The organism is Streptomyces sp. NPDC058674 (assembly GCF_042716505.1).
Taxonomy (GTDB): domain Bacteria; phylum Actinomycetota; class Actinomycetes; order Streptomycetales; family Streptomycetaceae; genus Streptomyces.
On record NZ_JBHXSC010000010.1, the window covers coordinates 56943 to 147312 of the forward strand.

Annotated in this window: 78 protein-coding genes, 1 tRNA gene and 1 pseudogene (1 of these 80 running past the window's edge); 40 read left to right on the forward strand and 40 right to left on the reverse strand. The window is 73.4% G+C overall.

Annotated features, from left to right (window positions below; all coding sequences use genetic code 11):
• Together ACFWU6_RS08135 and ACFWU6_RS08140 are read left to right on the forward strand one after the other, a co-directional pair.
• Positions 1-68 carry the 3' end of a glutamate synthase subunit beta gene (locus ACFWU6_RS08135; protein ID WP_383810799.1) on the forward strand. Its footprint begins 1393 nt before the window's first position, so only the last 68 of its 1461 coding nucleotides appear in the window; the start codon falls outside the window, past its left edge; its stop codon occupies positions 66-68.
• 395 nt (positions 69-463) lie between these two features.
• Complete coding sequence (locus ACFWU6_RS08140) at positions 464-1759, forward strand: DUF1906 domain-containing protein (RefSeq protein ID WP_383979340.1); 1296 nt, start codon at positions 464-466, stop codon at positions 1757-1759.
• Here the strand turns inward: ACFWU6_RS08140 and ACFWU6_RS08145 are convergent.
• From ACFWU6_RS08145 to ACFWU6_RS08155, 3 genes are read right to left on the reverse strand one after another with little or no spacing between them, the layout of a single operon-like run.
• Positions 1752-2261, reverse strand: coding sequence for a pyridoxamine 5'-phosphate oxidase family protein (locus ACFWU6_RS08145; protein ID WP_383810805.1), 510 nt, complete (start codon positions 2259-2261; stop codon positions 1752-1754). The two genes, ACFWU6_RS08140 and ACFWU6_RS08145, sit on opposite strands and share 8 nt — an antisense overlap.
• 29 nt (positions 2262-2290) lie before the next feature.
• Positions 2291-3289, reverse strand: a complete 999-nt coding sequence (locus ACFWU6_RS08150) for an acyl-CoA dehydrogenase family protein (RefSeq protein WP_383810808.1) — start codon at positions 3287-3289, stop codon at positions 2291-2293.
• Positions 3289-4434, reverse strand: a complete 1146-nt coding sequence (locus ACFWU6_RS08155; protein ID WP_383810811.1) for an acyl-CoA dehydrogenase family protein — start codon at positions 4432-4434, stop codon at positions 3289-3291. Before ACFWU6_RS08155 ends, ACFWU6_RS08150 begins: the two co-directional genes overlap by 1 nt.
• Before the next feature lie 154 nt (positions 4435-4588).
• On the opposite strand from ACFWU6_RS08155, the gene ACFWU6_RS08160 reads away from it, so the two are divergent.
• The 5 genes from ACFWU6_RS08160 (at position 4589) to ACFWU6_RS08180 (ending at position 9593) form a co-directional block, all read left to right on the forward strand.
• Complete coding sequence (locus ACFWU6_RS08160) at positions 4589-5371, forward strand: SDR family oxidoreductase (protein ID WP_383979343.1); 783 nt, start codon at positions 4589-4591, stop codon at positions 5369-5371.
• 43 nt (positions 5372-5414) lie between these two features.
• The gene (locus ACFWU6_RS08165) at positions 5415-6044 is read left to right on the forward strand and encodes a TetR/AcrR family transcriptional regulator (protein WP_383810816.1); all 630 of its coding nucleotides are present in this window, start codon (positions 5415-5417) and stop codon (positions 6042-6044) included.
• Between the two features lie 23 nt (positions 6045-6067).
• The gene (locus ACFWU6_RS08170) at positions 6068-7225 is read left to right on the forward strand and encodes an acetyl-CoA C-acetyltransferase (protein ID WP_383810819.1); all 1158 of its coding nucleotides are present in this window, start codon (positions 6068-6070) and stop codon (positions 7223-7225) included.
• Positions 7226-7585: 360 nt separating this feature from the next.
• Entirely contained in the window at positions 7586-7792 is a 207-nt protein-coding gene (locus tag ACFWU6_RS08175) for a cold-shock protein (protein ID WP_030707191.1), read from the forward strand.
• A 103-nt stretch (positions 7793-7895) separates the two neighbouring features.
• Positions 7896-9593: a DEAD/DEAH box helicase gene (locus ACFWU6_RS08180; protein ID WP_383979346.1), complete on the forward strand. Its 1698-nt coding sequence runs from the start codon at positions 7896-7898 to the stop codon at positions 9591-9593.
• Positions 9594-9680: 87 nt separating this feature from the next.
• Here the strand turns inward: ACFWU6_RS08180 and ACFWU6_RS08185 are convergent, their stop codons facing one another.
• Genes ACFWU6_RS08185 through ACFWU6_RS08205 form a run of 5 tightly spaced genes read right to left on the reverse strand, consistent with a single transcriptional unit; the run spans position 9681 to position 14125 of the window.
• On the reverse strand, positions 9681-10607 hold the full coding sequence (locus tag ACFWU6_RS08185; RefSeq protein ID WP_383979349.1) for a tyrosine-protein phosphatase: 927 nt from the start codon (positions 10605-10607) through the stop codon (positions 9681-9683).
• 30 nt (positions 10608-10637) lie between these two features.
• Entirely contained in the window at positions 10638-11786 is a 1149-nt protein-coding gene (locus ACFWU6_RS08190) for an NAD(P)H-dependent flavin oxidoreductase (RefSeq protein ID WP_383979352.1), read from the reverse strand.
• Positions 11787-11790: 4 nt separating this feature from the next.
• Positions 11791-12531, reverse strand: a complete 741-nt coding sequence (locus tag ACFWU6_RS08195; protein WP_383979355.1) for a CoA-transferase subunit beta — start codon at positions 12529-12531, stop codon at positions 11791-11793.
• The gene (locus tag ACFWU6_RS08200) at positions 12528-13379 is read right to left on the reverse strand and encodes a CoA transferase subunit A (protein WP_383800423.1); all 852 of its coding nucleotides are present in this window, start codon (positions 13377-13379) and stop codon (positions 12528-12530) included. Before ACFWU6_RS08200 ends, ACFWU6_RS08195 begins: the two co-directional genes overlap by 4 nt.
• A complete protein-coding gene (locus ACFWU6_RS08205) occupies positions 13376-14125 on the reverse strand; it encodes an enoyl-CoA hydratase family protein (protein ID WP_383800426.1) in 750 nt (249 codons plus the stop codon). Before ACFWU6_RS08205 ends, ACFWU6_RS08200 begins: the two co-directional genes overlap by 4 nt.
• 56 nt (positions 14126-14181) lie before the next feature.
• Here ACFWU6_RS08205 and ACFWU6_RS08210 point away from each other — a divergent pair, with 56 nt between their 5' ends.
• The 4 genes from ACFWU6_RS08210 to ACFWU6_RS08225 all read left to right on the forward strand — a co-directional run bounded on the left by ACFWU6_RS08210 (position 14182) and on the right by ACFWU6_RS08225 (position 17790).
• Positions 14182-14946 (forward strand): SDR family oxidoreductase, encoded by a 765-nt coding sequence (locus tag ACFWU6_RS08210; RefSeq protein WP_383979358.1) that lies wholly within the window; start codon positions 14182-14184, stop codon positions 14944-14946.
• 1 nt (position 14947) lies between these two features.
• The gene (locus tag ACFWU6_RS08215) at positions 14948-15856 is read left to right on the forward strand and encodes an SDR family oxidoreductase (protein ID WP_383979361.1); all 909 of its coding nucleotides are present in this window, start codon (positions 14948-14950) and stop codon (positions 15854-15856) included.
• A gap of 553 nt (positions 15857-16409) precedes the next feature.
• Positions 16410-17060: a DUF4360 domain-containing protein gene (locus ACFWU6_RS08220; RefSeq protein ID WP_383800435.1), complete on the forward strand. Its 651-nt coding sequence runs from the start codon at positions 16410-16412 to the stop codon at positions 17058-17060.
• Positions 17061-17088: 28 nt separating this feature from the next.
• Complete coding sequence (locus tag ACFWU6_RS08225) at positions 17089-17790, forward strand: DUF4360 domain-containing protein (protein WP_383979364.1); 702 nt, start codon at positions 17089-17091, stop codon at positions 17788-17790.
• Positions 17791-18188: 398 nt separating this feature from the next.
• Here the strand turns inward: ACFWU6_RS08225 and ACFWU6_RS08230 are convergent, their stop codons facing one another.
• Positions 18189-18881 carry an HAD family acid phosphatase gene (locus tag ACFWU6_RS08230; RefSeq protein WP_383979367.1) on the reverse strand — a complete coding sequence of 231 codons (693 nt, stop codon included), beginning with the start codon at positions 18879-18881 and terminating at the stop codon, positions 18189-18191.
• 185 nt (positions 18882-19066) lie between these two features.
• On the reverse strand, positions 19067-19957 hold the full coding sequence (locus ACFWU6_RS08235) for a hypothetical protein (protein WP_383979370.1): 891 nt from the start codon (positions 19955-19957) through the stop codon (positions 19067-19069).
• A gap of 173 nt (positions 19958-20130) precedes the next feature.
• On the opposite strand from ACFWU6_RS08235, the gene ACFWU6_RS08240 reads away from it, so the two are divergent.
• The 7 genes from ACFWU6_RS08240 to ACFWU6_RS08270 all read left to right on the forward strand — a co-directional run bounded on the left by ACFWU6_RS08240 (position 20131) and on the right by ACFWU6_RS08270 (position 29705).
• Positions 20131-20883, forward strand: coding sequence for a serine protease (locus ACFWU6_RS08240; RefSeq protein WP_383800622.1), 753 nt, complete (start codon positions 20131-20133; stop codon positions 20881-20883).
• Between the two features lie 220 nt (positions 20884-21103).
• Positions 21104-21763 carry a response regulator gene (locus ACFWU6_RS08245; RefSeq protein ID WP_383979373.1) on the forward strand — a complete coding sequence of 220 codons (660 nt, stop codon included), beginning with the start codon at positions 21104-21106 and terminating at the stop codon, positions 21761-21763.
• 285 nt (positions 21764-22048) lie between these two features.
• Positions 22049-23224: a sensor histidine kinase gene (locus ACFWU6_RS08250; RefSeq protein WP_383800449.1), complete on the forward strand. Its 1176-nt coding sequence runs from the start codon at positions 22049-22051 to the stop codon at positions 23222-23224.
• 125 nt (positions 23225-23349) lie between these two features.
• The gene (locus tag ACFWU6_RS08255; RefSeq protein ID WP_383800452.1) at positions 23350-23700 is read left to right on the forward strand and encodes a chorismate mutase; all 351 of its coding nucleotides are present in this window, start codon (positions 23350-23352) and stop codon (positions 23698-23700) included.
• 35 nt (positions 23701-23735) lie between these two features.
• Positions 23736-26252: an aminopeptidase N gene (pepN, locus tag ACFWU6_RS08260; protein ID WP_383979376.1), complete on the forward strand. Its 2517-nt coding sequence runs from the start codon at positions 23736-23738 to the stop codon at positions 26250-26252.
• 649 nt (positions 26253-26901) lie between these two features.
• Positions 26902-28299 carry a pyridoxal phosphate-dependent decarboxylase family protein gene (locus ACFWU6_RS08265; protein WP_383979379.1) on the forward strand — a complete coding sequence of 466 codons (1398 nt, stop codon included), beginning with the start codon at positions 26902-26904 and terminating at the stop codon, positions 28297-28299.
• Complete coding sequence (locus ACFWU6_RS08270; RefSeq protein WP_383979382.1) at positions 28296-29705, forward strand: lysine N(6)-hydroxylase/L-ornithine N(5)-oxygenase family protein; 1410 nt, start codon at positions 28296-28298, stop codon at positions 29703-29705. Before ACFWU6_RS08265 ends, ACFWU6_RS08270 begins: the two co-directional genes overlap by 4 nt.
• Positions 29706-29707: 2 nt before the next feature.
• On the opposite strand, the gene ACFWU6_RS08275 is transcribed toward ACFWU6_RS08270, so the two are convergent.
• The gene (locus tag ACFWU6_RS08275) at positions 29708-31528 is read right to left on the reverse strand and encodes a bifunctional metallophosphatase/5'-nucleotidase (protein ID WP_383800464.1); all 1821 of its coding nucleotides are present in this window, start codon (positions 31526-31528) and stop codon (positions 29708-29710) included.
• 155 nt (positions 31529-31683) lie between these two features.
• Between ACFWU6_RS08275 and ACFWU6_RS08280 the strand changes: the two genes are divergently transcribed.
• Together ACFWU6_RS08280 and pyk are read left to right on the forward strand one after the other, a co-directional pair.
• Positions 31684-32385 carry an SIMPL domain-containing protein gene (locus ACFWU6_RS08280; protein WP_383979385.1) on the forward strand — a complete coding sequence of 234 codons (702 nt, stop codon included), beginning with the start codon at positions 31684-31686 and terminating at the stop codon, positions 32383-32385.
• Between the two features lie 156 nt (positions 32386-32541).
• Positions 32542-33969, forward strand: coding sequence for a pyruvate kinase (gene pyk / locus ACFWU6_RS08285; protein ID WP_383800470.1), 1428 nt, complete (start codon positions 32542-32544; stop codon positions 33967-33969).
• A 60-nt stretch (positions 33970-34029) separates the two neighbouring features.
• On the opposite strand, the gene ACFWU6_RS08290 is transcribed toward pyk, so the two are convergent.
• From ACFWU6_RS08290 to ACFWU6_RS08305, 4 genes and pseudogenes are all read right to left on the reverse strand, one after another.
• Positions 34030-34281, reverse strand: a complete 252-nt coding sequence (locus ACFWU6_RS08290) for an EF-hand domain-containing protein (RefSeq protein ID WP_383800473.1) — start codon at positions 34279-34281, stop codon at positions 34030-34032.
• A gap of 172 nt (positions 34282-34453) precedes the next feature.
• Entirely contained in the window at positions 34454-34957 is a 504-nt protein-coding gene (locus ACFWU6_RS08295) for an FBP domain-containing protein (protein WP_383979388.1), read from the reverse strand.
• 51 nt (positions 34958-35008) lie between these two features.
• Positions 35009-35251 (reverse strand): annotated as a pseudogene (locus ACFWU6_RS08300) (hypothetical protein); the annotation flags it as partial.
• A gap of 94 nt (positions 35252-35345) precedes the next feature.
• Positions 35346-35420, reverse strand: a tRNA-Leu gene (locus tag ACFWU6_RS08305).
• A gap of 98 nt (positions 35421-35518) precedes the next feature.
• Between ACFWU6_RS08305 and ACFWU6_RS08310 the strand changes: the two genes are divergently transcribed.
• Positions 35519-36172 (forward strand): ANTAR domain-containing response regulator, encoded by a 654-nt coding sequence (locus ACFWU6_RS08310; protein ID WP_383800483.1) that lies wholly within the window; start codon positions 35519-35521, stop codon positions 36170-36172.
• Between the two features lie 84 nt (positions 36173-36256).
• Here the strand turns inward: ACFWU6_RS08310 and ACFWU6_RS08315 are convergent, their stop codons facing one another.
• From ACFWU6_RS08315 to ACFWU6_RS08355, 9 genes are all read right to left on the reverse strand, one after another.
• Positions 36257-36973 carry an ABC transporter ATP-binding protein gene (locus tag ACFWU6_RS08315; protein WP_383800486.1) on the reverse strand — a complete coding sequence of 239 codons (717 nt, stop codon included), beginning with the start codon at positions 36971-36973 and terminating at the stop codon, positions 36257-36259.
• Positions 36970-37830 (reverse strand): ABC transporter ATP-binding protein, encoded by an 861-nt coding sequence (locus ACFWU6_RS08320; RefSeq protein ID WP_383800489.1) that lies wholly within the window; start codon positions 37828-37830, stop codon positions 36970-36972. The genes ACFWU6_RS08315 and ACFWU6_RS08320 overlap by 4 nt, the downstream gene beginning before the upstream one ends.
• A gap of 3 nt (positions 37831-37833) precedes the next feature.
• Positions 37834-39657, reverse strand: coding sequence for a branched-chain amino acid ABC transporter permease (locus tag ACFWU6_RS08325; RefSeq protein ID WP_383979391.1), 1824 nt, complete (start codon positions 39655-39657; stop codon positions 37834-37836).
• A gap of 5 nt (positions 39658-39662) precedes the next feature.
• Positions 39663-40592, reverse strand: coding sequence for a branched-chain amino acid ABC transporter permease (locus ACFWU6_RS08330; RefSeq protein WP_383800495.1), 930 nt, complete (start codon positions 40590-40592; stop codon positions 39663-39665).
• Positions 40593-40702: 110 nt separating this feature from the next.
• On the reverse strand, positions 40703-41938 hold the full coding sequence (locus tag ACFWU6_RS08335; protein ID WP_383800498.1) for a branched-chain amino acid ABC transporter substrate-binding protein: 1236 nt from the start codon (positions 41936-41938) through the stop codon (positions 40703-40705).
• A gap of 302 nt (positions 41939-42240) precedes the next feature.
• The gene (locus ACFWU6_RS08340) at positions 42241-42858 is read right to left on the reverse strand and encodes a Tat pathway signal sequence domain protein (protein ID WP_383979394.1); all 618 of its coding nucleotides are present in this window, start codon (positions 42856-42858) and stop codon (positions 42241-42243) included.
• A 31-nt stretch (positions 42859-42889) separates the two neighbouring features.
• Entirely contained in the window at positions 42890-43330 is a 441-nt protein-coding gene (locus ACFWU6_RS08345) for a hypothetical protein (protein WP_383800503.1), read from the reverse strand.
• A gap of 39 nt (positions 43331-43369) precedes the next feature.
• Entirely contained in the window at positions 43370-43846 is a 477-nt protein-coding gene (locus tag ACFWU6_RS08350; RefSeq protein WP_383979397.1) for a PaaI family thioesterase, read from the reverse strand.
• 54 nt (positions 43847-43900) lie between these two features.
• Positions 43901-46186, reverse strand: a complete 2286-nt coding sequence (locus ACFWU6_RS08355) for an FdhF/YdeP family oxidoreductase (RefSeq protein ID WP_383979400.1) — start codon at positions 46184-46186, stop codon at positions 43901-43903.
• Between the two features lie 104 nt (positions 46187-46290).
• On the opposite strand from ACFWU6_RS08355, the gene polA reads away from it, so the two are divergent.
• Positions 46291-49011 carry a DNA polymerase I gene (gene polA, locus ACFWU6_RS08360; RefSeq protein ID WP_383979403.1) on the forward strand — a complete coding sequence of 907 codons (2721 nt, stop codon included), beginning with the start codon at positions 46291-46293 and terminating at the stop codon, positions 49009-49011.
• Positions 49012-49041: 30 nt separating this feature from the next.
• On the opposite strand, the gene ACFWU6_RS08365 is transcribed toward polA, so the two are convergent.
• Entirely contained in the window at positions 49042-49941 is a 900-nt protein-coding gene (locus ACFWU6_RS08365) for a DUF4184 family protein (RefSeq protein ID WP_383800515.1), read from the reverse strand.
• A gap of 303 nt (positions 49942-50244) precedes the next feature.
• Here ACFWU6_RS08365 and ACFWU6_RS08370 point away from each other — a divergent pair, with 303 nt between their 5' ends.
• The 3 genes from ACFWU6_RS08370 (at position 50245) to ACFWU6_RS08380 (ending at position 52798) form a co-directional block, all read left to right on the forward strand.
• Positions 50245-51528: a lytic transglycosylase domain-containing protein gene (locus ACFWU6_RS08370; RefSeq protein ID WP_383979406.1), complete on the forward strand. Its 1284-nt coding sequence runs from the start codon at positions 50245-50247 to the stop codon at positions 51526-51528.
• Between the two features lie 77 nt (positions 51529-51605).
• Positions 51606-51746: an SPW_0924 family protein gene (locus tag ACFWU6_RS08375; protein WP_383800521.1), complete on the forward strand. Its 141-nt coding sequence runs from the start codon at positions 51606-51608 to the stop codon at positions 51744-51746.
• A gap of 14 nt (positions 51747-51760) precedes the next feature.
• A complete protein-coding gene (locus ACFWU6_RS08380; RefSeq protein WP_383979409.1) occupies positions 51761-52798 on the forward strand; it encodes a DUF3068 domain-containing protein in 1038 nt (345 codons plus the stop codon).
• Here the strand turns inward: ACFWU6_RS08380 and ACFWU6_RS08385 are convergent.
• Positions 52788-55634: an ATP-dependent helicase C-terminal domain-containing protein gene (locus tag ACFWU6_RS08385; protein WP_383979461.1), complete on the reverse strand. Its 2847-nt coding sequence runs from the start codon at positions 55632-55634 to the stop codon at positions 52788-52790. The genes ACFWU6_RS08380 and ACFWU6_RS08385 overlap by 11 nt on opposite strands.
• 150 nt (positions 55635-55784) lie before the next feature.
• The gene (locus ACFWU6_RS08390; RefSeq protein WP_383979411.1) at positions 55785-56633 is read right to left on the reverse strand and encodes a class I SAM-dependent methyltransferase; all 849 of its coding nucleotides are present in this window, start codon (positions 56631-56633) and stop codon (positions 55785-55787) included.
• A 410-nt stretch (positions 56634-57043) separates the two neighbouring features.
• On the opposite strand from ACFWU6_RS08390, the gene rpsA reads away from it, so the two are divergent.
• The 4 genes from rpsA to ACFWU6_RS08410 all read left to right on the forward strand — a co-directional run bounded on the left by rpsA (position 57044) and on the right by ACFWU6_RS08410 (position 60929).
• Positions 57044-58552: a 30S ribosomal protein S1 gene (gene rpsA / locus ACFWU6_RS08395; RefSeq protein ID WP_383800530.1), complete on the forward strand. Its 1509-nt coding sequence runs from the start codon at positions 57044-57046 to the stop codon at positions 58550-58552.
• A 203-nt stretch (positions 58553-58755) separates the two neighbouring features.
• Positions 58756-59694, forward strand: coding sequence for a PAC2 family protein (locus tag ACFWU6_RS08400; RefSeq protein ID WP_383800533.1), 939 nt, complete (start codon positions 58756-58758; stop codon positions 59692-59694).
• A gap of 131 nt (positions 59695-59825) precedes the next feature.
• Positions 59826-60443 carry a dephospho-CoA kinase gene (gene coaE, locus ACFWU6_RS08405; RefSeq protein WP_383800536.1) on the forward strand — a complete coding sequence of 206 codons (618 nt, stop codon included), beginning with the start codon at positions 59826-59828 and terminating at the stop codon, positions 60441-60443.
• A gap of 66 nt (positions 60444-60509) precedes the next feature.
• Positions 60510-60929 (forward strand): tetratricopeptide repeat protein, encoded by a 420-nt coding sequence (locus ACFWU6_RS08410; protein WP_383800539.1) that lies wholly within the window; start codon positions 60510-60512, stop codon positions 60927-60929.
• A 3-nt stretch (positions 60930-60932) separates the two neighbouring features.
• Here the strand turns inward: ACFWU6_RS08410 and ACFWU6_RS08415 are convergent, their stop codons facing one another.
• Both ACFWU6_RS08415 and ACFWU6_RS08420 read right to left on the reverse strand, forming a co-directional pair.
• Positions 60933-61214 carry a DUF6343 family protein gene (locus ACFWU6_RS08415; protein WP_383979415.1) on the reverse strand — a complete coding sequence of 94 codons (282 nt, stop codon included), beginning with the start codon at positions 61212-61214 and terminating at the stop codon, positions 60933-60935.
• 50 nt (positions 61215-61264) lie between these two features.
• A complete protein-coding gene (locus ACFWU6_RS08420) occupies positions 61265-61882 on the reverse strand; it encodes a hypothetical protein (protein ID WP_383800545.1) in 618 nt (205 codons plus the stop codon).
• 206 nt (positions 61883-62088) lie between these two features.
• Between ACFWU6_RS08420 and ACFWU6_RS08425 the strand changes: the two genes are divergently transcribed.
• The 3 genes from ACFWU6_RS08425 (at position 62089) to ACFWU6_RS08435 (ending at position 67949) form a co-directional block, all read left to right on the forward strand.
• A complete protein-coding gene (locus tag ACFWU6_RS08425; protein ID WP_383979418.1) occupies positions 62089-63678 on the forward strand; it encodes a helix-turn-helix domain-containing protein in 1590 nt (529 codons plus the stop codon).
• 267 nt (positions 63679-63945) lie between these two features.
• Positions 63946-66747 carry an SNF2-related protein gene (locus ACFWU6_RS08430; protein ID WP_383979464.1) on the forward strand — a complete coding sequence of 934 codons (2802 nt, stop codon included), beginning with the start codon at positions 63946-63948 and terminating at the stop codon, positions 66745-66747.
• A complete protein-coding gene (locus ACFWU6_RS08435) occupies positions 66744-67949 on the forward strand; it encodes an SWIM zinc finger family protein (RefSeq protein ID WP_383979421.1) in 1206 nt (401 codons plus the stop codon). The genes ACFWU6_RS08430 and ACFWU6_RS08435 overlap by 4 nt, the downstream gene beginning before the upstream one ends.
• Here the strand turns inward: ACFWU6_RS08435 and ACFWU6_RS08440 are convergent.
• Positions 67939-68085 carry a hypothetical protein gene (locus tag ACFWU6_RS08440; protein ID WP_383979424.1) on the reverse strand — a complete coding sequence of 49 codons (147 nt, stop codon included), beginning with the start codon at positions 68083-68085 and terminating at the stop codon, positions 67939-67941. The genes ACFWU6_RS08435 and ACFWU6_RS08440 overlap by 11 nt on opposite strands.
• Positions 68086-68248: 163 nt before the next feature.
• Here ACFWU6_RS08440 and ACFWU6_RS08445 point away from each other — a divergent pair, with 163 nt between their 5' ends.
• Positions 68249-68929, forward strand: a complete 681-nt coding sequence (locus ACFWU6_RS08445) for a chaplin family protein (RefSeq protein WP_383979427.1) — start codon at positions 68249-68251, stop codon at positions 68927-68929.
• Here ACFWU6_RS08445 and ACFWU6_RS08450 read toward each other — a convergent pair.
• Both ACFWU6_RS08450 and ACFWU6_RS08455 read right to left on the reverse strand, forming a co-directional pair.
• Complete coding sequence (locus ACFWU6_RS08450; RefSeq protein ID WP_383979430.1) at positions 68922-69581, reverse strand: DUF2293 domain-containing protein; 660 nt, start codon at positions 69579-69581, stop codon at positions 68922-68924. The two genes, ACFWU6_RS08445 and ACFWU6_RS08450, sit on opposite strands and share 8 nt — an antisense overlap.
• Positions 69582-69741: 160 nt before the next feature.
• A complete protein-coding gene (locus ACFWU6_RS08455; protein ID WP_383979433.1) occupies positions 69742-71187 on the reverse strand; it encodes a WGR domain-containing protein in 1446 nt (481 codons plus the stop codon).
• 123 nt (positions 71188-71310) lie between these two features.
• Between ACFWU6_RS08455 and ACFWU6_RS08460 the strand changes: the two genes are divergently transcribed.
• Positions 71311-71985 carry a uridine kinase gene (locus tag ACFWU6_RS08460; protein ID WP_383979467.1) on the forward strand — a complete coding sequence of 225 codons (675 nt, stop codon included), beginning with the start codon at positions 71311-71313 and terminating at the stop codon, positions 71983-71985.
• A gap of 191 nt (positions 71986-72176) precedes the next feature.
• On the opposite strand, the gene ACFWU6_RS08465 is transcribed toward ACFWU6_RS08460, so the two are convergent.
• Positions 72177-73091, reverse strand: coding sequence for a carbohydrate kinase family protein (locus ACFWU6_RS08465; protein WP_383800567.1), 915 nt, complete (start codon positions 73089-73091; stop codon positions 72177-72179).
• On the reverse strand, positions 73088-74020 hold the full coding sequence (locus tag ACFWU6_RS08470) for a pseudouridine-5'-phosphate glycosidase (RefSeq protein ID WP_383800570.1): 933 nt from the start codon (positions 74018-74020) through the stop codon (positions 73088-73090). Before ACFWU6_RS08470 ends, ACFWU6_RS08465 begins: the two co-directional genes overlap by 4 nt.
• 277 nt (positions 74021-74297) lie before the next feature.
• Between ACFWU6_RS08470 and ACFWU6_RS08475 the strand changes: the two genes are divergently transcribed.
• Complete coding sequence (locus ACFWU6_RS08475) at positions 74298-74678, forward strand: cupin domain-containing protein (protein ID WP_383800573.1); 381 nt, start codon at positions 74298-74300, stop codon at positions 74676-74678.
• Here ACFWU6_RS08475 and ACFWU6_RS08480 read toward each other — a convergent pair.
• The 3 genes from ACFWU6_RS08480 to ACFWU6_RS08490 all read right to left on the reverse strand — a co-directional run bounded on the left by ACFWU6_RS08480 (position 74668) and on the right by ACFWU6_RS08490 (position 77805).
• Positions 74668-76023 (reverse strand): MFS transporter, encoded by a 1356-nt coding sequence (locus tag ACFWU6_RS08480; protein WP_383979436.1) that lies wholly within the window; start codon positions 76021-76023, stop codon positions 74668-74670. The two genes, ACFWU6_RS08475 and ACFWU6_RS08480, sit on opposite strands and share 11 nt — an antisense overlap.
• Before the next feature lie 135 nt (positions 76024-76158).
• Positions 76159-76722: a methylated-DNA--[protein]-cysteine S-methyltransferase gene (locus ACFWU6_RS08485; RefSeq protein WP_383800578.1), complete on the reverse strand. Its 564-nt coding sequence runs from the start codon at positions 76720-76722 to the stop codon at positions 76159-76161.
• A gap of 138 nt (positions 76723-76860) precedes the next feature.
• The gene (locus ACFWU6_RS08490; protein WP_383800581.1) at positions 76861-77805 is read right to left on the reverse strand and encodes a glycerophosphodiester phosphodiesterase; all 945 of its coding nucleotides are present in this window, start codon (positions 77803-77805) and stop codon (positions 76861-76863) included.
• Positions 77806-78042: 237 nt separating this feature from the next.
• Between ACFWU6_RS08490 and uvrB the strand changes: the two genes are divergently transcribed.
• The 4 genes from uvrB (at position 78043) to ACFWU6_RS08510 (ending at position 84139) form a co-directional block, all read left to right on the forward strand.
• Positions 78043-80199 (forward strand): excinuclease ABC subunit UvrB, encoded by a 2157-nt coding sequence (gene uvrB, locus ACFWU6_RS08495; RefSeq protein WP_383800584.1) that lies wholly within the window; start codon positions 78043-78045, stop codon positions 80197-80199.
• Positions 80200-80288: 89 nt separating this feature from the next.
• On the forward strand, positions 80289-80867 hold the full coding sequence (locus ACFWU6_RS08500) for a TerD family protein (protein ID WP_383800587.1): 579 nt from the start codon (positions 80289-80291) through the stop codon (positions 80865-80867).
• Positions 80868-80911: 44 nt separating this feature from the next.
• Positions 80912-82885, forward strand: a complete 1974-nt coding sequence (locus tag ACFWU6_RS08505) for a TerD family protein (RefSeq protein WP_383979439.1) — start codon at positions 80912-80914, stop codon at positions 82883-82885.
• 264 nt (positions 82886-83149) lie between these two features.
• Positions 83150-84139 carry a TerC family protein gene (locus tag ACFWU6_RS08510; RefSeq protein WP_383979442.1) on the forward strand — a complete coding sequence of 330 codons (990 nt, stop codon included), beginning with the start codon at positions 83150-83152 and terminating at the stop codon, positions 84137-84139.
• 55 nt (positions 84140-84194) lie between these two features.
• Here the strand turns inward: ACFWU6_RS08510 and ACFWU6_RS08515 are convergent, their stop codons facing one another.
• The 3 genes from ACFWU6_RS08515 to ACFWU6_RS08525 all read right to left on the reverse strand — a co-directional run bounded on the left by ACFWU6_RS08515 (position 84195) and on the right by ACFWU6_RS08525 (position 87076).
• Entirely contained in the window at positions 84195-85487 is a 1293-nt protein-coding gene (locus ACFWU6_RS08515) for an MFS transporter (protein WP_383979445.1), read from the reverse strand.
• A gap of 232 nt (positions 85488-85719) precedes the next feature.
• Positions 85720-86376 carry an MBL fold metallo-hydrolase gene (locus ACFWU6_RS08520; protein WP_383979447.1) on the reverse strand — a complete coding sequence of 219 codons (657 nt, stop codon included), beginning with the start codon at positions 86374-86376 and terminating at the stop codon, positions 85720-85722.
• Between the two features lie 10 nt (positions 86377-86386).
• Positions 86387-87076 carry a maleylpyruvate isomerase family mycothiol-dependent enzyme gene (locus ACFWU6_RS08525; protein ID WP_383800600.1) on the reverse strand — a complete coding sequence of 230 codons (690 nt, stop codon included), beginning with the start codon at positions 87074-87076 and terminating at the stop codon, positions 86387-86389.
• 185 nt (positions 87077-87261) lie between these two features.
• On the opposite strand from ACFWU6_RS08525, the gene uvrA reads away from it, so the two are divergent.
• Positions 87262-90285, forward strand: a complete 3024-nt coding sequence (gene uvrA / locus ACFWU6_RS08530; RefSeq protein WP_383979450.1) for an excinuclease ABC subunit UvrA — start codon at positions 87262-87264, stop codon at positions 90283-90285.
• Positions 90286-90370: the final 85 nt, after the last annotated feature.

Consider the following 90370-nt stretch of genomic DNA (forward strand, 5'->3'; position numbering starts at 1 on the left):
GCTTCCTGACGGGTACGAGCGCCCTGCCGTACCCGGTCAAGCCGACGGACCGCTCGCTGACCGTGTAACCCTGCCCCGCCCCGGGGGCCGCGACGGCCCCCGGGTCCTCCCGCGAGGGAGGCCCCCCGCCCGCACGGGCGGGACCCCTCATACGGTCCGTACAACGGTGTACGGAACTCCGACACCGCGCCCGCTATGTCCCCGACCAGGGATAGCGGGCGCGGTGGCGTGCCGGGCGCCATCCTGGAGCAGGTTCGACGGGGCCGAGCCCGATTCGCTCGTGCGGGTGACGCACGCCGAGGGCCGTGGGAGACGCCGCTGCCGCCGGTCGCACCGCCGGTCGCGGAGGACCGGCTCGCGGCGGCCCGGCCGGACCCGGTGCGCGCGACCTGGGCCGAACGGACCATCCGCCCCGGTACGGGCCTGCGTCGAGGCGGGTGCCCGTCTGGTACCTATCGGCACCATGGCTCCCACCCGCACGCTGCTGAGCGGCCTCATCGGCGCCGCCCTGCTGTTCCCCCTCCCCCTCGCCGGCGCCACGGTCACGGCCGCCGCCGAGGCGCGGACCGTCGACTACCGCGGGCTGCGCCTCGCCCTTCCCGCCGACTGGCGGGTCGTCGACCTCGACCGGAACCCCGACGCCTGCCTGCGCCTCGACCTGCCCACCCTCTACCTCGGCCCCGCGGGCACCCAGGCCGACTGCACCGGCCGGGCCGCCGTACGCCGCGCCGACACCCTGCACCTCGAACCCCTCGACGGCGCCCCGCCGCGCGCCGACGTCCCCACCGTCGCCGTGGACTCCGTCAAGGCCCTGCCCGAGGTCCCGGCCCGCTCCGACAGCAACGAGCTCCGCTACGCCCTGCGCCGCTCCGGGATCATGGCCACCGTTTCCTACGGGGCCTCGCCCGACGCCGTACGGGAGGTCCTGGCGCAGGCCCGTACCGCCCCCGGAACCCAGCGCCCCGTGCCGGCGCCCGCCGCGGCCACGGCCGCCACCGCGGCCCTGCGCACCGCTCAGGAACCCTTCACCGGCCAGGGTTTCGACGCCTGCACGGCCCCGCCCCAGCGGTCCATGGACGCCTGGCGGGCCGCGTCCCCCTTCCGCGCGGTCGGCGTCTACATCGGGGGCCGCGCCCGTGCCTGCGCCCAGCCGCGGCTCACGGCCGCCTGGGTGCGCAAACAGGCCGAGGCGGGCTGGCACCTGATGCCGATCTGGGTGGGCCCCCAGCCCTGGCGCAGTTCCAGCACGGGCCTGTCCACCGACGCCTCCGAGGCCGACGAGCAGGGCCGCTCCGCCGCCGACGGAGCGGCGGACGCCGCCCGGTCGCTGGGGCTGCCCAAGGGCACCGTGCTCTACAACGACCTGGAGAGCTACTCCGACCGAGCCACCTGGGACGGCCCGGTCGTCTCCTACCTGACCGCCTGGACGGTCCGGCTGCACCAGCGGGGCTACCGCTCCGGCGCCTACGTCGCGGCGAGCTCCGGCGTCAAGGCGCTGAGCGCCCACCACCACCAGGCCCCCGGCGCCATGCCGGACGTGCTGTGGGTGGCCCGCTGGAACGGAGTCGCCTCCGTCGCCAACGCCGAGCTGGGCCTGCCCAAGGGGACCGCCCAGTGGGCCGGGCGGCGCCGGGCCCACCAGTTCCGCGGGGACCACCACGCCTCGTACGGCGGGGTGACCATCAACATCGACCGCAACTGGGTGGACGTCGACCCCACCGCGCTCGGGCGCGGCGGGAGCCCCCGCCCGCTCAGCTGACCGGGTCCTCCCGGGCCGGCTCGTCGTCGTTGCCCCGGCGGATGGTGCGCAGGCCGCCCGCCGGGGTCCACGCCCGCACGACCAGTTCCTCGCCCTCCACGCCGATGTGGACCACCTCCGTCAGGTCCGCGTGGAAGAGGTGGAAGGGGTGCGGGGAATCGGTCTCCTCCGCGTACCGGTGCAGTTCGGGCGGGTCCACGATCTCCACGGCCCGCCCCGACACCCGCACGTCCCCGTCCGGCAGGGTCTCGCCCTCGCCCGGGTTGGTGTGCAGGGCGAAGCGCGGGTCGCGCTGGAGGTCCCGGGCCTTCATCGATCCCGGCATCATGCCCAGCCACAGCTCCCCGCCGCGGATTTCGACGTTCAGCCCGGCCACGCGCGGGGACCCGTCCTTGCGGAGGGTGGCGAGGACGTGGTGCGCGTACTGCGCGAAGCGGTCCCGGACCGCCTTCGCGAACTCCGGCTCGGCCTTCTCGAAGGCGGCCCAGTTGGTGATCGTCATGCCGACATGAAACCCCTCGGGCGAGGAACTCACCGGCCGCCGAGGCGGCCCGGCGTGGCGAGGACCGCCGCCCGGCACGCCGACGGCGTGCCCCAGGCGTCCCGCAGGGGGCGGGCCTTGCGCAGCCACAGGGACAGGTCCAACTCCTCGGTGTAGCCGACCGCGCCGTGCACCTGGAGCGCCGTCAGCGCCACCCGGTAGGCCGACTCCCCGGCCGCGACCTTCGCCGCCGCCACCTCGCCCGGGTCGAGCGACAGCGCTGCCGCCCACACCAGGGGACGGGCGAACTCCAGGTCGAGCAGGGAGTCCGCCAGCCGGTGCTTGACCGCCTGGAACCCGCCGATCGGCGTCCCGAACTGGGTGCGCTGCCCGGCGTACTCCACCGTCCGGGCCAGCAGTGCCTCCCCCACGCCCAGGCACTGGGCCGCCGTCAGCAGCCGCGCCCAGCGCCCGGCCGCCCCCGCCGCCCGCGCCACCCGGGGCCCGGCGGCGAGCAGTTCACCCCCGGGCGCCGGGACGGACAGCCGTCGCACGGGGTCCGTCGAGACCAGGAGCGGGCCGCCGCCCTCCCCGGCCAGCCGCAGCTCGCCCGCGCCGGACACGGTGAAGCAGTACGTCGCCGCGTCCGCGTCCAGGGCGTACGGACCCCCGTCCGGCAGGGTCAGCGTCGCCGAGGCCCCGCCCGCGGCCAGCCCCGGCAGGAACCGTGCGGCCAGGGCCCCGTCGCCCAGCTCCGCCAGCAGGACGGCGGCGGCCGCGGTCTCCACCACCGGTCCGGGCACCCCCGCCCGGCCCAGCTCCACGAAGCCCAGCGCCAGCTCCGCCGGGAGCGGGCCCAGGCCGTCGTACGCCTGCGGCACGGCCAGGGCGAAGAACCCCGTGTCCGCAAGGGCCGACCAGAGCGCCCGCCCCGGCCCGTGCCCGCCGGCCGCCCAGGCCCGTACCGCCGCCGGGACGTCGGCGGCGGCCAGCAGCGAGCGCAGGGTCCGGGCGAAGTCCGACTGCTCGTCGGTCGGCAGGAAGCGCATCAGCGGCGGCCCTTCGGGAGGCCGAGCAGCCGCTCGGCGATGATGTCGCGCTGGATCTCGTTGGTCCCCGCGTAGATCGGCCCGGCCAGCGAGAAGATCCACGGCTCGGCCCACTCGCCCCCGGCGAGCTCCGCGTCCGGCCCCAGCAGGTCCAGGGCCGTCTCGTGCAGGGCGATGTCGTACTGCGACCAGAACACCTTGTTCAGGCTGGACTCGGCGCCGATCGTCTCGCCGCGCGCGAAGCGGGAGGCGTTGGCCCAGGTGAACAGCTCGTACGCGCGGGCCCCGATCACGGCGTCCGCCACCCGGTCCCGCAGCGCGGTGTCGCCGGGGTCCCCCGCCTCCTCCCACAGCCCGGCGAGCCGGTCCGCGGCCGCCAGGAACCGGCCCGGCGACCGCAGCGTCAGCCCCCGCTCGTTGCCGGTGGCCGACATGGCGATCCGCCACCCCTGCCCCGGCTCCCCGATGACGTCCCCGTCCGGTACGAAGACCCGGTCCAGGAAGAGCTCCGCGAAGGCGGGCTTGCCGTCCAGGCGCCCGATGGGCCGCACCGTCACCCCCGGCGCCCGCAGGTCGAACATCAGGTACGTCAGCCCCTGGTGCGGCCTCGCCGCCTGCGGGTCGGTGCGGAAGATGCCGAAGGCCCGGTCGGCGAAGGCGGCCCGCGAGGACCAGGTCTTCTGCCCGGACAGCAGCCAGCCGCCCTCCGTGCGGACCGCCCGCGACCTCAGGGAGGCCAGGTCGGAGCCGGACTCCGGCTCCGACCAGGCCTGCGCCCAGATCTCCGCGCCGCTCGCCATGGCCGGCAGCACCCGGGCGCGCTGCTCCGCACTCGCGTGGTCGAAGAGGGTCGGGGCCAGCAGGTTGATGCCGTTCTGCGAGACCCGGCCGGGCGCGCCCGCCGCCCAGTACTCCTCCTCGAAGACCAGCCACCGCACGATGTCCACGCCCCGGCCCCCGTACTCCTCGGGCCAGGACACGACCGACCAGCGGTCGGCGTGCAGGCGCGCCTCCCACTCGCGGTGGGCGGCGAAGCCCTCCTCCGTCTCCAGCGAAGGCAGGGGGACCGCGGGAACGTGGGCGGCGAGCCAGGAGCGGGCCTCGGCCCGGAAGGCCTCCGCCGCAGCCGTCTGGGTCAGGTCCATCAGGTGTTCGCCTCCTCGGCCGCGGCGGGTGGAGCCGCCGCACATCCTTCCCTAACAAGTGTTTGGTAGATTAACGTACGGCCATGAGCACCGTCGAGGCGTCCGCACCCGGGTCCGGCGAGCCGGCCCCCGGCCCTCCCGAGGAGGTACGGGCATGAACGCGCCCGCCTACACCGCCGGCCACGGCCTGTTGAAGGGCCGCACGGCTGTGATCACCGCCGCCGCCGGAGCCGGCATCGGCGGCGCGACGGCCCGGCGCTTCCTGGAGGAGGGCGCCCGCATCGTCATCGGCGACGCCCACGCCCGCCGCCTGAAGGAGGCCGAGGAGGCCCTCGTCGCCGAGTTCGGCGCGGACCGCGTCGCCTCCCTGACCTGCGACGTCACCGACGAGGAGCAGGTGCGGGCCCTGTTCGCGCTCGCCGGGCAGGTCCACGGCGGCCTCGACGTCGTCGTCAACAACGCCGGCCTCGGCGGCACCGCCGCCCTCGTCGACATGACGGACGACCAGTGGTCCCGCGTCCTCGACGTCACCCTGGGCGGCACCTTCCGCTGCACCCGCGCCGCCCTGCGCTCCCTGCGGGAGTCCGGCCGGGGCGGAGTCATCGTCAACAACGCCTCCGTCCTGGGCTGGCGCGCGCAGAAGGGCCAGGCCCACTACGCCGCCGCGAAGGCCGGGGTGATGGCGCTGACCCGGTGCGCGGCGCTGGAGGCGGCCGAGTTCGGCGTACGGGTCAACGCGGTCGCCCCGAGCCTGGCCCTGCACCCCCACCTGGCGAAGGTCACCAGCGGGGAGCTGCTCGCCGAACTGACCGCCCGCGAGGCCTTCGGCCGCCACGCCGAACCCTGGGAGGTCGCCAACGTCATCGTCTTCCTGGCCAGCGGCTACTCCTCGTACATGACGGGGGAGACCGTGTCGGTCAGCAGCCAGCACGCCTAGGGACGCGGCCCGCGCCCAGGGGATACGGCCGCAGAATGGGGCCGTGCCAACGAACAAGCCGACAGCCAAGAAGAAGCCGCAGGTGACCGTGGTGCCCGAGCGCCGCCGCGAACTGCTCGACACCGCCGCCGAGGTCTTCGCGGCCCAGGGCTACAACGCCACCACCGTCCGCAAGATCGCCGACGCCGCCGGAATGCTTGCCGGCAGCCTCTACTACCACTTCGATTCCAAGGAGTCGATGCTCGACGAGATCCTCTCCGCCTTCCTGAACGAGCTGTGGCAGGGGTACGACGGCGTCCTCGCCGCCGGACTCGGCCCCAGGGAGACCATCGAGGCCCTCGTCACCGAGTCCTTCCGGGAGATCGACCGGCACCGCGCCGCCGTCGCCATCTACCAGAAGGAGGCGCGCACCCTCTCCGCACAGCCCCGCTTCCGGTACCTCTCCGACTCCCAGCAGAAGTTCGAGAAGGCCTGGCTGGGGACGCTGGAGCGGGGGGTCGCGGCCGAGGTCTTCCGGGCCGACCTCGACGTACGCCTCACCTACCGCTTCGTGCGCGACACGGTGTGGGTGGCCGCGTCCTGGTACCGGCCCGGCGGACAGCACAGCCCCGAGGAGATCGCCCGGCAGTACCTGTCGATGGTGCTGGACGGGATCGCCCTGCGTACGCGGTGACGCAACCGATCAGAGGAGTTCCGATGCCCGAGGCCTACATAGTCGACGCGGTGCGTACCCCGGTGGGGCGGCGCGCGGGCGGCCTTTCGGCGGTCCACCCGGCCGATCTGGGCGCGCACGTGCTGAAGGCGCTGGTCGAGCGGTCGGGCGTGGACCCGGCCGCCGTGGAGGACGTGGTGTTCGGCTGCCTCGACACCGTCGGGCCGCAGGCGGGCGACATCGCGCGGACGGCGTGGCTGGCGGCGGGCCTGCCGGAGGAGGTGCCGGGGGTCACCGTGGACCGCCAGTGCGGCTCCTCGCAGCAGGCCGTGCACTTCGCGGCGCAGGGCGTGCTCTCGGGCACCCAGGACCTGGTCGTCGCGGGCGGCACCCAGAACATGTCGATGGTCCCGATCGCCTTCGCCTCGCGGCAGGCGGCGCAGCCGCTGGGCCTCACGGAGGGCCCGTACGCCGGATCGGCGGGCTGGCGGGCGCGGTACGGCGACGCCCCGGTCAACCAGTTCCACGGCGCGCAGCTGATCGCCGACAAGTGGGGCATCTCGCGCCGGGACATGGAGGAGTACGCGCTCCGCTCGCACCGGCGGGCGCTGCGGGCGATCGACGAGGGCCGGTTCGACCGCGAGACGGTGGCGTACCGGGGCGTGGCGGCGGACGAGGGCCCGCGCCGGGACACCAGCCTGGAGAAGATGGCCGCCCTGAGGCCGGTGGTCGAGGGCGGCACCATCACCGCGGCGGTCTCCTCCCAGGTCTCGGACGGCGCCGCGGCGATGCTGATCGCCTCCGAGCGGGCCGTACGGGAGCACGGGCTGCGGCCGCGAGCCCGCATCCACCACCTGTCCGTACGGGGCGAGGACCCGATCCGGATGCTGTCGGCCCCGATCCCGGCGACCGCGTACGCCCTGAAGAAGACCGGCATGTCGCTCGCCGACATCGACCTGGTGGAGATCAACGAGGCCTTCGCCCCGGTGGTGCTGGCCTGGCTGAAGGAGACGGGCGCCGACCCGGAGCGGGTCAACGTCAACGGCGGCGCGATCGCCCTGGGCCACCCGCTGGGCGCCACCGGCGTCAAGCTGATGACCACCCTCCTGCACGAGCTGGAGCGCACGGGCGGCCGCTTCGGGCTCCAGACGATGTGCGAGGGCGGCGGCCAGGCCAACGTGACGATCATCGAGCGGCTGTAGCGACCCGCGACCCGCGACCGCCGCGACCGCCTCGGCGGGCTCCGGCGACGGCCCGGCCGAGGGTCCGCGTGCCCCCGCCGCACCCCCCGGGGAGTGAATTTTTCGGCCGGGTCCGCGGGAGCGGAACCGCCCGGAACCCTTGCGGTACCGGGCGGGCGGGGGCGCAGCGCCCGGACGAAGGGCGCAGGTCACACCCTCGCGGGCGCACGCACCGGTGGAGGTGTGCTAGCTTAGAGCTCGTTGCAGTTGTGGTACCCATGAACTTTATGTGCGCCTGACGGGATTGCTCCGACAGGCGCTTCATTTGTTTTTACCGGAGTCTCCGGATGGGGCCCTTGCCGCCTATTCAGGAGATTCAAAATGGCACTTGGCACCGTGAAGTGGTTCAACTCGGAAAAGGGCTTCGGCTTCATCGAGCAGGACGGTGGCGGCCCGGACGTCTTCGCCCACTACTCGAACATCGCCACCCAGGGCTTCCGTGAGCTCCAGGAGGGCCAGCGCGTGTCCTTCGACGTCACCCAGGGCCAGAAGGGCCCCCAGGCGGAGAACATCCTCCCCGCCAACTGACGTCATCAGCATGCCGGGGTCCGCACCGCAAGGTGCGGACCCCGGCTTGTCTGCTGTTTCGACTGTTTGTTTTACCTGCCGGTTTCAGGAGGGCGTTTTCCGCATGACCAGCTCCAGCTCCGCACGACCCAGCCGCCGCCCCACCCGGGGCCGAGGTGCGGCCCAGGGACGTCCGAAGACTGGCGCGGGACGGCAGAAGTCCGCCCCCGTGGCCAGGCCCCAGGAATTCACCATGCCCGAACCGCTGACCCCGGCGCTCCCGCCGGTCGAGGCGTTCGAGGACATGGACATGCCCGAGGCGCTGCTGAAGACCCTCGCCGCCCAGGGCGTCACCTCGCCGTTCCCGATCCAGGCCGCCACGCTGCCGAACTCGCTGGTCGGCCGTGACCTGCTCGGCCGCGGCCGCACCGGCTCCGGCAAGACGCTGGCCTTCGGCCTGGCGCTGCTGGCCCGTACCGCGGGCCGCCGAGCGGAGCCCAAGTCCCCGCTCGCGCTGGTCCTCGTACCCACCCGTGAGCTCGCGCAGCAGGTGACCGACGCGCTGACCCCGTACGCCACGGCCGTCAACCTGCGCATCGCCACCGTCGTCGGCGGCATGTCGATCAACCGGCAGTCGGGCGCCCTGCGCCGCGGCTCCGAGGTGCTCGTCGCCACCCCCGGCCGTCTGAAGGACCTCATCGACCGCGGTGACGCCGACCTCTCGCAGGTCGCCATCACCGTCCTCGACGAAGCCGACCAGATGACCGACATGGGCTTCATGCCGCAGGTCACCGCGCTGCTGAAGCAGGTCCGGGCCGACGGCCAGCGGATGCTGTTCTCGGCGACGCTGGACAAGAACATCGACAAGCTCGTCAAGATGTTCCTCACCGACCCGGTCGGCCACTCCGTGGACCCCTCGGCCGGCGCCGTCACCACCATGGAGCACCACGTCCTGTACGTCCTGGACGAGACCGACAAGAAGGCCGTGGCGACGCGCATAGCCGCTCGCGACGGCCGGGTGATCATGTTCGTGGACACCAAGCGGGGTGTCGACCGCATGGTCAAGAAGCTCCTGGCCGACGGCGTCCGCGCCTCCGGCCTGCACGGCGGGCGCTCGCAGCCGCAGCGCAACCGCACCCTGGACTGGTTCAAGACGGGCGAGGTCACCGCGCTGGTGGCCACGAACGTCGCCGCGCGCGGCATCCACATCGACGACCTCGACCTCGTCGTGAACGTGGACCCGCCGAGCGACCACAAGGACTACCTGCACCGCGGCGGCCGCACCGCCCGCGCGGGCGAGTCCGGCAGCGTGGTCACCCTGGTCCTGCCCGACCAGAAGCGGGACATGACCCGGCTGATGTCGGACGCCGGGATCTCCCCGCGCACCGCGCAGATCAGGTCCTCCGACGAGGAGCTGGCCCGGCTGACCGGCGCCAAGGAGCCCTCGGGCGTCCCCGTGGTGCTGGACGTCCCGCAGCCCACCCCGCCGCGGCAGCGCTCCGCGTCCAAGCCGGCCGCGGGCAACGGCGCCGGCGGTGGCGCTCGCCGCCGCTCGGGCGCTCCGCGCACCGGAGCGGGCGCCGCCTCGGGCGCGGCGCCGGCCGCCGGCGGACGCGCACGCCGTTCCGGCGGCGCCACCGGCCAGGCTCCGGCCGCCGGGGCGGGCCAGGCCCGGCGCGGCCAGGGCGCTCAGGGCGCGGGCACCGGCGGCTCCGGCGAGCGCGGCCGGCGTACCGGCACCGGCGCTTCCGGCGGTGCGGCGGCGGCTTCGGCCCGCAGCCGGGTGGGTGGCCCGGGCCAGGCCCGGCGCCGGTCCGCCTGACCCCCGCGGCACCCGTACGAACCCCGGACGCCGGGCAGCGCACGCGCGCTGCCCGGCGTCCTGCCGTTCCGGGGCGACCGGCGCCGGTCAGCGGACCATCGTGGCCTGGAGCTTCGCCACCGTCCGCAGGTCCAGGCCCAGGCCCTGCGTCAGATAGCCGTAGAAGCTGCCGTAGTCGGCCTCCAGCTGCGCCGTCGCCGCGTCCAGATAGTCCCTGCGGACCTCCTGGAGCGGGATCAGCAGGTCCGGGTTCTGCATACGGCCGGACTGCTTGAGGACCGCCCGCAGCTGGGCGTCGTAGGCGGCGCGGAAGGTGTTGGACGCCAGGTAGTCGCCCTCGGCGGCCGCCTCGGGGACGGCCAGCGCGCGCAGCAGGACGTAACTCGTCCACCCCGTCCGGTCCTTGCCGGAGGTGCAGTGGTAGAGCAGCGGCCCCTGCCTGCCGTCGGCGATCTCCCGCAGGGTGGCCGCGAACTGCGCCCGGTTCTCGGGGCTGGTCACGAAGGTGCGGTAGATGTCGCGCATGTAGGACTCGGCGCGGCCGCCGCCGAGCATCTGCTCCTGCTTGACCGGGTCGCCGCTGCCGATCGCGCCGACGAGGGTGGCGTAGAGGCCGAGGTCGCTGACCGGGCGCGCGGTGGCCGTGAGCCCGGCCGGCAGCCGGTCGGCGCCGTCGTACTGGACCTCCATGGGGAGGCGGAAGTCGACGACCTTCCTGAGGCCCAGGCCGGAGACGGCGGTGAGGTCCGCGGCGGTCAGCCTGCCCAGGGCGTCGGACCGGTAGACCAACCCCTGGCGGACCCGGCCGCCGGTGTACGTGCGGTAGCCGCCGACGTCGCGGACGTTGACGGCTCCCTGGAGGGGGATCTGGCGGATCGGCTCCGCCCCGTGGTGCGGGGCGGAGCCGATCCCGGCTGCGGGGGGCGCCGCCGCGTGAGCGGGGGCGGCGGTGGTGGCGAAGGGCAGGGCGAAGGCGAGCACCGCGGTCGCCAGGCGGATTCGGGCACGGCTCATCTGGTGCGACTCCTGTGACGGAGAAGGGGATCACCCTGGTGGTGGCAGGGTGCCGTGCGGGTGCGGGGCCGCGGGTGTTGGCGCGGGCGCGGTCGTGGGCGCGGTCGGGGCGGGTGCCGGCGGGGGGTGGGCGCCGTGCAGTCGCTCCAGCACGGCGTGTGCCTCGGCCATGACGCGCTCCACGAGCTCCGCGCAGCTGGGGAGGTCGTCGATCACCCCCGCGACCTGGCCCGACGCCATGACGCCGAGGTCCGTCCGGCCCTCGACCATGGACGCCTTCAGGAGCATGGGGGTGTTCGCGGCGAGCAGGACCTGGCTCCAGGACAGCTCCTTGCCGTGTCTCATCGCCAGCCCGTCCCGCACCATCGCGGACCATGACAGCCCGGAGACCTTCCGGAAGCCCGCCGCGTGCCGGACCGCCCGGAGCAGCGCCCCGGTGCGGCCCGCCCGCTCCAGGGACTCCACCAGCCCGGTGCGGAGCATGCGGTGGGGCAGGCCGTCGACGGCCGTGGTGACGGTGACATCCCTGACCGAGGCCTTGAGGTACTCGGCCTTGACGGCGTCCGGGACGGTGGAGTCGGCGGTCAGCAGGAAGCGGGTGCCCATGGCGATGCCCGCGGCTCCGTACGCCAGCGCCGCGACCAGCCCGCGGCCGTCCGCGAAGCCGCCCGCCGCGACGACCGGGATGTCCACGGCGTCCACGACCTGGGGGAGCAGTACGGTCGTGGCCACCTCGCCGGTGTGCCCGCCGCCCTCGCCGCCCTGCACGATCACCGCGTCGGCGCCCCAGGCCGCCACCTTCTCGGCGTGCCGGCGGGCTCCGACCGAGGGGATCACGACCACCCCCGCGTCCTTGAGCCGCGCGATCAGCTCCCGGGAGGGCGCGAGGGCGAAGGAGGCGACCCGGACCCCCTCGTCGATGATCAGCCGGACGCGCTCGGGTGCGTCCCCCGCGTCCGCGCGCAGGTTGACCCCGAAGGGGGTCCCCTCCCGGGTACGGGACTTGACCTCGCGGACCGCCGACCGCAACTGGTCGAGGGTCATCGTCGCCGAGGCCAGGATGCCCAGTGCCCCCGCGTCGGCCGCGCCCGACACCAGGCGCGGTCCGGCCACCCAGCCCATGCCCGTCTGCACGATCGGGTACCGGACACCGACCAGCTCGGTGAACGCCGTCTCCACCGGATCAGCCCCGCACTTCCCGGTCGCGCAGCCCCCCGGGGTCGATGACCTCGCGGACGAGCCGCAGCTCCTCGGCGGTCGGCTCCCTGGTGTACGGGACCTCCTCGGCGGCGGCCAGCTCGAAACCGGTGGCCGCCCGGACCTGTTCCACCGTGACCCCCGGGTGCACGGACACCAGGCGCATGGCGTGACCGGGGCCGGAGAAGTCGAAGACGCCGAGATCGCTGACCACCCGGGGCAGGCGGTGGTAGCGGGTGGCCGAGGGGCCGGCCGCCGCGGCGCGGTCGTGGCCCACCCCGCTGACCATGTCCACGTGCGCGACGAACACCCGGGGGGAATGCCTCGGGACCCAGTAACTCACCGGATTGTTCAAGGTGTTGACGGGCGCACCGCGCACGCCGAGGAGCTGGCGGGCCGGCCGCTCCCAGTCGCCGATGCAGGAGATGTTCTGGTTGCCGAAGCGGTCGATCTGGCTGGCGCCCATCATCACGTGCCGCCTGCCGCCGGTGACCATCGTCAGGTGGCGGCGGTACGGCAGCCACCCCTCGGCCGTGCCGTCCAGCCCGACGAGCATCGCCTCGCCGTCGGTCAGCAGCAGGTCCGGGGAGAACGTCCGCTTGGCCAGGCGCGCGCCGAAGGAGGGGATCAGGCCCATCGGGCTGGCGAGCACCTCGCCGTCGCCGCGCCAGGCCTCGGCGCAGGCGATCACGCAGTACTCGGCGCGGGTGGTGGTCGGGGCGGTCACTGCTGCTCCTCGTGCCAGGTCCGGACGGCCGACTGGTAGGCGTGCTCGCTCCCGCCGGAGAGGAAGCGGGCGCTGAACTCCGGCCAGGGGGTGGTCGCGTACAGCCTCTGGAAGGCCTCGTCGCGGTCGTGGTCGGGGACGCAGGAGGTGAAGTGGGCGCCGTTCGGGGCCTCGACGACCCCGGTGACCGAGTGCCGGCTGACCAGGAGGGACTGCACGGGGCCCGCCTTGGCGAGCTCGGCGGTCTCGACGAGCTGCTCGCAGGAGACGTAGGCGGTGTCGGCGGCCTCGCAGAAGAGGTCGTCGAAGTACGGGTCCGGGCCCAGGTACTGGCCGTTGCCGAGGCGGTCGGCGCGGTTGAGGTGGACCAGGGCGGCGTCCAGGCGCAGGGCGGGGACGGCGACCAGCTCCTCGCCGTCCTCGTAGGGGGAGGTGACGGTCCGCAGCCCGGGGTTGACCCGCATCACGTCGGAGCCGAGGCCGGCCCGGACGGGGAGGAAGGGCAGCCGGTTCGCGGCGGCGTGCAGGCCCCACATGAACATGGCCTCGTCCAGCTCGGTGAGGGCGAAGGCGGCGCGCTCGCGGGCCGCCCGGAAGTGCGGCTCCAGCGGGATCGAGTCGAGGGTGGCGAAGGGGGCGACGAGCCGGCGGATGCGGCCCGCGGCGGCCAGCAGGCCCACGTCGGGCCCGCCGTACGCGACCACGGTGAGATCGGTGATCTCGGAACGGAGCAGCGCTCGCACGAGGGCCATGGGCTTGCGCCGCGAGCCCCAGCCGCCGATGCCGAGCGTCATCCCGCTGCGCAGCCGGCCGACCACCTCTTCGGGGGTCATGGTCTTGTCGGTCACGAGTCTCCTTCCTTCCCGAAGGTGTCGCGGACCCGGTCGGCCACCCCGCTGAGGTTGGCCTCGAAGGTGAAGCCCTGCTCGAAGCGGTAGCTGCGGCGCACGTCGACCGGGTCGATGCCGTTGATGGCGGCCTTGGCCAGCCGGATCAGGCAGCCGTCCTTCCTCGCGATCTCGGCGGCCAGTTCCAGGGCGGCGGCCCGCAGCCCCTCGCGCGGCACCACCCGCCAGACCGAGCCATGGGCGTGCAGCTCGGCGGCGGTCGCGGTGCGCGAGGTGTAGTAGAGGGTGCGCATCAGGTGCTGGGGGACCAGGCGGGCCAGGTGGGTGGCGGCGCCGAGCGCGCCCCGGTCGAGCTCCGGCAGGCCGAAGACGGCGTCGTCGGAGGCGACGATCGCGTCGGCGTTGCCCACGAGGCCGATGCCGCCGCCCAGGCAGAAGCCGTGCACCGCCGCGACCACCGGCACCTCGCACTCGTACACGGCGGCGAAGGCCTCGTAACAGCCCCGGTTCGCGCCGATGAGGGAGGTGTGGCCGCGGTCGCGCTGCATCTCCTTGATGTCCACGCCGGCGTTGAAGCCGCGGCCCTCGGCGGCGAGCACCACACAGCGGACCCCGGGGTCGCGGCCGGCCGCGCGCAGGGCGTCCGCGAGGTCGTACCAGCCCTGCACGGGCAGTGCGTTGACGGGCGGGAAGTCGACGGTGACGAGCGAGATGCCCTTGTCCGGGCTTGCGGTGGAGACACCCATGAGCGGATCAGCTACCTTTCCACCAAACATTTGTTAGGTGAGGAAGGTAGCAGCCGATGGAGCTCGACGGGAGGGTCGTGGTCGTCACCGGGGGAACCCGGGGCGTCGGCGCCGGGATCGCCGAATCGTTCCTGGCGGCCGGCGCGGAGGTCGTCGTCTGCGCACGCCGGCCGCCGGAGCGGCCGGTGGCCGCAGGCGGCCGCGCGGCCGTGTTCACCGCGGTCGACCTGCGCGATCCGGCCGCCGTACGGGCCTTCTTCGCGGCGGTCGCGCAGCGGTACGGGCGGCTCGACTGCCTGGTCAACAACGCGGGCGGGACGCCGTACCGGCTGCTGGGCGAAGGTGCGGCCGAGCGCCACGCGCGGGTCGTGGAGCTGAACCTGGTGGCGCCGATGACGGCGTCGCTCGCCGCGTACCCGTGGCTGCGGGAGGGCCGGGGCTCGGTGGTGATGATCGGCAGCGTCAGCGGCACCCGGCCCTCGCCGGGCACGGCCGCCTACGGGGCGGCGAAGGCGGGGCTGGAGAACCTGGCCCGGTCCATGGCCGTGGAGTGGGCCCCCGAGGTACGGGTCAACTCGCTCGTCCTGGGCATGGTGCGGACCGAGCTGTCGCACCTGCACTACGGGGACGCGGCGGGGGTCGCGGCGGTGGGGGCGACCGTACCGCTGGGGCGGCTGGCGGAGCCCTCGGACGTGGGGGAGGCGGCGGTGTTCCTGGCCTCGGGGCGGGCCGGGTACGTGAGCGGGGCGAGCCTGCTGGTGCACGGGGGCGGGGAGCGCCCGGCGTTTCTGGATGCGGCAACGGTCAACAAGGAGGCGTGACATGGGACTTGCCGATGGACGGGTGGTCATCGTGACGGGTGCGGGGCGGGGGCTGGGACGGTCCCACGCGCTGGCCTTCGCGGCGGAGGGGGCGAAGGTCGTCGTGAACGACCTGGGGGTGGGGCTGGACGGGCACCCGGGGCCGGACAGCCCGGCGGCCCGGGTCGTGGCGGAGATCGAGGCGCTGGGCGGGGAGGCGGTGGCGCACGGCGGGGACGTGGCGACGGCCGAGGGGGCCGCCTCGTTGATCGACTGTGCCGTCTCCGGCTTCGGCCGGCTGGACACGCTGGTCAACAACGCCGGCTTCCTGCGCGACCGGATGCTGGTCAACCTGGACGAGGACGACTGGGACGCGGTGGTGCGGGTCCACCTCAAGGGGCACTTCCTGCCGTTGAAGCACGCCGCCGCGTGGTGGCGGGCGGAGGCCGGGGCGGGCCGGCGGACGGCGGCCCGGGTCGTCAACACCTCCTCGGGCGCAGGGCTGTCGGGGTCGGTGGGACAGGGCAACTACAGTGCGGCGAAGGCGGGCATCCTGGGGCTGACGCTGGTGTCGGCAGCGGAGTTGGGCCGGTACGGCGTCCAGGTCAACGCCATCGCCCCGGCGGCCCGGACCCGGATGACGGAGCGGACCTTCGCCGAGGCCATGGCGGCACCGGAGGAGGGCGGCTTCGACGCGATGGCGCCGGAGAACGTGTCCCCGCTGGTGGTGTGGCTGGGCTCGGACGCCTCGGCGGGGGTGACGGGCCGGGTCTTCGAGGCGGAGGGCGGCCGCATCACGGTCATGGAGGGCTGGCGCCCGGGCCCGAGCGCCGACCGGGGGGCGCGGCTGAGCCCGTCGGAGGCGGGGGAGGCGGCGGCGAAGCTCCTGGCGACCGCGCAGCCGCCACGCCCCGCATACGGCGCCCGGTAGCCGCCCGGGCCGGCCCTGGGCCGCCCCGCCTCCGGGCGGCCCCGGCCCACGACCGCCCCGCCTCCGGCCGGCCCGTCGGCCCGGCCGCTCGGGCCCGGGGAGCCTCCCCCGGGCGGTCCCGGCCGGCCCGGCCTCGGCCGTGCGGCAGACGGCCCGCATCCGGCGGCCCCTCGCGGCGCCCCGGCCGGTCCGGAGGCGGCCCGCATCCCGCCGGGGCGGGCCCGGCGGCCGGGGCTCGGCCGGTTTGCGGCGGACCCGCACCGGGCGGCTCGGGGCCCGGCGAGCCCGTCCAGTGGGAGCGGGCCCCGGCGGGCGGCGGGGTTCTGGACATCCTGGGAGGGACGGGGGAGGCGCCGCCGGGGCCGTGGTGGGGGAGGCGCGCAGCTGGGCGGCCGTCGCCGGCGGAGGCGGACTCGCGGGTTCCGGCCAGGGGCGGGCGTCGGGGGCCGGGGCGGAGCCGTTGTCCGGTACGCGACCCTGTCGGCGCCCCCCGCCCGTGATGGCATGTCCATGCCCATACCGCATCCGGTTCCAACGGACGGAGTACCAGGACATGTTCATCCGCAGACTGGCCCTCGGGGCCGCGGCCCTCACCCTGGCGGCCGTGGCCGCCCCCGCACCCGCCCAGGCGGACGCCCCCTCCGCACCGCCCGGCAGGGTCACCGTGGAGGTGGTCGGAGCCAACGGCTCCGGCTGTCCCCAGGGGACCACCGAGGTGGCCGCGGCCCCCGACAACACCGCCTTCACCGTCACCTACAGCGACTACCTCGCCCAGACCGGCGCGGGCTCCGGCGGCACCGACTTCCGCAAGAACTGCCAGCTCGCCCTCCAGGTCCACGTGCCGCAGGGGTTCACGTACGCCATCGCCCGCGCCGACTACCGCGGCTTCGCCAGCCTCCAGCGCGGGGCACTCGGCCAGCAGCGGGCCGGCTACTACTTCCAGGGCGCCTCGCAGACCGCCCGGACGACCCACCAGTTCGGCGGTCCGTACACGGACAACTGGCAGGCGAGCGACCAGACCGGATACACCGACCTGGTCTGGGCCCCCTGCGGAGAGGTCCGCAACCTGAACGTCAACACCGAACTGCGGGTCTACCCCGGCTCGTCGAGCCCCCAGACCCTCAGCTTCATGAGCATGGACTCGACGGACGGGAGCGTCAGCACGGTCTACCACTTCGAGTGGAAGCACTGTCCGGCCGCCTGACCGCGCGCACGCAGAAGGAGTGACAACGATGTCGCGTTCCCTGTCCCGCACCCTGCTCACCGGATGCGCGGCCGTAGCCCTGACGGCCGCCACCGCCCTCACCGCCAGCGCCACCGCCACCCCCGCGCGGGCGGCGGCGGGCCCCGTCCGCGGCCCGATCACCGCCCCGCCGGACAAGATCGTGATCGAACTCGCCACCGTGAACGGCTCCGGATGCCGCGAGGGCACCGCCGAGGTCGCCGTGGCCCCCGACAACACTGCCTTCACCGTCACCTACAGCGAGTACACGGCCCAGGTCGGCCCCGGCGCGCCGCCCACCGGCTTCCGCAAGAACTGCCAGCTCAACCTGCGCGTCCACGTGCCGAACGGCTTCACCTACGCGATCGTCCAGGCCGACTACCGCGGCTTCGCCTACCTCCAGCCCGGGGCCTTCGGCCAGGAGAAGGCCAGCTACTACTTCCAGGGCATGCCGCAGACATCCCAGCGCACCCACCACTTCAACGGCCCGCTGAACGACAACTGGCAGACCACCGACCGGACCGAGTACGCCGACCTCGTCTGGGCCCCCTGCGGCGAGAAGCGCAACTTCAACATCAACACCGAACTGCGCGTCAACGCCGGCACCTCCAGCCCCACCGCCACCAGCTTCATGGCGATGGACTCCACCGATGCCAGCGTCAGCACCCTCTACCACCTCGCCTGGCAGGTCTGTCCCGCTCCGCGTCCGTAGCCGGACGCGACCGCCGCGACGCGGGGCGAGGGGGTGCGGGGCCGCCGTGCGACGGGCCCCGCACCCCCTCTGCCGCCGGGCGCGGGCATGCCCGGAAACAGGACGGGCCCGGCCCCCTGGCGAGGGGTCGGGTCCGGGTCCTGCGGTGGTGCGATGGGGTATGTGTACCCGCTCCGCACCCCCGCTGAACCGCGGTCGGCCCATCTGTTCCCACGGGCCCGGACCGAGGCGGGCGACGGCCGCGGCCCGGGCGCCCGCAGGCCCCGGAGGGGCGTGTTCCGGCCCCCGGCCGCGGGCACACCGCCCGGGGCGGGAGGTCCGGAGGCCGACCCCGCCGCGTACGGACCGAGCCGCCTGCGACCGCGCCGTCTGCGACCGCGCCGCCTGCGGGCCGCCGGTCAGGAGAGCTTGCCGCCGTAGTCCGGCAGCTTGACGGTGCGTTCGGCGTGGCCGCCGACGAGGTCGCTGTCCTTGTTGCCGATGTTGGCGATGATGGTGTGGCCGCGCGCCTCGATCTCGGCGCGCTTGCCCGTCTTGTAGGCACTGACCTCCTCGAACAGGTCGGGCAGGTCGCGGACGTAGAGGCCCGAGACCGGGTAGCCGACGGCCTTGAGGTTGCGCTCGGTCAGGGACTGGATGATCCCCGGGCGGGCGGTGACGAAGAAGATCGCGACCCCGCGCTCGTCCGCGTACCGGGTCAGGTCGCGGACCTTGGTGATAGCGGGGGTCGGGAAGGTCCAGAACCAGTGGAAGTCCGTCTCCAGTGAGGAGTTGTCGATGTCGAGGACGATCGCGGGCTTCTCGCCGGCGGGCGAGGCGGCGATCCGCTGCTCGATGGCGGGCCGCGCCGCGTCGATGACCGCGGCGACGTCCCGCTGCCAGGTGCCGTAGTCGATGCCGAGGATCGCCGCGTTCCCGCCGGGGGCGGAGGCGGTGACGGCCGCCGTGACGGCGGCGGGAGCGGCGGCGGGAGCGGCGGTGGGAGCCGGGGCCGCTTCCGCGGTGGCCGGAACCAGCGTCAGGACGGCGGCGGCCGCAGCCGCCGCGGCGGCGACGGAACGGGACGTGCGGGTACGGCGGATGCTGCGCATGGGGGGCGCTCCTCGGTCGTCTTGGCATGTACGCGACCAGGCTCCGGGATGCTTCCGTCCATGTCTACTGTCCGGTAAGTAACTTCTCGTGGACGGGTGCTTTCTCCCGGGTGATCATCCGGTGGGGCGCGCCCCACACCGGCGGATGTCAAGGGAGCGGACGCCCCCGACGGCGCCGCCGGGCCTCACGTGGCGCACTCCAGCACCGTGCGGCACAGCCCGCACCGCGCCCGGAGCGGCCCGGCCACCGGAAGCCGGAGCCGCTGGTGGCAGACCGGGCAGGGGAAGGTCACTCGCATCCCGGCGCCCCGCCCCTCGAAGCGGTACTGCGCCCCGCGCCCGGAGGGCGCCCCGGCGCGCCGGTCCCGGGCGTAGCGCAGGCGGGCGGCGGGGCCCGCGGCCGCGAGGGGGGCCCGGCGGTGGTCCCGGTCCGCCAGTGCGCGGCCGCGCACGTACGCCTCGTACGCCCGCGGGCTGGTGAACCACGCCGAGGGGTCCTCGCCGAGGAGCCGGCCGCGCTGGGCGAGGACGTAGCCGAACTCCTCCGGGGTGAGGTAGCCGAACTTCTGGTGGGTGAGCCGGTCCTCCCGGTAGGCGTCGAGCAGCAGCCAGCCCGCCCCGAGGTAGACGGCGGCGGTGTCGGTGAGGATCTCGTCGTCGGCGGTGGCGGGGAACCGCAGGCCCAGACGGTGCAGCAGGACGTGGGCGACCTCGTGGGAGAGCGCTGCGCCCAGGTCCTCCCGGTGGGTGCGGAAGCGGTCGTTGACCTCGACGAAGTACTCGGGCCCCGCGGCCAGTTCCACGGTCGCCGCCTCCTGCATCGGCCGGAAGGCGACCACCATGCGGGCGTCGGGCAGGCGCAGCGCCCGGACCACCGCCGAGGCCACCCGCTGGGCGCCGAGGTGCAGGTCGTCGCCGGGGCCGAAGGCCGCGTCGGCGGGGGCGAGGGGGGTGTCGTAGGCGCGGATGCCGTCGGGGGAGAGCCGGCGGAAGAGCGCGGTGACCGAGGCGCGGACGGTCTCCAGGTGTGGAAATCCGTGCTCGACCGGCCCGGTGGGCCTGCCCTTCTGTGTCATCGGGTCCCCCTCGCCGCAATCCCTGCCGCCGGGGGCGGCAGTTGGCCAAAAATGCGTTCTTGATGTCGGCCATCCCCGTGATGTGTCATGGACCCGTCATTCACCCGATGACACGCACGGCCCAACCCCCCACGAAAGGCAGTGTGTTGAGCGTGAGCACTCTTGTCCGCTTCATGAAGCGCACCCTCGCCGTCGGTGCGGTCGCCCTCGCCGCCGTCAGCCTCCAACCCGCCAACGCCGGCGCCTCTCCGGCCCCCGTCGTCGGCGGGACCCGCGCCGCCCAAGGCGAATTCCCGTTCATGGTGCGCCTGTCCATGGGATGCGGGGGAGCCCTCTACACCCAGCAGATAGTCCTCACCGCCGCCCACTGTGTGAACGGCTCCGGCAACAACACCTCCATCACCGCCACCGCCGGAGTCGTCGACCTCAACAGCGCCGGCGCCATCAAGGTCAAGTCCACCAAGGTCCTCCAGGCCCCCGGCTACAACGGCACGGGCAAGGACTGGGCCCTGATCAAGCTCGCCCAACCCATCAACCTGCCCACCCTCAAGATCGCCGAGACCAAGGCCTACGACAGCGGCACCTTCACCGTCGCCGGATGGGGGGCCACCCGCGAGGGCGGCGCCCAGCAGCGGTACCTGATGAAAGCCACCGTGCCCTTCGTCTCCGACGCCAGCTGCAAGAGCGCGTACGGCAACGAGCTCGTGCCCTCCGAGGAGATCTGCGCCGGCTACAACCAGGGCGGCGTCGACACCTGCCAGGGCGACTCCGGCGGCCCGATGTTCCGCCGCGACAACGCCAACGCCTGGATCCAGGTCGGCATCGTCAGCTGGGGTCAGGGCTGTGCCCGCCCCGGCTACCCCGGCGTCTACACCGAGGTCTCGACCTTCGCCGCAGCGATCAAGAGCGCGGCGGCCGGCTTGTAGTCCCGGACCGTCCTTCCGGCCGGGATCGATCCGGCCGGAAGGACGACGCGCCGTCCCCCCGCCGTCCGTGGGCTCGGCCGGAGCACCGCGGGGCCGGGACGCCGCCGCCCCCGGCCCGCGAGAGCCTGCCCACAGCCCGCCGTGCGGTTGCGGGCCGCCGCACGCACCGGTCCCATGGGAGGGAGTCGGCAGCGGCGGGTGACAGTGGGGCAGGTGGCGCATGGCGATCAGAGTGGTCATCGCGGACGACCAGGAGATGGTCAGGACCGGCTTCCGGATGATCCTCGAAAGCCAGCCCGACATCGAGGTCGTCGCCGACGTCGTGGACGGCGAAGCGGCCCTCGCGGCCGTGGCCGAGCACCGTCCGGACGTACTCCTCCTCGACATCCGCATGCCGAAGCTCGACGGGCTGGAAGTCACCCGGCGCCTCTCCGGCCGGGACCGTCGTCCGCGCATCGTCATCGTCACCACCTTCGACCTCGACGAGTACGTCCACGCGGCGCTCCACGGCGGAGCGTCCGGCTTCCTCCTCAAGGACGCGAGCCCGGCCATGCTGGTTGAAGCCGTACGGGCGGCAGCCGTCGGTGACGCGCTCGTCTCGCCCGCCATCACGGTGCGGCTGCTGCGCGAGATGGCCCCCCGCACTCCGCCCGCGCCTCCCGCCCGCACCCCGGCCGAGCCGCTGACCGACCGGGAACGCGAGGTCGTGCTGTGCCTCGCGCGCGGCCAGACCAACGCCGAGATCGCGGGCACGCTGTTCGTCTCCCTCTCCACGGTCAAGACCCACCTGGCGAACGTCCAGGCCAAACTGGACGCCCGCAACCGCGTCGAGATCGCCGCCTGGGCCTGGGAAAGCGGCCTGGCCGCCGGCCCGGCGTGACGAGGGGCCCCGCCGGCCGGCCCGGTGCGACGCCGGGGTCCGGGGGCCGGTCCGGTGTGACGGCGGGGTCCGTGGGCCGGTGCGGTGCCACGCCGGCGCCCGTCGGTGGGCCCGGTGTGACGCGGGGACCTGTCTCGGACGGTCCGCGGTGATGCCGGGGCGCGGCGGCCGGCCCGGTGTGACGGCGGGGTCCGGGGGCCGGTCCGGTGTGACGCCCGGGTTCGGCGGCCGGTCCGGGGGCGGAGTCCGGGCCGCGGCGCCCGTGCGCCCCGGCGGGGACCCGCCGTGAGCCCGCTCGCCGGCTGGGCCCGCCGGCACCCGCACGCCGCCGACTGGGTCCGCCTCGCCCTCCCCCTGGTCCTGCTCGCCCTCGTCACCTTCGAGGGCGTGGCCCTGGCCCGCCAGCCCGGCCTCCCGCACACCGCCGTGTGGGTGTCCGGCATCCTCGTCTGCCTCAGCGCCGTGCCCTGGCCCGCCGTCCCCCTCGCCGCCCGCGCGGGGTTCGCAGCGGCCGCCACCTGGGCCGTCACCCTCCTGCTGATCTTCGGCGACCACCCCCTCGTCGTCTGGGGCGCCGGCGAGGCCATCGCCCTCCTCGTCCTGCTCTCCCAGATCCTGCTCCGCGCCCCGGCCCGGACCGCCGCCGTCCTCGGCCCGCTGCTCGCCCTCGGCTGCATGGCGGTGCCCGTACGGGACGCCGACCCCGGCCGGTTCACCCTGCTGTTCTCCGTGCTCGCCGTCGTCGTCACCGCGTACTCGCTCCTGCTGCGGCTGCAGTCCGTCCAGCGGGTGCGCGAGCTGCGCGCCGTACGCACCGCGGAACGCCTGGAGCTCGCCCGCGAACTCCACGACCTCGTCGCCCACCACGTCACCGGCATCGTCGTCGAGTCGCGGGCCGCCCGCTTCACCCACGTCTCGGCCGAGCGCGCCGCCGAGATCTTCGGCCGGATCGAGACCGCGGGCGACGAGGCCCTCGGCTCCATGCGCCGCCTCGTCAAGATCCTCCGGGAGACCGACGGCCCCGCCGCACCGGGCGCCGGCACCAGCCCGGTGGCCGGCCTCGCGGACATCCGCGGGCTCGCCGAACGCTTCGCCGTCACCGGCCCGCCGGTGGCCCTCCACATCGAGGACGGCCTGGCGGACCGGCTCCCCGGGGACGTCGCCGCCACCGCCCACCGCATCGTCCTCGAAGCCCTCACCAACATCGGGAAGCACGCCGCGACCGCCACCGCCGTCCGGATCGGCCTGCGGACCGTCCCGGCCGGCCTGGAGGTCCGCATCGCCGACGACGGCGGCCGCCCCGCCCGGCTCTCCGACGACGCCCGCGGCGGCGGCTACGGCCTCGCCGGGATGGCCGAACGCGCCGAAGCCCTCGGAGGCTCCCTCACCGCGGGTCCCGCCCCCGAGGGGGGCTGGCTCGTCACCGCCACCCTGCCGCTGGAGACCCCGCCCCAGCGGTAAGCCCCCGGCCGGCCCCGGGCCCCGGGCCCAGGCCCGCCCCGCCTCGGCCCCCGGCCCCGCCCACCCCGTCTCACCGACCGGCCGGCTACGGAGGGACCCGCCGCCGACACGTATTCTCGGGGACCATGAACAACAGCGACATCGACAACGGCACCCGCACGGGCACCAGCGGAGCCGGCGGAACCGGCGACGACATCACCGCCGAGCTGACCCGCCTGCGCGACAGCATCGACAACATCGACGCGGCCGTGGTCCACATGCTCGCCGAACGCTTCAAGTGCACCCAGCAGGTCGGCCACCTCAAGGCCAAGCACCAGCTCCCGCCGGCCGACCCCACCCGCGAGGCCAGCCAGATCGCCCGGCTGCGCCAGCTCGCGGAGAACGCCAAACTCGACCCCGCCTTCGCCGAGAAACTCCTCAACTTCATCATCGCCGAGGTCATCCGCCACCACGAGACCATCGCCGCGGCCGAATAACCGCAGGCTGGGGTCCGGCCGCCCACTGGGGCAGCATGGGCCCCATGTCCGTACTGACGCGCAACGAAGCGCAGCTCCGAGCCCGGCTCCTCGACGTCCAGCACTACGCCGTCGCCCTCGACCTCACCACCGGCGACGACACCTTCGACTCCACCACGGTCATCCGGTTCACCGCCCGCACCGCCGGAGACACCTTCCTGGAGCTGAAACCGGACGAGCTGCGCTCCGCCGCCCTCGACGGCCACCCCGTCGACCCCGCGGCGCTCGACGGCAACCGCCTCCCGCTGACCGGCCTCACCGCGGGCGACCACGAACTGCGCGTCGACGCCCGCATGCGCTACTCCCGCACCGGCGAGGGCCTGCACCGCTTCACCGACCCCGCGGACGGCGAGACGTACGTCTACAGCCAGCTCTTCCTCGACGACGTCCAACGGGTCTTCCCCGCCTTCGACCAGCCCGACCTCAAGGCCGTCTTCGCCTTCACGGTCACCGCCCCCGCCCACTGGACCGTCCTCGCCAACGGCATCACCACCCGCACCGGCACCCGCGACACCGACGGCGCCGGCACCTGGCGGTCCGCCCCGACCCCCCCGATCTCCACCTACCTCGCCGCGGTGGCGGCCGGCCCCTGGCACAGCGTCCGCACCGAACACGCCGGGCTCCCCTTCGGCCTGCACTGCCGCCGCTCCCTCGCCCCCCACCTGGACGCCGACGCCGAAGAGATCCTGTCCCTCACCACGGACTGCTTCGACCGCTACCAGGAGAAGTTCACCGAGCCCTACCCCTTCGACTCCTACGACCAGGCCTTCGTCCCCGAGTTCAACGCCGGCGCCATGGAGAACCCCGGCCTGGTCACCTTCCGCGACGAGTACGTCTTCCGCTCCGCCGTCACCGACACCGAGCGGCAGCGCCGCGCCGTGACCATCGCCCACGAGATGGCCCACATGTGGTTCGGCGACCTCGTCACCCTGCGCTGGTGGGACGACATCTGGCTCAACGAGTCCTTCGCCGAGTACATGGGCTACCAGACCCTCACCGAAGCCACCCGCTTCACCGACACCTGGACCGACTTCGCCATCACCCGCAAGGCCTGGGGCTACGACGCCGACGAACGCCCCTCCACCCACCCCGTCGCCCCGGCCCCCGAGGACGTCCCCGACGCCGCCTCCGCCCTCCTGAACTTCGACGGCATCTCCTACGCCAAGGGCGCCTCCGCCCTGCGCCAGCTCGTCGCCTGGCTCGGCGAGAAGGACTTCCTGGCCGGCATCAACACCCACTTCGCCCGCCACCGCTTCGCCAACGCCTCCCTCGCCGACTTCGTCGACTCCCTCGCCGCCCACACCGACCGCGACGTCCGCGGCTGGGCCGACATCTGGCTGCGCACCACCGGCATCGACACCCTCACCCCCCGGATCGAGGACAGCCCCGGCGGCTGGACCCTCACCACCGACCGCCGCGGCAGCCGCCCGCACCACCTCACGGTCGGCGTCTACCAGCGCGACACGGGCGACGGCCGCACCCTGGAGCGCGCCGAACTGCTCGGCCTCGACGTCCCCTCCGACGAGGTCGTCTCCGCGGACGGCCCCCGCCCCGCGCTCGTGCTCCTCAACGACGGCGACCTCACCTACGCCAAGGTGCGCCTCGACGAGACGTCCGTCGAGACCGCCCTGCGGGGACTCTCCGGCCTCCCCGACGCGCTGACCCGCGCCGTCGTCTGGAACTCCCTGCGCGACATGGTCCGCGACGGCGAACTGGCCCCCGCCGCCTACCTGGCGACCGCCGAGGCCCACCTCCCGGAAGAGACCGACCTCGCCGTCGTCCAGGGCGTCCTCGGCTTCGCCCGCACGCAGATCGCCGACCGCTACCTCGCCCCCGGGCAGCGGACCGAGGCACTGGACACCCTCACCTCCCTCACCCGCGACCTGCTGCGGCGGACCGAGGACGGCTCGGCGCCCGGCCTGCGGCTGGCCGCCGTACGCGTCCTCGTCGACAGCGCCACCCGGCCCGACACCCTCACCGCGTGGCTCGCCGACGGCACCGTTCCCGGCGGCCCCGAACTCGACCCGGAACTGCGCTGGCGGATCCTCGCCCGGCTCTGCGTCATCGGCGAGGCGGGGGAGCCCGAGATCGCCGCGGCCCTCGCCGCCGACCCCAGCGCCACCGGCGAGGAGGGCGCGGCCCACTGCCGCGCCGCCCTCCCCACGGCCGCCGCCAAGGCCGCCGCCTGGGAGCGGCTCTTCCACGACGACAGCCTGTCCAACTACCTCTTCACCGCCACCGCCCAGGGCTTCTGGCAGCCCGAACAGGCCGATCTCGTACGGGAGTACGTGCCGCGGTTCTACCCGGAGGCGGTCGCCCTCGGCGCCCGCCGCGGACCGGCCATCGCCGAGGCCGCCGGCCGCTGGGCGTTCCCGGTCCACGCCGTGGACGAGGCCAACCTGGCGGCGGGCCGCACCTGCCTGGAGGACCCGGACGTCCTCCCGTTCCTGCGGCGCAAGCTGGTCGACCAACTGTCCGACCTGGCCCGGGCCCTGAAGGTCCGCACCGGCTGAGGCCACCCGACGGCTACCCCGCGCCGGCGCAAGCGGACGGCCCGACGCCGGCCCGGGACCGCGCCCCCCGGTACCCGGGGCGCGGACCCGGTCCGGCACAAGGACACCTCAGGCCGGCCCCGCCCCGGCGGCGGTACGCACCGCGCGGGCCGCCCGCGGCGCCTGGCGGCGGGGGCGCGGGCCGGCACATGTACGCCTCAGGGCGGCCACGATGCGCCCCCGCCGTGCCGCGCCGCGCCGCCCCGCGCCCAGCCCCCGCCCGCACCCCGGCCCGGCGGCGGTGCGCACCGCGCGGGCCGCCCCCCTCCCCGCGCCCGGCCGCCGGGGCACGGGCCGGCACGCGTACGCCTCAGGTCGGGCCCCGCCCCGCCCGCACCCCGGGTCGGCCGCGGTACGTACCGCGCCGCGGGGCGGCAACGATCCGGCCCGCCGCGGCCGCCGGGGCGCCCGGCCCGGGGGCGGGCCGTCCCGGCCACCGCCGCGGGAGAATCGGTACGGCAGCCGTCCGCCGCGCGGCGGACGGCCGGAAATCGACTCCGGACAAACCCCGGCGGTTACCCCATTCGGGTCTGATCGTTGTACGGGCCGGGTGCCCGCCCAGCCTCGGCGGGCACGGGCACCATCCCGCGCAGCCACCGGAGGACACCGCATGACAGCGTCGCCCCGGACCCCGCCGCCCCCGCTCGCCGGCGGCGCCCACGGCGCCGATGCGCTCCGGCCCCTCCTCGGCACCGTCCTCGACGCCCTGCGCACCGGGGCCGCGCAGCGTCGCGGCCCCCTCCCGGCCGGCGGACCCGACGCCGTCACCGCCCGGGTCCGAGCCGCCCTGGGCGACATGCTCCCCGCCCACGGGACAGGCGACCACGAGGCGCTCCGCACCCTCGTCCACACCCTCGCCGCCGGCGCGGCCGACCCCGCCGAACCCCTCTGCGCGGCCCACCTGCACTGCCCCCCGCTGGCCGTCGCGGCCGCCGCCGACCTCGCCGCGAGCACCCTCAACCCCTCCCTCGACTCCTGGGACCAGGCCCCCGCCGCCTCCGCCGTCGAAGCCCTCCTCACCCGCACCCTCGCCGCCGAGTTCCACCCCCGCGCCCCCCGCCCCGACGCCCTCGTCACCACCGGCGGCACCGAGGCCAACCAGCTCGCCCTGCTCCTCGCCCGCGAACGCCACGGCCCCGCCCTGACCGTCCTGCACGGAGCCAACGCCCACCACTCCGTCCCCCGCGCCGCCTGGCTCCTCGGCCTCCCGCCCGCCGTCCCCGTGCCCACCCCCACCGGCACCCTGCACCCCGCCGACCTCGCCGAGGCCCTCGCCGCCACCCGCGGCCCCGTCCTCGTCACCGCCACCGCGGGCACCACCGACGCCGGCCTCATCGACCCCCTCCCCGACATCGCCGCCCTCTGCGACCGGCACGGCAGCGCCGAGCTCCACATCGACGCCGCCTACGGCGGCCTCCTCGCCCTCAGCCCCCGCCACCGCGCCAAGGTCACCGGCCTCGACCGGGCCCGCTCCCTCACCGTCGACCTGCACAAACTCGGCTGGCAGCCCGTCGCCGCCGGACTCCTCGTCGTCCCCGACACCACCCTGCTCGACCCCCTCGCCCACCAGGCCGACTACCTCAACGCCACCGACGACACCGAAGCGGGCCTCCCCGACCTCCTCGGCCGCTCCCTGCGCACCACCCGCCGTCCCGACGCCCTGAAGATCGCGGCCACCCTCCGCTCCCTCGGCCGCGACGGCCTGGTCCGCCTCATCGACCGCACCTGCGCACTCGCCCAGAACCTCGCCCGACTCCTCGACGCCCACCCCCGCTTCGAGATCCACGCGGCGCCCGCCATCAGCACCGTCCTCTTCCGGCCCACCCACGCCGACGACGAACAACTCGCCGCCCTGCGCCGCACCCTCCTGCACGAAGGCCGCGCCGTCCTCGGCCGCGCCCACGCCGACGGCCGCCTCTGGCTCAAGGCCACCCTGCTCAACCCCCACACCACGGCGGGGGACCTGGACACCCTCGTCGCCCTCCTGGAAGGCAGCACCCACCGATGACCGCCCCACTCGACACACCCCACGACCTCGTCGGAATCGGCATCGGCCCGTTCAACCTGTCCCTCGCGGCCCTCGCCCACGGCCTGCCGCACCAGGGAGCGGGCGAACTCGCCACCGCCTTCTACGACCAGCGCCGCGACTTCCGCTGGCACCCCGGCCTCCTCATCGACGGAGCCACCCTCCAGGTCCCCTTCCTCGCCGACCTGGTCACCCTCGCCGACCCGGCGAGCCCCTGGAGCTTCCTCAACTACCTCAAGCACAAGGAACGGCTCTTCCCCTTCTACTTCGCCGAGCAGTTCCACATCCAGCGCGCCGAATACGACGCCTACTGCCGCTGGGTCGCCGGCCGCCTCCCCGGACTCCACTTCGGCCACCAGGTCGACGCCGTCCGCTGGAACCCCGAACGCGCCCTCTTCGAAGTCGACTTCACCCAAGTCGACACCGACGGCGAAGCCGAAGCCCTGGGCCGCGCCTACACCCGCAACCTGGCCCTGGGCATCGGCACCGCCCCCTTCGTCCCCGAACCCCTGCGCCCCCTCGCCGACGCCCCCGCCGTCCCCGTCATCCACTCCGCGGACTACCTCGACCACCGGCAGCGCATCCTCGGCGCCGACCACGTCACCGTCATCGGATCGGGCCAGTCCGGCGCCGAGGTCTTCCTCGACCTCCTCCGGGCCCGCCCCGCCGGCCGCGAGGGCCTCACCTGGCTCGCCCGCACCCCCTCCTTCGCCCCCATGGAGTACTCCAAACTCGGTCTGGAACACTTCACGCCCGACTACACCCGCTACTTCCACGCCCTGCCCGAACCGGTCCGCGACCGGCTCGTCCCCGCCCAATGGCAGCTCCACAAGGGCATCGACGCCGACACCATCGCCGCCATCCACGAAGAGCTCTACCGCCGCACCCTCCACGGGGGCTGGCCCGACGCCGTCCTCACCCCCGGGGTCAGCGTCCGCACCGCCGGCCGCGTCGCCACCACCAAGGTCGAACTCCACCTCGAACACACCGAGCAGGGCACCCGCTCCCGCCTCACCACCGACGCCGTCGTCCTCGCCACCGGCTACCGCGAGCGCCCCCTCGGCAGCCTCCTCGCCGGCCTCGACCCGTACCTGCGCAAGGACTCCTCCGGCCGGCCCCGCATCGACGACCGCCACCGGATGGTCCTCGACCCCAGCGTCACCGGCAGCGTCTTCGTCCAGAACGGCGAACGCCACACCCACGGCGTCGGCGCCCCCGACCTCGGCCTCGCCGCCTGGCGCAGCGCCGCCATCCTGAACACCCTCACCGGCAAGGAGCCCTACCCCCAGCCGGCGCGCACCGCCTTCACCACCTTCGGCCTCGACCAGCGGGAGCACAGCCGTCCCCGGCCCGCCGGGGAACTCCTCCCGCTGGTCGAACACCCGTAGACCTAGAACACCGGCACGCCCGCCCGCGTCAGCCGCCAGTCCACCGACGCGAACAGCGCCGGATCCACCGTCCCCTTCGCCTTCACCCACTGGATGATGGTGTTGCGGATCTCGTCGGAGTCCGCCCACAGCTGCCTGGCCTGCGGCACGTGCGGGAAGTTCCCACCGCCCGAGGCCCGGTAGTTGTTCACCGCGAGCACGAACCGCCCCGCCGGATCCACCGGCCGCCCCCCGAACGACAGCCCCGTGATCCGCGAGCCCACCGGCTGCGCCACGTCGATGTCGTACGTGAACCCGTACAGCGCGTCGTAGTTGTAGTCCGGGATGTTGTCGGCGTTCGTCAGCTTCGCCGGGTCCACGACACCACCCGGGGCTGTCCGGACGTAGTACCGCGCCGAGTACTCCAGGTAGTCCTTCAACTGAGCACCCGTGAGCAGCCGGGCCTCCAGGGTGTTCTCGAAGGGGTACAGCCCCGCCGCGTCCCGGATCGTCACCCGGCCGGCGGGTATCGACGCCGTCCGCGAGAAGCACGAGGCCTGCGACACCACCGGAAGCGCCGCCCACTCCGTACCCGCCAGGGCGCGCTTCACGGTCTCCGCCTGGACGTGGTTGATCAGGTCGATGACCGGCACGTCCTTTACCGGGCCCTCGGCCGAGGACATCGCCTGCGTGGACGTGCCGATCACCTGGTTGACGTACGCCACGACCTTGCTGTGCTCGTCCGACAGCAGCCGGACGATCTTCGGGTCCTCGGCGGCCGTGTTGGAGTTCAGCACCGACGCCGCGACCCCCACCACCGACCAGCGGCCCTTCTCCCAGGCCAGCTCGAAGTCGAAGAGCGTCAGACGCTGACCCCACTTGAGCGGCTCGGACAGCACCACGTCCTTGCCCGTCGCCCTGTTCTTCACCCGGTACTCCGGGATCTCCGTGTGCGCGTGCCCCACCAGGATCGCGTCGATCCCCGGCACCTGCTCGGCCACCAGGCCCGCCGCGTTCTCCACGTACGGCAGCTGGTCCCCGTAGCTGGAGGTGCCACTGGACCCCGAGTGCGCCGAGACGATCACCACGTCCGCGCCCATCGAGCGGAGCTTCGGCACGTACTTCGCCGCCTGCTCCTCCAGCCCCGGGAAGGTCATCTTCCCCTGCACGTGGGCCTTGTCCCAGAGCGCGATGCCCGGGTTCGTCAGGCCCAGCACCGCCACCTTGACGTCCCGGCCGTGCGGCGTCCGCAGCCGGTGCATGCTGTACGGCGCGAAGGCCGGCCGAAGCGTCCTCGCGTCCAGCGCGTTCGCCCCCAGCAGCGGGAAGTCGCACTGCTCCTCGAACCGGCGCAGCACCGGTATGCCGTAGTTGAACTCGTGGTTGCCCAGCGCCGCGGCGTCGTAGCCGATCGCGTTCATGGCCTGCGCCATCGGGTGCACCGGGCCGCGGCGCGCCGTGATCGGGTCGACCTTCGCGTAGTAGTACGACAGCTGGGTGCCCTGGATGGTGTCACCCGCGTCGATCAGCAGGGTGTTGCACCGGCCCTTCTCCTCGCGCACCTGGTCGACCAGGGTGGAGATCTTCGCCAGGCCGACGTCGTTGTGGGCCTTGTCGTCGAACTCCCGGTCCGTGAAGTAGTCCCAGTTGAAGACGTTCCCGTGCAGATCGGTCGTGCCCATCACCGTGAACGAGTACGTCCGCGGCCGGGACCGCGCGGCGGCCGGGGCGCTCGCGGCGGCTCGGGTGCTCGCAGCGGCCGGGGTGCTCGCGGCCCCCGTCAACGCGACGGCCGCACCGGTCGCGGCCGTGGTTCCCAGAAAGGTCCTGCGGTCGAACGCCATGCCATCTCCCTTGTGAGGCGTGAACCACGCGTGTGGACAACACGCGTGGGTAACGCGCGTAGATTCTGACCCGGCGGTAACACGTCGCAACACCCCTCACGGGTTTCGATCCGGTGACCACACCCGGGCAGGCACGACAGTGCGACAGTGAAGCCATGACCCAGGACGCATCGCAGCAGCCCTACGGAACCCCCGAAGTACCCCGCGTCGCCGTCCGCGGCGAAGCCCACCTCGAAGTCGACCCCGAGATCGCCCGCATCGGCATCACCGTCAGCGCCCGCGGCACCGACCGCCGCTCGGCGCTCGACGACCTCACACGCCGCAACAACGCCGTCCTCGACCTCGTCAAGAGCTACGGCGACCCGGTGGAGAAACTGGAGACCGGCGCCTTCTCCATCAGCCCCGAACTGACCCGCCACGGCCGCGGAGAACGCGTCCGCGCCTACCACGGCCGCGTCCACATCACCGCCGAGCTCAGCGACTTCACCACTCTGGGTGAACTCACCAGCCGCCTCGCCGACCTCGAACTCACCCAGGTCGACGGCCCCTGGTGGGCCCTGCGCCCCACCTCGCCCGCCCACGGCGAAGCCCGCCGCCAAGCCGTCCTCGAAGCCGTCCAGCGCGCCCGCGAATACGCCGAGGCCCTCGGCGCCCGCCTCTCCGCCCTCGTCGAACTCGCCGACCTCGGCGCCGAGAACGGCCTCCCCTTCCAGGCGGCACCCGGCGCCGGCATGCGCACCATGGCCTTCGGCGCCACCGAGGACGCCGGCGCCCCGCCGCTCGACCTCGAACCGCAGCGGCAGACCGTCTACGCCCAGGTGAACGCCCGCTTCACGATGACCCCGCCGCAGCTCTGAGACCCGTACGGAACACGCCGTGGGGGTGCTCGCCGGATGCTCATCAGAGCACCCCCATGCACATTCAACAGTTGTCAACAAGCTTTTTCCCAAAGGTTGTTGAGAGGACACCCGGAAGCGATTACCTACTCCCTGGTAGGGGAATACGCTCGCCCTATGCGCCGAGCGAAAATCGTATGTACCCTGGGCCCCGCCACCGACTCATACGACCAGATCAAAGCCCTGGTCGAAGCCGGAATGGACATCGCCCGCCTCAACCTCAGCCACGGCACCTACGCCGAACACGAGGAGCGCTACCAGCGCGTACGCAAGGCCTCCGACGAGACCGGCCGCAGCGTCGGCGTCCTCGCCGACCTTCAAGGCCCGAAGATCCGACTCGGCCGCTTCCGCGAAGGCCCCGTACTCCTTGAACGCGGCGACGAGTTCACCATCACCGTCGAAGACCACGAAGGCGACCGCCACACCTGCGGCACCACCTACAAGGGACTCGCCGCCGACGTCACCCCAGGCGAACGCATCCTCGTCGACGACGGCCGCGTCACCCTCGAAGTCACCGCCGTCGACGGCCCCCGCGTCCGCACCACCGTCATCGAAGGCGGAATGGTCTCCGACCACAAGGGACTGAACCTCCCCGGCGTCGCCGTCTCCGTCCCCGCCCTCTCCGAGAAGGACATCGACGACCTCCGCTGGGCCCTGCGCACCGGCGCCGACGTCATCGCCCTGTCCTTCGTCCGCAGCGGCCGCGACATCGAGGACGTCCACCGCATCATGGACGAGGAGGGCCGCCGCCTCCCCGTCATCGCCAAGGTCGAGAAGCCCCAGGCCGTCGATAACATCGACGACATCGTCGCCGCCTTCGACGGCATCATGGTCGCCCGCGGCGACCTCGGCGTCGAAATGCCCCTGGAACAGGTCCCGATCGTCCAGAAGCGCGCCGTCAAACTCGCCAAGCGCAACGCCAAGCCGGTCATCGTCGCCACCCAGATGCTCGACTCGATGATCGACAACTCCCGGCCCACCCGCGCCGAAGCCTCCGACGTCGCCAACGCCGTCATCGACGGCACCGACGCCGTGATGCTCTCCGGCGAGACCAGCGTCGGCAAGTACCCCGTCGAAACCGTCCGCACCATGTCGCGCATCGTCGAAGCCGCCGAGGAGGACATCCTCGCCAAGGGCCTCCCGCCGCTCACCGACCGCAACAAGCCCCGCACCCAGGGCGGAGCCGTCGCCCGCGCCGCCGCCGAAATGGGCGACTTCCTCGACGCCAAGTTCCTCGTCGCCTTCACCCAGAGCGGCGACACCGTCCGCAGGCTCTCCCGCTACCGCTCGCCCATCCCCCTGCTGGCCTTCACCCCCGACGCCGCAACCCGCTCCCAGCTCAACCTCACCTGGGGCGTCGAGACCTTCCTCGGCCCGCACGTCGACTCCACCGACGCCATGGTCGCCCAGGTCGAGGAAGAACTCCTGCGCATCGGCCGCTGCGTCCCCGGCGACGTCGTCGTGATCACCGCCGGCTCGCCCCCCGGAGTCACCGGATCCACCAACCTGGTCCGCATCCACCACATCGGCGACGCCGTCCGCTGACCGCCGCACCACCCCCGCGTCGGGCACCGGCCCGACGCGGCACCCGGCCGCCCACCGGACCTACCAGCCGAACCGCCGGTCCACCACCGCCGCGAACTCCTCGAACGACAACACCGCGTCGCCGTTCTGATCCGCGGCGTCGAACAACGCCGACGACGCGTCCGCGTCCCCCACGGCCCAGAACGGCAGATCACCCCGCGCCGCCAGCGTCGGCCCCTTCGACCGCAGCGCCGAGATCACCTCCACCCGGGTCAGCTCGCCGTCCTCGTTGAGATCCAGCGCGTCGAAGAGCTTCCGGGCCTTCTCGCTCATCACACAATCCCCTTCATCAACCACGTCTCGACCTCAACCTACGTCCAGGTCGTACGTGCACGACATGACGATCAAGGAATAACCCCAGCAGCAGCAGCCCGCCGCCCAGCCCCTCGGTTACCGGACGCGCGCCGGCGCCGACCGGGCGGCGACGGCGCCCTCCCGCAACCGCTCAGCCCGCCGCGACCTTCGCCGCGAAGGCGTCCACGTTCCCCTCCATGCGCGCGAGCCGCTCCTCCAGCGTCAACGACTCCTCGTACCGCGCCGCGCGCAGCTTCGGCTGCCGCTTGCCGCGTACGTACAGGGGGCAGGCGAGGTCGGCGCAGATGTAGGTGCCCACCGTGTTCCCCTCCCGGCCCCGCGCCCCCGCCAGCGGGGCCGCGAGCAGGGTCACCCCGGAGGACGCGTGCCCGGTCAGGCAGATCTGGCACAGGGACGACTTCACCGCACTGGTCCGCCCCACGGACGGCACCCGCAGGGAGATCCCCAGCGGCCCGTCCGCGCGCGGCAGCACGAGGTGCGCCCGCAACGGCGCCCCCGGATCCACCCACCCGAGGAAGTCCAGCTCCCGCCACGGCAGTTCGGCGAAATCGAGCGGCAGCCGCAGCCGCGACGCCTCACCCTTGGTGCAGTTCACGAAGGACGAACGGATCTGTTTCTCACTGAGCGGTTCCACAGGCGTCGACTCTACGGCCACGATGGATGGCCCGCACATCAATATCCCGGGTCAGTGCTTCGGCCCGATGTGGGCGTCCATGAGGGCCACGGAGTCCTTCCGCGCGATCGAGACGGCGCAGGCGTTCGCCCGCTTCCACTCGACGCCGAGGCGGTCCAGGGTGGCGGTCAGGAGACCGGTGATGTCGTCCGACTTGTTGGTGAAGAAGTACCGGGGGTACTCGTACCGCTTGCGCACACCGCCGACGAGGCGGGTCGTCCGGTTCGTGGTCCGGCATCCGTCGGAATGGATCACGCAAGGTCGCTCGGGAGCGCGGGCTGGTTTCCGTGGATTCCCCCGAAAGGGGGAGATCAATTACCGCAACGTGACCTTGGAACGGAAGGAAAAGTGCCCCGGGTCGGACTCGAACCGACACTGTATGGGTTTTGAATCCATTGCCTGCTGCCAATTGGGCTACCGGGGCCCCGCGAATCGAAGGTATGACCCGACCCGCTGGGACTCCACCTTACCGCAGCTAGGTAGGCTCGGGGGAGCAGTGCTGCCCCGCATCAAGGAGCCCCCGTGACCGCCGAGCACGAGTCGACGCCCGCCCCCGACGCCGACCAGTCGCACGTTCCGCCGCTGACGACCCGCGTCGTCATCGCCGAGGACGAGGCGCTCATCCGTCTCGACCTCAAGGAGATGCTCGAGGAGGAGGGGTACGCGGTCGTCGGTGAGGCCGGCGACGGGCAGACGGCCGTGGAGCTCGCCCGCGAGCACCGCCCCGACCTCGTCATCCTCGACGTGAAGATGCCCGTCCTGGACGGCATCTCCGCCGCCGAGAAGATCGCGGAGGAGTCCATCGCCCCCGTGCTCATGCTCACCGCCTTCTCGCAGCGCGACCTCGTCGAGCGCGCCCGTGACGCCGGTGCCATGGCGTACCTGGTGAAGCCGTTCAGCAAGAGCGACGTGGTCCCGGCCATCGAGATGGCCGTGTCCCGCTTCGCCGAGCTGAAGGCGCTGGAGAAGGAGGTCGCCGACCTCTCCCTCCGGCTGGAGACCCGCAAGCTCGTCGACCGGGCCAAGAGCATCCTGCAGACGCAGTACGGCCTCTCCGAGCCCGCCGCCTTCCGCTGGATCCAGAAGACCTCCATGGACCGCCGCATGTCCATGCAGCAGGTCGCCGAGGCGGTCATCGAGGACGCCGAGGAGAAGAAGAACGCCGCCAAGGGCTGACGGCCCCGGGCCCCCCGGCACGTACGTGAGGCCCGCCTCCCCCCGAGGGGAGGCGGGCCTCACGTGTGCGTGGAGCCAGGTGTGTCAGTCCTCGCCGAGGTACGCCTTGCGGACGTCCTCGTTGACCAGGAGCTCGCGGCCGGGGCCCGACAGGACGATCTTGCCGATCTCCATGACGTGGCCCTGGTCGGCGAGCGAGAGCGCCGCCTGGGCGTTCTGCTCGACCAGCAGGATCGTGGTGCCGGCCGCCTTGAGCTCGGAGATCGTCGCCATGATCTTCTGCATCATGATCGGCGAAAGGCCCATGGACGGTTCGTCCAGCATGAGCAGCTTGGGCCGGGACATGAGCGCGCGGCCCATGGCCAGCATCTGCTGCTCGCCGCCCGAGAGGGTTCCGGCGGCCTGCTTGCGCCGCTCTCCCAGGATCGGGAAGAGGTCGTAGGCGCGCTGGACGTCCTTCTGGATGCCGTCCTTGTCGCTGCGCAGGAAGGCGCCGAGGAGGAGGTTGTCCTCGATCGTCATGCGCGGGAAGATGTGCCGTCCCTCGGGGGAGTGGGCGAGCCCGAGCGAGACGATGTCGTGCGCCTGGACCTTCTTCAGCGACTTGCCCTGGAACTTGATCTGGCCGCCGCGCGGCTTGATCAGTCCGGACAGGGTGCGCAGGGTCGTGGTCTTGCCCGCGCCGTTGGTGCCGATGAGGGTGACGACCTGGCCGGCCTCGACGCTGAAGGAGATGCCCTTGACGGCCTCGATCTTGCCGTAGGCGACGCGGAGGTCCTCGACCTCGAGGAGTGCGGTCACTGGGCTTCTCCGTCCGTGCTGGTGGTGCTGTGCGCCTCGGCGGCCTCGACCTCCGCGATTTCTTCGGCGCCGGGGGCGCCCTCGAAGGGCTCGCCGAGGTAGGCGGCGATGACGCGCTCGTCGCCCTGGACCTCTGCCGCGGTGCCTTCGATGAGCTTCTCGCCCTGGACGAGGCAGGCCACCCGGTCGCAGAGGTTGAAGATGAAGCGCATGTCGTGCTCGATGACGAGGACGGCGATGCCCTGGTCCCGGATCGCGAAGATGAGTTCCTCGGTGGTCCGGGTCTCCTGCGGGTTCATGCCGGCGGTGGGCTCGTCCAGGAGGATGAGGCCCGGGTCGCTGGCGAGCGCGCGGGCGATCTCCAGCTTGCGCTGCTCGCCGTAGGGGAGGTTGCGGGCGAGGTGCTCGGCCTTGTGGGCCAGCCCGATGAACTCGAGGAGCTCCATGGCCCTCTCGCGGCTCGCGGCTTCTTCGCGGCCGAAGCTGGGGAGGCGCAGGAGGGCGGACCAGAGGCCTTCGCGGGTGCGGGTGTGGCGGCCGACGAGAACGTTTTCCAGGACCGTCATGTTGTTGAAGAGACGGATGTTCTGGAAGGTGCGGGCGATGCCGGCCGCGGTGACCTTGTAGGACTTGGGGGGCAGGACCGTGCCCTTGTACCGGACTTCGCCCTCGGTGGGGATGTAGAGGCCGGTGAGGCAGTTGAAGAAGGTGGTCTTGCCGGCGCCGTTGGGTCCGATGAGGCCGACGATCTCGCCGCTGCGCACGGTCAGGTCGACGTTCTTGACGGCGGTGAGGCCGCCGAAGCGCATCGTGACGCCGCGGGCGTCCAGGACCGTCTCGGTCGTGGTGGTTGTCATGGATCAGGCCCCTGTCTTGCCGAGGACTGTGGGCGCTTCGAGGTCCTTGTGGAGTTCGAGCTGGTTGCGCCGGTTGGGGATGAGGCCTTCGGGGCGCAGGCGCATCAGGATGACGAGCGCGATGCCGAAGACGAGGAGCTGGTACTCGCCCAGGAACTGGAGCTTGTTGGGGATCATGAAGAGCAGGGCGCCGCCGACGAGGGGTCCGGAGATGGTGCCCATGCCGCCGAGGACGACCGCGGCGAGCAGGAACGCGGAGTTCGGGGGGACGGCGTTGGCGAAGACGTACTGGTCCGGGGTGACGGTGTAGTTCACGTGGGCCTGTACGGCGCCGGCGAGGCCGGCGAGGGTGGCGCCGAGGGCGAAGGCGATGAGCTTGACGCGGAAGCCGTTGATGCCCATGGCTTCGGCGGCGGTCTCGTCCTCGCGGATGGCGACCCAGGCGCGGCCGATGCGGGATTCGGCGCTCCTGCGGAAGACCAGGACCACGATGAGGGTGATCAGGAGCATCAGCAGGAAGTAGTTGGCGAAGCGGCCGATGGTGAATCCGGCGATGGTGTGGCTGGCTCCGAAGTCGAATCCGAAGAGGTCGACGTTGGGGATGCCGGCGATGCCGTTGGGGCCGTTGGTGATGTCCGGGCCGGAGACGCCGTCGAGGTTGTTCATCGAGATCCGGAAGATCTCTCCGAAGCCGAGGGTGACGATGGCCAGGTAGTCGCCGCGCAGGCGCAGGGTGGGGGCGCCGATGAGGACACCGAAGATCATCGATGCGGCGGCGCCGACGAGGAGTGCGGCCCAGAAGGGGAAGTGCACGCCGAAGGGTGAGTTGGGGGAGCCGGAGACCAGGGCCGCGGTGTAGGCGCCGACGCCGAGGAAGGCGACGTAGCCGAGGTCGAGGAGGCCGGTGAGGCCGACGACGATGTTCAGGCCGAGGGCGACGGTGGCGAAGATGAGGATGTTGACGCCGAGGGTCGCGTACTGGTCGTCGGTCTGGGTGAGGGGGAAGACCGCGGCGGCCGCGAAGGCGCCGACGAGGGCGACGTTGCGGTGCTTGTTGGTGAGGGCGGTGAAGCGGGCCACCAGGCCGGCCTTGTTGAGGGCGCCGAAGCCGAATCCGGCGGTGATCAGGAAGCCGATGAAGAGTTCCTGGTACGGCGTGGTGATGCCGTAGGTGAAGACGGCGAGGGCGAGCGCGAGGACGGCCGCGATCAGGAGGATCTCGACGGGTGCCGGGAGGGCGCGGGCCGGGCGGGGGGTGCCGGTGGCGAGGGCGGCCTTGACGGTCGTCCAGCGGTTGGACAGGTGGTGCTTGCGCTGTTCCCAGGCGGTGTCGTCCGGGTCGGGTCCTTCGAGCACGGGGTGTTCGAAGGGGAGCGCGAGGGCGCCGATGAGGGCGATGAGGGTGGCCGCGGCGACGACGTAGCCGCCGGGCTCCAGGTTGACGATGCCGCCGAGTGCCGTGGTGATCGCGATGATCGTGTACCAGGCGGTGGCGAAGGCGGCGCCGGCGGCGAGCTTGAGTGCCGCGTCGGCGCCGGCCGGGGTGAGCCAGCCGAGGCCCTTGATGCCGTAGGAGGCGAGGCCGAAGAGGGTGGTGAGGATGCCGCCGACCATGACGAGCCACTGGAGGCCGCCGGGGTACCCGTAGACGGTGAGGTCGCCGGGGAACGCGGAGGTCCAGGTCCAGGAGAGGAAGCAGGAGATGATCGTGAGGGCGCCGCCGGCGGTGGCGAGGGCGCGTCCCGTCTTCTCGGGGAGGGCGATGAAGCCCCGGGGGGAGGGGGTGGTCGTCACGGTGTCCGCGGTTTCTGCGGTGTTGGTCGTCATGGTTCTCACGCCCTGTCCGCCACGCGCTCACCCAGCAGGCCCTGCGGCCGGAAGAGGAGCACGAGGATGAGGAGTACGAACGCCCAGGTGTTGCCCCAGGACTGGCCGCCGAGCTGGCTCATGCCGGGGACGTCGGCGATGTAGGCGGTGGTGAGGGTCTCGGCGAGGCCGAGGACCAGTCCGCCGATCATGGCGCCGTAGATGTTCCCGATTCCGCCGAGGACGGCGGCGGTGAAGGCCTTGAGGCCGAGGATGAAGCCCATGCGGTAGTTGACTTCGCCGTACTTGAGGCCGTAGGCGACGGCTCCGACGGCGGCGAACGCGGCGCCGAGGGCGAAGGCGACCGTGATGATGCGGTCGGTGTTGATGCCCATGAGCTTCGCGGTGTCGGGGTCCTGGGCCGTTGCCTGCATGCCGCGGCCGGTGCGGGTCTTCTTGACGAAGAAGCCGAGGAAGGCCATGGAGATGGGGGCGGCGATCAGGAGGAAGACGTCACCGGTCTGGATGGTGATGCTGCCGAGGTGGAAGGGGCCACCGGGGATTTCGGGGAAGACGATGGAGGACCGCGCGTCCGGGTACCAGGCCCATACCGCCTGCTGGAGGACGATGGAGAGGCCGATGGCGGTGATGAGCGGTGCGAGGCGGGGTGCGCTGCGCAGCGGTCGGTAGGCGAATCGTTCCGCTCCGACGGCTATGAGGGTGGCGACGATGATCGCGCCTATGAGCATGAGGGGCAGCGCGACCCACATGGTGGTGCCGCCGGGGAGCATCAGCCAGACCGTGAGGGCTCCGAACCCACCGGTCATGAAGATCTCGCCGTGGGCGAAGTTGATGAGCTGGACAATGCCATAGACCATCGTGTAGCCGATGGCGACGAGCCCGTACATGGATCCCAGTAGCAGGCCGTTGACCAGCTGTTGCGGCAGTTCGTGCACCGCAGGTCCTCCGAGTCTTTCGACGGATGTGACACCGCGCGGGGCGCTTGTGTTGCGCGCCCCGCGCGGCAGGTGAGGGGTGAGGGGCTAGCGGGCTAGCCGGTGGGAGGTCAGCCGGCGTAGGTGCCGGACTCGACGGACTTCCAGTCGTTGCCCTCGACCTTGTAGACCGTGAGCTGCTTGTTGGTGGCGTCGCCGAACTCGTCGAAGGAGACCTTGCCGGTCACACCGTCGAAGGAGACGCCCTGGACGGCTTCGAGGACCTTGGCGCGGGCGTCCGAGGGGAGCTTGCCGTTGTTGGCGTCGACGACCTTCTTGACGGCCTCGATGACGGCCCAGGCGGAGTCGTACGAGTAGCCGCCGTATGCGGCGAACGGGTCCTTGAACCCGGCCTTCTCGTAGTTGGCGACGAAGTCCTTGGCGGAGGGGAGGGTCTCGACGGGGGCGCCGACCGAGGTGGCGAGGTCGCCGGCGGCGCCTGCGCCGCCCGCCAGCTCGACGTACTTCTTGTCGTAGATGCCGTCGCCGCCGACCAGCGGGATGGTGGCGCCGGAGGCCTTGATCTGCTTGCTGAGCGGGCCGGCCGCGGGGTACTCGCCGCCGTAGTAGACGACGTCGGCGCCGGAGCTCTTGACCTGGGTCACGATCGCGGAGAAGTCCTTGCTCTCCGGGTCGATGTGGCCCTCGCCGGCGACGGCGCCGCCGAGCTTGGTGAACTCGCCCTTGAAGGTGTTGGCGAGGCCTGCGCCGTAGGTCTTCTTGTCATCGATGATGAAGACCTTCTTCTTGCCCGCCTTGTTGAAGAGGTACTGCGCCGCGAAGGGGCCCTGGATGGCGTCCGTGGTCGCGGTGCGGAAGTAGCTCTTGTAGGTGCGGACCTTCTCGCCGGCCGCCCACTTGGGGCCCTGGGAGAGGGAGGGGCTGGTGTTCGCCGGGGATATCTGGGCGAGCTTGGCGTCGTCGAAGACCTTCTGCATGGACTCGGAGACCGAGGAGTTCAGGGGGCCGACGACACCGAGCACGTCCTTGTTGGCCGTGAGCTTGGTGGCGTTCTGCTGGCCGGAGGAGGCCTGCGCCTGGTCGTCGAGGGCCTCGATCTTGAAGGTGACGCCCTTGACGTACTTCTTCTCGTTGGCCGTGCGGGCGGCGAGGTCGGCCGAGTTCTTGATGCCGAGGCCGAGGGCCGACAGGTCGCCCGTGAGCGGGGCGTCGACACCGATGACGACCGTGGTGTCGCCGCCGCCGGCGTCGTTACCAGCCTTGTCGTCGCGCGAACCACAGGCGGTGAGAGTGAGGGCACCCGCGGCAAGCGCGGCCGTCACGGCAATGAGCGAACGATGACGCACGATCAGTCCTTTCCAGGCAACGGCGTCCCCCCTGGGACGCGCCGAGTCGTTACGCGGGGAACCGAACTGAAGTGAATCCGGCGGTCGCGGTGACTGGCCGTGACTCTAGGCGGCCGATAGGCCGATATGGAGGGCTCAGGCCAATGATGTGACTCTCTTGTTATGCCACAGCGTAATGCATAGCGGATCTCTGGGGGTGGAACGGGGGAATTCCGGTCGGTTCGTCTTGTCCGCATGCTGAGATGCGGCAGGACTGTCCGGGCGTTTGAGTCCTGACAGGGCAGGAGTCTCAAGGGTTTCGGTCATGACGCCTGCGGGGTCGCTCCGTCTCGATTTTCGGGACACGCCCTGGTCAGAGCGGTGGAGAGATCGCGCGCATAACGGTCACCCAGGATGTATCCGTGCACTTCTTTCCGGCGTTGATTGCTCAGAGTTACCTCAAGAAAGGGAAGCCCTGAATTCCGTGCTACATGCACGCAGTCGATGGCCCGAATCTCGACGACGATCTCCCGCGTCTCGTCGGCCGGGACGACGACCGGCGGATCCGGCCGGAACGCGACGGTCAGCGCCCGGGACGGCTGGCCGATCGACTCGACGGCCACCGGCGGCCCCGAGGCCGTGCGCACACGCACGGTGAAGGCGAAGGCGTCCCCGGCGCCCGCGGGGTCCACCGGGTGCCCGTACGCGAAGGAGACCACCTGCGAGGGGGCGGGAGGCTCGGGCGGTACGGGCGGCCGGGGCCGGGCGGCGTAGAGGTGGCCGCCGCCCGCGGCGAGGGCGGCCGCCACGGCCGCCGCCGACAGGGCGCGGCGGTACCGTGACGCCCGGAGCGCCCAGGCCGGGAGCGGTCGGGTCCGGGCGGGCGGGAGTTCGAGTCCCGTGGTGGCCTCGCCGGGCTCCACGGGGCCGATGCCGCTCACGGGGGGCCGCCCGCCGGAGTCGGGCGGCGGCTCACTGCCACGGGCCGTCGGTCGCGGGGCCCGAGCGGTGCCGCTCGGCGCAGCGCAGCTCGGCCTCCCGGGCGGCGAGCGCGCGGCCGGCGGCGCGGCCCGCGGTGCGTTCCTCGGCCCGGGCGGCGGAGACGACCGCCCGCAGGATGTCGTTCTGGGCACCGGACAGGCCCATGGCCTGGTAGTCGAGCCCGACGGAGTCCCGGCCCTCGCCGGCGTCGAGGAGGACGCCGCTCCAGTGGCCGATCAGGCGGGCGCACAGCTCCTGCGGGGAGGTGGTGCGCGGGGCGGGCGCGCGGGGGGCGGTCGGTGCGCCGGGGGCGGCCGACCCGGCGGGGGCGGCCGGTGCGCCGCCGCCGGAGCAGCCCGCGGCGAGCGCGGCGGCCAGGGCCGCCGCCGCGGCCGCCGTCCGGGCGCTCGCCGGCGCCGGTCCCGTACCCATGCGAGGCACGCTAGACCGGCCGTCGGGCACTGACAACGGTCAAGCGTTGCCGGGGTGTTGCGGGTTTGCGTCGCGCAGCAGGCAGGTCAGCCGGGCGGTGCAGACGCGGCGGTCCTGTTCGTCGCTGATGACGATCTCGTAGGTGGCGGTGGAGCGGCCCCGGTGGACGGGGGTGGCGACCCCGGTGACCAGGCCGGACCGGGCGCCGCGGTGGTGGGTGCAGTTCAGGTCGACGCCGACGGCGATCTTGTCGATGCCGCCGTGCATCATGGCGCCGACGGAGCCGAGGGTTTCGGCGAGCACGGCCGAGGCGCCGCCGTGCAGCAGCCCGTACGGCTGGGTGTTGCCCTCCACGGGCATCGTGGCCACCACGCGCTCGGCCGAGGCCTCCAGGATGCGGATGTCCATGCGCCGACCGAGATCGCCCGCCGAGAACAGCGCGGGCAGGTCGATGCCCAGGGCCGCGTACTCGTCGAGTACCTCCTGCGGGAACTTCACGGTCTGCTGCTCGCCCATGGGCCGGCTCCGTTCGTCAACGATCGTTAACCATCTTGTCCTGGAGTCGTTCTATCAGGCCGGTTCGAAGCGCACGACGACGGACTTGCTCGCCGGGGTATTGCTGGTGTCCGCCGTGGAGTCGAGGGGGACCAGCACGTTGGTCTCGGGGTAGTAGGCGGCCGCGCAGCCCCGCGCGGTCGGGTAGTGCACGACGCGGAATCCGGGCGCGCGCCGCTCCACCCCGTCCCTCCACTCGCTCACCAGGTCGGTGTACGAGCCGTCGGCCAGGCCGAGCTCGGCCGCGTCGGCGGGGTTGACCATGACCACGCGGCGGCCGCCGGTGATCCCCCGGTAGCGGTCGTCGAGCCCGTAGATCGTGGTGTTGTACTGGTCGTGGCTGCGCAGGGTCTGCAGGAGCAGCCGTCCCGCCGGGACCCGCGGGTACTCCACGGGCGCGGCGGTGAAGTTCGCCTTCCCGGTCGCGGTGGGGAAGCGGCGCTCGTCGCGGGGGGCGTGCGGGAGCCGGAAGCCGCCCGGGCGGGCGGCGCGGGCGTTGAAGTCCTCGAAGCCGGGGACCACGCGCGCGATCCGGTCGCGGACGGCCGCGTAGTCGCGCTCGAACTCCTCCCAGGGGGTCCGCGAGTCGTCCCCGAGCACGGCGCGCGCCATCCGGGCCACGATCGCGGGCTCCGACAGCAGGTGCGGGCCCGCGGGGGCGAGGTTGCCGCGGGAGGCGTGGACCATGCCCATGGAGTCCTCGACGGTCACGAACTGCTTGCCGGAGGCCTGGACGTCCTTGTCGGTGCGGCCGAGGGTGGGCAGGATCAGGGCGCGCCGGCCGGTGACCGCGTGGGAGCGGTTGAGCTTGGTGGAGACGTGCACGGTCAGCGAGGCGCGACGGATCGCGGCCTCGGTGACCTCGGTGTCGGGGGAGGCGCCGACGAAGTTGCCGCCCATGGCGAAGAAGACCTTGGCCTCGCCGTCGCGCAGGGCCTGGATCGAGCGGACCACGTCGAAGCCGTGGGTGCGCGGCGAGGTGATGCCGAACTCGCGGTCGAGGGCGTCGAGGAAGGCGGGAGCGGGGCGCTCGAAGATCCCCATGGTGCGGTCGCCCTGGACGTTGGAGTGGCCGCGGACGGGGCAGACGCCGGCGCCGGGCCGGCCGATGTTGCCGCGCAGCAGCAGGAAGTTGACCACTTCGCGGATGGTGGCGACGGCGTGCTTGTGCTGGGTGAGGCCCATGGCCCAGCAGACGATGGTGCGCTCGGAGGCGAGGACCATCTCCAGGGCGCGTTCGATCTCGGGGCGGGTCAGCCCGGTCGCGGCGAGGGTCTCGTCCCAGTCGGCGGCCTCGGCCGCCGCGGCGAACTCCTCGTAGCCGTGGGTGTGTTCGCGGATGAAGGCCTCGTCGGTGGCGCCGTCCGCCTCGACGACCAGCTTGTTGAGGAGCCGGAAGAGGGCCTGGTCGCCGCCGATGCGGATCTGCAGGAACAGGTCGTTGAGGGCGGTGCCCCTGAGCATGCCGAGGGGGGTCTGCGGGTTCTTGAACCGCTCCATGCCGGCCTCGGGCAGCGGATTCACCGAAATGATCTTCGCGCCGGCGGACTTGGCCTGCTCCAGGGCCGCGAGCATGCGCGGGTGGTTGGTGCCCGGGTTCTGTCCGGCGACGATGATCAGGTCGGCCTGGTGGAGGTCCTCCAGGGAGACGCTGCCCTTGCCGACGCCGATCGTCTCGTTCAGCGCGGAGCCCGAGGACTCGTGGCACATGTTGGAGCAGTCGGGCAGGTTGTTGGTGCCGAACTCGCGCACGAAGAGCTGGAAGAGGAACGCGGCCTCGTTGCTGGTGCGGCCCGAGGTGTAGAAGACGGCCTCGTCGGGCGAGGAGAGCGCCCGCAGCTCCTCGGCGATGATCGCGAAGGCCCGGTCCCAGGAGACTGCCTCGTACCGGTCGTCCTCCCCGGGGCGGGCCCCGCGTTCCAGGAGCATCGGCTCGGTGATCCGGCCCTGCTGCCCGAGCCAGTAGCCGGAGCGGGCGGCCAGGTCGGCCAGCGGGTGCGCGGCGAAGAACTCCGGGGTGACCCTGCGCAGGGTGGCCTCCTCCGCGACGGCCTTGGCGCCGTTCTCGCAGAATTCGGCGGTGTGCCGCCGATCGCCCTCGGGCCAGGCGCAGCCCGGGCAGTCGAAGCCGTTCTTCTGGTTGACCTTGAGCAGTGTGCGGGCGGTACGGGCCAGCCCCATCTGCTGCTGCGCGATCCTCAGGGTGTGCCCGACCGCGGGCAGCCCCGCGGCCGCGTGCTGAGGGGGCGCGACCTGCGGCGCGTCCTGTACCGGATCACCTGCGGGCGGCTTGGCGGCCATGTCGCTCCCCTTCGAGCCGTATGCGCGTACACATCCGATCCTGTCACGCTCCGCGGAAACGGCCGACGCCGGAATTGTCGGCGGGGGCGCCTAGGATCGGGGACGTGGCAGAGACAGCAGCGAAGAAGACGGACCAGACGACCGCGGCGGACCGCCCCCGCCTGATGCTCATGGACGGGCACTCCCTGGCGTACCGGGCGTTCTTCGCGCTGCCCGCGGAGAACTTCACGACGGCGACCGGCCAGACGACCAACGCCGTCTACGGCTTCGCGTCCATGCTGGCGAACACGCTGCGCGACGAGGCGCCCACGCACTTCGCGGTGGCGTTCGACGTGTCCCGCAAGACGTGGCGCTCGACGGAGTTTCCCGAGTACAAGGCGAACCGCTCCAAGACGCCCGACGAGTTCAAGGGGCAGGTCGAGCTGATCGGCGAGCTCCTCGACGCGATGCACGTCCCGCGGTTCGCGGTGGACGGCTTCGAGGCCGACGACGTGATCGCGACGCTGGCGACCCAGGCCGAGGCCGCCGGCTTCGACGTGCTGATCGTCACGGGCGACCGGGACTCCTTCCAGCTGGTCTCCGAGCACACCACCGTGCTCTACCCCACCAAGGGCGTCTCCGAGCTGACCCGCTTCACCCCGGAGAAGGTCGAGGAGAAGTACGGCCTCACCCCCCTGCAGTACCCGGACTTCGCGGCGCTGCGCGGCGACCCGTCCGACAACCTGCCCGGCATCCCGGGCGTCGGCGAGAAGACCGCGGCCAAGTGGATCACCCAGTTCGGGTCGTTCAAGGAGCTGGTGGACCGGGCCGACGAGGTCAAGGGCAAGGCCGGGCAGAACTTCCGGGACCACCTGGAGGCCGTCAAGCTCAACCGCGTCCTGACCGAGATGGTCAAGGACGTGGAGCTGCCCAAGACCCCCGCCGACCTGGCCCGCGTCCCCTACGACCGCTCCGCGATGCTCGGCGTGCTGGACGTGCTGGAGATCCGCAACGCCTCGCTGCGCGAGCGGCTGCTGGCCGTGGACCCGGGCACCGCCGAGGAGGAGGCCCCCGCCCCGGCACCCGGCGTGGAACTGGACGCCTCCGTGCTCGGCGCGGGCGAGCTCGCCCCCTGGCTGGCGGCCCACGCGGGCCAGCCGCTGGGCGTGGCCACCGTCGACAGCTGGGCCCTGGGCACGGGCAGGATCACCGAGGTCGCGCTGGCGGCGGCGGGCGGCGCGGCCGCCTGGTTCGAACCGCACGCCGTGGACGAGGCCGACGAGCGCGCCTTCGCCGCCTGGGCGGCCGACGCGGCCGGACCGAAGGTCGTGCACAACGCCAAGGGCCTGATGCGGGTCTTCCCCGAGCACGGCTGGACCCTCGCCGGCGTCGTCATGGACACCGCGCTCGCCGCCTACCTGGTCAAGCCCGGCCGCCGGTCCTTCGCCCTGGACGCCCTGTCCAACGAATACCTGCACCGCGAGCTGGCGCCCGCCGCCGCCGACGGCCAGCTGGCCTTCGGCAGCGACGACACGGCCGAGGCCGAGGCGCTCATGGCGCAGGCCCGCGCCGTCCTGGACCTGGGCGATGCCTTCACCGGCAAGCTCGCCGAGGTCGGCGCCGCCGAGCTGCTCCACGACATGGAGCTGCCGACCTCCGAGCTCCTCGCCCGGATGGAGCGGGCCGGCATCGCCGCCGACCGCGACCACCTGGAAGCCATGGAGCAGCAGTTCGCCGGGGCGGTGCAGCAGGCGGTGAAGGAGGCGCACGCGGCCGTCGGCCACGAGTTCAACCTCGGCTCGCCCAAGCAGCTCCAGGAGGTCTTCTTCGGCGAGCTCGACCTGCCGAAGACCAAGAAGACCAAGACCGGCTACACCACGGACGCGGACGCGCTGGCCTGGCTGGCCAAGCAGACCGACCACGAACTCCCGGTGATCATGCTGCGGCACCGGGAGCAGGCCAAGCTGCGGGTCACCGTCGAGGGCCTGGTCAAGACGATCGCCACCGACGGCCGGGTGCACACCAGCTTCAGCCAGACCGTCGCCGCGACCGGACGCCTGTCGTCCACCGACCCCAACCTGCAGAACGTGCCGGTGCGCACCGACGAGGGGCGCGCCATCCGCCGCGGGTTCGTCGTCGGCGAGGGCTTCGAGTCCCTCATGACCGCCGACTACAGCCAGATCGAGCTGCGCGTCATGGCGCACCTCTCCGAGGACGCCGGCCTGATCGAGGCCTTCGCGACCGGCGAGGACCTGCACACCACCGTCGCCTCCCAGGTGTTCGGGGTGGAGCGGTCCCAGGTCGACGCCGAGATGCGCCGCAAGATCAAGGCCATGTCGTACGGCCTCGCGTACGGACTCTCCGCCTTCGGACTCGCCCAGCAGCTCAACATCGAGCCCGCCGAGGCACGCGGTCTGATGGAGACGTTCTTCGAGCGTTTCGGCGGCGTGCGCGCATACCTCCAGCGCGTGGTCGACGAGGCCCGCGCGACCGGGTACACGGCGACGGTCTTCGGCCGCCGCCGCTACCTGCCCGACCTCAACAGCGACAACCGCCAGCGCCGCGAGGCCGCCGAGCGCATGGCGCTCAACGCCCCGATCCAGGGCACCGCGGCCGACATCGTCAAGGTCGCCATGCTCCGCGTCGACAAGGCGATCACCGAGGCCGGGCTGAAGTCGCGGATGCTGCTCCAGGTCCACGACGAAATCGTGCTGGAGATCGCCCCGGGCGAGCGCAAGCAGGTCGAGGAGCTGGTGCGCCGTGAGATGGGCGCCGCCGTCGACCTGCGCGCCGCGCTGGACGTGTCGGTGGGCGTGGGCACCGACTGGGAGTCCGCCGCGCACTGAAGCGGGCCGCCGCCGGAGCGCCCGTCCCCGCTACACGGTGGGGGCGGGCGTTCGCGTACCGGCGTCCGCCTCTTCGTCCGCGTCCGCGTCCGCGTCGATCGGGGTACGGGAGCGGTCCTGGCCGCGGCGGTGGCGGTGGCGGATCCGTACGAGGGTTCCGTACAGCACCAGGGCCACGGCGAGGCCGCCGCCCGCGCCGAAGCAGACGGTCGGGATGATGTCGAGCGGGGAGCGGATCCGGTCGTAGAAGGTGAAGAAGCGGAGCACGCGCGCCGTGACCCCGGCTGCCACGCACACCACGACCAGCCCGAGTGCGGCCAGGACCTCGGCACGGGTCAGCACCGGTACGGACGGCGGGGCGGCCCGGTCCGGCAGCCGGCGCAGGGCGGTCACCGTGAACCAGATGAGGGCGCAGGCCGCGACCGCCGAACTGCCGTACTGCAGGTACGAGTAGAGGGGAAGGCCGAAGGCGACCGGCTCGCCGAGCCGCGGCAGTGCGTTCGTACCCCACCGGTCCAGGTGGGTGAAGCTGTCCCACACCACATGGGTGAGGGATCCGGCGACCGCCGAGAGGTAGAACCAGAGCGCGAGAGCGGGCAGTCGGCGCCCGCGCCAGTGCTCGCCCCGCAGGAAGGCGTGCGCCCTGCCCCGTCGGCGGCGGGGGAGGAGCGCGATCAGCGGCTCGCGCAGCAGCAGCCAGCACGCCACGAGGGCGGCGGTGAGCAGGGCGTCCGCGGTGAGCACGCCCGGCAGCGAGTGGGTGAAGGCGCCGTACGGCATCACCCCCTCGACGACCGCGTCCGCGAAGTAGAAGGTGTCCGGCGCGAACGAGCCGAGGACCAGCGCCGACGCCACCAGGGGTCCGCGCGCCCGGCCGGTCCGGCGGACGGCCGGCAGGACGGCCGCCGCGTGGCTGAGGGTGAACGGCATGAGGCCTCTCCTGGTGTTCGGCGAGCGGTGTTCGGCCACCGGGGTGGGTGAGCGGTGTCGGCGGTGTTCGGCGGGTCGGTGGCGGAGGCCGCCGCCGAGGACGGCGGCGGACTGCGGTGACGGCCGGCGGGTGGCCCGCCGGTCCCCGTCCCCCACCTCGGGCCGGGGCGCCCGGAGCGTCCGGACAGTATGCGCGACCTGCGCCCGGACGTGGGGATCTGGTGAAGTCCCCACCACGGTGCGTGCCCTCTGCAGCGAGCTGACGTAGGGTCACGCGCACATCGAGGGGGAGGGGTCCGGCTCATGTCGGCTCGAATAATCGGACGCAGGCTGCGCAGGGGCGGCGCCGCCGCCCTGGTCTCCGCACTGGTGGTCGCCGCGGTGACCGCCTCCCAGGGGCCGGGGGCCGGGCGCGCGGACCGGATCGCCGCGGTCGGGGAGGACGGCGCGCGGCCGGCCCTGGAGGCGGCTCCCGGCGGGGACTCCGCCTACTCCACCGAACTGCCGCCGGCGGCCGGCCCCGAGCCGCTCTCCGCCGCACCGCCGGTCTCGCCGCCGCAGCAGGCGCAGCAGCCCGGGCAGCCGGCGGCCGGAACGGGACCGCGCACCGTACCGGTGGCGACGGGCGCGGGCGAGGGAGCGCAGGGCATACCGGCGAGCGTGCTCGCCGCCTACCGGAACGCGGAGCGCACGGTGGGCAGGAGCGACCCGGGGTGCGGCCTGCGCTGGCACCTGCTCGCGGCGATCGGCAAGGTCGAGTCGGGCCAGGCGCGGGGCGGCCGGGTGGACGCGGCCGGGACCACGCTGACGCCGATCCTGGGACCGGTGCTCGACGGCAACGGCTTCGCGAACATCTCCGACACGGACGGCGGCGCGTACGACGGCGACACCCGCTACGACCGGGCGGTCGGCCCGATGCAGTTCATCCCCTCCACCTGGGCGGCCTGGGGCCAGGACGCGGACGGCGACGGCCGCCGCAACCCGAACAACGTGCACGACGCGGCCCTCGCCGCCGGGCGGTACCTGTGCGCGGGCAGCCGGGACCTGCGCATGGACGCCGACCTGGACCGGGCGGTGCTCTCGTACAACCAGTCCACGGAGTACCTGCGGACGGTGCGGTCCTGGTTCGCGTACTACCTGAAGGGGACGCACGAGGTCCCGGACGGCACGGGCGCCGGGACGGGCCCGGCGGCGGCCGCACAGCCGAAGCCGGGACGGGACCCGAAGCCGGCGCCCGTCCCCGCGCCTCCCCCGAAGCCGACGCCGGACCCGAAGCCGACGCCGCCCCCGGTCCCGACGCCCACGCCGTCCCCGGTCCCGACTCCGACCCCGAAGCCCACGCCCACCCCAACCCCGAAGCCCACCCCCACCCCGAAGCCCACGCCGACCCCGACCCCCACCCCCACGCCGACCCCGACCCCCACCACGACCCCGAAGGGCACCCCCACCGCGCCCCCCAAGGCCACGCCCGCGCCGTCGCCGACCCCGACCCCGACGCCGAAGGGCGCCGCCTCCCCGGAGTCCGGTCCCACGGCATTTCCGACCGCCTCCTCCACGGCGACGGCCGCCCCCCGGGAAACCCCGTAGTCGAACGGTTCTCATCTCGCCCCCGCATTGCTACGGTGCCTCCGCCCTGACGCCCCATCAGATACCGGAGGCCCGGCATGCGACCGTTCATCGCCGCCGCCAGCGGGCTCGCCCTCGCGGTGCTCCTCGTACTCGCCGTCACGGCGCTCGGGGCGCCCGAGGGCAAGACCTCTCCCAAGCCCCTGCTCACCACCGCGCCCCCCGCGCCCGGAAAGTAGAGGAGGGCCCGGCGATGCGACGCAGAGCGAGCCTTGTCCTGCTGGCCCTGGCCGTCTTCTGCGCGGCCCTCGCACCGCTGCTGCGCTGGTACGCGTACCCCCGGCTCGCGAAGATCCCGCCGAACCAGTACCAGGAGGTGGTCCTGGAGGCGAAGGACGCCACCCTCATCGACTACTTCGACGGCATGAAGCCCAAGAAGGTCGACAAGGTCACGATCGTCCAGACGCTCAAGGGCAACGTGGAGGCGTCGAAGGAGATCGAGGCGAGCGCGGGCCGGGACGTCGTCGTCTGGGACACGCTGTCCCACATCATCGGCCCGGACGGGAAGATGGTCTCCCAGATCCCCGAGCGCTACATCTTCGACGCCCACACCCAGGACCCGGTGCACGCCACCGGCGAGATGGTCGACGGCGACGCCGTCAGGCGCGAGGGCATCGAGTTCAAGTGGCCGTTCTTCACCGAACCGCGCGACTACCTCTACTTCGACGCGCAGACCCGTACCTCGTCACCGATCCACTACGTCGGACCCCGCACGTTCAAGGGCATGGACGTCTACTACTTCGAGCAGACCGTCCCGTGGACCAAGGTCGCCATGCCGAAGAAGATGCCGATCGAGGGGATCGACCCGACGACGCTGGAGCAGACCACCGGCACCAGCCTCTGGTACACGACCAAGGCCATGTTCTGGGTCGACCCGGTGACCGGGGCACCCGTCAACGCCGAGCAGGAGATCCAGCAGGAGATGCGCGCCGGGTTCGCGGCGAGTGCCCCGGAGGGCAGGCTCACCGCGTTCGCCGGGCACGTGAAGATGCGCGAGGACTACAGCGACCACACCGTCGACCTGGTGAAGTCGAACCGTGCGAAGGTCCTCGCGCTCCACACCTACGCCCCGGCCGGCCTGGCCGTCGGCGGGTCCGCGCTCCTCGCCCTGGCCCTGTGGCTGGAGGCGCGGGGGAGGCGCCGGCCGGCGGACGGGTCGGACCGGGGGGACGGGTCGGACCGGGCGGGCGCGGCTGGCCCGGCGGACGGGGCGGGCGCGTTCAGCGCCTGAGCCGGGAGTTGGTGTGCCGGGTGGGCTCGGCGGTCGCCGGGTCCTCCGGCCACGGGTGCTTGGGATAGCGGCCGCGCAGCTCGGCGCGGACGGCGCGGTAGCCGCCCCGCCAGAACGACGCCAGGTCGGCGGTGACCGCCGCGGGCCGCCCGGCGGGGGACAGCAGGTGGACCAGTACGGGCACCCCCGCCACCCGGGGCGTCTCGGCCAGCCCGAACAGCTCCTGGAGCTTCACGGCGAGCACCGGCTGCTCCCCGGAGTAGTCCACCCTGACGCGGGAGCCGCTGGGCACCTCGATCCGCTCCGGGGCCAGCTCGTCCAGCCGGGCGGCCTCCCCGGTGGCCCAGGGCAGCAGCCGGTTCAGCGCCTGCCCGCCGTCGATCCGGCCGAGGTCCGCACGGCGCCGGGCCCGGGACAGCTCCGGCTCCAGCCAGTCGTCGGCACGGTCCAACAGCGCCGCGTCGTCCGCCACGTCGGGCCACGCTCCGCCGAGCGTGCGGTGCAGGAAGCCCAGCCGGGCCCGGAGCGCCTGCGCGTCCGGGGACCAGCGCAGCAGTCCGAGGCCCTCGGCCCGCAGCCCGTCGAGCAGGGCGGCCCGTACGAGCGCGCGGTCGGGGTCGCGCAGCGGGCGGACGGCCAGCTCGATCGCCCCGAGCCGCTCGGCGGCGCGCGCGATCAGCTCCCCGCCCTCCCAGCGGACCTCCTCGGTGTCCGAACGGAGGTGGCCCGCGGCGAGCCGGGCGGTGGACTCGTCGATGACCGCGGCCAGCCGGACGCGTGCGGAGGCCGAGTGCGGAGCCCGGTCGGCGACCGCCACCGCGAGCCAGGCCGCGCTGCGCAGCCGCGACCCCTCGCCGAGTTCGGCGCCGGTCCCGGAGGCCATCAGGAACGCCCCCTCCCCCTTCGCCCTGGCGGCGCGCTCGGGAAACGCCAACGCCGCGACGAGCCCGGCGGCGGCGTCATCGCCCCACTCCCTCCCCCCGACACCCCCACCAGGGCTCCCGCCCCACGCCGCAGAGCCCCCGGCGCTCCCCGCAGGGGCATCGGCGGTGTCCGCGGGGTGTTCCGCAGGGACCCCGGGTCGCCCCGCCTGGTTTCCGAGCCGCCCCGCGGGGGCCCCGGCGCTGCTCGCGGAGGTTCCGGCCCTCCCGGCGGTTCCGGCGCTGTTCGCGGGGTTTCCGCTGTGCTCGGCAGGGGCCCCGAATCGCCCCGCGGGGGCCCCGGCGCTGCTCGCGGAGGTTCCGGCCCTCCCCACGCGGGTACCGGCGCTCCCCGCAGGGGCCCCGGGTCGCCCCGCGGGAGTTTCGGTGCCCCCCGCAGGGGTGTCGGTGCTGCCCGCGGGGGTTCCGGTGGTGCTCTCCGCAGGGGACCCGGCGCGCCGCAGGCGTCCGGCCTCCGCCCGCCAGCGGGACGCGTAGGCGTCGCCGCCCCGCCGCGCCGCGCGCCAGGCTCCCGCCAGGTCGTCCCCGTACTCCCGCGGCGGCTCCTCGCTGAGCAGGGCCACCACCTCGGCCGCCCGGCGGACTCCGAGGGCCGCCGAGCCGTCCAGCAGGGCCCGGGCGAGCCGCGGGTGGAGCCCCAGCCGGGACATCCGCAGGCCCCGCGGCGTCGGCCGCCCGGCCGCGTCCACCGCTCCCACCGCGAGCAGCACCTCGCGCGCCGCGGCCATCGCCCCCGCCGGAGGCGGGTCCAGCAGCGCCAGCCCGGACGCGTCCGGGTCGCCCCAGCAGGCGGCCTGCAGGGCGAACTGCGCCAGGTCGGCGACGCGGATCTCGGGCGCGGGGAAGGAGGGGAGGCGGGAGTCCTCCGCCTCGGTCCAGCAGCGGTACACCGCGCCCGGCGCCTCGCGTCCCGCGCGTCCCGCCCGCTGGCGCCCGGCCGCGCGGGACGCCCGTACGGTCGCCAGCGCGCCCAGCCCCCGCGCGTGGTCGACCCGGGGCTCGCGGGCCAGCCCGGAGTCCACGACCACCCGTACCCCCGGCACGGTCAGGCTCGACTCCGCGACCGCCGTCGCCAGGATCACCCGGCGGTGCTCCGAAGCCGTCAGCGCCGCGTCCTGCACGGCCGCCGGGGCCCGGCCGTGCACCTGGAGCACCTGCGCGTCCACCCCGGCGAGCTGCCCGGCGACCCGGGCGATCTCCCCGACGCCGGGCAGGAAGCACAGGACGTCACCGGAGCGTTCCGCCAGCGCCCGCCGCACCACCGAGGCCACGTGCGAGAGCTGCGCCGGGTCCACCCGCATCCCGTGCGGCGGGCGCACCGGCCGGGCCGGCGGGGCCCAGACCGTCTCCACCGGGTACGCGACCCCGGCGGCCTCCACCACCGGGGCGCCGCCCAGCACCCGGGCCCAGCCCGCGGCGTCGGTCGTCGCCGAGGCCGCCACGAGGCGCAGCTCCGGCCGCAGGTTCTCCCGTACGTCCAGCAGGAAGGCGGCGACCGTGTCGGCGTCGAGGTGCCGCTCGTGGCACTCGTCCAGGACCACCACGTCCACCCCGGGCAGCTCCTGGTCCCGCTGGAGCCGCTGGAGCAGGACGCCCGTGGTGACCACTTCCACGACGGTCGACGGACCCACGACCCGCTCCCCGCGCACGGTGAAGCCCACCGAGGCGCCGGTGCGCTCGCCCAGCAGCCAGGCCATCCGCCGCGCCGCCGCCCGCGCGGCGATGCGCCGGGGCTCGGCGACCAGGACCCGGCGGCGCGGTCCGCCGCCCACCAGGCCCGCGAGGACCAGCGGCACCAGCGTGGTCTTGCCGGTGCCCGGCGGGGCGCAGAGCACGGCGGTGCCGTGGGCGTCGAGTGCGGAGACGAGCGCGGGGACCGCCTCCCGTACGGGCAGGGCGTCGAGGTCGGCGGTACGGACGGGGCCGGTGGCGCCGGTAGCGCCGGTAGCGCCGGTGGCGCCGGCGGCCCCAGCGGGGCCGGCGGGGGAGGCGGGGCCGGGCGTGCCGGGCGTGTGGGGCGGATCGGTCGCGTCGGTCACCCGGGCTCAGTCCCGTTCGCAGACGAAGATCGCGGTGCCGGGGATCAGGTTCCCGCGCAGCGGGGACCAGCCCCCCCACTCCTGGCTGTTCCAGGCGGGCCACTCCGGCTCGACCAGGTCGACCAGGCGGAAGCCGCCCGCCACCACGTCGCGGACCCGGTCGCCGACCGTGCGGTGGTGCTCCACGTAGACGGCGCGGCCCTCCTCGTCCTGCTCGACGTACGGGGTCCGGTCGAAGTACGAGGCCGAGACGGACAGCCCCTCGGGTCCGGGCTCGTCGGGGAAGGCCCAGCGCAGCGGGTGGGTGACGGAGAAGACCCAGCGGCCGCCGGGGCGCAGCACGCGACGCACCTCGCGCATCACGTTCACCGGGTCGGCGACGAAGGGGACCGCGCCGTAGGCGGAGCAGGCCAGGTCGAAGGAGGCGTCGCGGAAGGGGAGCCGGCCGGCGTCGGCCTCGACGAGGGGGACGTCGTCGCCGATGCGCAGGGCGTGCTGGAGCTGGCGGTGCGAGAGGTCGAGGGCGACCGGGCGGGCGCCCTGGGCGGCCAGCCAGCGCGAGCACTGCGCGGCGCCGGCGCCGATCTCCAGGACGTCCTTGCCCCGCAGGGAGGCGGCGGGGCCCAGCAGGGCCGCCTCGGCCTCGTCGAGGCCCTCGGGGCCCCAGACGAAGCGGTCGTCGCCGAGGAACGCGCCGTGCTCGCTCTGGTACTCGTCGGCGTTGCGGTCCCACCAGCCGCGGCTGGCGCGGCTGCTCTCCGCTTCCCCGGCGTCACGCCGTGTGGCCTCGGCGTCGTCCCCGGGGTCCGGAGCGGCACCGCGGGCGTTTTGGGTGGCGTAGTCCTCTTGGTTCATGGGGCCCGTCGTCGTAGTCTGCGCATGTCTGCGGGTGTCGTGCACGTGTGGTCCCACACGTGCGGTGCAGGCGTCCTGCGACTGCCCGGGGACGCGGCGGGTGCGCCCCGGCGGCAGGCCTCCGCCTACGAATCGTGCCGGATATGAGGCGATCCGCCCGGGGTGTGCGCCTTCGCGCATTGACCCTGTCCGGCTGCCCCCGTATGCTACAAGTTGCGCTGCGAGCCTGTGCTCCTCAGACCTAGCAGGCTGCGCTTGCATCTGTTGATGTCCCCTCGGTTTTCGAGGCCCCGCCGCTCTTCCGCGGATCGGGGGCCTCCTTGGCTGTCCGGTCTTCGGTGGATGCCGATAAGGGCTCCCGGCGTAGCAGTACCTACGACTTTCTGTCCGTAACCGGAGCCCTTTCCCACATGACGAGCAGCACCGAGACCACCGCCACCACTCCGCAGGTTGCGGTCAACGACATCGGCGACGCGGACGCGTTCCTCGCGGCGATCGACGCGACGATCAAGTACTTCAACGATGGCGACATCGTCGACGGCGTCATCGTCAAGGTTGACCGGGACGAGGTTCTCCTCGACATCGGTTACAAGACCGAAGGCGTCATCCCGAGCCGCGAGCTGTCGATCAAGCACGACGTCGACCCGAACGAGGTCGTCAAGGTCGGCGACGAGATCGAGGCCCTGGTTCTCCAGAAGGAGGACAAGGAAGGCCGCCTGATCCTCTCGAAGAAGCGCGCTCAGTACGAGCGTGCCTGGGGCACCATCGAGAAGATCAAGGAAGAAGACGGCATCGTCACCGGTACCGTCATCGAGGTCGTCAAGGGTGGTCTCATCCTCGACATCGGCCTCCGCGGCTTCCTGCCGGCCTCTCTCGTCGAGATGCGTCGCGTCCGCGACCTCCAGCCCTACGTGGGCAAGGAGCTCGAGGCGAAGATCATCGAGCTCGACAAGAACCGCAACAACGTGGTTCTGTCCCGCCGCGCCTGGCTCGAGCAGACCCAGTCCGAGGTTCGCCAGACGTTCCTCACCACCCTGCAGAAGGGTCAGGTCCGCTCCGGCGTCGTCTCCTCGATCGTCAACTTCGGTGCCTTCGTGGACCTGGGCGGCGTCGACGGTCTCGTGCACGTCTCCGAGCTGTCCTGGAAGCACATCGACCACCCGTCCGAGGTTGTCGAGGTCGGCCAGGAAGTCACCGTCGAGGTCCTCGACGTCGACATGGACCGCGAGCGCGTCTCCCTGTCGCTGAAGGCGACGCAGGAGGACCCGTGGCAGCAGTTCGCCCGGACCCACCAGATCGGCCAGGTCGTCCCGGGTAAGGTCACCAAGCTGGTTCCGTTCGGTGCGTTCGTCCGCGTGGACGAGGGCATCGAGGGTCTGGTCCACATCTCCGAGCTGGCCGAGCGCCACGTGGAGATCCCGGAGCAGGTCGTCCAGGTCAACGACGAGATCTTCGTCAAGGTCATCGACATCGACCTCGAGCGTCGCCGGATCTCGCTGTCGCTGAAGCAGGCCAACGAGTCCTTCGGTGCCGACGCCGCGTCGGTCGAGTTCGACCCGACCCTGTACGGCATGGCCGCGTCGTACGACGACCAGGGCAACTACATCTACCCCGAGGGCTTCGACCCCGAGACCAACGACTGGCTCGAGGGCTTCGACAAGCAGCGCGAGACCTGGGAGACCCAGTACGCCGAGGCGCAGCAGCGCTTCGAGCAGCACCAGGCCCAGGTCATCAAGAGCCGCGAGGCCGACGAGGCCGCTGCTGCCGAGGGCGCTGCCGCCCCGGCCGCCAGTGGCAACGCCAGCGCGGGCATCTCGGGTGGTTCGTACTCCTCGGAGTCGGACGAGACCTCCGGCGCCCTGGCGTCGGACGAGGCCCTGGCCGCGCTCCGCGAGAAGCTGGCCGGCGGCCAGAGCTGATCGCAGTGCGCTTCGCACTCCGGTGTGAGCAGAGCTGAGCAGAGCTGAACGGTAAGGCCCGTCCCCTCAGGGGGGCGGGCCTCACCGCTTTTCCGGCACCGGCCGCGTCAACCGTCGCGATCTCGTGAAAGCGCCCAACTGGGGAATGGCGGCGACCCCTTGAACGTTCTTGCCAGGGAACACGGCGAGGAGGAGTGGTGGCGGTGCTTGATCCACAGGGTTTGTACGAATGGGACGCCAAGGGCCTGGCGGTGGCCGACCTGGCGCTTGCCCAGGACTCGGCCGGGCTGGTCATGCTCTACCACTTCGAGGGGTACATCGACGCGGGTGAGGCCGGGGAGCAGATCGTCGAGCGGATTCTCGACGGCCTGCCCCACCAGGTCGTGGCCCGTTTCGACGCGGACCGGCTGGTGGACTACCGGGCCCGCCGCCCGCTGCTGACCTTCCAGCGCGACCACTGGACGGAGTTCGAGGAGCCCCGGCTGGAGGTCCACCTGGTCCAGGACGCGACGGGAGCGCCGTTCCTGCTGCTCGCCGGCCCGGAGCCGGACGTGGAGTGGGAGCGCTTCAGCATCGCGGTCCGGCAGATCGTCGAGCGCCTCGGCGTCCGGCTCTCGGTCAACTTCCACGGCATCCCCATGGGCGTTCCGCACACCCGTCCCGTGGGCATCACCCCGCACGGCAACCGCACCGACCTCATGCCGGGGCACCGCAGCCCCTTCGACGAGGCCCAGGTGCCCGGCAGTGCCGAGTCACTGGTGGAGTTCCGGCTGGGCCAGGCCGGGCACGACGTGCTGGGGGTCGCCGCGCACGTACCGCACTACGTCGCCCGCTCGCCGTACCCGGACGCCGCACTGACGGTGCTGGAGGCGATCACGGCTGCCACCGGACTGGTGCTTCCGGCCGTGGCGCACGCGCTGCGGACCGAGGCGCACCGTACGCAGACGGAGATCGACCGGCAGATCCGGGAGGGCGACGAGGAGCTGGTCGCGCTGGTGCAGGGGCTGGAGCACCAGTACGACGCCGCCGCCGGAGCCGAGACCCGGGGCAACATGATCGCCGAGCCGGCGGAGATCCCGTCGGCGGACGAGATCGGCCGCGAGTTCGAGAAGTTCCTGGCGGAGCGCGAGGGCGAGAACTGACTTCCTCGCGCTCCGGATGCGCCGCCGGGTCCCAGCTGCGCCGCGGGTCCCGGGTGCGCCGCCTGGCCCCGGGTGCCCGGGGCGGCGGCAGGGGCTGTGGCGCGGGCCCGGGCAGGGCCTAGGCTGCGGGCATGCTGAAAGTAGGACTGACGGGCGGAATCGGCGCCGGCAAGAGCGAGGTCTCGCGGCTGCTGGCGGGCTACGGCGCTGTCATCGTGGACGCCGACCGGATCGCACGGGAGGTCGTGGAGCCCGGCACACCCGGCCTCGACGCCGTGGTGGCGGCGTTCGGCCGGGCCGTGCTGACCGCGGAGGGGACCCTGGACCGGCCGAAGCTCGGCTCGGTCGTCTTCGCCGACCCGGAGAAGCTCCGGACCCTCAACGCGATCGTGCACCCGCTGGTCGGGGCCCGGTCCGCCGAGCTGGAGGCCGCCGCGGGACCCGGGGCGATCGTGGTGCACGACGTGCCGCTGCTCGCGGAGAACGGCCTGGCGGCCCTCTACGACCTGGTGGTCGTGGTCGACGCGGCCCCGCAGACGCAGCTGGCGCGGCTCGTCGCGCGACGCGGGATGGCCGAGGCGGAGGCGGCGGCCCGGATGGCCGCGCAGGCCACCCGGGAGCAGCGGCTCGCGGTGGCGACGCTCGTCATCGACAACGACGGCCCGCTGGAGGCGCTGGAGCCGCAGGTGCGCACGCTGTGGAAGGAGCTCACGGTGCGGGCGGCGGAGCGGTCGACCACCCAGGGCTGACGTGCTCATGGAAGAGGGGGCGTGGGGAGGGGCGTTGAACGCGCCGGTAGAGGGAAGGAACAGGTCATGTCCGACACCACGCCGCCGTCGTCTTCGTCGTCGTCCTCTTCGTCCTCCTCGTCGCCCGGTGCGGCGAGCCCGGAGACCCACGTCATCGACTACCGGGCCGCCGAGCAGCTGCTCGCCGCTCGCGACCCGCGCGGTGCGGTCAAACTGCTCGACTCGGTCATAGCCGCCCACCCGGAGAACACCGCGGCCCGCCTGCTGCGCGCCCGTGCCTTCTTCGCGTCGGCCCAACTACGCCCGGCGGAGCTGGAGTTCGAGCTCGTACTGGAACGGGAACCGGACAACGCCTTCGCCCACTTCGCGCTGGCCCGTACGCACGAGCGCTCGGGCCGCCCGGAGCAGGCACGCAAGCACTTCCGGCTCGCCGCCGCCCTCGATCCGCAGCCCGAGTACCTGGCCGCGGCCCGCTTCGAGAGCTGAGCCTCACGGGCCGCCGCGGGGCGGCCCCTGCTCCCGGGGCGGCTCGTACGGGGGGACGTCGCGGCCGGGCTGGTAGTGCGGCCCCTGGCGGATGTGGCGGAGCACCACGACGAGGTCCACGGCGGCCAGCAGCGCGAGCGCCCCGCAGGCCGCCGCCCAGCCGGGACGGCCGCCCAGCGAGAACGCGACCGTCCCGGCGGCGGCCCAGATCAGCCCCCACAGGCTCAGCCAGAACCGCGCCCGCAGCGGACTGCGGGCGGTCACCGGCTCGTTTCCCGTACGCATGGCCATCGCCTCGGTTTCCATGGTCCCACCGGGGCGGTGGCAGCGGGGGATCAGGGGTTGAGCTTGTTCACGGCCTTGGTGGTGGTCTTCTTGAAGGCCGCGACCGGGGCGTCGGTCAGGTGCCCCATCTGCCCCCACCTGACGACGGTCACGGTGGAGCCGTCCCGGCCGATCCCGTAGAGGCCCACACCGGGCTCCGAGTCCGGGACGGAGGTGTGCACGCCGTAGACGTGGGCGCCTTCCTCGGCGGGGAGCTTCCCGTAGTCCTGCCAGGAGGCGGTGCCGCCCGGCGTGGTGCGCAGCCAGTCCGCGGCGCAGGCCGCGACCTTGCGCTCCAGCGCCCCGGCGAGCTTGGCGGCCGCCGTGTCCGACGCGGCCCGTACGGACACCTGCACGGCGCCGGCGTCGACGTCCGTGCCGAAGGAGCGGTGCCAGCTGCCGGCCGCCGGGAGCACGCCCTCCAGGCAGAACGGCGCGGTCTCGGGCAGGCCCTTGGTGACCTTGCCGGAGTACCAGGGGGAGCTGGGGTGCGCCGGCAGGTCGGTACCGGTGAGGAACCCGGGGGCGGTGGCCGCGGCGGCGGTGGTGGAGGCGGTGAGGACGAGTGCGGCGGCTGCCGCGGCGAGGCCGGTCGCGAGGGCGGCGGTGGTGCCTGGGCGTCGGAACATGAAGGTTTCTCCCCGTGTGAATCGGTGCGTTGCGGTACGGGCTGCGGTGCGAGGTGCGATACGGGCTGCGGTACGAGGACAACCCTGCCCCGGGGCGGGGTGTCGGACGACGGATCGCCCCGTATTCGGGACACTGGAACGGCCGGACGTGCCGTCACCTGGGGGAACACCCGCGGCATGGAACGGCGTGCCGGGACGGGGGAGCAGTGGGTACGGACACGGGAACGGGTGCCGGGACGCCGGGTGCAGGGGCGCCGGGTGCGGGGACGGCCGAAGCGGAGCGGTTCGCACGGCTGATGCGGGAGCTGAAGGAGAGCGCGGGGCTGAGTTACGGGGTGCTGGCGCGCAAGCTCCACACCAGCACCTCGACCCTGCACCGCTACTGCAAGGGGGAGGCGGTACCGGCCGAGTTCGCGGTGGTGGACCGCTTCGCGCGGGCCTGCGGGGCCTCGCAGACGCAGGCGGTGGACCTGCACCGGGCATGGCTGCTGGCGGACGCGCGGCGCCGGTCGGCGGCGCGGATCTCCGGTCCGACGGCCGCGGGCGCCGGTGCCGGTGCGGGCGCGGGCAGGGGTTCCGGAGCTGCCGGAGCGGCGGCCGCCGAAGGCCCGGCGGCGGCCGCCGCCGGGGCCGGGCCGTCGGGTTCCGAGGCCGGGACCACCACCGGGGGCGGGACCACTGCCGGGGCCGGGACGGCAGGGGTCGAGGCCGGGGGCGGGGCCGCGGACACCGCCGCCCCCGGGCGGAGGACCACTGCCGGGGCCGGGACGGCCGGGGGCAGGGCCGAGGGCGGGGCCACTGGCGGGGCCGACGGCGGGGGCGAAGTCGGGGAGGTGGCCGCGGTCGTGGGGGCGGGCCGCGTGCCCGCGGACCCCGGAGCCCGGCTCCCCTGGTACCAGCGCAGGGCAGCGGCGGTCGCGGCCGCCTCAATGACGGTCGGCGTGGTGGCCGTGGCGTTCCTGGCCGCGGCCGGGCCGGAACGGCGTACGCCCCCGACCGGAACGGCGGCGGGCCCGTCCGCCGCCGCCTCCCCGGCGCCGGCGCCCTCCGGCGGGTCTCCCTCGGCCTCCGCCCCGGGAACGCCCTCCCCGGCGGCGTCCGGACCCGCCTCGGCCCCGGGGCGGCCGCCGGGCCCCCCGGCATCCGCATCCGCATCCGCGCCCGCGGCATCGGGCCGGCCCGATGCCGTGCCGGTCCGGGCGGCCGTGCGGTCGCACGTGTGGGCGGCCGGATGCGACCAGGCGTACCTGTCGGAGCGGGCGCCCGGTGCGGTGCCCCCGCCGCCGGTGGAGGCGGACGCGCCCGCCTGGGCCTCGGCGCAGCGGGCCGTGCACGCCGGCCGTCAGATCCTGGAGGTCACCGTGCACGGTGCGGGCGAGGGCGCGGTGGTCCTGGACGGCCTCGACGTCCGGGTGGCGGCGCGCCGCACTCCGCCGCCGTGGAACGTCTACCAGATGTCGCCGGGCTGCGGCGGAGCGCTCACCCCGGCCGTCCACGCCGTCAACCTGGACGCCCCGCGCCCCGTGGCCCGGCCCGTCGACGGGGGCGACTCGGAGGGCGTCATCCGGGCCCCCGCCTTCCCGATGCGGGTCTCGGCGGCCGACCCCGTTGTCCTGCGGGTGGAGGCGAGCACCACCGGCTGCGACTGCGACTGGACCCTCGACCTGCGCTGGACCGGCCCGCACGGCTCGGGCACCCTGCGGATCGACGACAACGGCCGCCCGCTCAGGACGAGTGCCGCGACGGGGCGTCCGGAGTACGGCTACGCGTCGGAGCAGGGCCGCTGGGTGCGCTGAACCCGCCGCCCTGTCCCGCAGTCGCACCAGGTCAGAGCCGTTGTCAGTGGGCGCGCCTAGACTCGGCGGCAGAGGAGATACGCATCGGGGCCAGGGGAGGGAGGGGACGCCGTGACACCGCCGCAGCAGTCGCAGCCGTACCGGCCGCAGCCGCAGCCGCGGGAGCCGTGGCCACGGCAGCAGCCGCCGCCGCAGCTGCGGCAGTCGCCGTCCCAGCCGCCCGCACCCCAACCGCCCACGCCCCGGCCGTCCGCTTCCGCGCACGCCCTGCTGCGCCACGCCGCCGTCTTCCTGCCCGCCGCCGTCCCCCGCGAGGGACGCGTGGCCTTCTGGGCTCCCGAGGGGGACGCCCTGCCGGAGACGGGCCGGCCGTCCCCGCTCACCGTCGTCCGTCCGCACGGCCAAGGGGTGCGCAGCCGGACGGTACCCTCCGTGTCCCTCTCCGTCACCGCAGCCCTCCCGCTGCTCGCGCACGCGCCCCGCAGTCCCGCCGCGCATCCCGCCACCCGGGCCTGGGGCACCGCCGCGACCCAGGCGCTCACCCTCGTCGCCCGCGGCCGGCTCCTCCCCGGCCTCACCCCGGAGGGCGTCGACGCCTGGCGCGCCGGTCCGCTCGACGCCGCCGACATCGACCACCTCCGCGCGGTCGCCGCCGCCCTGCCGTCCGAGGGGTACGCGACGCCCCTGGCCGGCCGCCGCCCCCTCCAACTGCCCGACCCGGAGGCGCTGGTGCGCGCCTTCCTCGACGCCGTGGCCGACAGCCTGCCCCGTACTCCCGCCGCCGCCGTGGCCGCCGGGCGGCCCTTCGCGGCCCGGGAGCCGCAGCGGGTGCCCGGGATACAGGAGTGGGCCGCCCAGGTCGCCGCCGGCTCCGACACGGGCGTCGGGATCTCGCTCCGGCTGGACCTGTCCTCCTTCCGCCTCTTCGACGAGGCGGAGGAAGAGGACACCCGGCGGGCGGGCGCCGCCGTCGTCCAGGTGCACAGCCTCGCCGACCCCACCCTGGTCACCGACGCCGGGACGCTGTGGGCGGGCACGGCCGCCGCCGGATTCGGCCCCCGGGCCCGGATCGACGCCGTACTCGCCCTGCGCCGGGCCGCGCGCACCTGGCCGCCGCTGCTGCGGCTGCTGGACCAGCCCGCCCCCGATGTCCTCGCCCTGTTGGACCCGGAGCTGGAGGACCTGCTGGGAGCGGCGGCGACCAGGCTGGCGGCCGCCGGGGTCCTGGTCCACTGGCCGCGCGAGCTGGCCCGTACGCTCTCGGCGACCGCGGTCGTACGCGCCACCGCGCCCGGTTCCGCCACCGACGGCACCGCCTTCTTCGACGCCGAGCACCTCTTCGCCTTCTCCTGGGAGCTGGCGCTGGGCGGCGACCGGCTCACCCCGGGGGAGATGGACGCCCTCGCCCAGGCCCACCGGCCCGTGGTGCGGCTGCGGGACCAGTGGGTGCGGGTCGACCCGGAGCTCGTGCGCAAGGCGCGCAAACGGGAGCTGGGCCTGCTGGACCCGGTGGACGCGCTGGCCGCCGCCCTGTCGGGTACGGCGGAGATCGGCGGCGAGCAGGTCGAGGTGGTCCCCGTGGGGGCGCTGGCCGCCCTGCGGGAGCGGCTGACGGCCGAGCTGGCGCCCCTTGCGCAGCCCGCCGCGCTCAAGGCGACCCTGCGCGACTACCAGGCCCGCGGCCTGGCCTGGCTGGACCTGATGACCTCCCTCGGCCTCGGCGGGTGCCTCGCCGACGACATGGGGCTGGGCAAGACCGTCACCCTCATCGCGCTCCACCTGCACCGGGACCGGCCCGAGCCCACGCTCGTGGTCTGTCCCGCGTCGCTGCTGGGGAACTGGCAGCGGGAGATCGAGAAGTTCGCCCCCGGCACGCCCGTGCGCCGTTTCCACGGCGGAAGCCGCAGCCTCGACGGCCCGGAGTCCGGCGCCGGCGGATTCGTCCTCACCACGTACGGGACGATGCGCGCCAGCGCCCCGCTGCTCGCCGAGCGGGCCTGGGGCATGGTCGTCGCCGATGAGGCCCAGCACGTGAAGAACCCGCATTCGGCGACCGCGAAGGCCCTGCGCACCATCCCGGCGCCCGCCCGGGTGGCGCTGACCGGCACCCCGGTGGAGAACAACCTCTCCGAGCTGTGGGCGCTGCTCGACTGGACCACGCCGGGGCTGCTGGGCCCGCTCACCACCTTCCGGGCCCGGCACGCCCGCCCGGTCGAGCACCAGACGGAGGAGGACGGCGGCAACGAGGCGGCGGTCGCCCGGCTGTCCGCGCTGGTACGGCCCTTCCTGCTGCGCCGCAAGAAGTCCGACCCCGGCATCGCCCCCGAGCTGCCGCCGAAGACGGAGACCGACCACCCGGTGTCACTGACGCGCGAGCAGGCCTCGCTCTACCAGGCGGCGGTGGAGGAGGCGATGGCCGTGATCGGGTCGAGCGAGGGCATCGAACGGCGCGGCATGATCATGAAGCTGCTGGCCTCGCTCAAGCAGATCTGCAACCACCCCGCGCAGTACCTGAGGGAGGAGCGTCCCCGGATCGCGCACCGGTCGGGCAAGCTCGCCCTGCTCGACGAGCTGCTGGACACCATCCTGGCCGAGGGCGGTTCTGTGCTGGTGTTCACCCAGTACGTGACCATGGCCCGGCTCATCGAGCGGCACCTGTCGGACCGGGGCATCGCCCACCAGCTGCTGCACGGCGGGACCCCGGTCCCGCGCCGGGAGGAGCTCGTCGACCGCTTCCAGGCGGGTGAGGTCCCCGTCTTCCTGCTGTCCCTCAAGGCCGCGGGCACCGGGCTCAACCTCACGCGGGCCGGACACGTCGTGCACTTCGACCGCTGGTGGAACCCGGCCGTCGAGGAGCAGGCCACCGACCGCGCCTACCGGATCGGCCAGACCCAGCCCGTGCAGGTCCACCGGATCATCGCGGAGGGCACCGTCGAGGACCGGATCGCCGAGATGCTGGAGGTGAAGCGGGCCCTGGCCGACGCGGTCCTCGGCTCCGGAGAGGCGGCGCTGACCGAGCTGACCGACCGCGAGCTCGCCGACCTCGTCTCCCTGCGCAGGCCCGCGTGATCACCGCGCGGGACGACCGCCGCCGCACCTTCGAGACCCTGCCCGCCGGGGCGGAGGCGGCCAGCTGGTGGGGCCGGGCCTGGGTGTCCTCGCTGGAGGAGGCCTCCCGGGACGCGGCCCGCCTGGCCCGGGGCCGTACGTACGCGGCCGAAGGGCACGTCGACGCGGTCACCGTCACCCCCGGCCGGATCGTGGCGTACGTCCGGGGCAGCAGGCCCCGCCCGTACCGCACCGAGCTGGCCCTGCCCGCCTTCGCGGACGCGGAGTGGAACGAGATCCTGGAGGCGGTCGCCGCCGAACCCGCGGCCCTCGCCGCCCTGCTGGAACGGGAGGTTCCGCAGAGTCTCGCCGGGACGGTCCTGCCCGGCGCGGGCGAGCTCGCGCCGCGCTGCTCCTGCCCGGACTCGGCACGTCCGCCGTGCAAGCACGCGGCCGCCCTCTGCTACCGCGCCGCCCGCCTCTTCGACGAGGACCCCTTCGTCCTGCTGCTCCTGCGCGGACGCGGTGAGCGCGAGCTCCTCGACGAGCTCACCCGCCGCAACGCAGCCCACGCCGCACGCGAACAGCCCGACACCACACCGGACTTCCCCGGCGTGCCGGCCCGCGCCGCGCTGGCCCGCACCAGCCTGCCGCCGCTGCCGGCGCCGCTGGCCGCGCCCGCAGCGGCGGGCGTCCCGCCCGCCTACCCCGACGACCCGGCGGCTCCCGATCCGCTCGCCCTGGACCAGCTCGCCTCCGACGCCGCGGCCCGCGCCCTCGCCGTCCTGACCGGCGGCGAGGACCCCATCGCGGGGCTCGGCCTGTGGCACGACGCCGTACGGCTCGCCTCCGCGCACCCCACCGCGGGCCTCACCGGCGCCGCCCGCACCCTCTACCGCGACCTGGCCCGCGCCACCGGCCGCACCACCACCGACCTCGCACGGGCCGCCGCGGCCTGGCGCCAGGGCGGCCGCCCCGCCCTTGCCGCGCTGGAGGAGCCCTGGGACCCGCCGGCGGGCCCGTTCGACCGCGCCCGCCCGGCCCTCATGGCCGCGGACCAGGGCGCGTTCCGCCCCGACCGCAACCGCCTCACGTCCCTCACCCGCCAGCTGCGCCTCGGCCGCGACGCCCTCTGGTACGCCTACGAGTCCCGCCCGGACGCGGAGGACTGGTGGCCCACGGGCCGCCCCTCCCCGGACCCGGTCAGCGCGCTCAGGGGCTGAGCTCCGCCGCCCGGCGGGGCGCCCGGAGGGCCGGACGCACCCGCTGGCCGGTGTGGCCGCGCAGGCCCGCGAGGCGGGACCGGAAGAGGTTCGGCGAGCCGTCCGCATCGAGGAGGAGGAGCGGGAGGTCAGTCATGGCGGAGGAGTACCCGCCACACGATGGGGTGAAATGCCCGCCGCCCCTATAACCCGAATGGGCTCACGGCCGTTGTCTCCGGTACGGGTGCGATGCCCGTGGACTCCTCCGGAAGGCAGGAAAACTGATGCGTCACAGTCGTCGGAATGGCTTGATCGCGGCGGTGGTTGCGGGAGGTGGGCTGGCGGTCGCGAGCGTGGGCGGACTGGCGTACGCCGACGCGGATGCGACCGGGCAGGCCGAGCGCTCCCCGGGGCTGCTCTCCGGGAACCTGGTGCAACTCCCGGTGAACGTGCCGGTGAACGCCTGCGGGAACACCGTGAACGTCGTCGGCGTGCTCAATCCGGCTGCCGGGAACCGCTGTACCAACCAGGCGTCCGGGGGCGGTGGCCGTTCGAGTTCGGGCCCCGCGCAGTCCTCCTCCACCACGGCGAAACCAGGGCCGGGCGGCGGTGCGGTCGCCCGGGGGAGCGTCAAGGACTCGCCCGGCGTGCTCTCCGGCAACGGTCTCCAACTCCCCGTCGACCTCCCGCTGAACGTCAGCGGCAACTCCGTCAACGTCGTCGGCGTCGGGAACCCCTCGGTCGGCAACTCCTCCGTCAACGGTGAGAAGCCCACCGGCGGCAAGCCCGTGCAGCCCCCCGTCGTGGAGCAGCCCGTGACCCGGCCGGCGACGCCGTCCGTTCCGCCGGTTCCGTCGGTGAAGCCGGATGCGCAGGCCCCTGCGCGGCCCGGCGAGGCGCTGGCGCACACCGGAGCGGACGCCATCGGCTACCTGGTGCCCGCCGGGGGCGCCATGCTGCTCGGCGGCGTGCTGCTGTACCGGCGGTTCCGCCTCAACTGACCTCGGGCGTACGCCAGCCGTCGAGGATCGCGTCGATCCGCCCGGCCAGCCGCGCCCGGGCGGCGAACCGGGGGACCCCCGCCATGAGCAGGGCGTCGTACTCGGTGTCGACGTGCCGAACCGCCGCCCGCACCGCCACCGCGACGGCCGGTTCGTCGAGGGCCCGGCCGGCGGCGCTGCGGCCCACCCGGCCGCTGCCGCGGACCGAGGCGTGGGCGGCGATCGCCAACGCCCGCTCGGCGGGGCACCCCGGGAACAGGCGCCGTATCTCCGCGGCGAAGGCGGCCGTGAACCGGGTGTCCTCGGCCGCGCGGCGCAGCCGGTCCCGCTCCCGGCGCCGGGCCCGGGCCTCTGCGTCCGCGAGGCAGGCGCGCTCCGCTTCGGCCAGGGCGGCGTCCTCGACGAGAAGCCCCAGGCGCTCGTAACGACCGCGGCGCTTGTCGAAGCGGACGACGATGGCGGAGAGCGAACTGGCCTCGCGGGAGCGTCGGGTGAGCGCGGTGTCCCCCCGCGGGAGGTAGACCAGGTGCCCGAGGTCGGCACAGTCCAGGCAGCGCGGCACCCCGCACTCGCGGACGAGGTGCCGGAGCGGTCCGTGCCGGCACTCCGCGCAGCGGATCTGCTTCAGGGACTCGAACACCACCAGGCTCATACGGGTGTGATACCGCCGTACGGGCCCCCTATCACCTGACGGGAAGCGGCAGTTGCCGCCTCGCGCACCCAGGCCCCGAAACCCCGCCCGCCTGCCGTGCCTGCCCGCCGTGCCGGCCAGGTCGCGCCCGCCTGCCGTGCCCGCTCGGGCCCGGACCCGCTCACACCAGGCGGCGTATCTCCCCGCGCACCCGGTAGAAGCCCCCCGAGGACGGGTGCAGCCCGTCCACCACGTACCGGGCGCCCGCCTCCCGTATCCCGCGCGGGAACTGCACGTTCCAGGAGGGCTCGAAGCCTCCCGAGACCACCTGCACCCGCATCCGGCCGCCCTGCTGGACGCACTCCACCACCACGCCGCCCGCCGGAGCGGCGGCCCGCGAGACCGTGGCCACCGCCGAGGCGGAAGCGGCCGGGGTGTAGACGGGCAGGGCCGCCGCGGACTTCACGTCCACCGCGGCCGGCACCGAGCCCTGCTGCGCCGCGGCGATCGCCTGCTCGCTCGCGTCCACACAGACCAGCGAGCCGTCCGTGGTCACCAGGTACAGGCGGCCGTCCAGATACTGCATGGACAGCGCCGACCCGCAGCCGGTGCCGAGCTTCCACAGGCGTCGGCCGTCCGCGTCGAAGCAGTACACGGACGAGGCGTAGTCGCCGGCGAAGACGTGCCGCCCGTCCGGGGAGGTGGCGCACGAGTACACCGCCGCATCGCACCGGTAGGAGGCCTCCACCGCGCCGGTGGCCTTGGACAACCGCTGCACGGCGTGCCGTCCGGTGCCCGCGTACACCGCGTGCTCCTCCTGCCAGCCGAACAGCACCGACCCTCCGGTGTCGGTGTGCCACAACTCCCCTCCGCCGTCCGGCGCGTAGGCGGTCACGCCCTTGCTGTGCCCGTGGTAGACACCGTGCTCGTCCGCCCGCACCATCCAGGCGTTGGAGCCGGAGGAGCGCCGGGACCACTGGAACTCGTCCTCGTGGTCGATGACCGTCAGCCCGCCGCTGCGGTCCGAGACGTTCAGCACGCCCTCGCGGATGTCGAGCCAGAAGATGTCCACGTCGGCCGCTATGTCGTACGCGCCGAACGGCACCTTCGACGACAGGTCGTACACCGTGCCGTCGTCACAGCCCGCATAGATCCAGAATTCGTCCGCCACCAGGCACTTCACCCCGTCCGGCAGCGAGTACCGGGCCAGTACCTCCCCACCGTGGCTGAGCGTGTACACGTCCCCCGCCTGGTTGCCGACCCAGCAGCGGTCCTCGTCCACGTGGATGCCGAAGGCGGCGGAACCGGTGCGGAAGCGCCACAGGACCGGTGCCGCGGCCCGCGCCGTGGACGGCGTCGAGGTGACCTGGCGGCGGGTCACCGAGCGGGCCGTGCGCTGCCCCCGCACCGCCGGGGCGTACCCCTTGCGGACCTTCTCCCCGATCTTCTTCGCGGCGGCCGCCCGCGCCTTGTCGGAGGTCGGGAAGGAGGAGCTCTGCAGCTGGCCGTCCGCACCGATGCGCCCGTACCGCACGGAGACGGTCGTGCCGTCCACCGTCACCTCGTAGAACTTGTGCGCCGCGCCGTCCTCCTGCGACAGCTCCAGGTACGTCGTCTCCCGAGCCATGACAGACCCCTCCCCAAGGTCGGGCCCCGGATCCTGTCCACCGGTGATCCCTCGTGGAAAAAGCTACCGGCCGCCACTGACAATGGGTCCGTGGAGCAGTGGGAAGCGATCACATGGCAGCGGATGGCCGAGCGCCTCGCCCGTCACCTCGACGACCCCGCGACCGGTCCCGACCGGCACGGCGCCGGCCCGCACGGTTCAGCAGAAGGCGACCCCGGACCGGCCGGATGGCTGCGGGTGGGCATCGACGGCGCACCGGCCGCCGACACCGCGGTCCTCGCGGAGGGACTCGCCGACGCCCTGCGCCTGCGCGGCCGTTCGGTCCTGGTGGTGCCGGCCGAGGGGTTCCTGCGACCCGCCTCCCTGCGCTTCGAGTACGGCCGCCAGGACGTGGACTCCTACCTCGGCGGCTGGTACGACACGGCCGCGCTGTGGCGGGAGGTGTTCGGCCCGACCGACCCCGGCGGCACCGGCCGGGTGCTGCCCGACCTCTGGGACCCGGTCACCGACCGGGCCACCCGCAGCCCCTACGTGCAACTCCCGGCCGGCGCCGTGGTGGTCGTGCACGGGCCGCTGCTGCTGGGCCACTGGTTCCCCTTCGACCTCGCTGTCCACGTCCGGCTCTCCCCGGGGGCGCTGGCCCGCCGCACCGGGGACTCCGCGCGCTGGACCCTGCCCGCCTTCGCCCGCTACGAGGCGGAGACCGACCCGGCTTCGGCCGCCGACGCGGTGGTCCGCGCCGACGACCCCCGCCACCCGGCCTGGACCGGCATCCGCCCCGGCGCCGTCGACCGCTGACCGGCCCGCCACTCCCCGCACCCCGCCCCTCCCCGCGCCCCGCCGCAGCCCCCGGGCGCCGGCCGCTGCGCTGGAGGCCGGATGCCGGGCGTACGGAGACCGACCGCGCTGCACCGGTCGTACGAAGGCCGCCCCACGGAGGGCGCCGCGTCAGGGCCGCCCGCGTCGGTGCCCGCCGTCGGGGCGCCGGTTCACCAGGGTCGGCCCCCCAGCCGGGTGACCGCCAGGGAGGCCGCCCGGCACCCGGCGCGTGCGGCCTCCTCCGGTCCGGCGCCCTCCAGCCGGGCCGCGAGGAAGCCGCCGGTGAACGCGTCACCGGCGCCCGTGGAGTCCACCGCCTCCGCCGGTACCGCCCGGACCTCGGCGCTGATCCGGCCCCGTTCGGCGACCAGCGCCCCGGCGGCGCCCCGGGTCACCACGACCAGCGGCACCCGCAGGCTCAGCGCCGCCGCCGCGCGGGCCGCCCCGGCCGGCTCCGGCAGCCCGGCCAGCAGCCCCGCCTCGTCCTCGTTGGGCAGCAGCACCGCGGCCCCCGCCACGTCGTCGAGGAACCGCCGCGGCCCCAGCGCCGCCAGGAAGCCCGCCGACGCCGGGTCCACGCTCACCGGCACCCCCCGCGCCCGGGCCGCCCGCAGCGCCACCAAGGCCAGCTCGCGGCTGCTCGCGGCGAAGAACAGGTACCCGGAAAGGTGCAGGTGGGCCACCCCGTCCAGCAGCTCGGGAGCCCAGTCCGCCGGGCACAGCCGCAGGGAGGCCCCGCTGTCGGTCAGGAAGGTCCGCTCCGCGTCCTTGCCGACCAGGGCCACGACCGTCCCGGTGGGCTCGTCCGCGTCGACCACCAGCCGCGGCCGCACCCCCGCCGCCCGCAGGGCCCGCTCGTGCCACGCCGCCGATTCGGTGCCCACCCGCGCCAGGAGCCGCACCTCGGCGCTGCCCGTGCGGGCCGCCCAGCAGGCCGCGTTCGCCCCGGCCCCGCCCGGGAGGGTGCGGATGCGGGCAGCTGTGTCCGTGGCCGGGGCCAGCGGCTCCGGATGCACCGCGACCACGTCCGTCACCACGTCCCCGACGACCAGGAGCGCGCCCCGTCCCGCCCCCGGACCGGTCATGCCCGGGCCGCCCAGGCCCCCGCGATCCGGGCCCCGAGCCGCACATTGCCCTTTACCGCCGCCAGGTTGGCCTCCAGCGAGGCCCCGGCCGTCGCCCGGACCAGGAAGTCGAGGAGGAACGGCGTCACGGCCTGCCCGGTGATCCCTCGCTCCCGGCAGGCGGCGAGCGCCTCCCCCAGGACCCGGTCGTGCAGCGCGGGGTCCAGCTGCTCCTCCTCCGGCACGGGATGGGCCACCAGCAGGGCCGAGTCCGGACCGCCCAGCGCGTCCTGGGCAGCCATCACCGCCGCGACCTCCTCCGGCCGGTGCACGGTCCAGTCCACCGGTTCGCCGGAATCGGCCACGTAGAAGCCGGGGAAACGTTCAGTCCCGTAGCCGAGCACCCCCACCCCCAGGGTCTCCAGCCGCTGGAGCGTGCCCGGCACGTCCAGGATGGACTTCACCCCCGCGCAGACGACCGTGATCCGTGTCCGGGCCAGCAGCGCCAGGTCCGCCGACTCGTCCTGCGTCTGCGCCCACTCCCGGTGTACGCCGCCCAGCCCGCCCGTGGCGAAGACCCGCAGCCCCGCCCGCGCGGCCAGGAACGCGGTCGCGGACACCGTCGTCGCCCCGGTGGCCCCCGTCGCGAGCGCGGGCGCCAGGTCCCGGTGGCCGAGCTTGCGCACGTCCTCGCCGCCCGCGATCCGCTCCAGCTGCGCCTTGTCGAGACCCGCGTACGCCACGCCGTCGACGACCGCGACCGTCGCCGGCACGGCGCCCTCCGCCCGGACGAGCGCCTCCAGTTCGGCGCCCACCGCCAGATTGCGCGGACGGGGCAGCCCGTGCGCGATGATCGTCGACTCCAGCGCCAAAACGGGCTGCCCGCGGGCGAGGGCCTCGCGCACCTCTGCTGACAGGACCGGGACCTCAGATGCTGTGTGCTGTGACATGTCCCCATCCATGGCACGGGACGCACGCCCCCAAACGCCCACCCCGCCACACCCGCCCCAACCTGTCCGAGAGTGGCCTCTACGAACGCCGAACGCCGAACGGCGAGCGGCGGGAGCCGGGGGCCGGGAGCCGTCGCCGGGCGCGGGCAGCGGTCCGCCCGGACAGGACCGGGTGCCGGGCGCGGCTCCGGCTGGACAGGGTGCCCCGTCGACCGGCCCGTTCCTCGACGCTGTGGCCACCGCGCCGCGCCGCCGGCCCCGATTAGGCTGGCCCGCCATGAGCCCCAGTGACCACAGCGCCGCCTCCCCCGCATCCTTCGCCGTCCGCGTGCAGGACGTGCCCGACGCCGAGCTGGAGACGGAGGACCTCGACCCCGACCAGATCGTCTCGGGCGATCCGGTCGTCACGGGCAAGGTGCTGTGGGAGTCGCCCGACGGCCGGCAGGTGCGCGGGATCTGGCAGATCACCCCCGGCGTGGTCACCGACGTCGAGGCGAACGAGCTGTTCGTCGTGGTCTCCGGCCGCGCCACCGTCGAGGTCGAGGGCGGCGGGACCTTGGAGGTGGGGCCCGGCTCGGCGTGCGTGCTCCGGGAGGGCGACCGGACGACCTGGACCGTGCACGAGACGCTGCGCAAGGCCTACCACATCAGCTACTGACGTCCTTCGAGGGCGCGGCGCCGGCCGAAGGCCCGGAGGCGGACCCGGACGGCACCCCGGACCCGGCCGCCTGCGCCGGGTGGCGGCGCGCGGTGAACAGCGCGAGCGCCGCCATCGGCAGCAGCAGCCCCGCACCGATGGCGTTCAGCCAGCCGTAGCTCGCCCGGGCCATGACCAGACCGGCGGCCGCGCCGCCCAGCCCCGCGGCGGCGTTCATGGTGAGGTCGCTCAGGCCCTGTACGGCGGCCCGCGCGGGCTGCGGTACGGAGTCGGTCAGCAGCGCCGAGCCGGACACCATCCCGGCGGACCAGCCGAGGCCGAGCAGGAACAGGCCGAGCGCGCTCTGGCCGTGGCTCGGCCCGGCCGTGCCGGCGAGCAGCGCGGCGACCGAGAGCAGTCCGGCCGCCAGGCCGATCACGGACAGCCTGCCGAGGCGGTCGGCGAGGAATCCCATGGCGGGGGAGAAGGCGAACATGCCCGCGATGTGACCGCTGATCACCAGCCCGATGAGTTCCAGCCCGGCGCCGTGGTGGCCCAGGTCCATCGGGGTCATGATCATGATGGAGACCATGGTGGTGTGCGAGACCGTGACGGTGACGAGGGCGAGCCGCGCCCGCGGCGAGGCCTTCACGGCGGCGAACCCGGCGCGCAGCGAGCGGCCCTCGCGGGTCTGCGCCTCGGGCCCGGCCAGCGCGCGTGCGGTCAGCAGCGGGTCGGGGCGCAGGAGGACGGCGATCAGTGCGCCGGTGAGCAGGAAGACGGCGGCGGCCCATACGAAGGGCCCCGCCGTCTGGGGTATGGAGGTGCCGGCGAAGCTGCGGCTGGCCGGGGCGGACAGATTGGGGCCGAGGACGGCGCCGATGGTGGACGCCCACACGACGACGGAGATCGCCCGGGCCCGGCGGTCCGCGGCGGCGAGGTCGGCGGCGGCGAACCGGGCCTGGAGGTTGGCCGAGGAGGCGGCGCCGAAGGCCGCCATGCCGAGGAGCAGCAGCGGGAGGCTCCGGACCGTGGCGGCAAGGACGACGAGCGCCGCGCCGGCCGCGCCGATGGCGTAGGCGAGCACCAGGCCGGGCCGGCGGCCGCGCGCGGTCATCAGCGCGGCGAGGGGGAGCGAGATCAGCGCGGTGCCGATCACGGAGGCGGTGGAGGCGAGCCCGGACAGGGCCTCCGTGCCGCTGACCTCGGTGGCCAGGACCGGAGCCAGGGCGATGCTGATCGGCACGCCGAGCCCGCCGAGGACCTGACTGGCGATCAGCACCGCGGAGGTGCGGCGCTGCAGCCGCGCCAGGTCCGCCGGGGCGGGCGGCGCGGCCGTACGGTCCGTCCCGGGCGCGGCGCTCACGCCGGACACCCCCGTCGCGGCAGCGGGGCGTGGATGCGGGCGCGGGCGCGGGGGCGAGGGGTCACCGCGGAAGTCTCGCACCCCGCTCCGCGACGCGGAACCGGGATGTTCGCGGGTCCGTACGCCCGTCCCGGATCAGAACAGGGGCTGTGGGAGGACGCCCTCCAGGGCGAGCAGCAGGCGCTTGGTCTCGACCCCGCCGCCGAAGCCGCCGATGCCGCCGTCGTTCTCCACGACCCGGTGGCAGGCCACCACCAGCGGCAACGGGTTCGAGCCCATCGCGTGGCCCACGGCCTGCGCGGCCCCGGGCCGGCCGACCCGTTCGGCCAGATCCCCGTAGCCGACGACCGCGCCGTAGGGCACGGAGCGGTCGAGTTCGTGGAGGACCTGGCGGTTGAAGCCGGAGCTGAGCCGCCAGTCCAGCGGCAGCTCGAACCGCCGCAGCGTGCCGGCGAAGTACGCGTCGAGCTGGCGTATGGGCTCGGCCAGCAGCACCTCCGAGCCCGCCGCCGGCCGCGACGCGTCGGCGCCGAGGCGGGAGACGAGCGGGCCGATCATCGCGTCGACCCGGTCCGGCCCGGCATGGAACTCGACCTTGACCAGGCCCTCGGGGGTCGCGGCCAGGAGCAGGGGACCGATGCCGCTGGGGACGACGGTCCATTCGAGGTGCGGCCCGCGGGGCCGCTCGGTGCTGTCCACGCGTCCACGGTACGTCGCCCCACCGACAGCACCGGGCGACCCGGGCAGCGAGCCGGCAGCCCCACGGCCGCGGCGGCCCCGGAGCCCCCGCGGCGCCGGGGCGGACGGGAGCGAGCGCCCGGCCGCCCGGCCGCGCCGTCAGAATCCGTCGACCGCGTCCTGGACCACGTCCGGGGCGTTGGTGATGATCCCGTCCACCCCCATGTCCTGGACCTTCCGGGCGGTCGCCGCGTCGTCGACGATCCAGGTGTCCACCTCCATGGCCTTGCCGTGGGCGCCGAGCAGCCCGTGCACGGCCGCGACCCAGTCGGCCGTGATCGTGGTGTGCCACGGGTTGATCCGGTCGGTGAACTCCGCGTACCGCGGAAGGTCCGCCACCGCGGGGGTGCCCAGGAAGGCCGTCACGAGGTCCGGCCGCAGCCCGTGCACGGTGCGGACGCTGTCGGTGCTGAAGCTCTGCACCACCAGGCGCTGCGCGACGTGGCGCACGTCCAGCCAGCCGGCCTCGCCCAGCACGTCGAGGGTCTGCGCCTCGATCCCGGGGTAGAGCTCCGGCTTCTTGATCTCCAGCAGCAGCCGCTGCCGGTTGCGCTGCACCCGGTCGAGGTACTCGCGCAGGGTGGGGACCCGGGCGCCCGTGTACTCCTCGCTGAACCAGCTGCCCGCGTCCAGCCGGGAGATCTCCTCCGCCGTGAAGTCCCTGACCCGCCACGGCTTGCGGTCCGGGAACACCTCCTCGACGTCGGTGGTGCGGGTCAGGGTGTCGTCGTGGATCACCACCAGCACGCCGTCACGGGTGCGCTGCACGTCGTTCTCGACCCATTCGAAGCCCAGCTGCATCGCCAGGTCGACGGCCTCCAGGGTGTTCTCCGGCGCGTACGCCGACGCCCCCCGGTGGGCGTAGACCACGGGGCCCGGGTAGACGCCGGCGGCCCCCCCGGGGGTGTCGGGGGCGCCGGGGGCCGCCGGGAGGGGCGATCGGGCGGGGAAGGAGGCCGCGGAAGAGGCGGCCCCGCCCAGCACGGTCAGGGTGAGGCCCAGGAAGGCGGCGGCTGCCGCGGCGGCGGGTCGGACGACGTACATGTGCGTTCTCCTCGGGTCGTGAACCCTGCTCCTGGCTCCAACGGGCGCGGAGCGGCAGACGTTGCGGCGATGCACTTCACGGCGATCTCGCGCACGGCGATCACGGCGTCGAAGATCACCCGAACCCACTGAACTACGACAAGCGGATCAGATCCGTGCAGACCCGCCGGAGGCCGCCGGACCGCGCGGACCCGCGCCAGGTGCGTGAGTGTCAGTGGCGGGTCGTACGGTTGACCCATGCGGCCCGTATCGAAGATCGAACGCACGGTGGCGCCTTTCGAGGTCGTCAGCCCCTACCAGCCCAGCGGCGACCAGCCGGCGGCCATCGCCGAGCTGGAGAAGCGCATCCGTGCAGGTGAGAAGGATGTCGTCCTGCTCGGTGCGACCGGCACCGGCAAGTCGGCGACCACGGCCTGGATGATCGAGAAGCTCCAGCGCCCCACCCTCGTGATGGCGCCGAACAAGACCCTCGCCGCCCAGCTGGCGAACGAGTTCCGCGAGCTCCTGCCGAACAACGCCGTCGAGTACTTCGTCTCGTACTACGACTACTACCAGCCCGAGGCGTACGTACCGCAGTCGGACACCTACATCGAGAAGGACTCCTCGATCAACGAGGAGGTGGAGCGGCTGCGCCACTCCGCCACCAACTCGCTGCTGACCCGCCGCGACGTCATCGTCGTCGCCTCCGTGTCCTGCATCTACGGCCTCGGCACCCCGCAGGAGTACGTCGACCGGATGGTCTCCCTCAAGGTCGGCGAGGAGATCGACCGGGACCAGCTGCTGCGCCGCTTCGTCGACATCCAGTACACCCGCAACGACATCGCCTTCACCCGGGGCACCTTCCGCGTCCGCGGCGACACCATCGAGATCTTCCCGGTCTACGAGGAACTGGCCGTCCGCATCGAGATGTTCGGCGACGAGATCGAGGCCCTGTCCACCCTGCACCCGCTGACTGGCGAGGTCATCAGCGAGGACCGCGACCTGTACGTCTTCCCCGCCAGCCACTACGTCGCCGGCCCCGAGCGCATGGAGAAGGCGGTCCGCGGCATCGAGGCCGAGCTGACCGGGCGCCTCGCGGAGCTGGAGAAGCAGGGCAAGATGCTGGAGGCCCAGCGACTGCGCATGCGCACCACGTACGACCTCGAGATGATGCGGCAGATCGGGTCCTGCTCCGGCATCGAGAACTACTCGCTGCACATGGACGACCGAGAGCGCGGCACCGCGCCCAACACCCTCATCGACTACTTCCCCGAGGACTTCCTCCTCGTCATCGACGAGTCGCACGTCACCGTGCCCCAGATCGGCGCGATGTACGAGGGCGACGCCTCGCGCAAGCGGACCCTGGTCGACCACGGGTTCCGGCTGCCCTCGGCGCTCGACAACCGTCCGCTGAAGTGGGAGGAGTTCCAGGAGCGCATCGGCCAGACCGTCTACCTGTCGGCCACGCCCGGCAAGTACGAGCTCTCCCGGGGCGACGGATTCGTCGAGCAGATCATCCGCCCCACCGGCCTCATCGACCCCGAGGTCGTCGTCAAGCCCACCGAGGGCCAGATCGACGACCTGGTCCACGAGATCCGCCAGCGCGTGGAGAAGGACGAGCGCGTCCTGGTCACCACCCTCACCAAGAAGATGTCCGAGGACCTCACGGACTACTTCCTGGAGCTCGGCATCCAGGTCCGCTACCTGCACAGCGACGTGGACACGCTGCGCCGCATCGAGCTGCTGCGCGAGCTGCGGGCCGGCGAGTACGACGTCCTGGTCGGCATCAACCTGCTGCGCGAGGGCCTCGACCTGCCCGAGGTCTCCCTCGTGGCGATCCTCGACGCCGACAAGGAGGGCTTCCTGCGCTCGGGGACCTCCCTGATCCAGACCATCGGCCGCGCGGCGCGCAACGTATCGGGCCAGGTCCACATGTACGCGGACAAGATGACCCCGGCGATGGAGAAGGCCATCGACGAGACCAACCGGCGCCGCGAGAAGCAGATCGCCTACAACACCGCCCACGGCATCGACCCGCAGCCGCTGCGCAAGAAGATCAACGACATCGTCGCCACCATCGCCCGCGAGGAGCTGGACACCGAGGAGCTCCTCGGCACCGGCTACCGCCAGGCCAAGGACGGCAAGGCGGCCAAGGCCCCCGTCCCCGCGCTGGGCGGCAAGACCGCCGTCCAGGCCAAGGCGGGCAAGGGCGCCAAGGGTGCCAGGGGGGCCCGCTCCGGCGAGGTGCTCACCGACCGTCCGGCGGCCGAACTGGCCTCGCTCATCGAGCAGATGACCGAGCGCATGCGCGGTGCGGCCGCGGAGTTGCAGTTCGAAGTGGCCGCCCGGATTCGCGACGAGGTGGGCGAGCTGAAGAAAGAGCTGCGGCAGATGAAGGAAGCGGGCCTCGCCTGACCCGGAGCCTGTCAGTAGGGTTGGTGCACAGCCGCGGGTACACGCCGCGCGCCCGTTCATCGGGGCGGGCTATGGAGAGGGGACAGCGAGTGACGGTCAACATGACCAAGGGTCAGGCCATCAATCTGCAGAAGGCGGACGGGGGGACGCTGACCGCGGTCCGGATGGGCCTCGGCTGGCAGGCGGCGAAGCGCCGCGGGCTGTTCGGCTCGCGGACCAGGGAGATCGACCTGGACGCGTCGGCGGTGCTCTTCGCCGACAAGCAGCCGGTGGACGTCGTCTTCTTCCGCCACCTGCAGAGCGACGACGGCTCGGTCCGCCACACCGGTGACAACCTCGTCGGCGGCGTCGGCCAGGGCGGGGACGACGAGTCGATCCTCGTCGACCTCCAGCGGGTGCCGGTCCACATCGACCAGATCGTCTTCACGGTGAACTCCTTCACCGGCCAGACGTTCCAGGAGGTGCAGAACGCCTTCTGCCGCATCGTCGACGAGACCAACGGCCAGGAGCTGGCCCGGTACACCCTCGACGGCGGTGGCCAGTACACCGCGCAGATCATGGCGAAGGTGTCCCGCGCGGGCAGCGGCTGGCAGATGACGGCCCTGGGGAACCCGGCCAACGGCCGGACCTTCCAGGACCTGATGCCGTCGATCCTGCCGCACCTGTAAGCAGTACCGGACAAGAGAAGAAGGCACGGGGGAGGGGCTGCACGATGACGGCCGAACTGGTCCGGGGGCAGAACCACCCCGTGTCCCGCAGTCGGGTGGAGATCAGGGTGTCGGCGGGCACGGCCGTGCTCGCCCTGGCCTCCCTCGCCGACGAACAGGGCCGGTACTCCGGCCCGGAGGCGCTGGCGCACCCGGGTGCGCCGGCCCTTCCCGGGGTCCGCTCGCCCGAGGCGCTCGCCGAGCGGCACACCTACGCCGTCGACCTCGACGCCGTGCCGGCGGGCGTCCACAAGGTCGGCGTGGTGCTCGTGCTGCCGCCCGGCGGCCCGGTGCGCTTCGGCGCCGTCCCGGTCTCCTACGTGGCCCTGGCCGATCCTGACGGCGCCGAGATCGCCGGGTACACCCTGACCGGGCTCGACGCCGAGACCGCCGTGGTCGCCATGGAGCTCTACCGGCGCCAGGGCGCCTGGAAGGTCCGCGCGGTCGGCCAGGGGTACGCCGAGGGACTCGGCGCCCTGCTGGCCGACGGCGGACTCCCGGCGCCGGAGGCGGCCGCCCTGGCCGCGGCCGCCCTGCGGACGGCCTCCCCGGGCGGCGGGAGCGAAGCCGCGCTCGCCACCGTGCCGACCCTGGCCGGCGACCTGCGCGCCCCGCGCACGCCCGACGAGCCGCCCGCGGCGGCCCCGGAGCCGCCGGACCCGATCCCCCTCCCCGCGGCCCCCTACACCGGTACGCCGGGCCCCGCGCCCGGCGGCGACACCGCCCCGCCCGCCGCGGGCGGGCCGTCGACCCTGAACTACGTGCACCCGCGCCGGCGCCCCACCAGCACCGAGCCGCCGGAGCCCGCCCCGCGGGCCGCCCCGCCGGCGCAGCCCGGCCGGGCTCCGGTCCCGGTCGCCGGCGATGCCGCCGGCTGGTCCATGGAGGAGCGGCTCTACAACCAGGTCTGGGGCATGTTCGAGGACCTGGCCCGCGCGGTGGCCGCCTACCGCAGCGCCGTGGAGTTCGCCGACGCCCGGATGGACCGGGAGCTCGACGAGGTCCTGTCCGACCCCCGCCACCGCCTCGGCGGCTCCGGGAACGCCGCCCGCGACACCGCCCGGGCGCGCCGCGACGAGCTCGTCGCCCGGGCCCGGGCCGTGCTCGACCGGGACCTCGTCCAGCTGGCCGCCGAGCGCGAGGTGGTCGAGCCCGCGCTGCCGGCCGCGTACGCCCGCTGGGACAACCCGGTCTGGCACGGCCACCGGATACCCGAGGAGAACCCGCTGGCCCTGCGCCTGGGCGACCTGCACCTTCCCGAGCGGCCCGACCTGCGCATCCCGATGCTGGTCCGGGTCCCGCTGGAGCGCGGGCTGTGGATCGACAACGGCCGTACCGGTTCCGAGGCCGCCATGGCCATGGACACCGACCGGCTGCGCCGGGCCGCCATGGACATGGCCGTCGCCTGCGCGGCGCGGCTGCTCGCGGCCCACCCCGGCGACCGCTTCTCCGTGCACGTCATCGACGCCGCCGGGGCCGGGGCCGCGGCCCTGGCGCCGCTGGTACGGGCCGGGGTGCTGGCGGGGCCGCCCGCGGCCGGGGCGGCCGCGGTGACCGCGACCCTGGCCGCGCTGACCCGTCGGGTGGACCTCGTACAGATGGCGCTGCGCGCCGGAGCCCCCGAGGACCTGCCGCCGGACGTGGACACGGCCGAGCAGCTGCTGATCGTGCACGACTTCCCGCACGGCTTCGACGACCGCGCGGTCACCCGGTTGCGCTACCTGGCCGACGAGGGTCCGGCGGTGGGCGTCCACCTGCTGATGGTCGCCGACCGTGACGAGGCCTCGGCCTACGGGCCGCTGCTGGACCCGCTCTGGCGCTCGCTGATGCGGCTCTCCCCGGTGCCGGACAACCATCTCGCCGACCCCTGGGTGCACCACGCCTGGACCTTCGAGCCGGACCTGCCCCCGCCGGGCAGCCGCGTCCTGGACCAGGCACTGGAGCTGATCGCGGAGGCCCGGCGCCCCGGCCGCCCCTGACCGGCGGCGGGCCCGCCGGGGCCCCGAGCAGACCGTTCGATGACCAATCCTTGGGAGTCCCTTTACCTTTTACGCCCGGGACCAGTACCCTGGTGAGCGCGGAGGGGAGTATTCCTGCTTTCCAGCTACGGCGTGCCCGTCAATACGGACTGCAATCGGTCCCGGGGCGTCGGCCCACGGCCTCCAGGCCGCCCGGGTGGAAGAGACCTCCGGCAGCGATGACGCTGACGAAGTGCTGAGCCATCCGCCGGAGGCGCGTTCACCATGGAAGTTTCCTGGGCCCTGTGGGCACTGACCATTCTCGGTCTGTCCGTTCTCATCGGAGCCGATTTCTTCATCGGCCGCAAACCGCACGACGTATCGATCAAGGAAGCCGGCATCTGGACGGTCGTCTGGATCGTCCTCGCCGCGGTCTTCGGCCTCGGCCTGTGGTTCTTCGGCAACGGCCAGGACTCCCAGGAGTTCTTCGCGGGATTCATCACCGAGAAGTCCCTGAGCGTCGACAACCTCTTCGTCTTCGTCCTGATCATGGCGAAGTTCGCGGTGCCCTCCCACCTCCAGCAGCGGGTACTGCTCATCGGCGTGCTGATCGCCCTGGTACTGCGCGCGATCTTCATCGCCGCGGGCGCCGCGATCATCGCCAGCTTCTCGTGGGTCTTCTACATCTTCGGCGCGTTCCTGATCTACACCGCGTGGAAGCTGATCCAGGAGGCCCGCAAGGACGAGGACGACGAGGAGTTCGAGGAGAACCGCCTGCTGAAGTCCGTCGAGAGGAAGTTCGGCGTCGCCGACCGGTACCACGGCACCAAGCTCTTCATCGAGAGCAACGGCAAGCGCATCCTGACCCCGCTGATGGTCGTCATGCTCGCCATCGGCACGACCGACGTGCTGTTCGCCCTGGACTCGATCCCCGCGATCTTCGGCCTCACCCAGGACCCGTACATCGTCTTCACCGCCAACGCCTTCGCCCTGATGGGCCTGCGCCAGCTGTACTTCCTCATCGGCGGCCTGCTGAAGAAGCTGGTCCACCTGAGCTACGGCCTGTCCATCATCCTCGGCTTCATCGGCGTCAAGCTCGTGCTGCACGCGCTGCACGAGTCCGGGGTGCACGTACCGGTCATCTCCATCCCCGTCTCCCTGGGCGTCATCTGCGGTGTCCTCGTCATCACCACGATCACCAGCCTGATCGCCTCCAGGAAGCAGGCGGCGGCCGAGGCCGCCGACCAGGGGGAGACCAAGAGCGTCGACGCCTGACGGCGCGCCGGGAGCCGGAGGGGACTGCGGCTCCCGGTCACCAGAGCTCCGGACGTCATGCGGGGGCGGCCGCTTCGGCCGCCCCCGCCGGCATGCGCGCCGGCAGGGGACGGGTCTCCGGCAGCAGCGCGAAGCAGCCCAGGCTGAGCAGGGCGATCCCGGTCAGGTACACCGCGACCCCCCACGGCGGACCCGGTCCGTCGGCCAGCGCCGTCGCCGCGATCGGGGTCAGCGCACCGCCCAGCACCCCGCCCAGGTTGTAGCCGACCGCCGCGCCGGTGCAGCGGATGTGCGGGGCGTACAGCTCGGGGAGGTACGCACCCACCACCGCGAACATCGTCACCATCGCCAGCAGCGCGCCGAGGAAGCCCAGCGTCATCAGCAGCGGATCGGCCGTCTCCAACAGCGCCACCAGCGGGAACATCCACAGCGCACTGGCCGTGCAGCCGGCCAGGCACAGCGGCCGGCGCCCGTACCGGTCGCCGAGCACCGCCACCAGCGGGGTCACCAGGCCCTTGAGCGCGACCGCGGCCATGACGCAGGCCAGCATCACCGTAGGGCGCACGCCGAGGCGCTCGGTGCCGTACGCGAGGGACCACGTGGTGACCGCGTAGAAGACGGCGTACCCCACGGCGAGGGCCCCGCCGGTCAGCAGGAGCAGCCGCCAGTGGCCGCGCACCACTTCGGCCAGCGGCGCCTGCGCCCGGCGGCCGCTGTCGGCCAGCGCCCGGAACTGCGGGGTCTCCTCCACCGAGCGGCGCAGCCACAGCCCGGCCAGGGCGAGCACCCCGGCCGCCCAAAACGGCACCCGCCAGCCCCACGCGGTGAACTGTGCGTCGCTCAGCAGCGCCGACAGTGCCAGAACCATCCCGTTGGCCAGCAGGAACCCCACCGCGGGACCCATCTGCGGAAAGCTCGACCACAGGCCGCGCCGGCGCTCGGGGGCGTGCTCGGCGGTCAGCAGCACCGCGCCGCCCCACTCCCCGCCGAGCCCAAGGCCCTGGAGGAAGCGCAGCAGGAGCAGCAGGACGGGCGCGGCCGCGCCGATCGCGCCGTACGTCGGCACACAGCCCACGGCGACCGTGGCGAGGCCGGTGAGCAGCAGCGAGCCGAGGAGCACCGGCCGCCTGCCGTGGCGGTCGCCGATGTGGCCGAAGAGGACCGATCCCAGCGGGCGGGCGAGGAAGCCTGCGCCGAAGGTGCCGAAGGCGGCGAGGGTCCCGGCGAGCGGCGAGAAGGACGGGAAGAAGAGCGGGCCGAGGACGAGGGCGGCCGCCGTGCCGTACACGAAGAAGTCGTAGAACTCGATGGCGGTCCCGACGAGCGAGGCCGAGGCGATCCGCAGCATCCCGGGCCGGTGTCCGCCGCCGCCGGTATCCGGGGGCGCCGGGGGCCGGGTCGCAGGCGGGCGGGGAGCCGGGGACCGGGGGGCCCGCGCGGACGGAGCGGGGGAGGGGGCCGGGGAGGGGTCCTGTCGCATGGTGCAGCAGATACCCCGTCCCCGGCCCTCAGGACGTGCGTTCGGTGAGGCTCCACCGGAAGGAGTGCACCGCGAGCCGGAGTTGACGGATCGCGGTGGTCTACCAGCCGCGCTCGCGCCATTCGGCCAGGTGCGGCCGCTCGGCTCCGAGCGTGGTGTCGTTGCCGTGGCCCGGGTAGACCCAGGTCTCGTCGGGCAGCTGCTCGAAGATCTTGTGCTGGACGTCGTCGATGAGGCGGGTGAAGGCCTCCGCGTCGCCCGCCGTGTTGCCGACACCGCCCGGGAAGAGGCAGTCGCCGGTAAACACGTGGGGGTGGCCGTGCTGGTCGTCGTAGACCAGCGCGATCGAGCCGGGGGTGTGGCCGACCAGGTGCCGGGCCGTGAGCGAGACCCGCCCGACGCGGACGGTGTCCCCGTCCGAGACGAGCACGTCGGTCGCCACCGGGATGCCCTCGGCGTCGTCGGCGCCCGCGTACGTCCGGGCTCCGGTCCGAGCGACCACGGCCTCCAGGGCGCCCCAGTGGTCGCCGTGCCGGTGGGTGGTCACGACGGACGCGATGCCGTCGTCACCGATCAGGCTGAGCAGCGTGTCCGCCTCGGCGGCCGCGTCGATCAGCAGCTGCTCGCCGGTGGCCCGGCAGCGCAGCAGGTAGGCGTTGTTGTTCATCTCGCCCACGGCGACCTTGGAAATCATCAGGTCCGCGAGTTCGTGCACGTCGGCCGGACCGCCGACTTTGACCGCTCCGCTGTACGTCATGTCCGCAATCCTAGAGCGGGGGGAGCGCGGGCAGTGGGCCGCCGGCCGTGGTGAGGGAGGCGCCCTTGTCGCCGCGGCCGGCCAGCCAGGCCAGGAGGCCGGCCGCGCTGCCGGACACGGTGACGGCCGGCTCCCCGGCGGAGCCCGTGCGCCAGCGGCGGCCGTCGGTCGCGACCAGGGCCACCGGGGGTACCTCCGGACGGCCCGACCAGCGGTCGGCGAGGAAGGCGATCTCGCGGCCGGTGAACTCGTCGGGGAGGTCGGCGAGCCCGTAGCCGATGTTCAGGTCGACGTGGTGCAGCTCGACCTCGACGAGACGGCGGAAGGGCACGTTGGCGGCGAGGTCGGTGACGCCGTTGCGCAGTTCGACCGTGCGGGACCAGTCCTGGTCGGGCTCCGTGGTGGCGAGGAAGCGGGCCCCGGAATCACCGAGGTCCCTCAGGTGTTCTTCCAGAGTCCGACCGGAGTCGCGTTCGATGTCCGAGTCGCGCGCGGTGGCGCTCTCGTACATGGGGCGCCCCTCGAAGACGTTGACGAGGGCGTCGGCGTTGCGTGCGAGGTGGGCCAGGACATGACCCCGGGTCCAGCCGGGCAGGTGTGACGTACCGGCCAGGGCGGCGTTGTCCAGTTTCGCGACGGCGGTCAGCAGCCGGTCCGTCGCTTCACGTACAGATCGCAGGTCGTGCACATGATCAGTCATGGCCGCGAGCCTAGTGGCTCGGGCCCGGCGACCACACGATCGGGTGAAGGGGTCCGCGCAGTGCCGTAAATCGAATGTGCGTGCTATACGCTCGGAAGTCCAGCTCCACTCCACCGCAGAGGCGCCCCCCATACCCTGGGACGGGGGCCCGTGCCCCCGCTCTCTCAAGAAAGGTGCGGACCGGCGTGACCGACCGTCTCATCGTTCGTGGCGCTCGCGAGCACAACCTCAAGAACGTCTCGCTCGACCTGCCCCGCGACTCACTCATCGTCTTCACCGGACTCTCCGGGTCGGGCAAGTCCTCCCTGGCCTTCGACACGATCTTCGCCGAGGGCCAGCGCCGCTACGTCGAGTCGCTCTCGTCGTACGCCCGCCAGTTCCTCGGGCAGATGGACAAGCCCGACGTCGACTTCATCGAGGGCCTCTCCCCGGCCGTCTCGATCGACCAGAAGTCGACCTCGCGCAACCCGCGCTCGACCGTGGGCACCATCACCGAGGTCTACGACTACCTCCGCCTGCTCTTCGCCCGCATCGGCAAGCCGCACTGCCCCGAGTGCCGCCGTCCCATCTCGCGCCAGTCGCCGCAGGCCATCGTCGACAAGGTGCTGGCGCTCCCCGAGGGCAGCCGCTTCCAGGTGCTCTCGCCGCTGGTGCGCGAGCGCAAGGGCGAGTTCGTCGACCTCTTCGCCGACCTCCAGACCAAGGGCTACAGCCGGGCGCGGGTGGACGGGGAGACCATCCAGCTCTCCGAGCCGCCCGCGCTGAAGAAGCAGGAGAAGCACACCATCGAGGTGGTCATCGACCGCCTCACCGTCAAGGAGGGCGCCAAGCGCCGGCTGACGGACTCCGTGGAGACCGCCCTGGGCCTCTCCTCCGGAATGGTCATCCTGGACTTCGTCGACCTCCCCGAGGGCGACCCCGAGCGTGAGCGGATGTACTCCGAGCACCTCTACTGCCCGTACGACGACCTGTCCTTCGAGGAGCTGGAGCCGCGCTCCTTCTCCTTCAACTCGCCCTTCGGCGCCTGCCCCGAGTGCACCGGCATCGGTACGCGCATGGAGGTGGACCCGGACCTGATCATCCCCGACGAGGAGAAGTCCCTCGACGAGGGCGCGGTCTCGCCGTGGTCACTCGGCCACACCCGGGACTACTTCCAGCGGCTGGTCGGCGCGCTCGCCGGCGAACTGGGCTTCCGGACGGACATCCCGTGGGCCGGGCTGCCGATGCGCGCGAAGAAGGCGCTGCTGTACGGGCACAAGACGCAGATCGAGGTCCGCTATCGCAACCGGTACGGGCGGGAGCGGGCGTACACGACCGCCTTCGAGGGGGCCGTGCCCTTCGTCAAGCGGCGGCACTCTGAGTCGGAGAGCGACGCCAGCCGCGAGCGCTTCGAGGGCTACATGCGCGAGGTGCCCTGCCCGACCTGTGACGGCACCCGCCTCAAGCCGATCGTCCTGGCCGTCACGGTCATGGAGAAGTCCATCGCCGAGGTCGCGGCCATGTCGATCAGCGAGTGCGCGGACTTCCTCGGGCGGATGAAGCTGGACGCCCGTGACAAGAAGATCGCCGAACGGGTCCTGAAGGAGGTCAACGAGCGGCTCCGCTTCCTCGTGGACGTCGGTCTGGACTACCTCTCGCTCAACCGCGCCGCCGGCACGCTGTCGGGCGGCGAGGCCCAGCGCATCCGGCTCGCCACGCAGATCGGCTCCGGCCTGGTCGGCGTGCTGTACGTGCTGGACGAGCCCTCCATCGGCCTGCACCAGCGGGACAACCACCGGCTGATCGAGACCCTGGTGCGGCTGCGTGACATGGGCAACACGCTCATCGTCGTCGAGCACGACGAGGACACCATCAAGGTGGCCGACTGGGTCGTGGACATCGGTCCGGGCGCCGGAGAGCACGGCGGCAAAGTGGTGCACAGCGGTTCGCTGAAGGACCTGCTGAAGAACCCGGAGTCGATCACCGGGCAGTACCTGTCGGGCAAGCGGTCCATCCCGCTGCCGGACGTGCGGCGCCCCGTGGACGGGGAGCGCAGGCTGACCGTCCACGGCGCCAAGGAGAACAACCTGCGGGACATCGATGTGTCCTTCCCGCTGGGCGTGCTCACGGCCGTGACGGGCGTGTCCGGATCGGGCAAGTCGACGCTGGTCAACGACATCCTCTACACGCACCTGGCGCGCGAGCTGAACGGCGCCCGCTCGGTCCCGGGACGCCACACCCGCGTGGACGGGGACGACCTCGTCGACAAGGTCGTACACGTCGACCAGTCGCCGATCGGGCGGACCCCGCGGTCCAACCCGGCGACGTACACCGGTGTCTTCGACCACGTGCGCAGGCTGTTCGCGGAGACGATGGAGGCGAAGGTGCGCGGCTACCTGCCGGGCCGCTTCTCCTTCAACGTCAAGGGCGGCCGGTGCGAGAACTGCTCCGGCGACGGCACGATCAAGATCGAGATGAACTTCCTGCCGGACGTCTACGTCCCCTGCGAGGTCTGCCACGGCGACCGGTACAACCGGGAGACGCTGGAAGTCCACTACAAGGGCAAGTCCATCGCGGAAGTCCTCAACATGCCGATCGAGGAGGCACTGGACTTCTTCGAGGCGGTGCCGACGATCTCGCGCCACCTGCGGACGCTGAACGAGGTGGGGCTGGGATACGTCCGCCTCGGCCAGTCCGCGCCGACGCTGTCGGGCGGTGAGGCGCAGCGCGTGAAGCTGGCCTCGGAACTGCAGAAGCGGTCCACGGGCCGGACGGTGTACGTGCTGGACGAGCCGACGACGGGTCTGCACTTCGAGGACATCTCCAAGCTCATCAAGGTGCTGTCGGGGCTGGTGGACAAGGGCAACTCGGTGATCGTCATCGAGCACAACCTGGACGTCATCAAGACCGCGGACTGGGTCATCGACATGGGCCCGGAGGGCGGCTACGGCGGCGGCGTGGTGGTGGCCGAGGGCACGCCCGAGCAGGTCGCGTCGGTGGGCACCAGCCACACGGGCAAGTTCCTGCGGGACATCCTGGGGGCGGACCGGGTCTCCGACGCCGGGGCGCCCGCGGCGCGGGCGGCGGCGAAGAAGGCTCCGGCCAGGAAGGCTCCCGTGAAGACGGCGGCGGTTCCGGCGAAGCGGGCGGCGGCGAAGAAGACCGCCGCGGCGGCGACGAAGGGCGCCGCGCCGGCGAAGAAGACGGCGGCGCGGGCGCGGAAGGCGTGACCGCGGGCTCGGCCGAGTCCGCGCGGTGAGGGGGCCCGGCCGGGCCGGCGGCCGGGCCCCCAGGTGGGGCTGGGGGGGCCCGGGC

Coding starts and splice junctions, on each gene's coding strand:
- ACFWU6_RS08140 (WP_383979340.1), top strand. CDS start 464: ATGGCTCCCACCCGCACGCTGCTGAGCGGCCTCATCGGCGCCGCCCTG.
- ACFWU6_RS08145 (WP_383810805.1), bottom strand. CDS start 2,261: ATGACGATCACCAACTGGGCCGCCTTCGAGAAGGCCGAGCCGGAGTTC.
- ACFWU6_RS08150 (WP_383810808.1), bottom strand. CDS start 3,289: ATGCGCTTCCTGCCGACCGACGAGCAGTCGGACTTCGCCCGGACCCTG.
- ACFWU6_RS08155 (WP_383810811.1), bottom strand. CDS start 4,434: ATGGACCTGACCCAGACGGCTGCGGCGGAGGCCTTCCGGGCCGAGGCC.
- ACFWU6_RS08160 (WP_383979343.1), top strand. CDS start 4,589: ATGAACGCGCCCGCCTACACCGCCGGCCACGGCCTGTTGAAGGGCCGC.
- ACFWU6_RS08170 (WP_383810819.1), top strand. CDS start 6,068: ATGCCCGAGGCCTACATAGTCGACGCGGTGCGTACCCCGGTGGGGCGG.
- ACFWU6_RS08175 (WP_030707191.1), top strand. CDS start 7,586: ATGGCACTTGGCACCGTGAAGTGGTTCAACTCGGAAAAGGGCTTCGGC.
- ACFWU6_RS08180 (WP_383979346.1), top strand. CDS start 7,896: ATGACCAGCTCCAGCTCCGCACGACCCAGCCGCCGCCCCACCCGGGGC.
- ACFWU6_RS08185 (WP_383979349.1), bottom strand. CDS start 10,607: ATGAGCCGTGCCCGAATCCGCCTGGCGACCGCGGTGCTCGCCTTCGCC.
- ACFWU6_RS08205 (WP_383800426.1), bottom strand. CDS start 14,125: ATGGGTGTCTCCACCGCAAGCCCGGACAAGGGCATCTCGCTCGTCACC.
- ACFWU6_RS08210 (WP_383979358.1), top strand. CDS start 14,182: ATGGAGCTCGACGGGAGGGTCGTGGTCGTCACCGGGGGAACCCGGGGC.
- ACFWU6_RS08215 (WP_383979361.1), top strand. CDS start 14,948: ATGGGACTTGCCGATGGACGGGTGGTCATCGTGACGGGTGCGGGGCGG.
- ACFWU6_RS08220 (WP_383800435.1), top strand. CDS start 16,410: ATGTTCATCCGCAGACTGGCCCTCGGGGCCGCGGCCCTCACCCTGGCG.
- ACFWU6_RS08225 (WP_383979364.1), top strand. CDS start 17,089: ATGTCGCGTTCCCTGTCCCGCACCCTGCTCACCGGATGCGCGGCCGTA.
- ACFWU6_RS08230 (WP_383979367.1), bottom strand. CDS start 18,881: ATGCGCAGCATCCGCCGTACCCGCACGTCCCGTTCCGTCGCCGCCGCG.
- ACFWU6_RS08235 (WP_383979370.1), bottom strand. CDS start 19,957: ATGACACAGAAGGGCAGGCCCACCGGGCCGGTCGAGCACGGATTTCCA.
- ACFWU6_RS08240 (WP_383800622.1), top strand. CDS start 20,131: ATGAAGCGCACCCTCGCCGTCGGTGCGGTCGCCCTCGCCGCCGTCAGC.
- ACFWU6_RS08245 (WP_383979373.1), top strand. CDS start 21,104: ATGGCGATCAGAGTGGTCATCGCGGACGACCAGGAGATGGTCAGGACC.
- ACFWU6_RS08255 (WP_383800452.1), top strand. CDS start 23,350: ATGAACAACAGCGACATCGACAACGGCACCCGCACGGGCACCAGCGGA.
- pepN (WP_383979376.1), top strand. CDS start 23,736: ATGGGCCCCATGTCCGTACTGACGCGCAACGAAGCGCAGCTCCGAGCC.
- ACFWU6_RS08265 (WP_383979379.1), top strand. CDS start 26,902: ATGACAGCGTCGCCCCGGACCCCGCCGCCCCCGCTCGCCGGCGGCGCC.
- ACFWU6_RS08270 (WP_383979382.1), top strand. CDS start 28,296: ATGACCGCCCCACTCGACACACCCCACGACCTCGTCGGAATCGGCATC.
- ACFWU6_RS08275 (WP_383800464.1), bottom strand. CDS start 31,528: ATGGCGTTCGACCGCAGGACCTTTCTGGGAACCACGGCCGCGACCGGT.
- ACFWU6_RS08280 (WP_383979385.1), top strand. CDS start 31,684: ATGACCCAGGACGCATCGCAGCAGCCCTACGGAACCCCCGAAGTACCC.
- pyk (WP_383800470.1), top strand. CDS start 32,542: ATGCGCCGAGCGAAAATCGTATGTACCCTGGGCCCCGCCACCGACTCA.
- ACFWU6_RS08290 (WP_383800473.1), bottom strand. CDS start 34,281: ATGAGCGAGAAGGCCCGGAAGCTCTTCGACGCGCTGGATCTCAACGAG.
- ACFWU6_RS08320 (WP_383800489.1), bottom strand. CDS start 37,830: ATGACAACCACCACGACCGAGACGGTCCTGGACGCCCGCGGCGTCACG.
- ACFWU6_RS08325 (WP_383979391.1), bottom strand. CDS start 39,657: ATGACGACCAACACCGCAGAAACCGCGGACACCGTGACGACCACCCCC.
- ACFWU6_RS08345 (WP_383800503.1), bottom strand. CDS start 43,330: ATGGGTACGGGACCGGCGCCGGCGAGCGCCCGGACGGCGGCCGCGGCG.
- ACFWU6_RS08350 (WP_383979397.1), bottom strand. CDS start 43,846: ATGGGCGAGCAGCAGACCGTGAAGTTCCCGCAGGAGGTACTCGACGAG.
- ACFWU6_RS08355 (WP_383979400.1), bottom strand. CDS start 46,186: ATGGCCGCCAAGCCGCCCGCAGGTGATCCGGTACAGGACGCGCCGCAG.
- ACFWU6_RS08365 (WP_383800515.1), bottom strand. CDS start 49,941: ATGCCGTTCACCCTCAGCCACGCGGCGGCCGTCCTGCCGGCCGTCCGC.
- ACFWU6_RS08370 (WP_383979406.1), top strand. CDS start 50,245: ATGTCGGCTCGAATAATCGGACGCAGGCTGCGCAGGGGCGGCGCCGCC.
- ACFWU6_RS08375 (WP_383800521.1), top strand. CDS start 51,606: ATGCGACCGTTCATCGCCGCCGCCAGCGGGCTCGCCCTCGCGGTGCTC.
- ACFWU6_RS08380 (WP_383979409.1), top strand. CDS start 51,761: ATGCGACGCAGAGCGAGCCTTGTCCTGCTGGCCCTGGCCGTCTTCTGC.
- ACFWU6_RS08390 (WP_383979411.1), bottom strand. CDS start 56,633: ATGAACCAAGAGGACTACGCCACCCAAAACGCCCGCGGTGCCGCTCCG.
- rpsA (WP_383800530.1), top strand. CDS start 57,044: ATGACGAGCAGCACCGAGACCACCGCCACCACTCCGCAGGTTGCGGTC.
- coaE (WP_383800536.1), top strand. CDS start 59,826: ATGCTGAAAGTAGGACTGACGGGCGGAATCGGCGCCGGCAAGAGCGAG.
- ACFWU6_RS08410 (WP_383800539.1), top strand. CDS start 60,510: ATGTCCGACACCACGCCGCCGTCGTCTTCGTCGTCGTCCTCTTCGTCC.
- ACFWU6_RS08415 (WP_383979415.1), bottom strand. CDS start 61,214: ATGCGTACGGGAAACGAGCCGGTGACCGCCCGCAGTCCGCTGCGGGCG.
- ACFWU6_RS08420 (WP_383800545.1), bottom strand. CDS start 61,882: ATGTTCCGACGCCCAGGCACCACCGCCGCCCTCGCGACCGGCCTCGCC.
- ACFWU6_RS08440 (WP_383979424.1), bottom strand. CDS start 68,085: ATGACTGACCTCCCGCTCCTCCTCCTCGATGCGGACGGCTCGCCGAAC.
- ACFWU6_RS08450 (WP_383979430.1), bottom strand. CDS start 69,581: ATGAGCCTGGTGGTGTTCGAGTCCCTGAAGCAGATCCGCTGCGCGGAG.
- ACFWU6_RS08455 (WP_383979433.1), bottom strand. CDS start 71,187: ATGGCTCGGGAGACGACGTACCTGGAGCTGTCGCAGGAGGACGGCGCG.
- ACFWU6_RS08460 (WP_383979467.1), top strand. CDS start 71,311: ATGGCCGAGCGCCTCGCCCGTCACCTCGACGACCCCGCGACCGGTCCC.
- ACFWU6_RS08465 (WP_383800567.1), bottom strand. CDS start 73,091: ATGACCGGTCCGGGGGCGGGACGGGGCGCGCTCCTGGTCGTCGGGGAC.
- ACFWU6_RS08470 (WP_383800570.1), bottom strand. CDS start 74,020: ATGTCACAGCACACAGCATCTGAGGTCCCGGTCCTGTCAGCAGAGGTG.
- ACFWU6_RS08475 (WP_383800573.1), top strand. CDS start 74,298: ATGAGCCCCAGTGACCACAGCGCCGCCTCCCCCGCATCCTTCGCCGTC.
- ACFWU6_RS08490 (WP_383800581.1), bottom strand. CDS start 77,805: ATGTACGTCGTCCGACCCGCCGCCGCGGCAGCCGCCGCCTTCCTGGGC.
- uvrB (WP_383800584.1), top strand. CDS start 78,043: ATGCGGCCCGTATCGAAGATCGAACGCACGGTGGCGCCTTTCGAGGTC.
- ACFWU6_RS08505 (WP_383979439.1), top strand. CDS start 80,912: ATGACGGCCGAACTGGTCCGGGGGCAGAACCACCCCGTGTCCCGCAGT.
- ACFWU6_RS08510 (WP_383979442.1), top strand. CDS start 83,150: ATGGAAGTTTCCTGGGCCCTGTGGGCACTGACCATTCTCGGTCTGTCC.
- ACFWU6_RS08515 (WP_383979445.1), bottom strand. CDS start 85,487: ATGCTGCGGATCGCCTCGGCCTCGCTCGTCGGGACCGCCATCGAGTTC.
- ACFWU6_RS08520 (WP_383979447.1), bottom strand. CDS start 86,376: ATGACGTACAGCGGAGCGGTCAAAGTCGGCGGTCCGGCCGACGTGCAC.
- ACFWU6_RS08525 (WP_383800600.1), bottom strand. CDS start 87,076: ATGACTGATCATGTGCACGACCTGCGATCTGTACGTGAAGCGACGGAC.